General features: G+C 61.0%; 86 protein-coding genes and 1 riboswitch. Of the genes, 54 read left to right on the top strand and 32 right to left on the bottom strand.

Going from position 1 to position 92,848, the window contains the following annotated elements:
* The 4 genes from B9A12_RS12225 to B9A12_RS12210 all read right to left on the bottom strand — a co-directional run.
* A partial coding sequence (locus B9A12_RS12225; protein WP_170920581.1) for a transposase occupies positions 1 to 279 on the bottom strand: 279 nt, incomplete at its 3' end.
* A gap of 128 nt (positions 280 to 407) precedes the next feature.
* Entirely contained in the window at positions 408 to 1,025 is a 618-nt protein-coding gene (locus B9A12_RS12220) for an NADH:ubiquinone reductase (Na(+)-transporting) subunit D (protein WP_084058194.1), read from the bottom strand.
* Positions 1,026 to 1,048: 23 nt separating this feature from the next.
* Positions 1,049 to 1,690, bottom strand: coding sequence for an RnfABCDGE type electron transport complex subunit G (locus tag B9A12_RS12215; protein ID WP_084058193.1), 642 nt, complete (start codon positions 1,688 to 1,690; stop codon positions 1,049 to 1,051).
* On the bottom strand, positions 1,687 to 2,655 hold the full coding sequence (locus B9A12_RS12210) for an RnfABCDGE type electron transport complex subunit D (protein ID WP_212636927.1): 969 nt from the start codon (positions 2,653 to 2,655) through the stop codon (positions 1,687 to 1,689). The genes B9A12_RS12215 and B9A12_RS12210 overlap by 4 nt, the downstream gene beginning before the upstream one ends.
* Positions 2,656 to 2,965: 310 nt before the next feature.
* On the opposite strand from B9A12_RS12210, the gene B9A12_RS12205 reads away from it, so the two are divergent.
* Complete coding sequence (locus B9A12_RS12205; RefSeq protein ID WP_084058191.1) at positions 2,966 to 3,208, top strand: hypothetical protein; 243 nt, start codon at positions 2,966 to 2,968, stop codon at positions 3,206 to 3,208.
* Positions 3,209 to 3,236: 28 nt separating this feature from the next.
* Here the strand turns inward: B9A12_RS12205 and B9A12_RS12200 are convergent, their stop codons facing one another.
* Complete coding sequence (locus B9A12_RS12200; RefSeq protein WP_084058204.1) at positions 3,237 to 3,827, bottom strand: VOC family protein; 591 nt, start codon at positions 3,825 to 3,827, stop codon at positions 3,237 to 3,239.
* A gap of 226 nt (positions 3,828 to 4,053) precedes the next feature.
* Between B9A12_RS12200 and B9A12_RS12195 the strand changes: the two genes are divergently transcribed.
* Positions 4,054 to 5,175 carry a DUF362 domain-containing protein gene (locus tag B9A12_RS12195; RefSeq protein WP_170920579.1) on the top strand — a complete coding sequence of 374 codons (1,122 nt, stop codon included), beginning with the start codon at positions 4,054 to 4,056 and terminating at the stop codon, positions 5,173 to 5,175.
* 177 nt (positions 5,176 to 5,352) lie between these two features.
* Complete coding sequence (locus B9A12_RS12190; RefSeq protein ID WP_084058189.1) at positions 5,353 to 5,829, top strand: FKBP-type peptidyl-prolyl cis-trans isomerase; 477 nt, start codon at positions 5,353 to 5,355, stop codon at positions 5,827 to 5,829.
* 79 nt (positions 5,830 to 5,908) lie between these two features.
* Here the strand turns inward: B9A12_RS12190 and B9A12_RS12185 are convergent, their stop codons facing one another.
* The 3 genes from B9A12_RS12185 to B9A12_RS12175 form a co-directional block, all read right to left on the bottom strand.
* Positions 5,909 to 6,100, bottom strand: a complete 192-nt coding sequence (locus tag B9A12_RS12185) for a hypothetical protein (RefSeq protein WP_084058188.1) — start codon at positions 6,098 to 6,100, stop codon at positions 5,909 to 5,911.
* 510 nt (positions 6,101 to 6,610) lie between these two features.
* Complete coding sequence (locus B9A12_RS12180) at positions 6,611 to 7,606, bottom strand: peptidylprolyl isomerase (protein WP_212636926.1); 996 nt, start codon at positions 7,604 to 7,606, stop codon at positions 6,611 to 6,613.
* Positions 7,607 to 7,690: 84 nt separating this feature from the next.
* The gene (locus tag B9A12_RS12175) at positions 7,691 to 7,888 is read right to left on the bottom strand and encodes a cold-shock protein (RefSeq protein WP_084058184.1); all 198 of its coding nucleotides are present in this window, start codon (positions 7,886 to 7,888) and stop codon (positions 7,691 to 7,693) included.
* Positions 7,889 to 8,289: 401 nt separating this feature from the next.
* Here B9A12_RS12175 and B9A12_RS12170 point away from each other — a divergent pair, with 401 nt between their 5' ends.
* From B9A12_RS12170 to B9A12_RS12140, 7 genes are all read left to right on the top strand, one after another.
* Positions 8,290 to 8,940, top strand: a complete 651-nt coding sequence (locus B9A12_RS12170; RefSeq protein WP_084058182.1) for an HAD family hydrolase — start codon at positions 8,290 to 8,292, stop codon at positions 8,938 to 8,940.
* A gap of 84 nt (positions 8,941 to 9,024) precedes the next feature.
* Positions 9,025 to 9,660: an endonuclease III domain-containing protein gene (locus tag B9A12_RS12165; protein ID WP_084058181.1), complete on the top strand. Its 636-nt coding sequence runs from the start codon at positions 9,025 to 9,027 to the stop codon at positions 9,658 to 9,660.
* On the top strand, positions 9,641 to 10,414 hold the full coding sequence (locus tag B9A12_RS12160; protein WP_084058180.1) for a TatD family hydrolase: 774 nt from the start codon (positions 9,641 to 9,643) through the stop codon (positions 10,412 to 10,414). Before B9A12_RS12165 ends, B9A12_RS12160 begins: the two co-directional genes overlap by 20 nt.
* Entirely contained in the window at positions 10,399 to 11,037 is a 639-nt protein-coding gene (locus B9A12_RS12155) for a 50S ribosomal protein L11 methyltransferase (RefSeq protein ID WP_084058179.1), read from the top strand. Before B9A12_RS12160 ends, B9A12_RS12155 begins: the two co-directional genes overlap by 16 nt.
* Complete coding sequence (locus tag B9A12_RS17640) at positions 11,034 to 12,233, top strand: DNA polymerase IV (protein ID WP_245802438.1); 1,200 nt, start codon at positions 11,034 to 11,036, stop codon at positions 12,231 to 12,233. The genes B9A12_RS12155 and B9A12_RS17640 overlap by 4 nt, the downstream gene beginning before the upstream one ends.
* 2 nt (positions 12,234 to 12,235) lie before the next feature.
* Entirely contained in the window at positions 12,236 to 13,441 is a 1,206-nt protein-coding gene (ilvA, locus tag B9A12_RS12145; protein ID WP_084058176.1) for a threonine ammonia-lyase, read from the top strand.
* Between the two features lie 127 nt (positions 13,442 to 13,568).
* On the top strand, positions 13,569 to 15,869 hold the full coding sequence (locus B9A12_RS12140) for a spermine/spermidine synthase domain-containing protein (protein WP_084058174.1): 2,301 nt from the start codon (positions 13,569 to 13,571) through the stop codon (positions 15,867 to 15,869).
* A gap of 111 nt (positions 15,870 to 15,980) precedes the next feature.
* Here B9A12_RS12140 and amrS read toward each other — a convergent pair whose 3' ends face one another.
* The 3 genes from amrS to B9A12_RS12125 all read right to left on the bottom strand — a co-directional run bounded on the left by amrS (position 15,981) and on the right by B9A12_RS12125 (position 19,483).
* Positions 15,981 to 17,153: an AmmeMemoRadiSam system radical SAM enzyme gene (gene amrS, locus B9A12_RS12135; RefSeq protein WP_084058172.1), complete on the bottom strand. Its 1,173-nt coding sequence runs from the start codon at positions 17,151 to 17,153 to the stop codon at positions 15,981 to 15,983.
* Positions 17,154 to 17,183: 30 nt separating this feature from the next.
* Positions 17,184 to 18,683 (bottom strand): AmmeMemoRadiSam system protein B, encoded by a 1,500-nt coding sequence (gene amrB / locus B9A12_RS12130; protein ID WP_170920578.1) that lies wholly within the window; start codon positions 18,681 to 18,683, stop codon positions 17,184 to 17,186.
* Between the two features lie 176 nt (positions 18,684 to 18,859).
* Positions 18,860 to 19,483, bottom strand: a complete 624-nt coding sequence (locus B9A12_RS12125) for a cytidylate kinase-like family protein (RefSeq protein ID WP_170920577.1) — start codon at positions 19,481 to 19,483, stop codon at positions 18,860 to 18,862.
* 252 nt (positions 19,484 to 19,735) lie between these two features.
* On the opposite strand from B9A12_RS12125, the gene ffh reads away from it, so the two are divergent.
* From ffh to B9A12_RS12060, 13 genes are all read left to right on the top strand, one after another.
* The gene (gene ffh / locus B9A12_RS12120; protein WP_084058169.1) at positions 19,736 to 21,094 is read left to right on the top strand and encodes a signal recognition particle protein; all 1,359 of its coding nucleotides are present in this window, start codon (positions 19,736 to 19,738) and stop codon (positions 21,092 to 21,094) included.
* An 88-nt stretch (positions 21,095 to 21,182) separates the two neighbouring features.
* Positions 21,183 to 21,443 carry a 30S ribosomal protein S16 gene (gene rpsP / locus B9A12_RS12115; protein WP_084058168.1) on the top strand — a complete coding sequence of 87 codons (261 nt, stop codon included), beginning with the start codon at positions 21,183 to 21,185 and terminating at the stop codon, positions 21,441 to 21,443.
* Positions 21,444 to 21,486: 43 nt separating this feature from the next.
* The gene (locus tag B9A12_RS12110; RefSeq protein WP_084058166.1) at positions 21,487 to 21,720 is read left to right on the top strand and encodes a KH domain-containing protein; all 234 of its coding nucleotides are present in this window, start codon (positions 21,487 to 21,489) and stop codon (positions 21,718 to 21,720) included.
* A gap of 28 nt (positions 21,721 to 21,748) precedes the next feature.
* Entirely contained in the window at positions 21,749 to 22,252 is a 504-nt protein-coding gene (gene rimM, locus B9A12_RS12105) for a ribosome maturation factor RimM (protein ID WP_212636925.1), read from the top strand.
* On the top strand, positions 22,242 to 22,976 hold the full coding sequence (gene trmD / locus B9A12_RS12100) for a tRNA (guanosine(37)-N1)-methyltransferase TrmD (protein WP_084058163.1): 735 nt from the start codon (positions 22,242 to 22,244) through the stop codon (positions 22,974 to 22,976). Before rimM ends, trmD begins: the two co-directional genes overlap by 11 nt.
* A gap of 74 nt (positions 22,977 to 23,050) precedes the next feature.
* Positions 23,051 to 23,566, top strand: coding sequence for an RNA methyltransferase (locus tag B9A12_RS12095; protein ID WP_245802437.1), 516 nt, complete (start codon positions 23,051 to 23,053; stop codon positions 23,564 to 23,566).
* A gap of 134 nt (positions 23,567 to 23,700) precedes the next feature.
* Complete coding sequence (rplS, locus tag B9A12_RS12090; protein WP_084058160.1) at positions 23,701 to 24,048, top strand: 50S ribosomal protein L19; 348 nt, start codon at positions 23,701 to 23,703, stop codon at positions 24,046 to 24,048.
* A complete protein-coding gene (locus B9A12_RS12085) occupies positions 24,048 to 24,719 on the top strand; it encodes a ribonuclease HII (RefSeq protein ID WP_084058158.1) in 672 nt (223 codons plus the stop codon). The genes rplS and B9A12_RS12085 overlap by 1 nt, the downstream gene beginning before the upstream one ends.
* A gap of 640 nt (positions 24,720 to 25,359) precedes the next feature.
* On the top strand, positions 25,360 to 25,737 hold the full coding sequence (locus tag B9A12_RS12080; RefSeq protein WP_084058157.1) for a YraN family protein: 378 nt from the start codon (positions 25,360 to 25,362) through the stop codon (positions 25,735 to 25,737).
* A gap of 21 nt (positions 25,738 to 25,758) precedes the next feature.
* Entirely contained in the window at positions 25,759 to 26,658 is a 900-nt protein-coding gene (rsmI, locus tag B9A12_RS12075; protein WP_084058155.1) for a 16S rRNA (cytidine(1402)-2'-O)-methyltransferase, read from the top strand.
* Positions 26,642 to 29,197 carry a DUF3536 domain-containing protein gene (locus B9A12_RS12070; protein WP_084058153.1) on the top strand — a complete coding sequence of 852 codons (2,556 nt, stop codon included), beginning with the start codon at positions 26,642 to 26,644 and terminating at the stop codon, positions 29,195 to 29,197. Before rsmI ends, B9A12_RS12070 begins: the two co-directional genes overlap by 17 nt.
* 306 nt (positions 29,198 to 29,503) lie before the next feature.
* Complete coding sequence (locus B9A12_RS12065) at positions 29,504 to 33,043, top strand: response regulator (RefSeq protein ID WP_084058152.1); 3,540 nt, start codon at positions 29,504 to 29,506, stop codon at positions 33,041 to 33,043.
* A gap of 22 nt (positions 33,044 to 33,065) precedes the next feature.
* Entirely contained in the window at positions 33,066 to 33,983 is a 918-nt protein-coding gene (locus B9A12_RS12060; protein ID WP_084058151.1) for a GGDEF domain-containing response regulator, read from the top strand.
* Positions 33,984 to 34,316: 333 nt separating this feature from the next.
* Here the strand turns inward: B9A12_RS12060 and B9A12_RS12055 are convergent, their stop codons facing one another.
* Both B9A12_RS12055 and B9A12_RS12050 read right to left on the bottom strand, forming a co-directional pair.
* On the bottom strand, positions 34,317 to 34,802 hold the full coding sequence (locus B9A12_RS12055) for a hypothetical protein (protein ID WP_084058150.1): 486 nt from the start codon (positions 34,800 to 34,802) through the stop codon (positions 34,317 to 34,319).
* Between the two features lie 385 nt (positions 34,803 to 35,187).
* Positions 35,188 to 35,961, bottom strand: coding sequence for an RNA methyltransferase (locus tag B9A12_RS12050; RefSeq protein WP_084058149.1), 774 nt, complete (start codon positions 35,959 to 35,961; stop codon positions 35,188 to 35,190).
* Positions 35,962 to 36,254: 293 nt separating this feature from the next.
* Between B9A12_RS12050 and amrB (B9A12_RS12045) the strand changes: the two genes are divergently transcribed.
* From amrB (B9A12_RS12045) to B9A12_RS12035, 3 genes are read left to right on the top strand one after another with little or no spacing between them, the layout of a single operon-like run.
* The gene (gene amrB / locus B9A12_RS12045; protein ID WP_084058202.1) at positions 36,255 to 37,121 is read left to right on the top strand and encodes an AmmeMemoRadiSam system protein B; all 867 of its coding nucleotides are present in this window, start codon (positions 36,255 to 36,257) and stop codon (positions 37,119 to 37,121) included.
* Entirely contained in the window at positions 37,114 to 37,683 is a 570-nt protein-coding gene (gene amrA, locus B9A12_RS12040; RefSeq protein WP_084058148.1) for an AmmeMemoRadiSam system protein A, read from the top strand. The genes amrB (B9A12_RS12045) and amrA overlap by 8 nt, the downstream gene beginning before the upstream one ends.
* Positions 37,684 to 37,720: 37 nt before the next feature.
* A complete protein-coding gene (locus B9A12_RS12035) occupies positions 37,721 to 38,269 on the top strand; it encodes a hypothetical protein (RefSeq protein ID WP_139796614.1) in 549 nt (182 codons plus the stop codon).
* A gap of 98 nt (positions 38,270 to 38,367) precedes the next feature.
* Here B9A12_RS12035 and B9A12_RS12030 read toward each other — a convergent pair whose 3' ends face one another.
* The gene (locus tag B9A12_RS12030; RefSeq protein ID WP_170920576.1) at positions 38,368 to 39,684 is read right to left on the bottom strand and encodes an MFS transporter; all 1,317 of its coding nucleotides are present in this window, start codon (positions 39,682 to 39,684) and stop codon (positions 38,368 to 38,370) included.
* A gap of 10 nt (positions 39,685 to 39,694) precedes the next feature.
* Here B9A12_RS12030 and B9A12_RS12025 point away from each other — a divergent pair, with 10 nt between their 5' ends.
* The gene (locus B9A12_RS12025; protein WP_084058145.1) at positions 39,695 to 40,540 is read left to right on the top strand and encodes a zinc dependent phospholipase C family protein; all 846 of its coding nucleotides are present in this window, start codon (positions 39,695 to 39,697) and stop codon (positions 40,538 to 40,540) included.
* Positions 40,541 to 40,842: 302 nt separating this feature from the next.
* Here the strand turns inward: B9A12_RS12025 and B9A12_RS12020 are convergent, their stop codons facing one another.
* Positions 40,843 to 42,144, bottom strand: coding sequence for a permease (locus B9A12_RS12020; protein WP_084058201.1), 1,302 nt, complete (start codon positions 42,142 to 42,144; stop codon positions 40,843 to 40,845).
* A 422-nt stretch (positions 42,145 to 42,566) separates the two neighbouring features.
* Here B9A12_RS12020 and arsB point away from each other — a divergent pair, with 422 nt between their 5' ends.
* The 11 genes from arsB to B9A12_RS11975 all read left to right on the top strand — a co-directional run bounded on the left by arsB (position 42,567) and on the right by B9A12_RS11975 (position 56,153).
* On the top strand, positions 42,567 to 43,763 hold the full coding sequence (arsB, locus tag B9A12_RS12015) for an ACR3 family arsenite efflux transporter (RefSeq protein ID WP_084058199.1): 1,197 nt from the start codon (positions 42,567 to 42,569) through the stop codon (positions 43,761 to 43,763).
* Between the two features lie 339 nt (positions 43,764 to 44,102).
* Positions 44,103 to 44,612: a rhodanese-like domain-containing protein gene (locus B9A12_RS12010; protein ID WP_170920575.1), complete on the top strand. Its 510-nt coding sequence runs from the start codon at positions 44,103 to 44,105 to the stop codon at positions 44,610 to 44,612.
* An 81-nt stretch (positions 44,613 to 44,693) separates the two neighbouring features.
* Positions 44,694 to 46,226, top strand: coding sequence for a cation diffusion facilitator family transporter (locus B9A12_RS12005; protein ID WP_084058143.1), 1,533 nt, complete (start codon positions 44,694 to 44,696; stop codon positions 46,224 to 46,226).
* Between the two features lie 541 nt (positions 46,227 to 46,767).
* A complete protein-coding gene (locus B9A12_RS12000) occupies positions 46,768 to 47,148 on the top strand; it encodes a thioredoxin family protein (RefSeq protein ID WP_084058142.1) in 381 nt (126 codons plus the stop codon).
* An 18-nt stretch (positions 47,149 to 47,166) separates the two neighbouring features.
* Positions 47,167 to 47,871 carry a cytochrome c biogenesis CcdA family protein gene (locus tag B9A12_RS11995; protein ID WP_084058141.1) on the top strand — a complete coding sequence of 235 codons (705 nt, stop codon included), beginning with the start codon at positions 47,167 to 47,169 and terminating at the stop codon, positions 47,869 to 47,871.
* Between the two features lie 207 nt (positions 47,872 to 48,078).
* Positions 48,079 to 49,425 carry a TolC family protein gene (locus B9A12_RS11990; protein WP_084058140.1) on the top strand — a complete coding sequence of 449 codons (1,347 nt, stop codon included), beginning with the start codon at positions 48,079 to 48,081 and terminating at the stop codon, positions 49,423 to 49,425.
* Positions 49,426 to 49,472: 47 nt separating this feature from the next.
* Positions 49,473 to 50,678 (top strand): efflux RND transporter periplasmic adaptor subunit, encoded by a 1,206-nt coding sequence (locus B9A12_RS11985; protein WP_170920574.1) that lies wholly within the window; start codon positions 49,473 to 49,475, stop codon positions 50,676 to 50,678.
* Positions 50,675 to 53,791 carry an efflux RND transporter permease subunit gene (locus B9A12_RS11980; RefSeq protein ID WP_170920573.1) on the top strand — a complete coding sequence of 1,039 codons (3,117 nt, stop codon included), beginning with the start codon at positions 50,675 to 50,677 and terminating at the stop codon, positions 53,789 to 53,791. The genes B9A12_RS11985 and B9A12_RS11980 overlap by 4 nt, the downstream gene beginning before the upstream one ends.
* Positions 53,792 to 54,081: 290 nt before the next feature.
* Entirely contained in the window at positions 54,082 to 54,231 is a 150-nt protein-coding gene (locus tag B9A12_RS17030) for a hypothetical protein (protein WP_170920572.1), read from the top strand.
* A 78-nt stretch (positions 54,232 to 54,309) separates the two neighbouring features.
* Positions 54,310 to 54,462 carry a hypothetical protein gene (locus B9A12_RS17025; RefSeq protein WP_170920571.1) on the top strand — a complete coding sequence of 51 codons (153 nt, stop codon included), beginning with the start codon at positions 54,310 to 54,312 and terminating at the stop codon, positions 54,460 to 54,462.
* A 422-nt stretch (positions 54,463 to 54,884) separates the two neighbouring features.
* Positions 54,885 to 56,153, top strand: a complete 1,269-nt coding sequence (locus B9A12_RS11975) for a heterodisulfide reductase-related iron-sulfur binding cluster (protein ID WP_139796610.1) — start codon at positions 54,885 to 54,887, stop codon at positions 56,151 to 56,153.
* Between the two features lie 60 nt (positions 56,154 to 56,213).
* On the opposite strand, the gene B9A12_RS11970 is transcribed toward B9A12_RS11975, so the two are convergent.
* From B9A12_RS11970 to B9A12_RS11955, 4 genes are all read right to left on the bottom strand, one after another.
* Complete coding sequence (locus tag B9A12_RS11970) at positions 56,214 to 57,059, bottom strand: hypothetical protein (protein ID WP_084058136.1); 846 nt, start codon at positions 57,057 to 57,059, stop codon at positions 56,214 to 56,216.
* A 259-nt stretch (positions 57,060 to 57,318) separates the two neighbouring features.
* Positions 57,319 to 58,122: a dihydropteroate synthase gene (locus B9A12_RS11965; RefSeq protein ID WP_084058135.1), complete on the bottom strand. Its 804-nt coding sequence runs from the start codon at positions 58,120 to 58,122 to the stop codon at positions 57,319 to 57,321.
* Positions 58,119 to 58,973: an alpha/beta hydrolase gene (locus B9A12_RS11960; protein ID WP_084058134.1), complete on the bottom strand. Its 855-nt coding sequence runs from the start codon at positions 58,971 to 58,973 to the stop codon at positions 58,119 to 58,121. Before B9A12_RS11960 ends, B9A12_RS11965 begins: the two co-directional genes overlap by 4 nt.
* 121 nt (positions 58,974 to 59,094) lie before the next feature.
* Positions 59,095 to 59,598, bottom strand: coding sequence for an SRPBCC family protein (locus tag B9A12_RS11955; protein ID WP_084058133.1), 504 nt, complete (start codon positions 59,596 to 59,598; stop codon positions 59,095 to 59,097).
* Between the two features lie 485 nt (positions 59,599 to 60,083).
* Between B9A12_RS11955 and B9A12_RS11950 the strand changes: the two genes are divergently transcribed.
* Complete coding sequence (locus B9A12_RS11950) at positions 60,084 to 60,518, top strand: acyl-CoA thioesterase (RefSeq protein WP_084058132.1); 435 nt, start codon at positions 60,084 to 60,086, stop codon at positions 60,516 to 60,518.
* 148 nt (positions 60,519 to 60,666) lie between these two features.
* On the opposite strand, the gene B9A12_RS11945 is transcribed toward B9A12_RS11950, so the two are convergent.
* A complete protein-coding gene (locus tag B9A12_RS11945) occupies positions 60,667 to 61,320 on the bottom strand; it encodes a lactate utilization protein (protein ID WP_084058197.1) in 654 nt (217 codons plus the stop codon).
* A gap of 143 nt (positions 61,321 to 61,463) precedes the next feature.
* On the opposite strand from B9A12_RS11945, the gene B9A12_RS11940 reads away from it, so the two are divergent.
* Together B9A12_RS11940 and trxC are read left to right on the top strand one after the other, a co-directional pair.
* A complete protein-coding gene (locus B9A12_RS11940) occupies positions 61,464 to 62,447 on the top strand; it encodes an NAD(P)H-dependent flavin oxidoreductase (protein WP_084058131.1) in 984 nt (327 codons plus the stop codon).
* A 316-nt stretch (positions 62,448 to 62,763) separates the two neighbouring features.
* The gene (gene trxC / locus B9A12_RS11935) at positions 62,764 to 63,201 is read left to right on the top strand and encodes a thioredoxin TrxC (protein WP_084058130.1); all 438 of its coding nucleotides are present in this window, start codon (positions 62,764 to 62,766) and stop codon (positions 63,199 to 63,201) included.
* 160 nt (positions 63,202 to 63,361) lie between these two features.
* Here the strand turns inward: trxC and B9A12_RS11930 are convergent, their stop codons facing one another.
* The 3 genes from B9A12_RS11930 to B9A12_RS11920 form a co-directional block, all read right to left on the bottom strand.
* Positions 63,362 to 64,837, bottom strand: coding sequence for a cation:proton antiporter (locus B9A12_RS11930; RefSeq protein WP_084058129.1), 1,476 nt, complete (start codon positions 64,835 to 64,837; stop codon positions 63,362 to 63,364).
* A 108-nt stretch (positions 64,838 to 64,945) separates the two neighbouring features.
* A riboswitch (Fluoride riboswitch) is annotated at positions 64,946 to 65,014 on the bottom strand.
* Between the two features lie 49 nt (positions 65,015 to 65,063).
* Positions 65,064 to 65,411, bottom strand: a complete 348-nt coding sequence (locus tag B9A12_RS11925; RefSeq protein WP_084058128.1) for a DUF4405 domain-containing protein — start codon at positions 65,409 to 65,411, stop codon at positions 65,064 to 65,066.
* 393 nt (positions 65,412 to 65,804) lie between these two features.
* Complete coding sequence (locus tag B9A12_RS11920) at positions 65,805 to 66,488, bottom strand: metal-dependent hydrolase (protein WP_084058127.1); 684 nt, start codon at positions 66,486 to 66,488, stop codon at positions 65,805 to 65,807.
* Positions 66,489 to 66,776: 288 nt separating this feature from the next.
* On the opposite strand from B9A12_RS11920, the gene B9A12_RS11915 reads away from it, so the two are divergent.
* A complete protein-coding gene (locus tag B9A12_RS11915; protein WP_170920570.1) occupies positions 66,777 to 67,538 on the top strand; it encodes a hypothetical protein in 762 nt (253 codons plus the stop codon).
* Between the two features lie 78 nt (positions 67,539 to 67,616).
* Here B9A12_RS11915 and B9A12_RS11910 read toward each other — a convergent pair whose 3' ends face one another.
* Positions 67,617 to 68,039: a Crp/Fnr family transcriptional regulator gene (locus tag B9A12_RS11910; protein ID WP_084058125.1), complete on the bottom strand. Its 423-nt coding sequence runs from the start codon at positions 68,037 to 68,039 to the stop codon at positions 67,617 to 67,619.
* Between the two features lie 408 nt (positions 68,040 to 68,447).
* Between B9A12_RS11910 and sat the strand changes: the two genes are divergently transcribed.
* Both sat and B9A12_RS11900 read left to right on the top strand, forming a co-directional pair.
* On the top strand, positions 68,448 to 69,707 hold the full coding sequence (gene sat / locus B9A12_RS11905; RefSeq protein ID WP_084058124.1) for a sulfate adenylyltransferase: 1,260 nt from the start codon (positions 68,448 to 68,450) through the stop codon (positions 69,705 to 69,707).
* 13 nt (positions 69,708 to 69,720) lie between these two features.
* Positions 69,721 to 70,020 carry a DUF6955 family protein gene (locus tag B9A12_RS11900; RefSeq protein WP_084058123.1) on the top strand — a complete coding sequence of 100 codons (300 nt, stop codon included), beginning with the start codon at positions 69,721 to 69,723 and terminating at the stop codon, positions 70,018 to 70,020.
* Between the two features lie 337 nt (positions 70,021 to 70,357).
* Here the strand turns inward: B9A12_RS11900 and B9A12_RS11895 are convergent, their stop codons facing one another.
* Positions 70,358 to 70,858: an RrF2 family transcriptional regulator gene (locus tag B9A12_RS11895; RefSeq protein WP_212636924.1), complete on the bottom strand. Its 501-nt coding sequence runs from the start codon at positions 70,856 to 70,858 to the stop codon at positions 70,358 to 70,360.
* Between the two features lie 587 nt (positions 70,859 to 71,445).
* Here B9A12_RS11895 and B9A12_RS11890 point away from each other — a divergent pair.
* Together B9A12_RS11890 and B9A12_RS11885 are read left to right on the top strand one after the other, a co-directional pair.
* A complete protein-coding gene (locus B9A12_RS11890) occupies positions 71,446 to 71,640 on the top strand; it encodes a hypothetical protein (RefSeq protein ID WP_084058122.1) in 195 nt (64 codons plus the stop codon).
* Positions 71,641 to 71,913, top strand: coding sequence for an OsmC family protein (locus tag B9A12_RS11885; protein WP_084058121.1), 273 nt, complete (start codon positions 71,641 to 71,643; stop codon positions 71,911 to 71,913).
* Between the two features lie 162 nt (positions 71,914 to 72,075).
* Here the strand turns inward: B9A12_RS11885 and B9A12_RS11880 are convergent, their stop codons facing one another.
* Together B9A12_RS11880 and B9A12_RS11875 are read right to left on the bottom strand one after the other, a co-directional pair.
* Complete coding sequence (locus B9A12_RS11880) at positions 72,076 to 73,473, bottom strand: sigma-54-dependent transcriptional regulator (protein ID WP_084058120.1); 1,398 nt, start codon at positions 73,471 to 73,473, stop codon at positions 72,076 to 72,078.
* Entirely contained in the window at positions 73,470 to 75,305 is a 1,836-nt protein-coding gene (locus B9A12_RS11875; protein ID WP_084058119.1) for a two-component system sensor histidine kinase NtrB, read from the bottom strand. The genes B9A12_RS11880 and B9A12_RS11875 overlap by 4 nt, the downstream gene beginning before the upstream one ends.
* 357 nt (positions 75,306 to 75,662) lie before the next feature.
* Between B9A12_RS11875 and B9A12_RS11870 the strand changes: the two genes are divergently transcribed.
* From B9A12_RS11870 to B9A12_RS11860, 3 genes are all read left to right on the top strand, one after another.
* Entirely contained in the window at positions 75,663 to 79,142 is a 3,480-nt protein-coding gene (locus B9A12_RS11870) for an HDOD domain-containing protein (protein WP_084058118.1), read from the top strand.
* On the top strand, positions 79,136 to 80,014 hold the full coding sequence (locus B9A12_RS11865) for a DMT family transporter (RefSeq protein WP_084058117.1): 879 nt from the start codon (positions 79,136 to 79,138) through the stop codon (positions 80,012 to 80,014). Before B9A12_RS11870 ends, B9A12_RS11865 begins: the two co-directional genes overlap by 7 nt.
* Positions 80,015 to 80,334: 320 nt before the next feature.
* Positions 80,335 to 81,834 (top strand): hybrid sensor histidine kinase/response regulator, encoded by a 1,500-nt coding sequence (locus B9A12_RS11860; RefSeq protein WP_170920569.1) that lies wholly within the window; start codon positions 80,335 to 80,337, stop codon positions 81,832 to 81,834.
* A 204-nt stretch (positions 81,835 to 82,038) separates the two neighbouring features.
* Here the strand turns inward: B9A12_RS11860 and glpX are convergent, their stop codons facing one another.
* The gene (glpX, locus tag B9A12_RS11855) at positions 82,039 to 83,028 is read right to left on the bottom strand and encodes a class II fructose-bisphosphatase (protein WP_084058115.1); all 990 of its coding nucleotides are present in this window, start codon (positions 83,026 to 83,028) and stop codon (positions 82,039 to 82,041) included.
* Positions 83,029 to 83,428: 400 nt separating this feature from the next.
* Here glpX and B9A12_RS11850 point away from each other — a divergent pair, with 400 nt between their 5' ends.
* Positions 83,429 to 86,350, top strand: a complete 2,922-nt coding sequence (locus tag B9A12_RS11850) for a PEP/pyruvate-binding domain-containing protein (RefSeq protein WP_170920568.1) — start codon at positions 83,429 to 83,431, stop codon at positions 86,348 to 86,350.
* 70 nt (positions 86,351 to 86,420) lie between these two features.
* Here B9A12_RS11850 and B9A12_RS11845 read toward each other — a convergent pair whose 3' ends face one another.
* The 3 genes from B9A12_RS11845 to aroQ all read right to left on the bottom strand — a co-directional run bounded on the left by B9A12_RS11845 (position 86,421) and on the right by aroQ (position 88,525).
* Complete coding sequence (locus B9A12_RS11845) at positions 86,421 to 87,146, bottom strand: 3-oxoacyl-[acyl-carrier-protein] synthase III C-terminal domain-containing protein (RefSeq protein ID WP_084058113.1); 726 nt, start codon at positions 87,144 to 87,146, stop codon at positions 86,421 to 86,423.
* Entirely contained in the window at positions 87,052 to 87,783 is a 732-nt protein-coding gene (locus B9A12_RS11840) for a lysophospholipid acyltransferase family protein (RefSeq protein ID WP_170920567.1), read from the bottom strand. The genes B9A12_RS11845 and B9A12_RS11840 overlap by 95 nt, the downstream gene beginning before the upstream one ends.
* Before the next feature lie 298 nt (positions 87,784 to 88,081).
* The gene (gene aroQ, locus B9A12_RS11835; RefSeq protein ID WP_084058111.1) at positions 88,082 to 88,525 is read right to left on the bottom strand and encodes a type II 3-dehydroquinate dehydratase; all 444 of its coding nucleotides are present in this window, start codon (positions 88,523 to 88,525) and stop codon (positions 88,082 to 88,084) included.
* A 266-nt stretch (positions 88,526 to 88,791) separates the two neighbouring features.
* Here aroQ and B9A12_RS11830 point away from each other — a divergent pair, with 266 nt between their 5' ends.
* The 3 genes from B9A12_RS11830 (at position 88,792) to B9A12_RS11820 (ending at position 91,249) form a co-directional block, all read left to right on the top strand.
* Entirely contained in the window at positions 88,792 to 89,349 is a 558-nt protein-coding gene (locus tag B9A12_RS11830; RefSeq protein ID WP_084058110.1) for a shikimate kinase, read from the top strand.
* A gap of 86 nt (positions 89,350 to 89,435) precedes the next feature.
* Complete coding sequence (locus B9A12_RS11825) at positions 89,436 to 90,752, top strand: HEAT repeat domain-containing protein (RefSeq protein ID WP_084058109.1); 1,317 nt, start codon at positions 89,436 to 89,438, stop codon at positions 90,750 to 90,752.
* A 269-nt stretch (positions 90,753 to 91,021) separates the two neighbouring features.
* Positions 91,022 to 91,249, top strand: coding sequence for a hypothetical protein (locus B9A12_RS11820; RefSeq protein ID WP_084058108.1), 228 nt, complete (start codon positions 91,022 to 91,024; stop codon positions 91,247 to 91,249).
* A 175-nt stretch (positions 91,250 to 91,424) separates the two neighbouring features.
* On the opposite strand, the gene B9A12_RS17020 is transcribed toward B9A12_RS11820, so the two are convergent.
* A complete protein-coding gene (locus tag B9A12_RS17020) occupies positions 91,425 to 91,565 on the bottom strand; it encodes a hypothetical protein (RefSeq protein WP_170920566.1) in 141 nt (46 codons plus the stop codon).
* A 482-nt stretch (positions 91,566 to 92,047) separates the two neighbouring features.
* Here B9A12_RS17020 and B9A12_RS17870 point away from each other — a divergent pair, with 482 nt between their 5' ends.
* Complete coding sequence (locus B9A12_RS17870; RefSeq protein WP_342752491.1) at positions 92,048 to 92,659, top strand: transposase; 612 nt, start codon at positions 92,048 to 92,050, stop codon at positions 92,657 to 92,659.
* Positions 92,660 to 92,848 lie beyond the last annotated feature (189 nt).

The raw sequence follows: 92,848 nt of genomic DNA, 5'->3' as shown, positions 1-92,848 counted from the left end.
ATACATAAAGCCCAGGTCTTCGGTGCACTTCTTTGCAATTTTACGCGAACTGAACACGCCATGGCTGTAAGCATAAATGAGAATCGCAAGCAACCTTTTGGGAGGATAAGCTCTCTGCCCAATAAAGCTGTAGCCCTCTTCCGCACTGGATACGTCGAGTTGTTCCAGGATTTCGTCAAAAACGAAACAGGCGTGATCCTTCGGCAAAAGATCAAATACGGAACTTGGAAACAATTGCCGTTGGCGAAACTGAGTTGGGTCGTATTTGAAACGAGCCATGACAGATTCCCCCATGCGCGCATGCTAGATTAGGTGTATTCTTATCACAACGGCATGGATATGTCAAATGACTATAGACTTTATAGATCACATGCAAATACAGTTGACATGAATTCTCGGACAAGCTCCTAGCGCGAGACCTTTTTTTCTTCGGGTTTTTCAAACTGGTAGGCCACCCAGATAAAGAGACCCAGCATGAAGAAGCCGGCGGGGGCCATGACCATGATGGTCCATGGGACCCACCAAGACGGCATGACGGGATGGCCGAACACGGTGCCGAATCCCAGCAGTTCGCGGAAAAAGGCGATGATGAGAAGTACCAGGGCATAGCCGGTGCCCGATGCGATCCCGTCCAGAAAGGAAGGCCAAACGGGATTGTTTCGGGCATAGCCTTCGCACCGGCCCATGATGATGCAGTTGGTGATGATGAGTCCCACGTAGGGGCCCAGCGCCTCGCTGATCTCCGGCAGGATGGCCTTGAGTACGATGTCCACGATCATCACATAGGAGGCGATGATGAGCACCTGGACCATCATGCGGATGCGAGCCGGGGTGACGCGCCTCAAGGCCGAAACCGTGGCGTTGGACATGGCGGTGACGAAGATGAGGCTCACGCCCATGATGAACGTGTTGGCCATGAGATTGGTGACGGCGAGGGCGGAACAGATCCCCAGGATCTGGCGAAAGACGGGGTTTTCCCCCCAGACGCCCTTTCGGAAGATGCTTTTGGCCGAATCCGCTGCCATGGTGATCGTCCCTTGATTTGTCTCTAAACGTTACCCGTCGGGCGCTGTTGGCGAAGAAGCGGAATGATGCGCTTCAGTTCCTGGTCCAAAAAGGCTTCCAGCCGCCGGCTGGTTTCCGTGGCTCCCGTGATGGCGTCCACCTCATCGGGGCCCGTCGCCGTGCCGGCGGGCTTCAGGTAGAAAAAGCGTCGACCGGGGCTGGGAACGTGCAGTGGCTTGCCTCGAAACTGCTCCCGAAACCAGGCCTCCGTGATGCGCCCTCCCAGCCCCGGCGTTTCGCTATGCCGGTAGAAGGCGATGCCCAGTATCTTTTGTACCTGGGCGTCCACGGCCACCATGCCGTAGATGGGTCCCCAAAAGCCCGGTCCGGAAACGGGAAACGCATAGCCCTCAACGCGGTCCCCTTCCGGAGCAACGGCCACGTACACAGTGCGATCCCCGAAAGGCAGGGAACGGATGCGACGCCGAAAGATAGCCTGCATCTCCTTTTTGCTGATAGCTTCGGGCGGCAGAAGATCCAGCACGGACAGCACGATCCTCTGGAGCGCGATCTCCTGGTTCAATCGAATGCGCTCGCGGCTCACCCAGTTCACCGCCCCCACCACCGAGGTGAAAACGAGGGCCAGCACAAACATGTACAGGACAGAAAAGAGCCGTTCTTTCATGACGTCGTCGCCTGTGCCCGCCTTTTCTCTTGGAACAGCTTGGCCGCCCGATCGAGCAGCGGCACGAACGTGTTCATGAACAGCACGGAAAACATGACGCCTTCCGGAAAGTTGGAGTAGCGGCGCAAGACAATGGTCAAAGATCCGATGGCGGCACCATAGATCCACTGGCCGGGTTTGGTCTTGGGCCCGCTGATGGGTTCCGTGACCACGAAGAAGGCCCCGAACAGCAGCGATCCGGCCAATAGGTAAGTGAGTGGGTCGGGGACGCCTGGAACGCGCACGAGGTAGAGGACGGTGGCCGTGGAGGCGGCGCCCAGAAGGCAGGAGACGGCCAGGCGCCATTGGGCGGCCTTCTTATAGACGATGAAGAGCCCGCCAAGAAGCACAAGCAGGGCGCTCGTTTCTCCCATGGACCCGGAAATGTTACCAAAAAAGAGGGGGGCCAGCGGGATGTCCTGGCCGGCTTGGAGAAGGCGAAGCGGGGTGGCGGAAGTGACCGCATCCACGGGAGGGACCCAGCCCAGCAGCCCTTGGACCGGCGATCCGAAGGGCGGTACCCAGCGAGCGGTGAGGGCGATGGGAAAACTGATGTAGACGAAGCAACGTGCCACCATGGCCGGGTTGTAAACGTTGTAGCCGAATCCGCCAAAGGCCATCTTGCCGAAAACCACACCGAAAACTATGCCCACGGCGACCATCCACAGCGGGACCGTGGGCGGAAGACTCAAAGAGTAGATAAGGCAGGTGACAAAGACCGCGGAGGTCACGGGTTTGCCTTGCCGAAGGGTGAAGGCGGCCTCCGCTGCGGTGCCGGCCACGAGAGCCACCAGGGTGACCAGTAGGGGGCGCCAGCCGAAGAAGAAAACGGCTCCCGCCAGGCAGGGGAGCAATCCCACCACAACCCGCATCATAACCGGTTGCACCAGCAAATACTTTTTGGGTATGAGGCCCGCCTTTGGCATCTTCCTTTCCGCCGATTCGTCCCTTTTCAATACACAGCCGTGTTTGCAAGTGTGCCGTTTACACCCGCATGAGGTCATAGCTAACCGATAAGCACCCTGAGTTCAAGGGGGCCGATGAAGCCACAAGGCGGGCGCGGACCTTTGAAAAGGCCGTGTCCAGAGTTCAACTAAGGTTCAAGGTTTTGAAAAATATGCCGATCCTTTGAATAAAGGATTGCATTTGGATGTTGGGGCCGCTATAAGACCGCAATTTTCCGGGGCGGCCACAGCCGATGGGCCGTTCCCAATCATCCTGTGGAAGGGGATCTTCATGGTCTGCTGTGCTTTCAAACAAACCTGCGACTTCTTTCTCGCCGAATGCCGGGAAGCGTGCCACGGTCGGCTGCGCCAGCGCTACTGCGATGGGGACTATACGGGCTGCGCCCGCTACATCACCGCGCGCAGGGTGGGAAAGGGCTGCGTCCCGGAGGACCTGATGCCTGAAGAGGTGGACCGGCTCCGGGATCTGTTCTCACAGCTCGAGCGGGACAGCGGGTGCTCAGCGGAGGGCTGACGCCGGAGTCCGGGCCAGGGCCCACGGCTCAAGGCTTCCAAATGCTTTCCGGGCTCCGGAGTTTTTCTCCCTCGCCTGGATAGACCCTTCTTTCGTCTTCGTCCAGGGGCGTTGAGGGGCTCGGCCAGGCCCCGCTCACGGGATCGGGACCCTGCAGCGTGACGGCGGACGGATGGGGATCCACCAGCCGAGGGCGCCGGCGCACATCCACATCAGGCCGGGGATGGCTGAACTCAATGGCGATCCTGTTGGGATCGAAGGAATAGAGCGACCAGATGAAGCCGTGGTCGATCACCTCCGATGCCCAAAAACCGGCCGATTCCAATCGTTTTTTCAATTCCCACAAATCATCGCTTCTTTCCACCGCCAGGGAGACATGGTCGAAGGCCACGGGCCCGCGCACCGGTACGCCGTGGTCCTTTTCTTCCACAGGGGCTGCATCAGGCCATTCGAAAAAGGCGATGGTGTCCGTCTCCGAGATGGCAAAGAAGTAATGGCGGTAGCCGGGGCGGCCCATGGCCACAACGAGTCGCATGCCCAGCAAATCCCGCCAGAAGCGAATGGTGGTGTCCATGTCCCGGGTGACCATGGCCAGGTGGTGAATTCCCCCGTAGCGGATGGGCTTCATGGGAGAAAGCTCCTTTTTTTACGGCCGAAATGAGGGGTCCGCGTTGCCTTGGGAGAGATCAAAGGTTCGTTCTACGCGCCCTCCAAGAGGCCGGGGCGGCTTTGGGGGTACCGGCCGTCCCCAACATGGGTGGTGTGCTGTTCAGGCTTGCCTTCTCATGCTACCATGGGTCTCGGCACCTTTCAATGAGCACACCGGGATGTGGGGAGTGGACCACGTGGCGAAAGTCCTTGTCAGAAGGCTGCTCGACTATGATCACGGGCTGGAGGAAGCGGTGCATGCCCTGCTGGAACCTTTACTTCCCGCAGCGGGGCTGCGAAGCGCTCGTGTTCTGGTAAAGCCCAATCTGTTGGCCCCTGCGGGACCCGAGCGGGCCGTGGTGACGCATCCCGCCGTCGTGAGAGCGGTGTGCCAGTGGATTGTGGATGCCTCCGACGGTTCGGCGCACGTCCTGGTGGGAGACAGCCCGGCGGTGTGGCCTTTTCGAACAGTGGTGCGCCGCAGTGGTTTGGAAGACGCCCTGAAAGGCTTGCCCGTTCAGGTGCGCGAATTCAAGGATTCCGTCCAGGTGTCGGCCGAACCTCCCTTCCATTCCCTGGAATTGGCCCGCGAGGCCGTGGAATCGGACGTGGTGGTCAATCTACCCAAATGGAAGACCCACTCACAGATGCTGCTCACCTTAGCCGTGAAAAACCTTTTCGGCTGTGTGGTGGGGGTGCGAAAGCCCCAGTGGCACATGCGTGCGGGCGTGGGTGCCGATTGGTTCGCTCGGCTGCTGGTGGGCATCTGTCGCACCGTGCGTCCCAGTGTTCATCTTCTGGACGGCATCCTGGCCCTGGAAGGGGACGGGCCGGGGCTGGGCGGAACGGCTCGACCTGTTGGCTACCTACTTGCCTCTCCAAGCGCGGACGCGCTGGATTATGTGGTGTGCCGGATGCTGGGGTTGGACGCTACGCAGCTGCCCACCTTGCGGGCGGCACTATCCCTGGGGTTTGAACCCTCCACCGTGCAGGTGGAAGGGAACATGGAAGCGGTCGAAGAATTCCGGCTTCCTCAGACGGGCACGGTCCTTTTTGGTCCACCGAAGTTCCATCACCTGCAGCGGCGCCACCTCTTGCGCCGCCCCGAACCGGAGGCGGCCCGGTGCCAATTGTGCGGCAAGTGCTGGAAGATCTGTCCCGCCGGGGCGATACGTGAATCCCAGCCGGCGCCTGTCTTCGACTACGACCAATGCATTCGTTGTTTCTGCTGTGTGGAGGTGTGCCCCTTCGGGGCCTTGACGCCTCGGGAGCCGCCCTTGGGGAGGCTCCTTTCCCTGCTCACGCGCCGAGCCTGGTAGCCCTTGGCTTGAGCTCGCCCCGGCGTGCCCTTGCCCAGTGCCATGCGGCCACGTGGGCAAAAGCCAAAAGCGCCGATTCGGTTTGAAGAAAGAACGCTCGGGCGCTTGACTTCCCGCCTTCGGGCCACTAGGGTTGCTTCAAAGGTTACCAAGAAACGAAACAGTGAGGAGAAACAAATGAAGAAAGCGGAAAAGGGCGATTTCGTCAAAGTGCACTACACCGGCAAGCTGGACGACGGCCAGGTGTTCGATTCCAGCGAAGGCGGACAGCCGCTGGAATTCCAGCTTGGTTCCGGTCAGGTCATTCCCGGTTTTGAAGACGCCATTACCGGGATGGCCGTGTCCGAAAAGAAGAGCTTTCGCATCCCGGCAGAAGAAGCCTACGGCGAAAGAGATGAGCGGTTGACGCAATCCTTTGCTCGTTCGGAATTGCCGCCCAATTTCGAGCCGCAACTGGGTCAGGTGTTGTCCCTGACGACGCAGGACAACCAGACGGTCTACGCGACGGTTGCGGAAGTGAACGAAGAGTCCATCACGCTGGACTTGAATCACTTTCTGGCCGGCAAGGCCCTGAATTTCGATGTGGAACTGGTGGAGATCAGTGAAAAACCGCCCGAGGGCGGGTGCGGCTGCGACTGTAGCTGCAGTTGCTGACGATATCGCCCGTTACATAAATTCGGCCGGAGCAAGAAGGGCGGGATGGTTGTTCCATCCCGCTTTTTTGTGTCTGGGATCAGCCGGTCCGGTAGGTGGGCTCATCGCCGGCGCGGCCCACCACGAACAGCTGCCCCCCACACTGGGGGCAAAAGAGATTCTGAACGAGCCGTCTTCCGCCCGGGCCCGGCTCGTCGTAGGACAGATCCGTAACCTGGAAATAGGAAGAGATGCCGCATTCCTGGCACATGCATTCCATGGTGTCCGCCATGGCCTCCGCTCACCTCCTTCCACTTGACCTCCATGATGATTCCAAACACGGCCGTGTTGGATCGACGTGTGTTCAGCTCCGCTGTTTATAAGCTGACCCGGACGGCGGCATATGTATCATGGAGTGCCACGGGTGCCAAGGGTGCCTGAAGGAGTGCGAGGGCCGAGATGGGTGCCTGGAGTGACCTGCATCGCGGGGGCGCCGTCCCAAAGGGGCGGCGGTAACGGTCTCGGGGCCGGATCGGAAGGCAACGGTGCATGGAAAAGCAGGTCCCTGTTGTGGGATTGCGGAGGGCTTCTCAGGAGCGCGGTCTGCTTGTCAGGCGGAATGGAGTCTTTTCGGGATGTGTTAAGAGTGGCCGGCGGGGCCGTGCTGCCGACCTGGCGTTTCAGCCGTCGGGGCGGGTTCCGAACCCGCCCCGACAAGGCTCAAAAAAACATCACATGGCACAGTGCAATGGCATCCATCAGAAAGGCCAAAAGGGCCGAGAGGCCATTGTTCGACCGCCTCCTAGAGTTCGTCCACGGGAGTTCGCTCGATCTTGGCCTGGGTCTTGGTCTTGCTGACGAAATCTTCCACCACTTTTTTTACCTTTTCTTTTTTCAGGTGCTCGGCAATGGTCTCTTTGACCTTGGCAAAAGGCACCGTTTCAGCGGGCTTTTTTTCCATGACCTGGATCAGGTGATAACCGAACTGGGTCTCCACCACGTCGCTGGTTTGGCCGGGTTTCAGAGCAAAGGCGGCCTTTTCGAACGGTTTCACCATTTGGCCTCGACCGAAAAAGCCCAGGTCGCCGCCCTTTTCGCGACTGGGACAATCGGACATTTCGGAAGCCACGGTGGCAAAATCGTCTCCCTTCTGCAGCCGTTTCTGTGCCTCGGCAATCTTTTCGCGGGCGGCCTTCTTTTCCGATTCCGGTGCGTCCGGAGCCACGGCGGCGAGAATGTGGCGTGCATGAACCCGTTCCGGCCTTTCGAAAAGTTCGTGGCGCTCCTTGTAGAAGGCCTCCGCTTCCGCATCACTTACGGAGATCCCCTTGCTCAGCTCTTTGTCGATGAACTGTTCGATGGCGCTGTTTTGAGTAAGCTCGCGGCGGAGGATATCCTCCGTCAGGTTCATGGTCTTGAGAGCCTTGGTGTAGGCTTCCTGGGTGTCGAACCGGCCCCTGAGATCCGCAAGGCGATCCTCCACGGCCTTGGAGTCACCTTTGAAGCCTTTGGCCGCTGCCGCCTGGTAGAGGACTTCGCGGTCGATGAGGCCTTCCAGAACGCGCTTTTTCACATCACGCAACTGCACGTCGTTGAGAAGACGGCCCGACTGGACCAGGCTTTGGCGCACGCCGTTCATCTGTCGATCGAAGGCGTCCCGGGATATGGCGGTTCCGTTCACCACCGCCGCCGGACCGGCTTCGGCGGCTGAAACCGCCTGGAGCGGCACCAGAGTGAGTGCGGCCAGCGTAAACACCGCCGTGAAACAACCCATCAAGAACTTGGATCCATGTGTCATCATGCTTCTCCCTGTGTGATCGATGTAAAAAAGCACCCCAGGCCTGGCCTGGAGTGCTTTCACTATTCGTCCGGCGTCTTCAGCCTAGATTCTCTTCACGTTGATGGCCTGGGGGCCCTTGGGAGTTTCCGTGATTTCAAAACTGACGGCCTCGCCGTCGGTCAACGTCCGGAAGCCCTCTCCCTGGATGCCCGTGTAGTGGACGAAAACGTCTCCCTGGCTGTCTGTTTCAATGAAACCATAACCCTTCTTCTCATTGAACCACTTGACTCGGCCTTCCATCTTTCCAAAACTCCTCTCTTCTGTGGTACGCCTCGTCGGGTCTTGCTCGGCGGCAGCCAGGAGATGGTCTTGCCCACTCAAAAGACCGCACTTCCTTGGGCCCCAATAACTGACCTCAACTACACGTACGCAAAAACGTTACAACCTGGGAAAACACATCGTTTCCCATTGACCTCAGCGTCCCTTGTAGCCCAGTCGGAGGCGGGGAGCAAGTGAATAATCGTGCCAAAATCGCTGGGATATAGCGAAAAATATCCATTTTTGTGAGGTGTGCCTATTCTTGTTCCTCCCTGTGGGTTGGTGGTACCATTCCATGGCTGGTCGGGTCCCGCGCAGGGCCCTGGAGCAGCGGCTTGGGGATTAGGGATTGGACGCGGAGATTTTGCTGTTGAGGAGGTGACATGCGTTTTCGGGCGGCGCTTTTGGATCTGGACGGCACGCTTCTGGATACCCTTTCCGACCTGGCGGAAGCCATGAACCGGGTGCTCCGCCGCCACGGTTTTCGCACCCACCCAGTTTCCGATTACAAAGGCTTCGTGGGAGACGGGGTGGAGTGGCTGGTGCGCCGAGCCCTTCCTGATGGGCACCGAATGGAGCAAGACATCCCGCGGTTTGTGGACGCCATGCGCCGCGAATACAAGGCGTTGGACCATGCGCAGACCAGGCCCTACCCGGGGATAGCCCAGCTTCTGGAAGCCCTCACCGAGCGGGGCGTGCGCCTGGCGGTCCTGTCCAACAAGATGGACGACTTTACCAAAGAGATGGTGGCGAGGTTTTTTCCCCATGTCCATTTCGATGCGGTGGTGGGGGCGGCGCCCGGTGCCCCTGTAAAGCCGGATCCCACCGCGGCGCTGGAGATCGCCCGGGAGATAGGAATTGTCCCCGAGGATTGGATGCACCTGGGGGATACGGCCGTGGACATGAAGACCGCCGTTGCTTCCGGAATGTTTGCGGTGGGGGCGCTGTGGGGATTTCGATCGGCTGAGGAGCTGATCCAAGGAGGGGCTCAAGTGCTTGTGCGTTCCCCTGGGGCTCTTCATTCCTTCCTGTGAACCGGTTGTGCGCATCGCGCCCGGAAGGCCTGGTCCGCTGGGCCTTCCTCCGCACGTACCTCAATGCTGGGAGGTTCTGTTGCAATGGAGAACCACGGGAAGGCGGAAAAGATCCTGGAGATTCTGGCCCAGAGCTACGGCACCGAGCCGTGGAACTGGCACACGCGGCGGAACCCCTTTCGGGTGCTCATTGGTACGGTCCTTTCCCACCGCACTCGTGACGAGATGACCGATGCGGCGGCCCAGGCCGTGTTGGCCCGGTATCCGGACGCGGCGAGCCTGGCCGATGCGCCCTTAGCCGATCTGCAGGATCTCGTGCGCACGGTCAACTTTTACAAACGCAAAGCGGCTCGGATCAAGGAGATCGGGCGGATCCTCGTGGAACGGCACGGGGGGCGCGTGCCGGATGCCATGGAGGATCTTCTGGCCCTTCCCGGCGTGGGCCGAAAGACGGCCGCCTGTGTCCTGGTCTACGGCTTTCGAAAGCCGGCTGTTCCGGTGGACACCCACGTACACCGCATCAGCAATCGACTGGGGCTGGTGGAGACGCAACGGCCGGAAGCCACGGAACGGGCTCTCCAGCAAATGCTCCCGGAAAAATGGCTTCTGCTGGTGAACGAGCTGCTGGTCAAGCACGGTCAGACCGTCTGCCGGCCCCGCCATCCGCTCTGCTCCCGGTGTCCCGTGCGGAGGTATTGCCATGGCGCTTCTGGCCATTGACGGACATGTGCATCTGCACGACTTCGATGATCCCGCACCGGTGATCCGCAGGGCTGTGCAAAGCAGCGTGATCCGGATGGTTTCGGTGGGAATGGATCGCGAGTCCAATCGGCGGTCGCTGGAACTGGCCGAGCGGTTCCCGTATAGGGTGCTGCCCGCCGTGGGATACCACCCCTGGAGTATCCGGGCCGAAGAAGTGGAAGCCACCTTGGAGGACATGGCAAAGCAGCTTCCCCGATGCGTGGCCTTGGGAGAGGTGGGCCTGGACTACCGGGTGAAAGTGAAAAAAGAGCTCCAAAAGGAGGTCTTTTCCCGGGCGCTGGAGCTGGCCAGGGAGCAGGACCGGCCGGTGATCGTCCACAGCCGCTTTTCCCATCAACGCTGCCTTTCCATGGTCCTGGAAGAGGGGGTTCGGCGCGCCGTGTTCCATTGGTACAGCGGCCCGGAGGACGTGCTGGATCGCATCCTGGATGCCGGCTACTACGTGTCGGCCACACCGGCCCTGGCCCTGCGCACCAAGCATCGTAGCGCCATGGAGCGCGCTCCCCTGGATCGCATCCTGGTGGAAACGGACGCTCCGGTACGCTACCAGGGCCGAAGGGCGGAACCCGTCCACGTTTGGACGACCCTCAAGGCGCTGGCGGAGATCAAGAACCGTTCGTTGGAAGAGATCACGCGCCGGACCACGGAAAACGCTCTGGCCTTTTTCGGCCTGGGGCCCTTGGAAGAGACTCCGCCATGCGACTGCCCGTGAACGCCCCCCTGCGCATCCATGTGCCTCCGATTTTTCCCTGGGAACGAGGACAGCAACGGCTCGTGATCCGGGCCCAGAAGGGCTTCCATCCGCGACACGGGACGAGCCGGCTTTGCCTGGAACTGCTGGCGCGTCATCGGGTGCTGATTCGCCATAAGTCCTTTCTGGACGTGGGGTGCGGTTCCGGGATCTTGGCCCTGGCGGCCGCCCATCTCGGGGCGGATTGGGTGGTGGGGGTGGACATTTATGAACCGTCGATTCGTGCCGCCGTGCGTAATGCCGGGGAAAACGGCCTGGGCGGGAGGTCTGCCTGGGTGGTGAGGTCTGTGGAGGCGGTGCGCGGCCCATTTGCTGCGGTGGCGGCCAACCTTCCGTGGCCGGTGTGGCTGCGGATCGGCGGGGAAATCATGGGGCGCGTGGCATCCGACGGATTGCTGCTGGTCTCCGGCTTTCAGGACCTTCAACTGGCCCATCTACAGGGCCAGCTCCATGATGCGGGGTTTTTCGTGGTGGACCGGGCTGAAGCGGATGAAAGTTTTTTCGGTGTTCCTCCATCGGGGAGCTTCACCTGGATGGCGCTTGTTGCCTTGCGGCGGAATCTGAGGCGGAGGGGCGAACCATGAACCGGAAGGTCCGCACCATCATGCATCTGGACATGGATGCCTTTTACGCGTCGGTGGAACAGCAAGACTTTCCGGAGCTTCGCGGGCGCCCGGTGGTGGTGGGCGGAGGTAAACGCGGGGTGGTGTCGGCGGCCTCCTACGAGGCGCGTCGCTACGGGATTCATTCGGCCATGCCCATGTTTCAGGCGCTCAAGAAGTGTCCCGATCTGCTGGTGCGACCCGTACGGATGCGCCGCTACCAAGAAGTTTCCCGGATGATTATGGAGCTTCTGCGGACCGTCTCTCCTCTGGTGGAGCCGCTTTCCATCGATGAGGCCTTCGTGGATCTGACGGGAACCGAGGCCCTTCACGGCCCGCCCAGGAAAGCGGCTCAGCGGTTGAAGGAAAAGATCCGCCGCAAGACGGGCCTGACCTGTTCCGTCGGGATAGCACCCAACAAACTGCTGGCCAAGATCGCCTCCGACCAGAACAAGCCGGACGGCTTGACCGTCATCGCTCCGGAACAGGTGGAATCCTTTTTGGCAGACTTTCCGGTGGCAAAAATTCCGGGGATCGGCCCCACGACCGTGGAGAAATTGAAGGCCCTGGGCGTGAGCACATGCGGGCAAGTGTTAGGCTATCCCGTGGACTTCTGGACGGCAAGATTCGGAGATCGTACGGGACGATGGATCCACGAGAGGGCATCGGGTAGGGATCGGGATCCGGTCCAGCCCCATCGGCCCATCAAGTCCATTGGAGCAGAAAACACCTTCGAGGAGGATCTGGACTCGGATGAGAGGCTTTTCAAATGGCTTCTGCTGCAATCGGAGAGGGTGGCCCGGCGGCTGCGTCGCAAGGGGCTTCAGGGGCGCACCGTGACCCTTAAGGTGAAGTACGACGATTTCAAGCAGATCACGCGAAGCCGGACCCTTCCCACGCCCACCGACAGCACGGAAACCCTCTTTCGGGCCGTGGTGGCCCTTTTCCAAAACGTGCCCCGGGGGCGAAAGATTCGGCTGACGGGCGTGAGTGTGAGCCAGCTGAGCCAAGGGAGGGGCCAGCTATGCCTCTTCGAAGACCGCAGGGAGATGCGATCGAAGAGGCTGGACGTGGCCCTGGATACGATCCGGGATCGATTCGGCGCACAGGCCCTGCGTCGAGGTCGACTGTGGGATGTGAAACTTCATCTGGAACAGGACGACGCCAAAGGAGACTGAAAGTGCATGTGAGCGTTTCCCAGATTCAGGATGCCGCCCGCGTTCTCAAAGGGCGGATCATCCGCACCCCGCTGGTCTTTTCGCCCACACTGAGCCGAATGTTCGGAGCGGACATGTATCTCAAGCTGGAAAACCTGCAAAAGACCGGTTCTTTCAAGGTGCGTGGGGCCACCTACAAGATCCTGAAAAACCGCGACCGGCTGGGTCCTCACGGGGTCGTGGCCGCGTCGGCCGGAAACCACGCCCAGGGGGTGGCCCTGGCTGCACGCCAGGCCGGCGTGCCCGCCGTGATCGTCATGCCCGTCTGGGCTTCCATAACCAAGCAGATCGCCACCCGAAACTATGGAGCCGAGGTGATCCTGCATGGAACGAGCCTGGGGGAAAGCCTTGAAAAGGCCATGGCGTTGAGCCGGGAAGGGCGGGCTTTCATTCATCCCTTCGACGATGGGGACATCATGGCGGGACAGGGCACCCTGGGCTTGGAAATCCTGGAGGAGCTGCCGGACCCGGATCTGGTGTTGGTACCCGTGGGGGGCGGCGGACTCATCGGTGGCGTCGCCACGGCGGTGAAGGCCCAACGGCCCCAGACCCAGGTGATAGGGGTGGAGGCGGCGGTGTGTCCATCCGCCAGTGAGGCTCTGAGAACAGGAAAGCTGGTGGCTGTGGGCGGCTCCCAGTCCATCGCCGACGGCATCGCCGTGAAACGGCTGGGGGAACGCACGTTTCAGGTCATCCGGGAGACCGTGGACCGGGTGGCGACCGTGGATGAAGAGCATATCGCCGAAGCCTTGCTCCTTCTACTGGAGCGAAAGAAGGTGCTGGCGGAAGGCGCCGGTGCGGTGCCGCTGGGAGCGCTACTGACCGGGGCGGTGTGTTGCCAAAAGGGCCAAAAGGTGGTCCTGGTGATCAGCGGAGGAAACGTGGACAGTCCCTTGCTGGGGCGGGTGCTCACCAAGGGGCTGCTCAAAAGTGGACGGCTCATGCGGTTCACGGTTCAGGTGGACGACGTGCCCGGCTCGCTGTCGCGTCTCCTGTCGGTGGTGGCGGCCCAGGGAGCCAATGTGCTCCACATCTACCACGATCGCAATGTGCCCGATTTGCCCCTGAACGTGACCCGGGTGGAACTGGAAGTGGAGACGCGCGGCTTCCACCATATGGAAGATCTGGAAAAGGCCCTGAAAGAAGCGGGGTACCAGCTGGTGCCGTGAACCGTCATGCCGTTTTCCCAAAAGGATCCGGCTCTCGCCTTTGCGGAGCCGATGGGGTGTGCAGCTCCGGCACAAACCACCGGTGTGGCGCAAGGCCGGGGGTGTGGCGGAGGATCCGGGAGGCTGAATGGGGGCACTCCATACGGATCAGGGACCCATGAAACGCTACGTCTTGGCCATCACAGCAGCCGGCTGGGCGGGCACGGTCGCCCAGATCCTGGTGCTTCGCGAGAGCTTCGTGCTCTTCCACGGCAACGAACTGACCCTGGGCATGGTGCTGTTCTTCTGGCTTGTGTGGACCGCCGCCGGAAGCGCCTTGGCGGGCCTGTGGCCCCGTCCGGTCCCCCGCCAAGAAAGATGCCGCTTCTCCAAATCCTGGATCCCCGTTTTGCTGTCGTCCTACGCCGTCACGGTGCCTGCGGTGGTGCTTTGGATTCGAGGCGCCCGAGCCCTGCTGGCCATTCCTCGGGGCGATGTGCTGGGCCTGGGCACTACGGTCGTGCTGGCAGGGGCGGTCACCGCGGTGCCATGTCTCCTCTTCGGTCTTCTATTCGGCCTCACCTGGCTGGCGGTTTCCGAGGAGGCACGGCGGGCAGCAAGCGGTCTGTGGATCTATGCCGGCGAAGCGGCGGGTGCGGGAATGGGGGGACTGGTTTTCTATTTTCTGCTGCTTCCGCGGTTCACGGCGCTTAAGGGGGCGATCCTGTGCGGTGGCGGGCCGGCGGCGGCTGCCCTGGGCACGGTGGGGCGGAGGAGCAAGGCGGCCGGTGTGGGGGCGGTTGGAGCGGCGTGGGTGATCTTGGTCCTGGGTTGGGCGGCGGCGCCACGGCTTGAATCCCTGAGTCGAGCGTGGATTTGGGGAGATGGGGTGCTCCTTTCCGTGGACACCCCCTATCACAACATCACCGTGTTGGACGAAGGCGAACAGCAATCGATCATGAGCGACGGCCTGTGGGCCTACAGCGTCCCCGACCCCGAGGGGGCCGAAAGGACCGTCCACTTGACGCTTCTCCAGCATCCTGGTCCCCAAAAGATTCTGGTTCTGGGGGCTTGCGGGCCGGAAGTCTTGCAGGAAGCGCTCCGATATCCTTCCACCCGAAGGATTGACGTGGTGGATCCGGACCCCGTCCTGCTTTCCATGAGCCGCTTGGATCGGGAAGAACCGAGGCTGCACTTTCACTGCGAGGATCTCCGGCGCTACGTGCGCCGTGGGACCTTCTGCTTCGACGCGGTTTTGCTCAACACGGCGGATCCGCTGACCCTGTCCCTGAACCGGTTCAGGACGGTGGAGTTCTACTCAGACATTGCAGGTCTTTTGTGCCCAGGCGGGCTCTTTTCGCTGGAGGTTGCGGGCGGAGAAGAGGTGCTTGGGGAGGCCCAGGCACGGCTGGCCGCCTCCGTTTGGAACACCCTGGGGCGGGTTTTCCCCGATCGGATCCTATATCCGGGGAGCCGCCTGCATGTGGTGGCCGCATCACAGACCGGAGTCCTCTCCTCGGATCCCAACCGGCTCATGAGCCGGGCCGAGCGCTTGGGCCTTTCGCTTCGCTACGTGCGCCGTGATCGTTTGGAAAATCTACTGGATCCCTTGAGGCTGGCCTATTTCGATCAGGTATTGGAAGAGGTCTCGGGGATCCCCAACAGGGACTGGAATCCAGTGGGTTTTCTGGATGCCTTGCGGTGGTGGACGGCGCGCTACGAGGATGCACGCACCCTGGGTTGGCTGGCGCGACTGGGCGATCCCCGGTTTCGAAAGAAGCTGGGGGCCGGGGCGGCGGTGGCGGCACTTTTTCTGCTCGCCCTGGCCGTTGGGGGTCCGCGGCCTTCGGCGACCCAAGGGCTCGCCGCAGCCGTTTTTTCGGTGGGAGCGTCTCTGATGCTGCTCCAGCTCGTCCTCTTTTTTGCCTACCAGATCGTGGAAGGAGCTCTCTACACGGCGATGGCGCTCCTGGTCACGGCCTTCATGGCCGGCCTTTCCATGGGGGCCGTGATCGGGCGGGCCGTGGGCGCTCGGGGGCGCGCTGGGAATGCCCAGCGGATGCTGTGGGCGGTCCAGGCAGTGCTCCTGGCGGTGGCCCTTATCCTGGCCTGGATCTTCGATCAGGGGGCGCGCGCAGCGTCCCTTGCGGCAGATTCGCCCGGACTGGTTCTGTTTGGCTTGATGTCGACCGCCTTGGGTGCGCTGGGTGGTGCCCATTTCGGTCTGTCGTGCCTGGTGTGTGAAACCCGGTTGGGCGGACGGGACCGGGGCCCGCGGCTCTATGCGTGGGATCTGAGTGGGGGCGCTCTTTCGGCCTTTGGGGGCACGCTGATCCTGATTCCCGGCTGGGGACTGGCGGGAGCTTGTCTCTTTTGTGCCGCACTGCTGGCATTGAGCCTTCCTGCTTTGGTGCGTTCCCTGCCTCTCCACCACCAGCCGGGCCCCTGAACCCCCGCCCGTGATCCTCTACATCCCGGATCGGGGAATCCCACATCCCGATGGCTTCATCCGAACCGCTTGCGGAAAGGCCCATGGATGGGCAACACAGCGGACCGATCTTTACCCGCCAGCCGCGTCCCCCGTCTCCTGGGTCCCGGGTCTTTTCCAGATTCCTGGAATGGGTGTTTGGCACTTGGAACAACGACCGTCTCGGAAGTGAACCAGTTGGGTGCGGTAGCCCACGCGGCGGATGACCAGGGTCTGGCACCGCGGGCAATAGGTGCTTTCCGCAGGGTGGCCCGGCACATTGCCGATGTAGGCAAAGTGGAGCCCTTCCCGACGGGCAATGGCGTGGGCGCGTTCCAAAGTGGCCACGGGCGTGGGCGGAAGCCCCTGGAGCTTGTAACGGGGATAAAATCGGGTGAAATGAATGGGAATGTGGGATCCCAGTTCATTGCGAACCCAGCGGCAGAGGTCGACAATGTCGGCTTGGGAGTCGTTCTTTCCGGGAATGATTAGATTCACGATTTCCGTATGAACGCCGGCTTCCTTCAGGTGCTTCAGGGTGTCCAGTACGGGCTCAAGCCACCCCTCGGTCATCTCCCGATAATAGGCGTCCCGAATGCCCTTCAGGTCGATGCAGGCGGCGTCCAGGAAGGGCACCAGGTCTTCCAGAGGCGGCTTTTCCACGAATCCATTGGAGTGCATCACCTTGAGTAGACCCGCCTTCCGGGTGTTCCGGGCGATGTCGATCATGTACTCCATGAAGATGGTGGGCTCCACGTAGGTGGATGCGATGGAGGCACATCCGGTGCGAAGAGCCCACTGAACCACCTGGTCCGGCGTCAGGAGAAAATTTCGGGTCTGTTCCGGCCGCGCCTGGGAAATCTCCCAATTCTGGCAGAACTTGCAATCGAAGTTGCACCCGGCCGTGGCAATGGAAAAGGAGCGGGTGGTGGGGAGAACATGGAAAAAGGGTTTCTTCTCGATGGGATCCACGTGCACGGCGCAGGGGTTGCCATACACCAGGCTGTAGTAGGTGCCGTTTCGGTTTTCACGCACTTCGCAGTAGCCCCGCTCCCCGGGGTCGACCTCACAGTGGCGGGGGCAAAGAAGGCAGCGAATCGCGCCGGAACCAATGGGGGCGAAGTAGGGGGACGGATGGGGCGTGACGGCTCCCTTCTTCAGCCTGAGCGTCGCAGCTTCCGCCGCTCGGGAGGGTCCGGGCGGGCGTGCCAGGGTGCCGGCGCATACGGCGCAGAGGCCTGCTTTGAGAAAAGAGCGTCGGTCCATGACTCGGTTTTCCTTTCGCCCCGCTGACGCTCAGAAGACTTCGGCGGAAAAGATATATATCTCCGTTTCAGGATCCCGCCAGGCGTCCGCAGGAAGTCCCGCCTTTCGACACGTCTGTTCCAGGAAGGTGTCCCGGTCCCACCCGTATTCCGTGGCCACTTGAGGAAGGAGGAGTCCGCTTTTCCAGCCTTTGCGAAGGTAGAGCCCGTGGCGGCCCACTTGGATCTCTTCGGCTCGATGGACGCGGCGAAGAGGCGTGAGGGCGGAGATCTCCACGGTGACCCCAGGCCATTCTTCGCGGGTCAAGGGTGGAAAGCGGGGATCCTGGAAGGCCGCCGCCACGGCCATGCGGGCTACCGTTTGTGCCAGGGGAGAACGGCCCACGATCTGGCCGATACACCCGCGGAGGCGGCCTTGAATCTTGAGGGTGACGAAGGCCCCGCGCTTTCGGCGAAGATTCTCGCTGAGTTGGGCCAGCTCGATCGGCGGCGGGACATTTTCCTGGAGCTTGGCCTCAATGGCTCGGCGCGCAATGGCCTTGAGTTGCTCTTTGTCGGCCGCACTCAAGGGGGGCATCTCGGCGGCGGAGGAGCTTGGATCGGCGGAGGTGGGGCTGGAAGGTGGAGTCCAAAGGGCGGCGGCGAGATAGCCCACCACGCGGCTTCGGTCTCCTGTGGTGTCGGCGGAGGTGGCGTAGTGCAGTATGGAAGCCCTGGCCTTGGGAAACCGGCCGGCATATAGGAGGGCCGTGACGAGAGCCGCTCCCCCGCACGCCTCACAGCGGCTTTGGCTGAGGTCTTCCCAAAGGCCCTGGGAATCCATGTTCCGGACCCGGTCGATCAAGCGCCGGTCCAGGACCCGGGCGTCCGCATCGGAGTGGTAGTGGGAGAGATCGGTGCTGGCGATGACCACGAAGGACCGCTCCTTTCGGATGGAAGCCAGAGCTCGGGCCATTCGTACGCAATCGTCAAAGTCCACCTTCCCCACCAGGACGGGGACCAGTCGAAAGCCCGGGACGACCGTCTGGAGAAAGGGCAGCTGAACCTCGATGGAGTGTTCCACACGGTGCGCCGCTTGGACGCAGCGCAGGTCGGAAAGCCGGTCCTTCAACGCGTCGATCATGGCAAGATCGAGAGGGATCCGCCCCAAGGGGGTTTGGTAGGAACCCCGATCGTAAACGGAGAATCCTTGAAAGGGCACACGATGACTGGGGGCCATGACCACTACAGTCTCCGCGGGATGGGCCTTGAGAAGCTGGTAGGCGTAGGCGGCGGTGGCCCCGCTGTAACGGTATCCGGCGTGGGGCGCGATCAGCGCGCGAAGGGCTGCCTTTTCCGGAAGGCCTTGGGGGGCGGCACTGGAGAGGTAGTGCGCCACAGTGGATTGAAGTGTTGCGGGATCGCCGGGATACCAAGTCCCGGCCAGAATGGGCGGGCGAACCTGATCCGTCGACTCGGCAAAAGAGGCGGCGAGCCCGAAGAAGCTCCAAGCACCCAGAAGGAGGAAAGCAAGAAAAAGCGATCGCTTCATGGCTTCCGAAGACCAGGCGTTGACAGTGCCGACTGAAAGGAACGGGGCGAAAGGGAAGCCCATCCGATTTCGGGTGCGGAAAGACACCCTCCCGCCACCGACTGAGATGAAGAGGGCAAGGCGCCTTTCACCCATTTCCTGTCACGGCGCATCGGTCACTCATTGCTCACGAGGGATCAAGGGCCCTCTTCGACCTTACTCACCCAGGCGGCCACCAAGTCCAGGGCATCTTCCATGGCGATGCGACTCAGGTTCAGCACGGCGTGGTAGAGGTGGGGGTCGTCCCAGGAGCGGTTGAAGTAGTGTTCGATGTAAGCCTCCGATTCCTTTTCTTCACGTTCGATCAGGTCCTTGGCGGCCCGATCGTCCATCTCCATGTTTTCCTTCAGCCAGCGGATTCGGTCTTCCAGATGCTTCACGATTCTAAGATGGATCGCTTGGGGATGGTCCGCCAAAATGCACTGGGCGCCCCAACCCAGGATGATAACGTTGCCTTCTTGCCCCACATTCTGCACGAGCTTCACGGTGACCTCGTGGTAGTTCTTGTCGTCCAGTCGGCCATAGGATCGGTCCACCACCTTTTGTACGGTACTGGCGGTGTATCGGTCGATGAGGCGCAGGAGCCGGGATTCCTTTCCCCGATGAAAGCTTTGAGCTTCACTTTCGGAAATGCGCAACTCCCGGGCTGCATCCGCCACCAACTGCTTGTCCAGGATGGAATAGCCCAAACGATCCGCCAGGCGCCTGGCGAATTCTTCACTTTCCGACGCGTATTCCTTGCTGATGGTGATGACCGCCATGACCGACCTCCTCCTTCCGGTGCGATGGCATGCGCGCATGCCACGGGCCCTGTTGCATCTGTGACCGGGAGTTTCATCGGGGGAAAAGGCATGGGGATGGGCACTGCAAAGATCGTGGAACCGAGAACCGCCGCTGCCGCACCCACAATGCGCGTTTCTTGACAGCTACTTGATAAAACTATAGCATGCCTTGTTGCGCAAAAAAAGCGCCCGGTGCTCGGCGCGCAAGGGAGACGAAACGGACGGGGGATCATGTTCGACAATCTGACCACCAAATTCCAGAAAGTCTTTCGCCACCTGAAGGGCCACGGCAAACTGACGGAAGAAAACATCCAGGAGGCCCTGCGGGAAGTGCGCCTGGCGCTGCTGGAGGCCGATGTCCACTACAAGGTGGCCAAGGATTTTGTAAAGACCATCGCCCAAAGAGCCGTGGGCCAGGAGGTGATGGGAAGCCTCACGCCTGGCCAGCAGGTGATCAAGATCGTCAATGAGGCCCTGACCGACCTGATGGGTGGGACGGCCGTCCCCCTCGATCTCACGGGCCCGCCCCCGCAGGTGATTGTCCTGGTGGGGCTCCAAGGATCCGGCAAGACCACCACCGCCGGCAAACTGGCGTTCCATCTGAGCAAGAACAAACGCCGGCCCTGCCTGGTGCCCGCCGACGTGTACCGGCCCGCCGCCATCGACCAGCTGACCACGCTGGCCGGCCAGCTGAAGATGCCGGTCTATCCATCGTCCTCCGATCAAAAGCCCGAGCACATTGTGCGGGATGCGGTCTCCTTTGCCCGGCAGCATCAGTGCGATACGCTCATTGTGGATACCGCCGGTCGTTTGCACATCGACCAGGAGCTGATGGACGAGCTCAAGCGCATCGAGGCCGTAGTGAAGCCCCAGGAAATGCTGCTGGTGGCCGATGCCATGACGGGTCAGGATGCGGTGAGGGTGGCCTCGTCCTTCCATGAAGCCCTCCACATTACGGGTGTGGTGCTCACCAAGCTGGACGGTGACGCCCGGGGAGGCGCCGCCCTGTCCATCAAGGCGGTGACCGGTTGCCCCATCAAGTTTGTGGGCGTGGGGGAAAAGCTGGACGCCCTGGAGGTCTTTCACCCGGACCGGATGAGTTCGCGCATCCTCGGCATGGGCGATGTGCTGACCATCATCGAAAAGGCGCAGGATGCTTTCGATGAGCGGGAAGCCGAGGAGATGGCGCGCAAGTTCAAAGAGGATAGCTTCACGCTGGAAGATTTCCGGGACCAGTTGCGGCAGGTGAAAAAGCTGGGATCCCTGGAATCGATCCTCAAGATGCTTCCGGGTATGGGCATCATGAAGGAGCTGAAGAAGATGGAGGTGGATGAGAAGGCGCTGGTGCGAACCGAAGCCATCATCAACTCCATGACCAGGCAGGAGCGGCAAAACGCTGGGATCATCAATGCCAGCCGCAAAAGGCGGATCGCCCGGGGAAGCGGCACCACGGTCCAGGAAGTGAACCAGCTCTTGCGCAGCTACAACGATGCCCGCCGGATGATGCGACAGATGATGGGGGGCGGCAAGGCCACCAAGAAGGGCAAGAAAAAGAAGAAAAAACGGGTGAAGGCGTTTTTCCCTTTTTAATTTTGACAGCGTGGTGTATAGGCTGCAAATTTGTTTTGAGGGTGTGTGCAGTCTGGTGTAAAGTCATTGAAGGAGGTAGACGAAGATCATGCCGGTTCGTATTCGTTTGGCACGTCGTGGAAGCAAGAAGCGACCTTTCTACTCCATCGTGGTGGCCCATTCGGAAGCTCCCCGCGACGGTCGGTTCATCGAACGCATTGGAACCTACAATCCCCTGACGGATCCTGCGACGGTCACCTTCAAGGTCGAGCGCCTGAACTATTGGCTCCAACAAGGTGCGCAGCCCACGGAGACCGTTCAGAGCCTGATCCGCAAGCACGCTGACAAGGCCGTTCCCAAGGCGTCCTGACCAGAATCTGGGCGGGCACAGTGCACACAAGGTGGAGGGGAGCATGCTGAAGGAACTCATTGAATACATGGCGCGGGCTTTGGTGGACAAGCCGGAACAGGTGCGGGTTTCGGAAATCGAAGGGGAGCAAACCTCTGTGATTGAGCTGCGGGTGGCCAAAGAGGACCTGGGCAAGGTCATCGGCAAGCAGGGACGTACCGCCCGCGCTATGAGAACGATCCTCAGCGCCGCATCCACCAAGATCAGAAAACGGGCTGTCCTGGAGATCATCGAATAGGACGATGCAGCCATCCAAGTGGGTTCCTGTGGGAAGGATCAGCCGGACTCACGGGACCGACGGTGCCGTTCTCATCGTTGCCTACGGAGAGACGCTCGGAGAACGCCAAGCCGACGAGCGTCTTTTTGTGTGTCTGCCCTCCATGCGGATTCCCAAGGCCTTGACCATCGAGGACATCCGGCCCCATGGGCGCCAGTGGCGCGTGCGATTCCGGGAAGTGGGCCACATGCAGGCCGCCCGGGCCCTGGTGGGACTGGAGGTGGGGGTTCCCGAAGAGGAACTGCCGGAGCTGGAAGAAGGGGAGTACTACCACTACCAGCTGGTGGGCCTAAGGGTGGAGACCGTGTCCGGGCACTTCCTGGGAATCTTGAAGGAGATCCTGGAAAGTCCGGCCCACGACATCTACGTGGTGGAAGACGAGCGGGGAGGCGAGCTGCTGCTTCCGGCCGTGGAGGAGATCGTCCGGGCCGTGAGACCGGAAGAAAACCGAGTGGTGGTGCAGCCCCCGGCGGGTTTGACGGATGATCTTTGACATTTTGACCATTTTCCCCGGAATCTTCGAAAGCCCTTTGCGCGAGAGCATCCTTGGCAAAGCGTGCCAACGTGGCCTGCTCACGGTCCGGGTGCACAATATCCGGGACTATGCCCTGGACAAGCACCAGATGACCGATGACCGGCCGTTCGGCGGCGGGGAGGGCATGGTGATGAAGCCGGAACCCATTGTGGCGGCCCTGGAGGACGTGAAGCCGCTGGGGCCCGACGCCCACGTGGTGCTCCTGTCTCCGCAAGGGCGGTCTTTCAGCCAGGAGATGGCGCGCCGATTCCGAGCCATGGAGCGGCTGGTGCTGGTATGCGGTCGGTATGAGGGGGTGGATCAACGGGTGGCCGAACATTTTGTGGACGAAGAAGTGTCCATCGGGGACTTCATTCTCACCGGTGGGGAATTGGCGGCCCTGGTCATCGTGGATGCGGTGGCACGGCTCCTTCCCGGGGTGTTGGGAAACGAGGCGTCCCCGGAGGCGGAGTCTTTCGCCGAGCCCCTTCTGGAGTACCCGCAGTATACGCGACCTCGCGAATTTCGCGGCCATGCGGTCCCGGAGGTGTTGCTTTCGGGAGATCATGAGCGGATCCGCCGGTGGCGGCGCATGCAGGCCCTGGCTCGAACCCGAGACAGGCGCCCGGATCTTTTCCAACGCCTGGAGCTGAGCGCGGAAGACCGCAGACTCCTGGATGAGTACGATCGCGAGAGACCATGAGCCCCAAAAGGCGTAGCCCCTTGCTCTACTTGGCTTTGATCCATTATCCGGTCCTCAACCGTCGTGGAGAGGAGGTGGCATCAGCTGTCACCAACCTGGATCTGCACGACCTGGCACGCCTGGCCTGCACCTACGATCTGCCCGCCTGTTATGTGGTCACACCGCTCAAGGATCAGCAGGAGTTGGTGAAGCGCCTTACCCACCACTGGTTTCACAATGTGGGCAAGGAGCTGCATCCGGACCGGGAAAAGGCGTTGAGGCGGCTGCGATTGGCGCCATCCGTGGAAGCGGCCTGCGCGGAGATCCGCCAAGAGACCGGGAAAGATCCCATCCTCTGGGCCACATCGGCCAGGCGGCACAGCCGGGTGACGGAACCGGCCCAGGCCCGTGGGATTCTGGAAAAGGAAGAGGTTCCGGGGATGTTGCTGCTGGGAACGGGCTGGGGGCTGGCCCCGTCCGTGTTGGACCTTTGCGCCGGGTTTCTGCCGCCCATAGAAGGCCGCTCTCAATACAATCACCTGTCGGTGCGCAGTGCGGCCTCCATCCTGGTGGATCGTTTTTTTGGGCAAGGGGCGTGCATCCATGGCTGAAAGCGTCATTTCGGGCTTTACGGGAAGGGGGCTTGTGCGGTAAAGAAAGGCGCTCATGCGACCCCAGCACGTTTGTGGAGCGAAGACGACTCCCCGTTTCTTGAGAGACAGGCTTGACATTTTGGAGGATGAAGATGGGCTTCAACGCGATTCAAAACATTGAACGAGACTTCATGCGGGTGGACATTCCCGCCTTTCGCCCTGGAGATACGGTGAAGGTGCATGTGAAGATCCGGGAAGGCGAAAAGGAACGGATCCAGATCTTCGAGGGCGTGGTGATCCGCTGCAACCGCGGAGGGATTGGTGCCACCTTCACGGTTCGCAAGATGTCCTACGGGGTGGGCGTGGAACGGATCTTCCCCTTCCACTCCCCGCAGATCGACCGAGTGGAAGTGGTTCGACGCGGTCGCGTGCGCCGCAGCCGCCTCTACTATCTGCGGGACCGCGTGGGCAAGGCCGCTCGTATCAAGGAGCGCCGTTAGTGCAGCAACGCACATTGTTTGAAGCCCCGCCGAGGGACGGCCTCCATCTGGAGCGCCGAGCCCGCCGGCGGGGCTTTTTTCATGTGGCCGGCGTGGATGAGGTGGGCCGCGGGCCTTTGGCGGGGCCTGTGGTGGCCGCTGCCGTGATCCTTCCGGAAAGGCCGAACCTGCCCGGTGTGACCGATTCCAAGAAGCTGAGCGCCCCACGGCGGCAAGCCCTGGTGGAAAGCATTTATGGTGAGGCGCTGAGCGTTGGGATCGGGCTGGCTGACCCGGAAGAGATCGACCGGATCAATATCCTGCAGGCCTCCTTCCAGGCCATGGTCCGGGCCTTGAGTGCCCTGGATCCCCCGCCCGATTTCGTTCTGGTGGACGGCCCCTACACGCTTCCCCTGAAGATTCCCCACCAAGGCATCCGCCAGGGAGATGCCAAGAGCCTGAGCATCGGGGCCGCCTCCATTGTGGCCAAGGTGTACCGGGACCGCCTCATGGATAAACTGGACGAGCTGTATCCCCAGTACGGGTTCAAAAAACACAAGGGTTATCCCACCCGGGCCCACCGGGAGGCGCTGCGCCGCCATGGGCCAAGCCCGGTGCATCGCCTTTCGTTCAAGGGCGTGCGTGAACATTGCAACGGCTCTGCGTTGTCGCTCGATTCCTCCCCCAAATGAACTTTTGCGAGTCGATTCTTCCAAGACCCGCTGGCCCAGGTTCTGTCACACCTTATCCTCATGGCTTCCGTCATGTGGGGTCGTCCAGCCGCCTGATCGGAACGCGCTTTCTTTGGGTCCTTGGCGGCTTGCTGGGAAAGCGGTTCTGGGCATGCCCAAGCGCCTTTCGCATTGCGCTCCAGGGGTGCCGGAAGACCGGAATGTGAGCTAGATCCTTAAAGCATTGCAAAGTGCCGGTGGTGCGGCTGACCTTGACTGGAAATGGCCTGTGGGTGACCTATTACCGGCGGTTTTTGCGTAAGCAGGATAAAAAAGGCGGTGACGTCAGGACGCCGGCCTCCGAGGGTGACTGAGAACGCCCGGGTTTCTTACATTTTGTGTGGACGGAAGGTTGGGCTAGCGGGTGCGCCCGCACCACCGGTCTGGCCTTTCGGGAGTTGGGGGCGGGTTCCGAACCCGCCCCCAAAAGGGTAAAGCCCATAGTCGTACCGCCTCCGACGCCACGGAACAGGTAGATCAGACCTTGCCTGCTTTGTCCCTTCCACACAAAACAGCCCAAAGCCCTTTCCTGTCTGTGATAGAATTTCATGAGAAGGCTGCGGGCAAGGATGGGAAAGCCCGATACACAAGGCAGGCGGGCATGACACTGGACGAGCGAAGGAAAACGGGACGGGAAGGCGAGGCGGTGGCGGAGGCCTACCTTCGTCGTCAAGGCCTGAAGATCGTGGAAAAGAACGTTCGCTGTGCCCTGGGAGAACTGGATCTGGTGGCCCGGGACGGGGACCGTTATGTCTTTGTGGAGGTTCGGTCCCACAGGAGCCGTCGGTGGGGATCGGCCAAGGAATCGGTCTCCGTGCAAAAGCGCCGAAAGCTCGTTCAGCTGGCTTTCTGGTATCTCAAGTCCAGAAACCTTGGCGCCGTGTCGGCTCGCTTCGATGTGGTGGTCGTGCATTGGAGGCGAGGCCAGGCGGAGGTGTCCTGGATTCCCAACGCCTTCGACGCCGCCGGTGACCCGTGAAACGGAAGGGGGGAGCAGTTCGTGACGCAGGGAAAAGGAACGCTCTATGTGGTGGCCACACCCATCGGCAATCTGGAAGATATCAGTCTTCGGGCCTTGGACGTGCTTCGGCGCGTAGCGGCCATCGCGGCCGAGGACACACGTCATACCCGCAAGCTTCTTTCTCGCCACGAGATCCACACCCCGCTGGAGAGTTGCCACGCGCACAGCTCCCGCCAACGACTGGCGCGACTGGTCCAGCGGCTGGAAGAGGGCGACGATCTGGCCCTGGTGACGGACGCGGGAACGCCGGCGGTGTCCGATCCGGGTGGGGAATTGATTGCCATGGCGCTGGAGCGGGGCCTTCCGGTGGCGGCCGTACCGGGCCCCAGTGCGGCCCTGGCGGCTCTGGTGGTCTCCGGCCTGCCCACCCATCCCTTCGCCTTTTTGGGCTTTGCCCCTCCAAAGGGAGGCCGCAGGAAAAGATTCTTTGAGACCTACGCCCACCTTCCCATGACCCGCATCCTCTACGAAGCACCGGGACGGCTCCTCAGAACGCTTCGGGACATCCTCGACCATTGGGGTGATCGAAGGATCGCGGTGGCCCGCGAACTCACCAAGATCCACGAAGAGGTGTTCCGGGGAACCGTCCGGGAGGCCCTGGACCACTTCGAATGCGGGGTGCGGGGAGAGATCAGCCTGGTGGTGGAAGGGGCTCCAGAGCCCGCTTCGGAACGGGAAGAGGGCGCCTGGCTGGAAGAATTGGAGCAGCTCCTACTGGCGGAGGGGTTCCGTTTGAAGAGCGCCGTGGGGCGGGTATGCGAGCGATACCAGGTGCGCCGAAAAGAGGTGTATCAGGCCGCCCTGCAGATCCTGAAGGCTCACGAAGAGCCAATGGCTGAGACGGAGGAGGGGTCCGAGCACCATGGGAAAGGAAAATGAATCCAGCACCACGCGTTTTGTCTGCCTGCACGGGCATTTCTACCAGCCTCCCAGGGAAAATCCCTGGCTGGAGGCGGTGGGCAGGGAGCCCAGCGCCGAACCGGACCACGACTGGAACCAGCGGATCACCCAGGAATGCTATCGCCCCAACGGGGCCGCCCGCCTGGTGGATGACAAGAACCGCGTTCTTCACATTCGAAACAATTATCAGGACCTGAGTTTCAATTTCGGCCCCACCCTGCTCCAGTGGCTGGCCGCGAATGAGCCCTGGGTGGTGGAAAGACTGGTGGAAGCCGATCGGCGAACCAGGGACCGTTGGGACGGTTCGGGAAACGCCCTGGCTCAGGCCTACAACCATATGATCTTGCCACTGGCCAACCGCCGCGACAAGGAAACCCAGATCCGGTGGGGGATCGAAGACTTCCGCCACCGCTTCGGTCGCCCGCCGGAAGGCATGTGGCTGCCGGAAACGGCGGTGGACGCGGAAAGCCTTGGGATCATGGCCGAAAATGGCGTGAAGTTTACCATCCTGGCTCCCCACCAGGCGGCCCGATGGCGTTTCCTGGATCAAGAAGGCCCGTGGTATGAGGTTTCCGACGGCTCCATCCCCACCGGCCGGGCGTATCGGTATGCCTGTCCCAATGGCAAGGATCTGGCCATCTTCTTTTACGATGGAACGATCGCCCGGGGGATCGCTTTCGAGGGGTTGTTGGAGCACAGTTCCAAGCTGGTGGGGGCCCTTCGGGAGGCCTTTGAAAGAAGCCAGGTGCGCGAAGGGGAACCGTGGTTGGTCCATGCGGCCACGGACGGTGAATCCTACGGACATCACTTCAAATTCGGAGACATGGCGCTGGCGGCGGCCTTCCAGGCGTTGGAGGCGGACAGCGCTATTCAGGTGATCCCCTACGGAGCCTTCCTGAAGCGTTTTCCTGTCCGGGCGGAAGTGGACATCGCCGGGGACAGCGCCTGGAGCTGCGCCCACGGACTGGGCCGCTGGCAGCGGGACTGCGGATGCAGTACGGGGGCGCACCCGGGCTGGAATCAAAAGTGGCGGGGGCCGCTCCGTGAGGCTTTGAATTGGCTGCGCGATGAGATGGCACTTCACTTTGAAAGGAGCCTGGCCCCGCTGGTGTGGGATCCCTGGGCCGCTCGAAACGACTACATCCGCGTTGTCCTGGATCGGGAAGGGGAGGCGCTTTCCTTCATCCGAAGACACCAGAGACGGGACCTGAATGCCGACGAGCGCCGCCTTCTTCTGGAGCTGCTGGAGATGCAGCGAGCGGCCATGTTCATGTTCACCTCCTGCGGCTGGTTTTTCGACGATGTGAGCGGTATTGAGACCCGCATCATCCTGTCCCATGCCTGCCGGGCCCTGGAGCTCATGCGCTGGACGGGTGGGCGGGACCTGGAAGCCGACTTCGTGAGGAGACTGGGAGCGGCCGAGAGCAATCGGGAGGAATACGCAACAGGGGCCCAGGTCTATGAGCGGCTCGTGAAGCCGCAGGCGGTTTCGGCCCGCCAGGTGGCGGCCAGTATCGCCATGGAGGCCATGGCTCTCAAAGAAGACTGCCGTCCTTTCATCCTCAGCTATTCCTACGAGCCCGAACAGCAGCTCAGCGTGTGCGAACTTCCCGTGCCCTGCCAAGCGGGGCTGGGAACCGTAACGGATCGCAGGACCGGACGGCGGGAAAGGGTTCTGTTGGCCTTGATCCATTTCGGCGGGCTTGAGTTTCGTTGCTCCACAGCGGCACTCCGTTCCCCGGGGGATTGGGACCGGCTGCTCAGTGCGTTGAGGCGGGGAGCGGAAGAAGGGACCTCCGGGCTCGTGCGCGCCGTGGATCAGATCTTGGGAGAAGAGAGCCTGTCTTTGACCGATATCCTGGAAGAACCGCGCCTTCGGGTGGCACGGCACTTGGCGCGGGACTCCCTGAGCTTCTACACGCAGTTCCAACGGCGCTACTTCCATGCCAACAAGTCCCTACTATGGTCCCTTCGCCAATGGGGGATCCCGCTGCCTGCGGATGTGCAAGATTCCATTCGGCGTGTACTGGAACAGGAAGCCCTGGAGGTGTTGGAATCCTTTGTCACGGCCGCCCAGGACGACAGCGATGCGGCGCGATCCGGCGATGGGACCTTCCAGTACCGCATGATGGCCGCTCGGTTGCAAACCCTCCGCCGATCCCTTGACGATTGGGGGCTGCGTGGCAAATGGGGCCGGGTTCAGCGGTTCCTGACGCAGGCCATGAGATGGGAAATGGAACGAGCGGCCGGGAGGGAACCCGACCGCCTTGAGCGGGTCTTGCAACTGGCGTCTTTTGCACGGGTTCTGCAACTGGAAGTGAAAGATTGGTGGCTTGTCACCCACTGGCACGCCTTGGCCGCCTCTTCCGTCCTGCCCGGATGGGTTCGCCGACATGACCCGGAGCGAAAGCGGGTTCAAGAGTTGGACCGACTCCTGGCCTGTCGCTTCCTGGACCCTTCCAATCCGTTCGCAGCCGCGGCGGATAGCCATGAAAAGGAAATAGGAAAGTCGTCATGAACCATGGGGTATGCGTGAGCAAGGATAGGCCTTCTCGGATGACATGGTGCTCACCCCGTTCGGCGTCTCTTGGATTTTGAGACCGGCGGGAAGGTTTACACGGATCCCCAATAAATATCCCCTGCTTCTCGTTGTGATACACCCCTAAAAAAACACAGCCCTGCTCGAAAGGGATTTCAAAACAAAGAAGGCCTTAAGGATTCCGATTCTGCGGCCGATAAGATGGAAAGAGATGGACGATCTGCCGACTCCTTCTGAGTCGGGTGAGTCTTCAGACGACGCACATGAACGTTTTGGGGAGATGGGATGAAGAGCCGGCGGCTGGAACAGGTTCTGTGGAAATACGTGGTGCCGAGAGTCTTCGGGGCGGTGGCCATTCTATTGGTGCTGGGATTGTCGGCAGCGGGATACTTCCAATACCGAACGGCCCTCCGCTCCCAGATATTGGCCTCCAGGACCACGGCCCTTGCCCTTGAAAACTACGTACAGCAGGCCCTGGACACTTTGAAGCCGCTGACCCTTTTTGTGGAACCGGATCCCGACAAAATCATCCCCTACATGGAAAAACTCTATTTTTCCATGCCCTACTTCGAGCGCATCGTCTGGTTCGATACCTACGGCAAGCTGGTTTCGGCCGTTCCCGACTCGGACTCCCAGGAAACGTTCGTCGCTCGGGCACAGGAAATGCTCAATAATCCTGTTATGTTGGATCAAGTCTCCAGGCCGTATATTTCCTGGCAAACAGGAAAACTGACGGTCAACGTGGCCCGAGCTCTTTTGTCGGGGGGCTTGCTGGCCGCGGAACTGAACCTTTCCGTCGTCCGGGATCGGGCGGAAACGGTGAAGGCCGCCCAAAGTCCCGGTGCGCTTGTGTTTGTTGCGGATCAATTCGGTACACTGCTGGCGTATCCCGCTGGAGACTCCACCAGGATGCAAAAGGCGGTGGGGAATATGGAGATTCTCCGGCGGGTGCAGAAGGCCGGAGGATCGGTGTCCGGATTCCACTGGATAGACGGCACCTTGTATGTGGCGGCGGCCAATCCCGTGCCCCGAGCGGGGTGGGTGGTGGTCACGGCCACGCCCGTGAAAGAACTGGCGTATTATCTGGCGCTCATCGCCGTCGTCTCCATCGGATGCTTCGGGTTCTTTGTGGCTTTGGCCGTTTTTGACTCCAATAGGCGGCTGCAGCGGGCGGTGATCCAGCCTCTGGGGGGGATTGCGGATACCTTGGGCTACGTGACCGTGGGCCGCTTTGAAGAAATCCCCGAGCATGGCCAGACGGGCATCGAGGAACTGGATGCCGTGGCGGAAGCCATCGGGCGCATGAGCCGTGTCATCGGAAAGCGCAGGACCCAGCTCCAGGCCAAAACGGATGAGCTGGAGCTGCTTCTGGACAACGTGGACGCCCAGGTCTGGTATCTTACCGATCCACGCACCCTGGGAACGGTCAACCGAGCCTTTGCCCGGTTTGTGGGCGCGGAGGTGGACCATATCGCGGGAACCACCCTGGATCGATGGATGAGCTGGGACGGGGCCCAGGAAGCCATCGCCGTCAACGAGCTGGTCTTTTCTGAAGCACGAACAATCCGAACGGAGGAGTGGCATCAGAACGCGGAGGGAGAGGACCGACTCCTGGCGGTCACACGGACCCCCAAGTTGGGCGACGACGGTCAGGTGGAGTGGATCATCTGCACGGCGGTGGACGTGACCGACAGCAAAAGGGTGGAAAGCGATCTGCGAAAGGCCCTGGCCACGGTGGAGGATACCAATGAGCAGCTGGAAGCGGCCATCGCCCACGCCAACCGACTGGCCGTGGAGGCCGAAGTGGCCAACCAGGCCAAAAGCCAATTCCTGGCGAACATGAGCCACGAAATACGCACGCCCATGAACGGTATCATGGGCATGGCCCGCCTGCTCATGGACACGAACCTGTCGTCGGTGCAGCGGGAGTATGTGGAAATCATCCAGAAGAGCAGCGAGGCCTTGCTGGACATCATCAACGACATCCTGGACTTTTCCAAGATTGAGGCCGACCACATCGAGCTGGAATCGGTTCCCTTTGACCTGCGCGACCTGGTGGAGGATGTGATCGAAACGGTGGCCGTGCGCGCCCACGAAAAGGGCCTGGAAATCGGTTGTGTTATTGACCGGCATGTCTGCCTGGAGGTTCAAGGGGATCCGTCCAGGCTCCGGCAGATCATCATGAACCTCGTTGGCAACGCCATCAAATTCACGGAAACAGGTGAAGTGTTTGTGCGAGTGACCCAGGTGGAAGAGTCGCGCGAGGAGGTGAAGGTCCACTTTGCGGTGGAAGATACCGGAATCGGCATCCCCAAAGACCGTCTGGGCCTTATCTTTCAGGCCTTTTCTCAAGCCGATGCCTCGGTGACCCGAAAATATGGCGGCACGGGCCTGGGACTGGCCATCAGCAAGAAACTGGCGGAACGAATGAAGGGACAGATGGGAGTCGATAGCGAGGAAGGCAAGGGCTCCACCTTCTGGTTCACCGCTGTCTTTGAAAAACAGGCCGCATCGGAAAAAGAAGAGCGGATGGTCCAGGCTCCCGTTGACGGAGGCCCCAGAGAAAGGGTCCTGATCGCCGCCAACAACGCCAGCCTGCGTCTTAGCCTCGTGGAAATGCTGCATCGCTTGGGCTTTGTTTGCGATGAGGTGGAAAGCGGCAAAGCCGCGCTGGACAGACTGCGGTCCGTGGGCCACGGGCCGGGCGCGTTCCAGGCGGTTCTCGCCGACCTGCATCTCCAGGATATGGATGGCGAAACCCTTGCCCGGATCGTCCGATCCGAACCCCTGTGCGCCTCCACCCGTGTTTTGTTGCTCGTGCCCGCCCTTTCCCAGGTCCAGGCGGATCGCCTGGTAAAGGAAGGGACGGTTGACGGGGTCCTGCGAAAGCCCGTTCGCTATGTGAGATTGGAGGCCGCCTTGCGGGGTGGGCCGGAGACCGGAAGCAGTGATCAACCGCACGGGGAAGGGGTCTCTGTCAAGTCGGAACAAGGCGCGCAGTGGAAACGCAGGTTCAGAATCCTTCTGGCCGAAGACAACCCGATCAACCAGAAGGTGGCTGTGGGGTCCTTGCGGAAACTGGGCTATGAAGCGGAGGTTGTCAACAACGGCCGGGAAGCCATCGATCGTCTGGAACGTGAAGAGTTCGATCTGCTCCTTGTGGACGTTCAAATGCCGGAGATGGACGGGTTTGAGACAACCCGGATCATCCGTGATGAGTCCTCCAAGGTGTTGAATCACCGGATACCCATCATCGCCATGACGGCCCATGCCGAGGCGGGCGACCGGGAGAGGTGCCTGGAAGCGGGTATGGACGACTATGTTGCCAAACCCATTCGCCTGGAAGAACTGCAGGCGGCCATTGCGCGACAGGCGGAAAAGGCCAGATCTGCGCCCCGGATCGAGACCTGCGCGAAGGATCCGAGCCCGGCGTCGGTTCCCAAATCACCCGGCAGCGTCGGGGAAAAGCGGGATGTCTTGGATTGGGATGAATTGGTGGATCGGCTGGCAGGTGATATGGAATTGGCTTGGGAGATCCTAGAGGACTTTGTGGAAGAACTCCCCCAAAGGCTGCAAGAAATGCGAGAAGGGCTTCAGTCCGGTGACATGGAGAACGTCAAACGATCCGCCCACACTTTGAAGGGGTCCGCCGCCAACGTTTCCGCCAAGGGCCTCAGTCACTGCGCCCTGCAGGTGGAACATGCGGCCGCGGAGGGCGACCCCGAACGGGTGGAGGCGGGACTGGAAGAAGTTCGAAGAGAAGCGGAACGCTTGGAACGGTATGTGACAGACACCGGGACGGAAACGGAGGCATCCAGTTTCTAGGAACCGTACACAGAGGCAAGGCATGAAAATTTTGCTGGCAGACGATGACGCCACCACACGGAAGATGTTGGGGGCCATGCTGAGCCGTTGGGGCTATGCGACCATGACGGCAGCGTCCGGTGATGAGGCATGGGCGATCCTGAATTCGGAGAACGCTCCGCGGCTGGCCGTGTTGGACTGGGTCATGCCGGGTATGGACGGGGTGGAGATTTGTCGCCGGGTCCGCTCGGAGCTGTCCAGCAGCGACCGATACCTGTACCTCATCCTGCTCACCGCCAAGACCTCCAGGGAGGAGATCATTTCCGGGTTGGAGGCCGGTGCCGACGACTACATGGTCAAGCCGTTTGACCCCAGCGAACTCCAGGTGCGCGTCGGCATCGGCAAACGGATCATCCAGTTGCACCAAGAACTGGTGGAGGCCAAAGAGGCGCTCCATTTCCAGGCGACACGGGATCCCTTAACGAGGGTCTACAACCGGGGAGCCACCATGGAGCGGTTGCACGAGGAACTGGATCGCAGTGCGCGGGAAGGCCAGTCCATGGGCCTGATCATGATCGATATCGACCATTTCAAAAAGATCAACGATACCCATGGGCACTTGGCCGGTGACGTGGTCCTACGAAGAACCGCGGAGATCATGACCTCCGTGGTGCGATCCTACGATGTGGTGGGTCGGTTCGGGGGCGAAGAGTTCCTGGTCCTTCTGCCAAAGGTGGATGAAGAGATCCTTTCCCGAATTGCCGAAAGGATCCGTGCGGCGGTGGCCGCTGAGACCATCCGCGCCGAAGGCGCCGAAATCCACGTGACCTTGAGCGCCGGCACCGTGGTGGGCCGGAAAGGTTTGGGCGTGGATCAACTCATCCAGGCGGCCGATGAAGCGCTCTATGAAGCCAAAAGAAGCGGTCGCAACCGCGTGTGCGCAGCCACACTCGCTGCTTGAAGAAGGGACCCTCGCCAAGGTGGCTTTCGTTCCCGAACATGTGCGTGCGCCCAAAGCACCCTCTGGGCCGATGGCTGGAAAGGATTTTGGAGTAGCGGCACATCGGCCGTGACCGACGCCTTGGAAGGCTGTCTCAGAACGAAGAGGTGGGTTCCCTCGCGTGCCGACCGGCGGTGGGGGCTGCCTGGCAGCCACATGCTGCCGGCCTGTCCTGTAAGCCGTCGGGGCGGGTTCCGAACCCGCCCCGACTCAAAAAGAACCAAAGAGAACAGTGGAATTTCAACCAGTTAGAAATCCACCAAAAGGCTGAAAGGCCGTTGCCGGACGGGTTCCTCAGTGGGCTCCCGCCACGGCCTCCATCCAGCGAGCCATGGCTTTTGCACGGACCTGGTAGTCTCCAACGCCCAGTAAGACGGCCCCTTCCACATTGGGCAGCACCGTTTTATAGGCGTCGGCCAACGCCTTTTCCTGGGGGGCAACGGCGGCCAGTCCCTCCATGGCGGCGGTTTCCACAATGGGCCGCAGCTCGGCCAGGGCGGCCTCCACACTGTCATAGGGCTTTCCCACCAACTCCTGGGCGGCCGGAGCGGAGACGGGAATGAGCTCGTAGCCTTCCACGGAGGAACCGATGAACCCCCAGAGTCGTCCCTTGCAAAGGCTCAATCCCTCGTGTTCCGAGCGAAAATAGTACTTTGCGGGTGTGGAAAAAAGGACTAGAGCTCCCAGAACCAGAAGGACGAGCAGAGCGATGGAGCCTTTCTTGAGAAGTCCGCGGTTGATACCCGATACGACCACCTGATCACCCATTGCGCCTTGCATGATGAACCTCCGTGTGCCGTGGGGAGAAGGAAAGAAAGGTTTCACAAACACTCAGAATCTAGTCAAGCCGCGAAGGCAAGTCAAATAGATTTGCGGAACGGCAGCCCTTGCCTGCTTCCAAGATTGGGCGGGCTGTGCCGAAGATGGTTCCGCCTGCCGTGAGGTCGATGCCCCCCGCGCGGTGCCCGTTTGTGGGGGTTCAGGAGCTTGTGCGGACAGAAGGCCGGGGCCGGCAGCCGGGCCCGTTGTGCCGGCCTGGCCTTTCGGCAGTAGGGGCGGGGTCCGAACCCGCCCCTACAAGGCTTAAAAGAGGCACAGGGGACGGTGGAATTGCAACCGGTTGGAAATCCACCCAAAGGCTAAACGGCCATGGTGGGACAGCCTCCTAAGGGCTCTTTGACCCGGAGCCCCGGGATTGGGCATGGGCGTCGTGGCGGCCGCAATACCAGTCGATTTGGCGGCAGATACCCCGAATGATCTTGACTTCCCGGGCTTGGAGCCCGATCCTGCTGAAAAAGCGCCGGAGACTTTGCATCCAGTAGTCCGGGTTTTCCGGGTTCACAAAGTGGATCTTGGTGAGGGTTTCCTTCAGGTGATCGTACATGGCCTCCAGTTCGTAGCTGGAGGCCAACTTGGGCGTGAATCTTTCTGGCATGGTGGCCCCGGCCCGAAAGATTTCGTAGACCATCACCATGACGGCTTGTGCCAGATTGAGGGAGCTGAAGGCATCGCAGGTGGGAATGGAAACCAGGCAGTGGCAGTATTTCAGCTCGCGATTGGCAAGACCTCGGTTTTCGGGGCCGAAAAGAAGGGCTACCTGGTTGTTGTGGCTGAGATCCACCACTTGTTCGGCTACCTGCCGCGGATCCATCACCGTGCGGCGATGGGATCCTGTTCGGGCCGTGGTGCCGATGATATACTGGAAGGGTGCTAGCGCGTCGCGAAGATCGTCATGGACTTCCATCTGGGCGACCACGTCTTCAGCGGCGTGCGTGGCCATCTTGAGGATCCGGGTCAGATCGCAGTCCAGGGGATCCACCACCACCAGACGGTGGATGCCCATGTTCTTGGCGGCACGAGCGGCTGCTCCGATATTTTCCGGAAAATGGGGTCGATGCAAAACAACGGCGATGTTCTCCAGTTGAGCGCGATTTTCCACAACAGAATTGCTCCTTCGCGGGCACCCTCCGGGAACGGGTGGAAGGATGGCTCAGCCAGTTCCTGCCGGGGAGCCGCCAAGCACCACCTGCTCGGAAGAGTGGGAGGGGATGCGAGAGATCCCAAACTGTTGAGACGGACGGCAGGGATGGCCGAGGCCGTCTGCATGTTGGCCCACAAGCGCCCGGGTAGTGTTTTCGGTCGTCAAACTTTCCTTCTTGCGTCCGGGGGGCCATTATAAAGCCGCGCGGGAAGGATGCAAGAAAGAGAGGATCCAGGTTCGAGGGGGTGGCCATGGCAGCCGAAAAGATCCGAGAATCGGTGATCGCAGGGACATGGTATCCGGGCAATCCGGAACGGTTGACCCGGGAGATACGCGGCTATCTGAGCCGGGCTCGGGTGCCGAACCTCAAGGGACGTTTGGTGGGACTCATCGCTCCGCACGCGGGATACATGTATTCGGGGCCCGTGGCGGCCCATGCCTATAAGCTTTTGGAAGACAGGCCCTTTTCCAGGGTGGTGGTTGTGGCGCCCAGTCACCGGGCCTATTTTCACGGAGCCAGCATCTACCATCTGGGGGGGTACCGGACCCCGCTGGGAGTGGTGCCGCTGGACCGGGACGTGGTGGACGGGCTTTTGGAAAGGAAGGATCTTTTCAGTTATGTGCCCCAGGCGCACGCCCAGGAACACTCCCTGGAGATCCAGCTGCCCTTCCTGCAGGTGGTCCTGAAAGATTTTCGCCTCACGCCCATCCTGTTGGGCGATGTGAGTTCTTCGGACTGCCGGGCCATGGCAGAGGCCTTGGCCCAAGTCATCGGCGATCGGGAGGTGCTGCTGGTGGCCAGTACCGATCTTTCCCACTACTACAGCTACGACGAGGCAAAACGCCTGGACGGCCGAGTGTTGGAACTGGTGGAGCGCTTCCAACCCGATGCGCTCCATGCGGCCCTTCAGCGGCGGGAATGCGAGGCGTGCGGCGCCGGCCCCATGGTATCGGTCCTCTATGCGGCCCGGGCCCTGGGGGCCACTGCGGCCCGGGTCCTGCACTATGCCAACTCGGGAGATGTGACCGGCGATACGCGTGGCGTGGTGGGCTACATGGCCGCTGCGCTTTTTGAGGATCAGGCCGAGGGGTCGCACAGGGAGGAACGCCATGGTTGAAAAGAGGGTGCGCGCCGGCCTGGATCTGGGACTTTCGGAATCCGAAAGGGAGGAACTGAAAAGGATCGCGCTCCAGGCCCTTCGCCACAAGCTCCTGGGGGAGGAGTCGCCCCGTCTTCGGTTGGACTCCCATCGGCTTCAGGAAAAACGTGGTGCCTTTGTCAGCCTGCACAAGAAAGGAATGCTTCGGGGGTGCATCGGATATGTGGAAGGGCGCCGGCCGCTGTGGGAGACGGTCCGGGAGGCGGCCGTGCAAGCGGCCCTTTCGGATCCGCGCTTTCCTCCGCTTCGGGCGGAGGAGCTGCCCGAAGTGGACCTGGAGATTTCCGCGCTCACGCCCCTGGAGCGCATGACGGATCCCATGGACTTTGAGGTCGGTCGCCATGGGCTCGTGGTGCGCAAGGGGTTTATGAGCGGGTTGCTGTTGCCGCAGGTGGCGGTGGAACACGGCTGGGACAAGGAACAATTCCTTTCGTGGACCTGTAAAAAGGCGGGACTGTCAGAAGATGCCTGGCGGCGGAGCGGGACGGAGATTTACCGTTTTTCGGCTGACGTCTTCTGACCCGCGCGAAGAGCGCATGCGGGAAGGGAAGGGGATCGTGGCACAGATCATTGCCCTGGACGAAGGACGCAAGAAGGTTTTGGCGCGGCGTGCTTTTAGACTTTGGGAAAGGCGCTTTGGGGGCGTCTTTGACGAAAGGACGGCCATCCGGGACCTGCCGGACCCCGTTCTCGCCGCCCTGGTTGAGACCGGAGAGGCCTCCCACGTGGCGATCCAGTCGGTGGTTCTCGCCGTGGTGACGGGCCAGGAAAAGCCGAACATGGATGCACTGGCCCCGAACGAAAAGATCGGCGTGATCGATCGCGCCTTGTTTCTGCTGGACAGAATCCGCTTCGAGTGCATGCGGCGCCTGGGATGGGTGGAAGAGGATGCGAGTGGGACGATCCCCATCCTGGAGCTCATCGAGCACTTCGATGAGCGATTCGCTCATCAGCAGAACCAGACTCCTGCACTTGCCGACCGACACCCGCGCTACCCGGAGTTCCAGAAAACATTTGAGGCGGATCGATCCTCCTTTGTACGACGGCTCATCCCGGAAGCCATCGAAGCCTTTCGGGCCCGGGTGGAACGCGGACGGTTCTTCTGACGGGCTTTTAACCCAATGGCCCCTATGCGCAAAAGCCGGGGACTCTCCCTTTGTTCGGCAGGCGGTATGCCGCCGAGCATCATCCATTGCATCCCGGATCAGGAGCTGAGGACAGAGTGTTCTTCCTGGGAGGGAACGCGCCACAGGAGCCCGAAGCCCATCAGGAAGAAGAAGAGAACGCTGAGGATGGCCCAGCGAGGGCGCCCCGTGATGTCATGGACGAGACCGAAGAAAAAGGGGCCCAGAAGCGCCGAGAATTTGCCGCCTACGGTGAAGAATCCGAAAAACTGCGCGCTTCGTCCCTGCGGGATGAGGCGGCTGAACAGGGAGCGGCTGAGGGCCTGGCTTCCGCCCAGAATAAATCCCACCCATGCGGCAAGGACTTGGAACTGGAAAGCGCTTTGGACCCGGTAGGCGGCCATCACAATGCCGCACCACAGGCCGATGGAGGCGAGAAGAATCCGTTTGGTGCCCCATTGTTCGGCCAGCCGACTGAGCAGAACCGCGCCGGGGAAGGCCACCGCCTGGGTGATGAGGAAGGCGAGGGCGATGTCGGTCGTTTCCAACTGAAGAGCCGTGGCTCCGTACATGGAGGCCATGGCGATGACGGTTTGAATGCCGTTGTTGAAAAAGAAATAGGCGCAGACCATGAGGAGGGCACCGGGAAACGAGGTGATTTCCCGGTAAACGGCCAAGGAAGCCTTGGAGAACGGATGGGAGGACGGCGCGGTCTTTGGGGCCTGTCCGCGGCGTCCTGGGGGGAGCCAGAAAAGACAAGGAAGCGAAAAGACCGCCCACCAGATGCCCACCGAAAGGAAAAAGGTGCGGATCAAGGCGGGTGCATTTTCAAACCCCAAGAAGGACCGGTGGGCCAGGGCCCAAAGATGCAAAGCCAGAAGGAGACCTCCGCCCACGTATCCATAGGCGTAACCCAGCCCGGACAACCAATCCCGGGCCGCCGGAAGGGCGATGTGGGGCAGATAGGCATTGTAGAACACCTCGGAAGTGCTGAAGGCGATGTAAGCCAAGGCAAAGGTGGCCAGGGTCTGGAAGACGTCCCCCGGCCCGCAAGCCCACAGAGACGCGGTGCTCAAGGCACCGGCCGAGGCGCACAGAAGAAGAAAGCTCTTGCGCGCGGCCTTCTCATCGGCAAGTCTTCCCACCAAAGGGGCAGGGACGATCACCGCCAGGACGGACGCAGAGACGGTATAGGCCCACAAAGAAGAAGCTTCCGTGTGCCAAGCCAAGCCGAAGATCGGTAAGGTCACGCCCTGGGGGGGAACAACGACCCGGGCGAAGTAGATGGGAAGAAAGACGGCCAAGACGCTGGTGGCGAAGGCGGAATTGGCCCAGTCGTAGAGACACCAGGCCAGTTGGGCCCGGTCTTTTGGAAAGAGCCGACGTACGGGAGACAAACACACCTCCATGCCCAAAGAACGCTTTCACATGCTGCTGGCTCGGGAAGCCGCCGGGCTGTTGAACGCCGGTCAAGACGCCAGGTATTTCCCACTGGACAGGGTGTCCTTCTTGCTAGGTGCCGTCATGCCGGACACCCTCTTCTATGACATACCCCGGTTCACTCTGTCACGCGTGGGAAGACGCCTTCACCGTTATCAGGGGGAGGCGGGGGCGCAGGTCTGTCGAAATCTCCTGCGGCAGAGCCAGGCGAAAGGGGATCGCTCCTATGCCTCCTGGCTGATGGGATTCATGAGCCATCTGTTGGCGGACGCCTACTGGCACGGGCTGGTGGCCTACTACAGCGAACCCCCTTTCGGACCGTGCCGCTACTACCGGCTGAAACCCAAGTCCTGCCACCTGTGGCTGGAAGGGCAGCTGGAAGCCCAGTGGATCCCCCTGGTGGGTCCGGAAGATGGGTTCTGCCGGCTGCTGGATGGAGTGCGCCACGGCCTGTGGCGGACCCATCCGGCGCCGCGTTATTTTCGACGCTTGCTCCAGGTGGCGCTGCCACGCCACGTGCCCGCCGAACGGGGCGTGCGGCGCTGTCTCTACTGGCAGGCCACCTTGCTTCGGTTTTTTTCCGATTCCAGGACGGACCGCCTGCACGAGGTGCTGCTTTCCAGTCGGTGGGGGCGGTACCTGGGATCGTTGGTGGTGCCTCGGGAAGCGTGCCTGGCGGAGCTCATGGCGAGGGTGCCGCCGCGGCCCGCTCCCAACGGTCTGCCCCCCTTCGATGGCCGTCTGCTGGCCCGATCGGTTGCCGAACTGGCCCATGCGTTCGCCCACGTGGTGCGGGAGATTGCGCCCGCCTGAAAGCCGGCTCCAGGGTGGGGTTCCTGGCGCTCACCTTGAAAGAATTCTCTGCAGCGACGGACCCCACAGAATCGTTCTCAGAGGCTGCGAGGCGCGTGTTGTGCTATTCCAGGGGTTGGGGTCCCGTTGATCTGGGGCGTCACGAACGATGCGCCGCTTCCTGTGTCGCCACAGATCTTGACCATGGCCGCTGATGGGCCACCAGCCGAAGACAGTTCCCCCAAAACGCCAAGGTGAGGAGCCGGATTGGCTCCCCACACATGGGCGTTCCTTGAGCTTGGCGGTGTTTCCTGGGTTATTGCCTAGAAATACGCACCAAAGATCAGGCCGGCGATGGTGGACATGACCACCACGAGGCAGACGAAAACGAACGTTTTCTTGGTTCCCATGACGCTGCGGATCACGAGCATATTGGGCAGACTCAGGGCCGGACCGGCCAGGAGCAAGGCCAGAGCCGGGCCTTTGCCCATGCCCGCTCCGATGAGCCCCTGCAGGATGGGAACCTCGGTGAGTGTGGCGAAGTACATGAAGGCCCCCACCACGGCGGCAAAAAGGTTGGCTCCCAGGGAATTGCCGCCCACCAGTCCGCTCACCCAACGCGACGGGATGATCCCTTCGGCCCCGCCGGGTCGCCCCAAAAGAAGGCCGGCAGCCAGCACCCCCGCGAAGAGCAGCGGTGTGATCTGCTTGGTGAAATCCCACGTGGAAAGGAACCAGTCTTCCGTCTCTCCCCGGGTGGTGGTGATGCAGATCACCAAGGCGATGATGCCGGCGGAAAAGGCGATGAGCGGTTCATGGGGAAACGTGTAGGCGAGAGCGATGACCACTGCGGCCGAAAGGGCGATCTTGTAGGCCTTCACACGGAACCACAAGACCAGGAGCACGCCCAAGAGCAGGGCAAAGGCGCCCGCAAGGTACCATTTGATGGCGTAGATGGCGTTCCAGAGGCCCACCGGAGATGTGGACTTTCCCCATGTGGCGAAGATGAGAAGCCCCACCATGGAGGCAAAGTACACCACGTTCTGCCACAGGGGGCGCTCCACCTCCGGCGCGGGCATGTGAAGCGCCGCGGCCGCCTTGGCCTCTTCCTCTTCCCGGAAAAAGAAGTGCATGGCCAGCCCGATGATGATGCTGAAGGCGATGGCCCCCACCGCGCGGGCGATCCCCAAGGGCAGTCCCAGGATGCGGGCGGTGAGCACGATGGCCAGGATGTTGATGGCCGGCCCCGAATAAAGAAAGGCGATGGCCGGGCCCAGGCCCGCTCCGCGCTTCCAGATCCCGGCAAAGAGAGGCAGCACCGTGCAGGAACAGACCGCCAGGATGCTGCCGGAGACCGAAGCCACGCCGTAGGCCAAAACCTTCTTGGCCCCCGCTCCCAGATACTTCATCACCGCCGCCTGGGAAACGAAACAGGCAATGGCACCCGCAATGAAAAAGGCGGGCACCAGGCACAACAGCACGTGCTCCTGAGCGTACCACTTGGCGAGAGCCAGCGATTCCAGAACGGCGACTCGGAAGCGCTCACTTTCTATGGGAAGATAGAAAAGGACCAAAAAGGTTCCCACGATGAGGCTGAGAGGCTTCCAGATGTCGCGCCACTCGATTTTGCTTTTTTCCTGTTCCTCCATGGAGGCCTCCTCAATAGAAAAATCCATGCGACTTGTTTCCGCTCGAGCCATGACCGTGTCCTCCTTGTTGGGTGCTTTGGCCCGCTGTTGGGGCCGGCCGATTGTGGTTGTCTTACATATTCCACTATGGCAATATAGTGGCGCCCTGTCAAGATGGTTTATCGAAAAATCGGTCGGCCAACCGAAAATGTGCAGTGCGCCCCCATGTCTTGACAGGTGAAGGGGGTGCGCCATATAGAAGGCAGACGATATACAACTGATTTAGTGACGGCAAGAACATGCAACGTCTCATTTCAAGCCAGGCTTTGGGGGCCCGATGGGTCGGCATGGGCATCTGGCAGGTATGAAAAAGCAGGAATAGGGTTCCGGCAATCCAGCGAATGCCCAAGGAGGAAAAGATGGCATCGGAAGCGGCAGGAAAGAAGAAGGGAGGCCGCGGACTGACGGTTTTCGAGCGCTACCTTTCGCTCTGGGTGATTCTCTGCATTGCGGCGGGCATCCTGCTGGGGCGGGTGGCCCCGGAGGTTGCCCGCACCTTGGACGGCATGGCCATCTATGTGGGCGAGGCGCCGGTGGTGTCCATCCCCATTGCGGTCTGTCTCTTTTTCATGATGTATCCCATCATGGTGAAGATCGACTTCGGTGAAGTGGTGAAGGCGGGAAAGAGCGGCAAGCCGGTGGCCCTCACTCTTTTTGCCAACTGGGCGATCAAGCCGTTCACCATGTACGGCATCTCGTTGTTCTTCCTGGGCTATGCGCTCAAAGGGCTCATCGGTCCTGAAGCCGTGGATTACGTGAAGATGCCCCTGGGGCTCAATCTGCCGGTGGGAGCCACCCACGGTGTGGGCACCGTGGTGATGCACGAAGGCATGAAGATGCTTCAAGTGCCCTTGTGGCGGAGCTATCTGGCGGGCTGCATCCTGTTGGGGATCGCTCCGTGCACGGCCATGGTCCTGGTCTGGGGCTATCTGGCCCGGGGAAACGACGGACTCACCCTGGTGATGGTGGCCATCAACAGCCTGACCATGCTCCTTCTCTATGGTCCGCTGGGGGGCTTCCTTCTGGGCGTGGGGCGGCTTCCCGTGCCCTGGCAGGCCTTGGTGTTGTCCATCGGGGTCTACGTGGCCCTGCCCTTGGCCGCGGGCTATCTTTCCAGGAAGCTGATCATCCAGGCCAAAGGTGAGGCGTGGTTTGAGGAGAAATTCCTCCATGTGCTCACGCCCATCACCATCATCGCTTTGCTGGTGACCCTGGTGCTTCTCTTTTCCTTCAAGGGCGACGTGATCGTGGCCAATCCGCTCACCATCCTGTGGATCGCCATCCCTCTATTCATCCAGACCAATCTCATCTTCTGGGTGACCTACGGGCTTGCACGGCTGCTCAAACTCAAATATGAAGATGCGGCCCCTTCGGCCATGATCGGCGCGTCCAACCACTTCGAGGTGGCCATCGCCACGGCGACTCTTCTTTTCGGCCTCTCGTCGGGAGCGGCTTTGGCCACGGTGGTGGGGGTGCTCATCGAGGTGCCGGTGATGCTCATGCTGGTCAAGATTTGCCTGAAGACCACCCATTGGTTCCCAGGGAAAGAAGCCTGACGGGGCCTGGAATCGGGTGGGCGGCAGGGCCGACGACGCATCGCGGCGTCACGGGCGGCCGCTGGACCGGCTAGCTTGTTCGAGAGCGGCCAGGTGGCTCCCATCTTGCGCGGACGAAAGGTTGGGGTTACTGGGCGGGTAGGTGCTGGCGGCCTGGCTTCGGAGCAGATAGGGGCGGGTTTCGAACCCGCCCTGCGAGGCTGTCTCAGAACTCCCATGGCGCCACCCACAGGGTACGGTGGAACTTCAAGTGGTGGGAATTCAATAAAAAGGCCGGAAAGCCATGGTCTTGGTAGCCGAGGGCCTCCGGCGGGAGACCCGCAAACCAAAGGATGCACCTTGAAGCCTTCTAAAATAGACATGCAAGAACGCCTGACTCAAGGATTCCTGCAGACCCTGGCACTGGTGGTGGCGGCGGTGACCTTGGCGGCGACGGTCAATTGGCGGAGGCCCCATCCGCTTCCATGGGTGGGAGATTGGAAGGCGAGCGGGGGCGTGGAAGCCGAGAAGGGTGCTCTTTCGGTTGTTTCACTGGAGGAAGCCCGGGCGGCCTTTTTCTCGGGTGAGGCGCTTTTTGTGGATGCGCGCGATCCGGAAACGTACCGCGAAGGACACATCCTGGGCGCGGTCAATTTGCCGTGGATGATGTTCGATGAGGCGGCGCCGAGGGTCCTTTCCAACGTGGCAAAGGAACAGCTCATCATCACATACTGTGATGGGGAAGGCTGCGGTCTCAGCCGGGAAGTGGCCGTGGCTCTCGCGGCCATGGGCTACCAAAACGTGCGCGTTCTGGTAAATGGCTGGACGGTCTGGATCGAGGCGGGGCTCCCGACGGGCGCTGACGATTGAACGCGCGAGGGCCGCGGCCGTCCCAGGCGCGGTGTCGAGAGACGCCGGGGTTGGCCGTTGCCATAGAAAAGAAGAGGGGTCATGGCGCAGGCGGTGCAAACGATGCATGAACCGGAACCGTTGAAGATGACGAAGGCCGCGGACCCAGGTGACGGTCACGAGGGATGCGGCCACGACCACGGCCACTTGGGCCACCACCATCCGCCGGTGGATGCCGCCTCGGGACGGCGCCTTCTGGGCGTCATGCTCCTGAACCTGGCCATTCCTACGGCCCAGGTGGCCGGCGGGATTCTGGCCAACAGCGTGGCCCTCCTTTCCGACGCCACCCACAATTTCAGTGACTTTGCCGCACTAGTGGTCGCCTATGCGGCTTTCGTGATCGCGCAAAGGGGTGCCACGGTCCGCCACACGTTCGGGTTTCGGCGGGCGGAGGTTCTGGCGGCGCTCGTGAATGTGGGGCTCCTGCTGGGTGCGTCGGGCTACATCGCGTGGGAAGCGCTCCACCGTCTCCGGCATCCGGAACCCGTCTCCGGTCTGTGGGTGATCGCCCTGGCGGGGGTGGGGGTGGTGGGAAACGGCTTTTCCGCCTGGTTGCTTCATAAGGACGCGTCCCACAGCCTCAATGTGCGGGGCGCCTTTGTCCACATGCTCGGCGACTTCCTCACCTCGGTGGCCGTGCTCGTCAACGGGGCGGTCCTGACGATCAAGCCGTGGAACTGGTTGGATCCTGCCCTGTCCCTTTTGATCGTCCTTTTCATCCTGAAAAACTGCTGGGACATCTTGCGGGAAGCGGTGGGGGTGCTGATGAACGCGGCACCCCATGGGCTGGACATCGCGCAGGTCAAGGAGGATATTGAACGGATTCCCGGTGTTGTGAACGCCCACTATCTGCATGCGTGGAGTGTGGGCGGTTCGAGTGTTGCCTTCTCCTGCCACTTGGTGGTGGAGGATCAGCCGCTCAGTGGGGCGGAGGTCATCAAGCGCACGGTCCGGGAAAGACTCCATGATCGTTACGGGATCGATCACCCGGTGGTGGAGCTGGAAACGAGCCCGTGCGGGCATGGGTCGCTGCTGTGCGAACTGTCGTGTAACGGTGATGACCAGGTGGGAGGGGCTGGGAGCCGGGCGGTGAAACCCCATGACGGTGGAACCGAAACCGGAGGCTGGACGCTGGGCCGGGGCCTCCACATGGCGGGAAGGGTTTTTCTCGGACTCGTTTTTCTCTACGCCTCCTACGACAAGATCCTTCATCCATGGGACTTTGCCCAGGTGGTCTTCCAATACCAAATCCTGCCGGAATGGGCCGTCAACGCTGTGGCCCTGGTCCTTCCCTGGATGGAGGCCATGGTGGGCGTGTGTCTCGTGACGGGCGTTTGGGCTATCGGGGCCCTGCTGGCAGCGGACGGGCTTCTCACGGTCTTCCTGGCTGCCGTCGTTTTCAATTGGGCCCGTGGATTGGACATCGACTGCGGGTGTTTTTCCACCTCCGGCCATGGATCCGGAGGTCTTTCCTCCATGGCCTGGACCGCGCTGCGAGACGCCGTACTGCTGGCGGCGGCCGTGGCGACGACACGCTATCATTTTCGACGCGTGTCCCGTAAAGGGCGGCCTTGAACCGGCCTGCCGCGCCCCTGCTCGGAATCCCATGCCGGGGATCGATCTTCATCACAAAAGCCTTTCATGGGCCTGGGAGCTAGTCTGACAATGGCCTCTTGGCCTTTCTGACAAATGCAGGGCAACTGTGCTTTGTGATGTTTCTTGAGCTTTGTAGGGGCGGGTTCTGAACCCGGCCCTACGACGGCCTGGCCAGGTCGAACGCAGGAGCCCACAGGGAGTAATCTGGGCGTTCTCGGACAGGCTCCGAGGTGAAAACCAACCAAAGCTGGCTGCTGCCAGGGGAGCACAGACCTCCCTTCATCTTCCCCCTTTGAGCCTTATTTTCCATAGGCGCCTTAAGCCCCCGGGGGGAAGTGGGTGACAACGAAGGAAGCCGTTATGATCCCAGGTGGATGGCGGGAGTGGGCTGGCAAGAAACTCCATTCCCATCCCTTGCGTCCCCCGGCATGGCAAGGCACGGAAGATGTTGACACGTTGCCAAGGAATCGCTATATGGGAATACAGTACTTATGTGGGGCTTGCGCGCAGGAGGCGAAAGATGAAACAGGCGTGGAAGTGGGGGCTGGTGATCCTTTGGTTCGCCGTTGCGCTGGTGGGATCGGCTGCGGCCGAAGGCGGACTGCCCGCCCAGGTGCCGGTGCCCGGGATGGTCACCTTGGTGGATCTGGGTGCGCACAAATGTATTCCTTGCAAGATGATGGCCCCCATCCTGGACGAACTGAAAACGGAATACGAAGGACGGGCGGCGGTCCTTTTCATCGATGTGTGGGAAAACCGGGAGGCGGCCGCCCGGTTCGGGATTCGAGCCATCCCCACCCAGATCTTTTACGACAAGGAAGGCCGTGAGGTCTTTCGTCACGTGGGGTTTCTTGATAAGAAGAGCATTGTACACGTATTGCGCAAACTGGGTGTGCATTGAGGCGGAGGTGCCGGCGCCATGGATACATTCTTTCTGGCCGTCAACCAGTGGATGAACGCCCAGGGGGCTTTGGCTTTCCTGGGCTGTTTTCTGTGGGGCATGGTTGCGGTGGCCCTGAGTCCTTGTCACATGGCGTCCATCCCTTTGGTGGTGAGCTATGTGGCCGGCCAAAAGCGGCTCCTCCAGCCGCGCGAAGCGGCTCGGTATGCGGTGGTCTTCACGGTGGGGCTTTTTATCACCATCGCCGCCATCGGGGCCGTGTGCGCCATGCTGGGCCGGATGTTGGGGGACGTGGGTCCCTACTGGACGATTCTGGTGGGCTTGGTTTTGCTCTGGGTGGCCTGCGACATGATGGGTGTTCCGGGCTGCCGGTTGCCGGGATCCCGGTTGGGCAGGCTACGGCTTCGAGGTATGTGGGGGGCTCTGGTCCTGGGGTTGTCCTACGGGGTGCTGTCGGGTTCCTGCACGTTTGGCTTCATCGCTCCCATCCTGGCGGTCATCACCATCCAGAAGAAGGTTCTGACGGGTTTGGGCTACATCCTCTTTTTCGGGCTGGGCCATTGTCTTCCCATCGCGGTGGCTGGAAGCTTTACCGCTTTCATCCGAAAGGTGATGGCAAACGGGGCGTTTCAGCAAGGAAGCGAATGGCTTCGCCGGGCGGCCGGTGGTGCCATCGCCGTGCTGGGGGTCTATTTCATGGTTCGTCCGTTTCTTTCCAGCTAGGGGGCCAGGGATCGGACCGGTCGGATCTTTCCTGCCTGCGATGGGCTTTGGGACGGCAAGGAAGAAGCGCCCACTGGTTGTCCTAAGGGAAGTGAAGACGTTTGGAAGTTGGGTGGAGGGACGGCTCGACGGGTCGCCCCCAATTGCAACAGCCCGCCCTATCGTTTTGTGGGGCGGTCCAGCCAAGGAGGCAATCGGAAGGTGCGAATGTTGGGAGTTTTCACCTTGTGTCTGACGGTTTTCATGGGCTTTGCCTGTCCGGGATACGCCCAGTCCACGGCTTGGGATTTGTCGGAATGCGTGGCCCAGGCCCTTGCTCACAATCCACAGATCCAGGACCGGAAACTGGGCATTGGAGCCGCCGACCAAGAGATCGTGAAGCGGCGGGCCGCCTTCTTCCCGGAGCTGGATCTGACATCGTCTTACAGTCGTTACGGAGAGCCGCAGCGGGTGGTCCCGGTCCATGCCAACAATGAACCGGGCATTTTTGACCGAGACGTGTGGGATACGGCGGTGATGGGTCGCCTTTCGCTTTTCGAAGGCGGGAGGCGGTGGGCGCAGGTGCGCATCGCGAAATTGGCCAAGCAGGAGGCGGTGTCGCGCTTTGACGCCACCCGCCAAGACGTGGCCTTGAACGTGGCATCTGTCTATTACAAGATCCTTCAGCTGGACCGCGTGCTGGAAGCCACCTGGGGATCGCGCCGGGCCTTGGCGGCCCAGGAGGAACTGGTGCAGAACCAGCTGGAAGTGGGCCGAGTGGCGCCGGTCGACCACATGAAGATCCAGGTGCGGCTGGCCAGCTTGGACCAGAGAATCTCCGCACTGAAAGCGGACCGTGGGGTCCTGCGGGTCTTTCTCGGGCGCTTGATGGGCCTGGATCTGGACAACCGCCCTGCTTTTGACATCGCCGGGGTCCTGACGACCCCGGTTTTGCACATTCCTCCCGTCAAAACGGGGGTGACCAGGGCCATGCGCCTGCGTCCCGAACACAAAGCGGCCGAGCTGGCTCTGAAACAGGCGCGTCAGGAGATTCGAGCAGCTCTGGCCGACGTCTTTCCAAGCATCCAGGCCTTCGGCCGATACGGGCTTCGAAACGGCCTGCCTTACGAGCAGGATGACCCTTCGGGTGCCATCGATCATGAAGACACCTGGGCGGCAGGGATCCAGGCCACGTTGCCGCTCTTTCGCGGTGGTGCCGTGCGGGCGTCCATTCGCCAGGCCCGTCTTCGGGAACGACAGGCGCGGGAGCGCCTTCGGGGCGTGGAACTGCAGATCCGTGAAGAGGTGGAACGCGCTCATGCACGCCTGACCGACAGCGCCGAGCGCCTCCAGGTCACCCGCTCCAGCGTGGACGTTGCCCAGGAGACGCTTCGCATCGAGCAGGACAAGTACCGGGCTGGGAAAAACACGATAAACGACGTCTTGGACGCCCAGGCGGCGCTGCTCCAAGCCCAGGTGGAATACAGCCAGGCGCAGGTGGACGCCCAACTGGCTCTTCTGCAATGGCGCAAGGCCGTGGGAGAGGATCTGACAGATCTTGCCCGGGGCAAATGAGTTCAGCGTCTCGATCCCCAAGACCCGTACCAAAGCGAGGAATGAAAATGGGAACCAAAAGGCTGGCCAAACGCATACTCCTTCTCGGGATCCTTTTTCTTGTGATCGTCGGCCTGGCTCTGGGGGTCAAGAAGGCCCGCCAACGCCTGGCGTCCGCACCCCGGTGGAAACCGCGACCTGTACCCGTTCAGGTGGACAAGGTCTCAACGGAAACCTTGCGGGACACACTGAGATATCTTGGGTACTTGGAAGCGGCGGCAACGGCAAGCGTGGCGCCCCGGATAACGGCCGTTGTGGTGAACGTCCATGTGGATGAAGGGGATACGGTCCAGGCGGGAGACCTTCTGGTGGAACTGGACGACCGGGACATCCAGGCGGAAGTGCGGGCCTTGAGCGCCCGGGTGGAAGCCCTGAAAGCCAAGCTGACGGCGCTGGAGGCATCCATTGCGGCGGCCCGTCGGAACGTGAGCTATCTGCGCACCGAATTCCAACGGGATCAAAAGCTCTATGAAAAGAAAGGAATCAGCGCGTCGGCCCTGGACGCTTCCAGAAATCGGCTGGACACGGCGGTGGGCCGACTCGATTCCCTGGTGGCGGAGCTGAGCAGTGTGCGCCGGGAGATGGAAGGGGCGAAAGCCCAACGCCAAGAAGCGTCCACGCGGCTTTCCTATGCCCGCATCGTGGCGCCCATCTCCGGTGTGGTGACGGAGCGTATCGTGGATCCGGGCGATCTGGCCAAACCCGGCCAGGCGCTTTTGGAACTCATGGATTGCTCGTCCGCCAAGATCGTCTTCGAGGCGGTCCAGGAGGATCTGGGGTTCCTACAACCGGGAAAGAAGGTTCTGGTCCGGTGGCCGGAGGGAATGCCCCACTTCGGCGAGCAGGCCGTGATCAGTCGGGTTTTTCCGGCGTTGCAGGGGGCCAAGTCGGTGCGGGTGGAAGCCGATATCCCGTGGGACTGCTCGGAACCGGTCCGGCCCGGATCCTATCTTCCCCTGGATGTGGTGGTGCGGGAAGGAACCGGCATGGTGGTGGCGCGGCGCGCGGTGGTGGAAACGGACGGAACCTCCTTTGTCTTTGCGGTTCGATCCGGGCGATTGGAGAAGGTGCCTGTGCGTGTGATTTTCATGACGGAAAATCGCGCCCTGGTGGAAGGCAAACTCCGGGAAGGCGAGCAGGTGGCCGTGGGTGAATACCTGCAATGGATTCGCCTGCACGAAGGGATGCCGGTGGTGCAGGAGGTGCGCTCATGAGTCCTCACGGTTGGTCGTTACGAAACCCGTGGGCTGTCCTGGTGGGGGCGCTTCTCGTTGCCGTGGTGGGGCTTCGAGCCTTCTTCACCATGCCCACCGAATACTTTCCCGACACCAACCCTCCCCAGGCGGCGATCATCATTGTGGAGCCGGGTGCCGCCGCGGTGGACGTGAGCCGGCGCATCACGGAAGTGGTGGAAAAGGAATTGGCCAGCATCCCGGGGCTCACCAAGCTGTCGTCCGCGTCGCGCGATGAGGTGGCCTCCATCAACGCCCAGTTCAACTATGGAAAACCGGTGGGTCAGGTGGTGGTGGACATCCAAAACGCTCTGAGCCGGGTGCGGGCGCAGCTTCCTTCCGATATCCTGGAGCCGCGCATTTATCCCGTAACGGATGCCACCCGACCGGTGCTCACCCTGTCGCTTCGTCCCAAGGCGGGTTCATCGTTGGATCTCGCCCACATCCGGCTCCTGGCCGACAACGACATCAAGGACTTTCTGCTGAATCTGCCGGGCGTGGCGGACGTGGACACCTTCGGCGGTCATCGGATGCAGGTGAACCTGTGGCTCGATCGGGATCGGCTGGAGGCATACGGGCTGACGCCGCAAGACGTGATGCGGGCCGTGCAGGTGCAAAACATCACCACGCCGGCGGGGCTCATGGAAAACGAAGACGGCGAAGCGCTGGTCAAGACCATCGGGGAGTTCCGGGATCTTCGAGATATCCGCGATTGTGTGATCCGGCGCAAGGCCGGAGCGGACGTGCGGGTTCAGGACGTGGCCCGGGTGGAACTGGGCATCGAGGATCTGCGCAGTCTCTATCATGGCAACGGCGAGCCCGCCGTGGCCATCAACGTGCTGAGAGCGGACGGCGGCAACGTCATGTCCGTCATCCGGACGGTCAAGGGGGCCCTGTCCCGAATGGAGAAACGCTGGCCGGACATCCACTTTGAGATCACCAACGACCAGCAGCCCCTCATCGACCGCAATACCCAGGGCATGCGGGCTTCGCTCTATGCGTCCATCGCCCTCACCGTCGTCATCATCTTCCTGTTCCTGGCGGATATTCGCTCGTCCACCATCGCGCTGGTGAGCATTCCCCTGTCGTTCATGTTTGCCGTGGCCGTGTTGGGACTCACGGGCCATACCCTCAACATCGTGACCCTTTCGGGGCTGATCATCGCCACGGGGATGGTGGTGGATGCCACGGTCGTGGTGGTGGAAAACATCCACCGGCATCAAAAGACCTGCCCCGGAGACGCCCGCCAATGCGTGGAAGGGGCCGTGGGAGAGATCCTGCTGTCCATCAGCGCCGGGATGCTCACCACGGTGGTGATGTTGGTCCCCATCATGTTTTCCGGTGGATACGTGCAACAGGTGCTTCGCCGTTTCACGTTGACGCTGGCCTACGCCTTGGTGGGATCGCTGCTCGTGGCCGTTTTCGTGGTGCCGCCGCTGGCCCTCAAGCTCATCCGAGGAGGCGACGCGGCGAAACGACGGCGGAATGTTTTGGAACGCCTGGTGCTTCCCTTCGGCAAAGGGGTGGACGCCCTGGCGAACTTCTACGTGCGCGTGCTGCGCGCAGCGCTCCATCGGCGGTGGCTGGCCATGCTGTTGGCCCTTGGATGCTTCGTGCTCACCATGAAAATCGTGCCGCCGATCATCGGCCGCGAACTCATGCCTCCCATGGATACGGGCATCATGAACATTCGCTTCGAACTGCCGCCGTCCGCATCCGTGGCGCACGTGGAAAAAACGCTCACGGAAGTGGAAAAGATCATCCGTCAAGAACCCAGTGTGCGGATGATCTCGTCCACCGTGGGCTCCGAGCCGGGTGAGATCTCCTTCGGCGCAGGCGGCCAGACGGCTCAAACGGCTTTTCTCATTGTGACGCTCACCACGCGGGATCAGCGTGATCGCACCATCTGGGAGATTGAGGATGAATGGCGCGAAAAGATTTCCGCTCTTGGCGGAATCCGGTCCCTGCAGGTTTACGAATACGGAGCGACGCCCATGGCCACGTCCCGGGCGCCCATTGACCTGGTGGTCATGGGCGGCCACCGGCCCGAAGATCTGAGCGCCGCCGCCGCCCGGATCCAGCAAAGTCTGGAGGGCCTGCCGGGGTTGGTGGACGTGGTGCCCGGCTGGTGGCTGGACAAGGAAGAGGTGCACGTGCGTGTGGATCCCAGAACGGCGCGTCTTTACGGCGTCACCCCGGCGGATGTGGCTTCGATACTGCGCGTGGCGGTGGGGGGCGTTCCCGCCTCCGGGCTTCGCCTGAAAGGTTTTCTGGACGTTCCCATCAGGGTCGCCTATGAGGATGCGTGGGTGAGATCGCCCGAGCGCCTGGCGCAAATCCCCATCCCCACGCCCAAGGGGTCCGTGCCGCTGCGCACTCTGGCGGCCATCGAGCCGAGCACCACGCAGACGGTCATTACGCGCGAGGACCTGGAGAACACCATCGACATCACCGCGTACAATCGCACGCGACGGATCAGCCAGGTCTTGGGCGATATCGGTGCCCGATTGAAGAAGGTGTCACTTCCCGGTTCCCTGCACATCAAGGTCAGTGGAACGGCGGCGGACATGCACGAGAGTATGCAGCGGGTCATGAAGGCGGTGTTGCTGGGGCTGGTGCTTCTCGTCGTTTTGCTGGTGGGAACCTTCCGATCCTTCAGCCTGCCGCTTCCGATCCTGGTGGCCATTCCTCTGGCCATCATCGGGTCCATGTGGGGGCTGCTTCTTCTGGGAAAGCCCATGTGCATGCCCGCCATGATGGGCATTTTGCTCCTGGCCGGCGTGGTGATCAACAACTCTATCTTTCTCATCGACTTCATTCGGCAGGCCTTGGATCAAGGCATGGATCGGGATCAGGCTTTGGAGCAGGCCGTCAGGCTTCGGCTGCGGCCAGTGCTCATGACCACCATCTCCACCTTCGTGGGCATGCTGCCCATGATCTTGGAAACGGCGGTGGGCCTGGAGCGTATGTCGCCTCTGGCCACGGCGGCGGGCTTCGGCCTTCTGGTGGGGACCGTCATGACCCTGGTGATCACGCCCGTGACCTACACACTGCTGGACGACCTGGGAAGGCTCGTGGCACGGCTGTGGCGCTAAGAGGCTGTCTGACAATGGTGTCTCGCCCTTTTGTGGCTTTCAGATCAGTTGAAATTCCACCGGCCCCGTGGTGCTTTTTGAACTCTCAGACAGCCTTGTAGGGGCTTCCGAACCCGTCCCTACTGCTTAAAGGCCAGACAGACAGCATGGACCCGCCTGGCCGTCCCCAAAACTTCCGTGCCGCCAAGAAGTGAGCAGCCTGGGTGTTCTCGGGTAAACTCCCGAGTCCCTATGGGGGCGGGTGTCATGGGCGGGTTAAAAACGGCTGAGATGGGACAGGAGGTGATGCCATGCGGCTCAAACCCATCGTGCTGACCCTGAGCCCCCAGGAGGCGCAGGAAGTGGTGCGCATCGACATGGACGCCGATTCCCGGGGGGCTCTGGACTTTGTTCGCCACGTGCTGGCCAAACGGGTCAAGGAGGCCCTCCAGACCCATTGAGTGCCCGTCTTCGAGGCCGGGTACGGCCCCGCACAAAAAGACCGATTCAGCTCCCGATAAATCCGACGAGGTGTCTTTATGCCCGTTTTGAACGTGACCCAAGAAGAATACATGGCCATGAAGGCGGTGGTGTTGGACGGCGATAAGGACGAGGCCCTGCGGCTCATCAAGGCCTTTCTCAAGCGCCTGGAGGCCGACGAAAGAAAGGCCTTGAAGTCCCATCTGGACTGATCTGACTCCGGAAGAGGTGATGCGGAGTCCTGTCCTGCCCGAGATTTGATCACTACCGCGGCGCTATCCTCCGGCTGCCCGGTCACGAGCCCTCACGCAACGCACGGACGCTTCCCGGCCGGCACCGTCTCGATCCGTGTTACATGTCGTCACCGAAAAGACCGAGACCGCCTCTTGACGACGGGCCGAGGAAAGGCGGCCTCACGTCTCTATCAGCGTCCGTCACGGGCCGGCGGGAGGTTGGGGTGCGTTGGTTTGTGGCTCAGAAAGGGCCTGGGTGGAGGACGCTGGATTTGGGTGATAGGAAAGGGTACCCCCGATCGGGGTAGCGGACGGGGGGGGGATGTTCGGCAGCACCCGCGCTGGGCGGAGCGTTTTTTCTTTTCCACCGTGAAAGGACAAAGTGACCGGAGTTGCGACCCGTGAAAGATGGAAGACCGGAAGAGTACATGCGGCGGATGGTTGCAGGGTGCACGGACTGCGACATCTGCCGCTACCTCATGGATGAGTGCTGTCTTCTTTTTCCTAGGATCTTCGAGCTCTACGACCGGGAACTCGCTGGTGGTCCGCCGGCGGAAGACGAAGAGCTTCTGGATCTCATGGATCTGTGCACGCTGTGCGGACTGTGCCCTTGTCCCGACGTTCGGGCGAACCTGCTTCGGGCCAAGTCGGAACGTGTGCGCCGCCGCGGCTTGAGTCCCGCCGCCCGGCTTTTGTCGGATCTTCAAAGCGTGGGAGGGCTTCCGGCCTTCCTTCGTCGAACGGCATCTTTCGTACTCAAGCGGCGTGCTGGTTCGCGAGGCGCCGCGCGACTTTTGGGGCTTCAGCCGGATCGCCGACTGCCTCCTCCAGCAGAGGAGGATTTCTTCACTTGGGCTCGAAGGCGCGGTCTGTGCGAAGAACGGCCGGCGGAGCGAAAAGTTGCCTATTTTGTGGGATGCACCGCGGCCTATCTTTTTCCGGAAGTGGCCCGGGCGGCTGTGTCCGTGCTGGAAAGGTGCGGTGTGAGCGTCCTTGTGCCCGATCAGCAGTGTTGCGGCATGCCCTCGGCCGTGGAGGGAGACGAAAGGCGGATGGTGGAACGCGTGCGGGCCAACCTGGAGACCCTCCTGGCACTGAGCGACGCGGGCTATGATCTGGTCTGTTCCTGTCCCACCTGCGGATATTTCATGCGCGTGATCCTGAAAGAAAATGTCCGTGTGGGCCAGGGGCCCAGTTGGCTGGCCGACGACTTCTTTGTGTCCCTGGACCCGCACCGCCGCATACAACTGGCCCACCGGATCCATGATCTGGGTGAGTATGTGAGGAAGCTGGGGCTCCCAGTGGAGCGGGGCCTTCCGGACCGGGGCCCTTCCGGGCGCTGGGTCTATTTCGAACCCTGTCATCAGCGCGAACAGGAAAACGGAGGCAGCTACCCGGATCTCTTGTGGCGCATCCCGGGCTTTCAGGTGGAGCCCGTGGGAAGTTCCACGGATTGCTGCGGGATGGGCGGATCCCTGGGCTACAAGAAGGAATTTCACGCAATGTCACTGGAGCTGGGCCGGCGGCTCTTCGAAAAGATCCGGTCCGCCGATCCCGACGGCATCATCACCGACTGCCTCAGCTGCCGTCTGCAGTTTCGCCACAACCTTTCCTATCCCGTGTTGCACCCGCTGGAGATCCTGGCCGGGATCGCGGGCCGTAAGAACTGATTTGGGGAACAGCCCCGTCGGCGAAGGTCCCTTTGGAAGGTTCCTGGCCCTTTGGAATGGTCAGTTGCCCGGTGGATTGGTGAGGGTTTCGAGCGCATCGTGCATGGCATCCTGCGAGCTGTAGGTGGTGCACTGGTGAAGGACGATGGAGTTGTTGGCCAAGTCGGGATCTCCATAGCCTCCGAGAGGGACCACGGACACCGCGATCCCCGCAGATTTTTTGGCCACGATCGGCGTGTTGGATACTTCCACGGTGCCCATGGACTCCGGCTTGAAATCTTTTGTGAACCGTCGCGCATGCCCACTGTGGGCGTCATAGTATGCGACCCGGATTCGAAATTCCGGAACGAGTCGCAAGAGCTGTGGGCCGGCCGCCCCAACGGTCGCAATGATCTTGTGCATGTAAAAGGCATCGGCGTTGTGAGGGGTGCCGCCGGGTGGGACGCAGCTGTCGGAATAGACGCGGATCAGTTTGAGGTCAATGCGCTTGACTCGTCGGGCCTTCATCTTGGGCGGCGCGGCGACTTTGGCCGAAGGGTTGATTTGCATGAGGGTAAAGGGCGTTTCACTTCTGTCCCAACTGATACCATCTTCGGTCATGATCAAAATCTTGTAGTCACTTCCGATGGAAGCGGTCCCTCCGGAATGGGACCCTACCGTCCAGCGGAAGCTGGTTTGGGATGGCGGAACATTGCGAGCTATAAACCCAAGGAAAATGCCATTTCTTCTGAGTTCGATCTTCAAAGGCTTGGAGCAGTCGTTGGTCCATGTGATGTGGTAGACGCTGCCGGGAACCAACCTCTCGCCTCCGTTGGGTGCGGTGAGGGTGAGGCAGCCCGCATGGGCCGTGAGCCCGGGGATGAGCACGGCGGCGAGGCAAAGCAAGAGAACCCATTTCTTTCGCATGGTCCATTCCTCCTGTCTTTTTTCACCCGATGCGGATCCAACGGATTCCTCTCCCTTTCAAAGAGGATCGGTGACGGCGCCATGGGAGTCTAGAGTTCCGCCATCGAACCTGCCGTCTCGAAAAAGCGCGATTTTCCCATCTCCTCCTGCGACTTTTCCACAGCATGCAACATTGGGCCCCGATCGGTTTCCTTTGCGTTGTCTGGTTTCCATTTCCAGGGCCGAGGCACGTCCTGTCCATTTTCCGGACACCCCAAGCCTATCCGTCGGCGGCCAGGACCTGGTCCACAGCCGGGGAAGGACCGGCCAGTGTCTCCAGGAACTTCCAGGATCGGACCAGGCGGGTATTGAGGACATCGGCCAGGACCGCGTGGAGGCCCACCTGGGCCAGGGCGCCCAGGAGAGCGCAGTCGAGCTCCGGCCCGAGGGATCGGCGCAGGCCGCTGCGCAGGTTGGAAAGCCCCACCAGGGTCCCGGCCGGTCGTCCCAGTAAATCGCCCTGGGAGAGAAGGCGCACCGTCTCGATGGTATGGGCGATGCGAGCCGGGGCATCGGCCCAGCTCATGTTGGGCAGCAGCGGATCGAAGAGCAGGCGCTGGTGGGAAACTCCGGCGGCCAGGGCCCGTGCGTGGAGCTCCGCCGCCAGGGCCGCCTTTTCTTCCACCGACGGAGGGCTGAAGGACCGATCATCCAGCAAGAGCACCACCAGGGGTGTTTCATATTCCACCGCCAGCGGAAGGATCTCCTCCAATCTTCGGGGTTCCAGGGTGAGACCATTGAGAATGGGAGTCTTTCTGCAGGCCTGCAGGCCTTTGCGAAGAAGGCGCGGGTGGGGGCTGTCCAGGATGAGCGGCAGGGAGACGGTCTCCTGGACCGTCTCCACCAGGAAGGTCATGCGGTCTTCCCGGCTCCGGGGAAGATATCCCGGGTTGATATCGATCCATTGAGCGCCCGCATCCAGCAGGCGGCGGGCTCGGTGCCGAATGGGTCCTGGATCCAGCCCTTCCAAGGCGGCGGCCACGTCCGGGTTGAGCGGGTGAAGGTTGTCGGCGGCGAAAATCATGGCGAAATCCTCGAATCGGGTTGGCGCGCGATGTCGTTGGGGTTGCCCCTGCCTTGGGTTACGAATTCTTCCAGGATACGAAAGAAGGGTTCCCATCGGGGAGGGCAGTCGTTGTGATCACAGTCGTAGGTGATGAGCCGGGCGTTCGTGGCGGTTCGGGCCAGCTCCTCGCCGTGTTGATAGGGAATCACCGTGTCATGCTTACCGTGAACAACCAGCACAGGACGGGGGTATCGGCGAACCACGTCCAGATTGTCGAAGGGATCTCGGATGAGAAACGCCGGAGCCAGGTAGCGGCGGGCGAAGGGGCGAAGGCTGGTGAAGGTGGACATGAGGATGAGACCGGCGGAAGGCCTTGCGGCGGCCAGGGCGCAGACCGCGCCGCCTCCGATGGACCGGCCCCAGAAGAATATCCTGCTGGAGTCCACGTCCGGACGGACCACGGCCATGTCGTAGGCGGCGACAAAGGCTTCCGTGATGTTCTTTTGGGTCGGCTTGCCGCTGGAGCGGCCGTAGCCGGGATATTCCACCAGGAGAACGCCCAGACCCCGATCCGCCAAGGGCTCCAGAACCGACGGCCAGATGTCGATGACCTCACCGTTTCCATGGGCGAAGACGAGGAGAGGGCTCCTTCCATCGGGGCCGGGACGGCGGGACGGCAAAAACCACGTTTCCACGCGCCCGAAAGACGTCCGGACCCAGTGCCTTTCCAGGTGGGCCGGCTGGTGCAAGTCGGGGGGAGTGCCCACAAACAGGGTGGGAAAGATGAGCGCACGCTGAAAGACGAAAAGGAAAAAGAGGTAGAGAAGGTACCCACTCGCCAAAAAGAAGAGCAGCTTGGTCCAGGTCACGGCGTGTCTCCTGCCGAAGAGGGTTTGAGATGAAGGGGGTGCCGGTCCGTCATCCGTGGTGCGCAGAGCCTGCGCTGTGATCCGGGGCCGGTGATGGTCGGCACGGCGGTCCTGATGCTTTTCATGCGCCGCCGTGGCCGCCCGGGGCGGAAACCCCGTCAGATGGCGGTCCGACTTCCGGTATCAACCCAACCAGAGCGCGCGCCCGATACCAAAAGATCCATTGAATGAGACGGTGGATGGCCGGAGCGCCCATTTCGCCCAGCGGGTAAAGGGGAAGGGCGTAGCGGACCCGGTCGGTCATGAGGGTCCCCTGGGGCCGCGGTTCGAATGTATGGGTGTGCACCCACAGCCGATAGGGGCCGCGGATCTGCTCATCCACGAAGCACCGTGGGGGTGCCCACTTCCGGATGCGGGTCTTCCAGCGAAAGGGTACGCCGAAAAGCCGGAGCTTGTAGTCGATGAGCGTTCCTTCCGCCATGGCGATGGGAAGCTCCGTGAGGATTCGAAACGAAAGCTCGGGCGGGGTGATACGCTCCAGATTGGCCGCATCGGCGAAGAAGGGAAAGACGTGGGCCGGGCTTGCTGGAAGCAGGATGCGGGTCTCAAAGTGGTGAATGCGCATGGATCCCTTTCTTCGCAATGGAGATGGTGTGGAGGGGGTCTTCGTGGTGCGTGTTGCAGACCTCAAGGCGCCTGCACCCATGGCTCCTGAGCCTTAAGGGGTTTCCTCCGTGGCTTTCCCAGTCCTTCTATGAGCCTGCTCCAAAATGGCCTCTCGCCCTTTTGTGGCTTTCCGGCCAGTTGAAATTTCACCGGCCCCGTGGTGTTTTGGAATTCTCGGAGCGCGCCTTGATAGGGGCGGGTTCGGAAACCGCCCCTACAGCTGAAACGCCAGGCCGGAAGCACGGCTCCGGCTGGTAGCCCCAAGCTTTGGTCCGTACAACAAGGGGAGCAACCTGGGAGCTTTCGGACAGGCTCCAAGGGGCCCAGCCCAAGAAGGAGCGGCTGGGCTTTCCACTCCTTGTGGTCCGCCATGAAATGTGCTCTCATGGCCCCGATGTGAACTGAGAAAAGACGGGTCCCAGCCGATTCGGGGAGGAAAAGACGATGCGCGAACTGCTTGAAGGTTTTCCCGTGGTGATCGAGCTTCCGGTGGTGTGGGGAGAGATGGACGCCTTCCAGCATGTGAACAATGTGGTCTATTTTCGCTACTTCGAAACAGCACGGATCGCCTATTTCCTGGAAATGAACTACATGAAAATCATGGAAGAGACGGGGATCGGTCCGATCCTTGCCGCCACTCAGTGCCGCTACCGCTTTCCGCTCACATATCCGGACACCATCTCCGTGGGAGCCCGCGTGCCGGCGTTGCAGGAGGACCGGTTCACCATGGAGTATCGCATCGTGAGTCATCGTCACAAGCGCATCGCCGCGGAAGGAGATGCCCTGGTGGTCTCCTACGACTACCGGAAAAACGCCAAGACCGCCCTTCCGGAAAGGGTTCGCCACCACATTCTGCGGGTGGAGGGGAGGGAGCGATGACTCGGCTCCCAGCAGGCTGGCCCACACTGGTCTTTCGACCCTTGTGCGGCTTTCCAACGGACTGCCCTTCCAGCGGGCCCCGTGCCCAGAACGGCCACATGGTAGGAGTGCGTTTTCATGGTTTGCGCTCCTTGCCTTCGCCTTGGGGCTAGAGTCCCAGGTCTTCGTTGATGAGCACCACGTGGATGCGGCCCTCGGGAAAGGACTTTTCCGTGATGGTCCAGTGATTGCAAATGCGTTCCGGACTGGAACACTCCTGGCAAACCCCCGTATGGTAGCAGGGGGTTTTCTTGTCCAGGCGCATGGCGTTTGCGGGAGCCGCATAGGCCTTGATACGGTGCATGGCCGCTTTCAGATCCGGGACCACCTTGTTGCGTCCCACCAGCACGATCACATGGCGCGGCCCGAAGGTGAGAGCCGCCACGCGGTTGCCGTACATATCCAAGTTCACCAACTGGCCCGCTTCGGTGACGGCGTTGGTGCCGGTGAAAAAGAGATCCACAAGCAGGGAGCGTCGGCGCCGTTCCAGCATGTCCTGAAAGCTCAAGCCCTTTTCATAGGTGTCCAAAACGGCCAGGTCGTTGCGGTCCTTGAGGGCGTCATAGAGCCCCGATGCCACAAAGGTCATGGATCCCCCCCACGAAATGGATTCTGGGTCTAGAGTGGGAAGAATCTCCTGGAGAACCCTTTCCTTGGCGTCCGCACGGTTTTGTGCACATGTTACGGCGAAGTTGTTCTTTTCCAGTGCCTCTTGAACCCGCTTCAATTTGAGATCCCAAAAGTGTTCCACGGGGTGGTCCATGTTGCCCTCCTGATTCTCGAACAGACTTGATCCCAGGAAGCCCCTCTGCGAAAAGAAAAAAGCGATCTTGTCCACTTTTAGCAAATGGAGGGCCGTTGTGAAAGGCCCGTCTCCAGTGGAACCCGTAAGGAAGGGAGAGGCACATGGTGCGGACGCGATTGACGCGGTTGCTGGGCATTCGCCACCCGATCATCCAGGGCGGCATGCAATGGGTATCCCGAGCGGAGCTGGTGGCCGCGGTGAGTAACGCCGGGGCACTGGGGATCCTCACAGCCCTTACCCACGCCAGTCCGGAAGGTCTGGTGCGGGAAATCCAAAAGACGAGGGAGCTCACGGACCAGCCGTTCGGAGTCAACATCACCATCCTGCCGACCCTCCAACCCGTCCCCTACGAAGAGTACGTGCAAGCCACCATCGAAGCGGGCGTGAAGATCGTGGAGACGGCGGGACGGAACCCGGAACCCTTTCTGCCCGCTCTCAAGCAGGCCGGCGTACGGGTGATCCACAAGTGCACTTCCGTTCGCCACGCTGTGAAGGCCGAAAGGATCGGTTGCGATGTGGTGAGCATCGACGGTTTTGAATGCGCGGGGCATCCGGGCGAAGACGATGTGCCGGGACTCGTCCTCATCCCCCGGACGGACGACAGTGTCACGATTCCCATCGTGGCCTCCGGGGGCTTCGCCGACGGCCGGGGCCTGGCCGCCGCGCTGGCCCTGGGAGCGGACGGAATCAACATGGGTACGCGGTTTCTGGCGACCCGTGAGGCCCCCATCCATGAACGGATCAAGAAAATCCTGGTGGAAGCCGACGAACGACAGACCACGTTGATTCTTCGAAGTCTGAAAAATACTGCGCGGGTTTTTCGAAACCGGGTGGCGGAAGAGGTGCTGAAACTGGAGGAGCAGGGCGCCGGGATCCAAGACATCGGGCCGCTGGTGTCCGGAAAGCGCGGCGAGCGGGTCTGGTCGCAAGGCGACCCCGAAGCCGGGATCTGGGCCGCGGGCCTGGTGGTGGGGCTCATTGCCGATGTGCCCACCGTGGCCGAACTGGTGGAACGCATCGTGAGGGACGCGGAGTCGATCATCGGGGAAAAGCTTCCCGGCTTGCTTTCCATTGCGGATCGCTGATGCCAAAGTGGGGGATCCGCCCCTTGCCGTCCGTTGCAAGGACCGGCGTGCGGATTCCCTGGCTGCAGGGGAAGGTGGAGGAAAGCATGCCACCCGAAGGAGAAAACACGCGCGGCGACCCGAGCGTGGCCAGGAACCCCGGCGCTGGCCATGGCGAACCAATCCCTTGTCATGGGAAGGCGGGGTCGATTCAAACCGGCCTTCCCGTCATGGCTCAAAGCCTGGCGGTGGTAGGGGTTGCACGGACTTTGGGATGTGCTTATCAAAGCGCCGAAAGTACCCACGGCACCCAAAAACGCCTGCGAGAGGTGGTTTCATGCAAGAGTTCATCCATGTGGTTTGTCCCCGCTGCAGCTCCATCAACCGGGTGGACGCACTGCGCCTGCTCAAGCAACCCGTCTGCGGCCGGTGCTCTTCCCAGCTCCTTCCCGGAAAGCCCCTGGAAGTGGACCGGGATCAGTTTGAAAAGCACGTGATGCGTACCGATCTTCCCGTGGTGGTGGACTTCTGGGCGCCTTGGTGTGGGCCGTGCCGCATGATGGCTCCCGCCTTCCAAGAGGCCGCCCGGAGGCTGAAGGCCTCTGCGCGTTTCCTGAAGGTCAACACGGAAAAGGAACAGGGCCTTGCCGCCCGCCATGGGATACGAAGCATCCCCACCGTAGTGGTCTTCAAAAACGGGCGTGAAAGGGGGAGGCGCTCAGGGGCCATGGACGCGGGGGCGCTGGTGCGGTGGGTGGGGGAGTTTGTGGAATGATGCCTTTGCACCGCCGGCGAGCCGTCTGGACCCTCTCCATCATGTGACCTCAATGGGAAGTTTTTACCAGATCGCCCCTAACCGGTGCTTCCATGGGAAAAGTACGCCGATCCCATGGAAGCGGGCGCACGCAATGAGCTGAGAAGAAGGGCTTGGCCTGTTACCAGTCGTAGAGGACCTCCCAGTGTTCGTGAAAGGACGGGTCCAGCTGGCTGTAGCGGTACGTCATGGTCTTTCCCGTGCCGGGGCCGTCCGCGCTTTCTTCCTTCCAATAGCGAATAAGGATGGCGGGGATACTGCCACTGGGAGCCGATGAGACACCGGGGGCCGGGATCCACGTTTCCCGCTCTTCAATGATCTTCCACACGGTGCCGTAGCGCTTGCTGCGGACCCGTTCGCCCACCCTCGGAAGCTGAAGCTTTTCCCTCAGGGATTTGAAGGTGTAGGGAGACTTTTCTCCGTGATCCAGGATCCGTTCGCCCATGATCATGATGCCGATGGCGCCCAGGGGAGCCGTGAGAAGAATGGAGAGCACCGCCACGGCCAGGATCACTTCCCCGGAGGCCACACCAGCCGCCAACGGCACGGCCCCGATGGCCGCCTGCACGGTGGCCTTGGGGATGTAAGCCACCACGCAGAAGAGCTTCTCCTTCCAATTATAGGGGGTTCCAAGGAGCGATACCCACGTGCCCACGCTGCGAAAGAGGAGCCCCACGGCGATGACGGCCGTCCCCGCCAGGCCCGCCTTCCAGGCCACGTGGATGTTCACCTGGGCACCCACCAGCACAAAAAGCAGGAGCTCGGCAAAGACCCAAAGCTTCTTCAATTTCTGGGAGATGAGATGGGCGATGGGTTCGGCCTTTTCCAAGATGATGAAGCCGATGGTCATGACCCCCAGAAGACTGGCGATGGGAACCCAATGCTCCACGGCGCCTTCGAGCCACGTGAGGAAGATGGAAACGCCCAAAACCACCAGGGTTCGCTTGGGTGGCCGCCAGTCGTAGAGGGTAAAAAGCTTGTAGAGCAAATAGCCGGAAACGGCGCCCACCAAAATGCCGAGGGTGATGGAGATGGGAATCCCGGCCAGCTTGGCCCACACGTTCACATGACCGCCCCCGTACATGCCGAGAAAGATGGAAAAGAGGACGATCACGAAGACATCGTCCACGGAAGACGCTCCCAGGATGAGCGTGGGGATGCCTTTTTTGGCGCCCCGGCCCCGGTCCATGAAATCGATCATGAGCGGGACCACCACGGCGGGGGAAACGGCGCCCAGGATGCTTCCCAGGATGGCCGCTTCCAGTGTGGAGATCCCCAGCCACTTGGGGGCGACCCACGTGACGCCCACGATTTCGAAGATTGCCGGGACGGCGCTCATGGTCAGAGCGGCGCGGCCCACCCGGTTGAGGGTGTCGCGATGGAGTTCAAAGCCTGCTCGCAACAGGATCACGATGAGAGCGATCTTTCGAAAGTCGGCGGATACCTGCATCATTTCCGGGCGCATGAGACCCAGAACGTACGGGCCCATGACAATGCCCACCAGGAGCATGCCCACCAGGCCGGGTAATTTCATCTTTCGAAAGAGATAATCCGCCAACAAGCCCAGAACCACGATGAGAGCCAAGCTGACTGCCATGGTCGATCCTCCGAACGGATGGGTCGTTCAAAAATTGTCCGCCTTGCCACACTTGCGGGCAACGGGCCCCCGGAAAAGAGCGTTCTGCAAAAAAAAAACTTCTACCCCGCAGGGGTAGAAGTCATCAACCTGCACGTTGGGCAGGTGGTTCAGGCAGACTTCTTTGCCTTTCCCAATTTCAGGCACAGCGATGATACACAAAGAAACGCATGTGTCAAGCAAACGCTCAAAAGCGGCTCACCAGATAGCCCAGGAAAAGCACCACCACCCAAGAGCCGGCAAGAGCCCAAAGGCCCTTTTGCCAATGGTTGCCCAGGTAGCGTTTGCTGGATTGGACCACCCACTTCCAGTTGAGAACCAGGTGGATGACCGCCAGGCAGATGAAGAAGATGGCCACCGTGCCATGGAAATCCGCCCAGTCGTGGCGCGTCAGCCCCAAGAAAGTGGGCGGTGCGCCTCCCAAGCGGCCTCCGTGGGGGATGGCGAACTTGAGCAAAAATCCCAGCACGGCCAGGGTGGAAAAGGCCACGAAAAGCAAGGTGTTCGTAAGATAAAGCCAACGGTTCTTGTCCATGAGAACCTCCTTTGTGGGTAGGGCCTTGAGGGATGGTGTGCCATCGAAACAGCCATCCGGCGCCGATCCCTTGTGGGTCCAGTTCCCTGTCCCACGCCACCGAAATGGGAAGAGGGCAATATGCGGGCCACGAGGGCGCGGTGGGCCCCAACCGGCACCTGCGCCCGGTCCAGGCCCGCAAGGGCCGGGTACCTGGATCAAAAGTACCCGGAAGGCGCCGGCCCCGGATCGTTTTTACCCAGGAAGGCCCTTATTGAATGGTTTTCGGGCTCTAGGGAGGAGCCGTGAGGCTGAACCCTGGCCCGGGCGATCCGCTCTTTCATAGTCGATGGCCGCTCGAGCGGGTGAGGGCCTTCGGTGATCGGGGCGGTTTTCGAACCGCCCCGATGGGGGCTACAGTTCCAGGCTATCGCCGGGTTTCAGGATCACCACCTGGGCGGAGGTCTCCTTTTCCACGCGGTCTTTCCAGGCGTGGGGATCCTGCTGGATGATGTCGAAGGTGTCGTAGTGGATGGGAAGCACCTTCGCGGGCTCCAGGAGCTTCACGGCGCGCAGGGCGTCGTCCGGGCCCATGGTGAAGTTGTCTCCGATGGGAAGCACGGCCAAGTCGATTCCCTCTTCCCCGATGAGCTTCATGTCGTAGAAGAGCCCCGTATCGCACGCATGGTAGATCTTCTTGCCGTCCACTGTGAAAAGGAAGCCGCAGGGATTGCCGCCGTAGGAGCCGTCGGGAAGGCCGGAACCGTGATGGGCGATGGTGAGCTTCACGCGCCCCCAGGGGTGATTGGAGCCACCGCCGATGTGGTGGGGGTGAAGCTTTTTCAGACCCTGGGCCGCCAGCCAATTGTGAATCTCGAAGTTGGAGATGACCGTGGCTCCGGTACGCTTGGCGATGGCCACGGTATCACCCAGATGGTCGCCGTGGCCGTGGGAGACGAAGATGTAGTCCGCCGGCACCTGGTCGGCGGAGACGGCGGCCAAGGGATTTCCCGTGAGGAACGGATCCACCAGCAGGTGGGTGCCGTTCACATCCATGTGCAGGCAGGCGTGACTGTACCACGTAACGCGAACACTCATGGCATCCTCCTTAATGTCTACAAGCTGGTTGCGATTGAAGCTTTCTCGTCAAAAGACCGATCTTGTGGGTGGGTAGAGGCCCCTTGCCTTCCGCTAACGATTGACACAAAGAAGAGTGGTTGACAAGATGCGTGGCCAAACCAAACGGATCCGGGAGGAATGAACGCACCCATGGGAAAAAGTCCTCGGCGTGTAGCGAGTTGGGTTGCCCTGGCGTTTATGGGGCTCTTCAGCGTGGCCAACGGGTTCCTGATGGGAAGAGGCCTGTGCCGGTCGGCAGGCTGTCAAGTGATACAAAAGCCGGTGCTGTGGTGGCTGGGCGCCTTCTATGCCGCTGTACTGGCGGCGAGCGCACTCAAAAGGCCTCGTTTCCTTCCCTTGCTCCTGATGGCCGGGCTGTTGGTGGAAGCGGGCCTGCTGCTCACCCAGGTGGTGCTGGGGATCTACTGTGCCGCGTGCCTCACCTACGGGGCAGCCCTGGTGTTCTACGCCTTCGTGACCCCCTTCGCCGGCCGCCGTTACCGGCTGGTTTTCGGCGCCCTCATGGGGGGCACGGGCGTGGTGGCGGTCGTCCTCTCTTTGCTCCTCCTTTCCGCCTGCGCCTGCCCCGATTCCACGTTCTTCCAGGTGGATCCGCAAAGCCATGGGATCAGTCTGGTCTTCGAGCCGGCCTGTTCCCACTGCCACAGCCTGCTGGAGCTGCTGCGCCAGATGGACTCCCAAAGGCGCGTGAGGCTTTGCCCGGAAGCCTGGAGCCTCCATTCCATCTGGAAGCTGGTTCAGGAACACTGCACCACCTGTTACGGATGGCGGGATCGCATCCGGTGCCTCATGGGAACGGCAGCCTTGGTTCGCGCCAACAACCGGTTCTGCATGGAAAGAGGCTACCGGCAGGTGCCGCTCCTGGTGGTGGACGGTCGGTTCATTTCGGGTGAAGCCGTGAAAACCGAGCTATTCAGCGCCCTCCAGGTCCCGGCCGCGGATCCTTTCGACGGTTCCTGGACCCTTCCCGACTCCGCGGGGGCCTGCACCATCAATAGGTGCGATTGAATGGGCCCTTGCCAGGATCGGGTCCGAAAGCAAGCAAACCCCTCTCGCCTGGCCCCTCGGGGCCTCTTTCCAATCGTCCTATTTGCCGAACCGCTCATAGCTGGCCTTGAGCCGGGATGCGATGATGCGGGCCAGGCGGCGCAGTACCAGAAGGCCGTCGGCGGTGTGCTCTTCAAAAAGGCCCAGCAGCTTTCCCCCGTCCAGACGGTAGAGGCTGCTGTCCATGGTGAGTTCGGCCGTGGCGGTGTAAAGGCGGGGTTCTACCAGAGACGACCAGCCGAAGACGCCGCCCGGTTCGTCGATGGGAAAGGTGATAGGGGATGTCCCGCCGGTGGTGAGAGCCACCTGACCGTCCTTAAGAATGTAAAGATTTTCCGCTGAATCTCCCGCGCGAAAGAGGACCGTGCCTTCAGGCAGGCTGTCTTCCTCGGCGATGTGCTCGATCGCTTCCAGTACCTCTGAGCTCAGGCCCTCGAAAATCTCAACCCTGTGCAGAAACATGCGGCGCCTCCTTGGTTGTGGGCAGGACAAGGGGGTGGTTGGTGGCCCCACGGCCGGCAGGGGCTTCCCGCCGGTCTTGGAATACTTTTTTTTTTACCTTCCTTTCGCAAAAGATTCCAGTCTGATGAAGAGGGCGCGTTGACCTTTTGAGAAATCGGGAACTATGATGACAGTAGCATCGGCCACGCGTGGTTGATGAACTTCCGATGAACACATGCCGAACCTTGTTCTCCTCTTGCTGGATCCAGACGCTCTTCGAACCCCCTGCGTGGCTTCGATCAAATCGCCACACTCAAGTGTGCCGCTGGCGCACGGGAGGGGAGGTGAGACCACCTTGCACGCCTTCAAGATATCTCGGTACCCGGCAAAGGGCCCATTGGTGAAAACCCGAAAGGGAAAGGAGACGGCATGGCTGAGATCGGCCACGGAGGCAAGGAGATTCGAGAAAGGATTCTCGCTCCGGAGGAGGCGGCCGCCAAGGTGCGCGGGCTGCCCCGGATACCGGTTCGGAGCCAGATTGCCAACGAGATCATCGATATAGCCTATGGATGGTTCTGCCCCTTGGAAGGCTTCATGGGCCAAGAGGATGTGGAGGCGGTCTGTTCCAGGATGCGTTTGAAGGACGGAACCGTGTGGAGCATCCCCATCCTGTTCGACCTGTCCCAGGAGGAAGTGGCTGAGCACGGCATCAAGGTCGGCGACTCCCTGTGCCTGACCTATCATGACCAGCCCATGGCCATCTTGGAAGTGGAAGAGATCTTCACCTACGACAAGGGGGCCATGTGCCAGGCGATCTACGGCACAACGGAAGAAAAACACCCCGGCTGCGCACGCACCTACGGATACAAGGATGTCTTTTTGGCAGGACCGGTGACCTTGGTGAACCGCCCGGTGATCAACCCGCCCTTCGAACCCTACTTCATTCCGCCCCTGGAGATGCGCAAGCGCTTTCGGGAAAAGGGCTGGCAGCGAATCGTGGCGCACCAGACCCGCAATGTTCCCCACACCGGGCACGAGTGGCTCATGAAGGGGGCCTGGCTCCAAACCTACGCGGAGCTTCCCATCGAAAAGCCCTTGGTGGGCGTTCTGGTAAACGCCATCATCGGCGAAAAACGAAAGGGGGACTACATCGATGAGGCGATCATCCTCACCCAGGACGAACTGAAAAAGGCCGGCTATTTTGGAGACCACAACCACATGACTTCCCTGACCTTCTGGGACATGCGCTATGCAGGCCCCAAAGAGGCCGTCTTCCACGCCATCCTGCGCACCAACCTGGGCCTCACCCACCATATGTTCGGCAGGGACCACGCCGGCGTGGGCACCTATTACGGTCCCTACGACGCGCATCGGCTCTTAGCCACGGTTCAAGATGAGCTGTCCATTACCCCCGTCTACTCCATGAACTGGCTCTACTGTCCCCACTGCGGCGAGATCACCAGCGAAGGTCTTTGTAACCATCGGGATGAATGGCAAAAGTTCAGCGGAACCGTCATTCGAAGCATCGTTCAGGACGGTGTGAAGCCGCCGCGGCTCATCTTTCGCCCGGAAGTCTTCGAGCTGGTCTTGGAGTGCGCGGAAAAATACGGCTTCGGCTCGCCCTTCGTCACCGATGAGTATCTGGCCAAGCGAACGCCTGTCTTTACCATTCCGCCGCTGCAGGCATGAAAGGAGGTGCGTGATGACGGAAGAAAGGTACCCCATCAACATCTGGGTCAATGAGGAGCGATACGAAAAGTTGAAGGCGGCGGGACTGGCGGATCTGTGTGAAGAGATGCTCGCCGGCATGAAGGTCATCCGCGTCTATGCCGACGAGGCGCAGAAAAACGAGATTCTGCGACGGTTTCCCACGGCCAAGTTCGATTCGGCCACCACCAAGAGCATCGAACTTCTGCCCCGGGAGGTGAAGGATCGCATCTTCCACAAGGTGGTGGAAAAAAAGAGTGTGGAAATCCTCGGGGAGTTTCTGGAAGAAGATTAGGAAGCGATTCGAGCGCCGCGAGGCCCTGCAAAGGAGAAGAGACCCGCGGTGCTCCCTGTCGCCGCCGGGCGGAGGGCTTCAACCGAGCCGGACGAGGCTTGTTGAACCCGTCTCGTTGATCGGGTCAAGGATTGGACCGCCACGCGGGATTCCTTCCCGCAGCTCGGAAGGGCTTCGCTCCGAGCCATCCCAAAGGGCTCGGTCCTGCGGGAAAGGGCGGGCTTTCGCCGAGCCCAAAGACACACTCTGTCGGTCACAGACGGTCCACCTGGGGGAGGTGAAGCGTTCGTTTGCCAAAAACCCTCGGGGCGTCCGGATCGGTAGGTCCGACGGGGGTTCAGCAAACGGAGCCGCATTTTGTGGCGGACCGGGGTAGAAGTGGGCTCGCTTCCCGACCGATGGGAGCCTCTCTTCTTTCCTCAGCCAGCTCGTCTTCCATCTGCAGCAGATCCTGGAAAGTGTAGTCTTCCAGTGTCCCCAAAGCAGCCTCGGAAGCTTTTTTCCAGACCTTTCGGGTCACGCAGGATGGACTGCGGTAGCAGGACTCGGGATTGCGTACGCATTCGGTGAGCCAAAGATCCCCTTCGAACAGGGAAACGATTTGAGCCACCGTGATCTCATGCGGCGCCACCTTGAGCAAGTGCCCACCGCGGGACCCACGAATGCTTTCGACGAGGCCTGCGCGTTTGAGGGGAATCACGATCTGCTCCAGGTACTTGAGGGATACCTGCTGTCTGGCGGCTATGTCGGAAAGCTGGATCGGGCCTTCCCCATAATGACGGGCCAGGTCCAAGACAAGTCGGGTGCCGTAGCGGCTCTTCGTCGATAGCTTCACCATAGACCATCCTTTCTCCTGCGCTGCCGCCTTCAACCGCTGCTTCCACATCCACGAGAACAAGGCGCCCGGCACGGCGCCCACGGGAGATCGTCTCAAAAGGTTTTTTCGGCCTTTTTTCGAATTAACTAAAATTCCGCGGTGCCGTGTGGCTCTTTTTGAGCTTTGTGGGGGCGGGTTTAGGATCCGCCCCTGCGGCAGTCTGGCCAGACCGAGCGCACGGGCCTGTCTGCCGGCCCCACCTTTCCGTCCGCACAACATGTGAGCAGTCTGTGCGTTTTCGAACGGCCCCCGAGGCATTTAGTGCTTTGAATAACGCATACTGTAGCAGTTTTTGTCAAGAGACCCCCTCCAGCGGCAGGGCGCAAAACATGGCCCGGCCCCGCGTCTTTCCCACGTTTTCCCCGAAAACAGTGCCAGGGTGGTGCAAGAAGATCCATGCGGATCCCTCTTAAAATATCTACCCCTGGATGCTCACGGCTTCAACCAACCGCAGAGGCCTTTCCGGTCGGTTGGTGCCGTGTTAAGGTGGACAATCGGCTGTGAGCGGATGGACGATAGATGGGTCTTAACTGGAAAGGAGCAGGAAAATGGGCGACGTGGTGCATCAATCGCGCATCATGATCACCCGGCAGCGGGGTCCTACCCGGAAGGCCATGATCGAGGGATTCGATCAGCCTGTCTTTTACGGTGTGCATGGAGGCATCAAGAAATTTTACCGGGTCGACCCGGATGAGGAACATGCGGCCACGCTGGATCACATCGTCGGGGCGGTGGGCGGCTGAATGATGGGTACATTGGCGGTGGAACTGGCCAAAAGAGGGATTCAAAGCCACGAGGACGTGTACCGGGCCGAGGTTGCCGGAGATATTGAAAATGTGGACGGCGTGCTCAAGATCACGCGCCTGAAAGTGGACTACCATCTGATGGTCAACCCGGGAAAAGAAGACGCGGCCAAAGAGGCCATGAAGGAATACCTGATCCACTGCCCTTCGGCTCAAACCGTCATGGGCTGTATCGAGATTCAAGACGAGCTCCACCTGACGACAAAAGATTGAGAAAACGACTTTGGCTTTGGGCGCAGGCCCCGGGGTCTCGGAGCGAGGCCCCGGGGCACGCCTTTTACGGCCTGGTCTCTTTGGCCCGCCTGTCCCGTTTTGCACATGCACGGACAGGCCGGGCTGGAGAGCACGCAAAGGGGCTTTTACGCTCCTTTCGTGTCAGTTCTCAGCGGATTCTTCTTCCGCATACTTTTTGAGTTTCAGTTTGAGGGTGCGGCGGGTGATGCCGAGCCTCCTCGCCGCTTCGCTCTTGTTTCCCCCGGTTTCTTCCAAGACCCGAAGAATCATGCGTTTTTCCATCTGAGCCAAGGTGAGGGAGCTGTCCATATCCGGGGAGGCGGACGCAGCTGCGACCGGTTCCGTGAGGTCCCTGGAAAGCTTTTGCAAATGCAAGGGAAGCTCCCTTTCGGTGACGTATTCGCCGCGCATCAAGATCACGGCGCGTTCCAGCACGTTTTCCAACTCCCGGACGTTTCCCGGCCAGTCGTAGCGCATGAAGATGTCCATCACTTGGGGAGTGAGGCCTTTGACGCGCCGGTTGTTCTTTTGCCCGTAAAGGGACAGGAAGTGCTGGCACAGGAGCGGAATGTCGTCGCGGCGATCCCGAAGAGGAGGGACCTCCAGAGCCACCACATTGAGCCGGTAGTAGAGATCTTCGCGGAACGTTCCCTCCCGGACCATGTGAGCCAGATCCCGGTTGGTGGCGGCCACCACGCGCACGTCCACGTTGTGGGTCTGGTCGCTTCCCACGCGCTGAATCACGCCGTCCTGGAGCACCCCAAGGAGCTTGGCCTGCATGAAGATGGACAGTTCGCCCACCTCATCGAGAAAGAGGGTGCCGCCTTGTGCCTGGGCGAACCGGCCGCGTCGGGACCTGTCGGCGCCGGTGAAGGCGCCTTTTTCGTGGCCGAACAACTCCGATTCCAGGAGATTTTCGGGGATGGCGGCACAGTTGACTTCCACCAGAGGCCCGTCCTTTCGGGGGCTGTTGGCGTGGATGGCGCGAGCCACCAGGCCTTTGCCCGTGCCGCTCTCGCCTGTGATCAACACGGTGGCTTCACTGGGAGCCACCAGGGCGAGCATTTCCACGAGCGAGGTCATGGCCTGGCTCTTTCCCACAATGGCGGGAAGCTGCAACCGGCTCAGTTGCTCTTTCAGCTCCTGGTTCTCCGTGCGAAGACGGGTGTGATCCAGCGCTCGGTCCATGGCCAGGCGCAGGGCGTCAAAGTCGATGGGCTTGGTCAGGTAATCATAGGCTCCCGCCTTGAGTGCCTCCACGGCGGACGGGACGGACGAGTAGGCGGTCAACATGATGATGGGGACCGCCGGGTTGTATCGGCGGATGCGCCGTGTGGCTTCGATGCCGTCCATTTCCGGCATGCGGACGTCCATGAGAACCAGGTCCAGCGGCCCTTCCCGGATGATTTGAACGGCGCGGTGTCCATCCCCGGCTTCCTTCACCCCAAAGCCCCAGTCCTTCAGGAGGGTGGAGAGCATGAGGCGGTGCGCGTCGTCGTCGTCCACGATGAGAATTTGCGGTGGGCGGGGTAGGCTCACGGTGTCTCTCCTGTGCGTCGGTGCGTCTTATGCTCCAAACCGGCAACCGATCTTATGGCCGATTCGTTGGCCGGCTCAAGGGAATCGGCTGAGTCGGTGGGTCGCAGGGGCAGGCGAAGGACGAACCGGGTGCCGGATCCCGGTTCACTGTGCACGGTCACCTCCCCCTGATGGGCCTCCACCACCCGGTGGACGATGGCCAATCCCAGCCCCACGCCTCGGGGCTTGGTGGTGAAGTAGGGGTCGAAGATGCGCCCCAATACATCCTTTGGGATGCCCGGGCCCGTATCCTGGATGGAGACCACCGCCGACTCCCCCTCACGGCAGACAGAAATCCTGAGGGTGCCTCCGCCTTCCATGGCCTGGATGGCGTTGAGGTAGAGGTTGAGCAACACTTGGGCCAGGCGGTCGCCGTCCGCCTCCATTTCCAGATCCGGGGGATCGATGTGGATCTGGATGGAGACTCCCGCGTCTTCGGCGTCCTTTTCCACCAGCCGGACGGTGTGTTCCAGCAGTTGGCCCACGGAGGTCCGCTTCCATTGTAAATCGGGCGGCCGGGCGAATTCCAGCAGCTCGGTGACCACGCGATTGAGCCGATCCACCTCGTGTTGAAACGCCGTAGATATCTTTTGGGCAGATGGATCTCCGGCCGCCTTTCCCGCCAGGATGGTGGCAAAGCCCTTGATGGAGCTCAATGGATTTCGGATCTCGTGCGCCACGCCGGCGGCCAGGCGGCCCAGGGACGCCAGGTGTTCGCTGCGGTGCAGCTTCTTTTCCAGCCTGCGGAGGCGGGTGGTGTCCGAAAGAAGCAGCAGATAAAGGGCCGGGGAGGTCCCGGCTCTGTCCAGGGGCGACACACTGGCGAACACGTAGCGCTCCGGGGAATCCCGGTCTCCAAGGCGCAATTCCTCTTCCATGTGGACCTTGTCCCGGAGCGCGCTGGTGACCAGAGGACCCAGGTCGGGTGCGTCTTTCAGGGAACCGGAGAGTCGTTCTTGTCCCAGGAGTTGGCGGGCGGAGTCGTTGATCCGCTGGGCCGTGCCGTCTTGATCCAGGACCACCAGGCCCACCGGCATGCGGCTGAGGATAGTTTCCGTGAGGATTTCCATGTCCTTGAGGGACCGGCGCGCCAGGCGGTAGTGGTGGGCCCAAAAGAGGGAGACCAGGCCGGCGGCCCCGACGATGAAGAGCACGGCCAAGATGAGAGCATTCTGGCGCAGATCCTGACGAAGGGCACTCTGATACGGCCCGGCGTCCAAGCCCACCACCACCCAGGCGTCCCGATCCGTGCCCAAGCCGGATCGGCCTAAACCGACCGGCCCCCGCCTCCCTTGAGTCTCTGGGATGGGGGTGGCGCAGCCGTCCATGGGACAAGGCTCCCTGCCGGGGCGGGTCCACGGTGCATAGGGTCGAGCGTAGACGAAGACGTGGGCCCCGTCCAGGCGAACAAGACGCGTCACTTCCGTTGCACCGGATGCCGCGGGGACCGGGAGATCCGGAAGGTTCAGCTCGGGCCCGGCGGAGGCCTTCACCGCCCCCGATGGCGTCTGCAGGCGGAGGAAAAAGACGTGCGGCTGTTGGACCATCTGTTCCATGAGGACCTGCAACTGGCCTCGGCCCCAGCGCATATGGCCCATCATGCCCGTTCTCGTTCCCGCTTCCAGGGAACGCACCAGGATCCGCGCCTGGGACAAGAGGGTCTGCTCCATGAAGGCCCGCTCCCGCTGGATGTTTTTGAAGGCCACCACCAGGAGAATGGCCGCCAGCAGGACGGACGAGCCCACAATGAGACTCGGAGAAAGCCAGGCCTGGAACCTGCTGGTGGGTGTCATGACGTGCGCCTCCCTGTGAAAATGGATTCCTTCTGTTGGGGCAATTTACATGCCGATCCAGAGCCATGGGGCATCTTACCATGCCGTCCGGCCCTGAAAAGCGGGAAGGGGTGCAGACCTCACCGCCCGGGTGGGTTCTTAGAACCCAGGAAGCGTATCACTTTTTAGTTAAGAAAAGGGCCCAAACGGCCGAAAAAGGAGATGAGAAGGATCCTGCAAGAGGAGTCTTTCCGGGACCAACAAATAAGTTGTTGAATTTGGTAGGGCATTCGTCTTAAGGAAGAGGCAAGGACACGTTATCGTTCGTGGTCCCTTGGGGACCCCTGAAGGACTCACACCACAAGGATAGCCTTTGCCATGGAAAGAGAACCCGGTTCGAAGGGAAACGGCGAAAGGATGCGCGCGGACGACTTCAAGCAGGTGATGCGGACGTTGGAAACCCTGCCCTCCATACCGGCCGTGGCAAGCAACATTCTCAATGCCCTCACCCGGTCCCGACCGGATATGGGACGGGTGATCGCCCTTTTGGAAAGCGACCAGGCGCTGGCCATGAAGGTGCTTCGGATCGTGAACAGCAGCTTCTATGGACTGCGTCGCAAGGTGGCCGACATCAAACGGGCCGTGACCATGTTGGGCGTGGAGCAGCTCAAATGCGCGCTTTTGAGCGTGACCGTCTCCGAATCCCTCATCAAGGAACTTCGCCGTCGGGCCCGCAAAGACCAGCAACGGCTCTGGGAACATTCCCTGGCGTGCGCCGTCTGCTGCGAAATCTTGGCCGAAAAGGCCGGATTGGAACGGGTGAGCGAGGCGTTCGTGGTGGGACTGCTCCATGATGTGGGCAAACTGGTCCTGATGGAATGGGATGCCGGCCGATATGAGCAGGTGGAAGGGCTGAGCCAAGAGCGGAATGTGGCTCCCGTACGCTTGGAGCCCCAGGAGCTGGGCGTGGATCATGCCACGGCGGGCAAATGGCTGGCGGAAAAGTGGGAGCTGCCCGATATCCTGCTCTACCCCATTTGGTGGCACCATCACAGTGCCGACGTGGTGCGCCTGATGGATGTTTCCGACCCCGCCGTTCCCTCCCTCAGTCTCTTGGTGAACCTGGCCGACCATCTGGCCCATGACCTCATGGCCGATGGAACCTGTCTGGAGCAGATGGGCCCGCCCGATCCCGATCTTCTGAAGGACCTGGGCCTGGACAGCGGAGACTACGAAGGGGCCAAAGCGGAGGTGGGCAAGCGCTACGCGGCCCGGACCAGCCTGCTCGATCTCCAACAGGACGAGCTTTCCTTTTATTTCAGTGCCCTTCAGCGAGCGAACCAGCATCTGGCCAACATGGCGTCCACCCATCTGGCAAGTCCCACTCCCAGCCATGCTGAAAGGGAAAAGGAAGCCCTGGAAGAACTGCGCCTGTCCTTGGAGGACCAAGGCGACGTGGGATCGGTACTGATGGAGTCGGCCCGCCGGCTTCCACAGGTGTTGATATCACCCCAGGGGCTCTTGCTGGTCATGCGCCAGGAAAGTAGGGAGTTGCAAGGGGTGTGGTGGAACGATCAAGGCGCCCAGGAACTTTTCACCTTGAGTGCCGACAATGGGGAAAGCAAGCACTGGGTGAGACAACTCCCTGAAGGGCTGCGCCGTCTGCTGGCCTCGTTTTCCAGGCGATATTCCTTCGGGGTCAACGGCGCATCGCTGGACCGCCTCATCCAGTTTCACAATCCTTACGTGGCGGTTCCCATCCTGGTGGACGGGGTGGTGGCCGGTGAAGTGGTGGTCTTGGAAGAGGCGTTGCTCCACGACAACCCGGAACCTGCCCGTGAACTGCAAGTCTATAAACGGCTGGGCACCCTGCTGGCCTCGGCGGTGAGCCGGGCGCGATTGGCGGAGCATGCCCGGGAGACGGAGGATCGGCTGACGCGCGCCCTCGCTGAGGCGGGCTGGGCCATGCAGAATCTGCGAGTCGCCCGGAAAAGGTACCAGGACGAGAAGGACCGACTGGCGACCACGCTGGAAAGCATCGGCGATGCGGTCATTGCCACCGATCGGGCGGGCAAGATCACCCTTTTCAATCAGGCGGCGGTCCGACTGACGGGTTGGGAGGAAAAGGAGGCCCTGGGTGGAGACTTTGGCGCCCACGTGCGGCTCTTTTTGACGCAGGCCCAAGAGCCGGTGGAGGATCCCTTGGAGCAGGTCATGACCACAGGGCGCCCCTGGGAGATCTCCGATGGGCTGGAGCTAAGAACGCGGGAGGGGACAAGAAAACCCGTGGGGGTGGTCGGATCACCCATCCGTGGCCAGGACGGCCAGATCAAAGGGGCGATCTTCGCCGTCCGGGACCTGACCTACCAGAAGAAGATGGAAGCAGAGGTCATGCGAGCCAGGAAGCTGGACTCGGTGCGCATCCTGGCTGGCGGCATCGCCCATGATTTCAACAACATCATGATGGGCATCCTGGGTAACTTGAATCTGGCCAAGATGCTCGTTGGCCAGCCGGAGAAGGTGGAGCACCGGATCAGCGAGGCGGAAAAGGCCGTGCACCGCGCCAAGGATCTCACGGAACAGCTCTTGGCCGTCGCCAAAGGCGGGCGGCTGGACAAGAGAACCGCGTCCATGGCGGAGATCATCAAGGAAAGCGGAGATTTCGTTCTGTCCGGGTCCAAGGTGAGACTGGATCTGGAGATCGCCGAGGATCTCTGGCCCGTGGATGTGGACGTGGGCCAGATGAACCAGGTCTTGAGCAATCTGTTGCTCAACGCCCGCCAGGCCATGCCCGGCGGCGGCACCGTGCGGGTCGAGGCGCGCAACGTGGTGGTCGGTTCCGAGGACCAGGTGGCGGTGCCGGAAGGCCGCTACGTGCTCATCCGGGTGCAGGACCAAGGTGTGGGGATCAAGGCCGAATATCTGGATCGCATCTTCGATCCCTATTTCACCACCAAAGATCGCGGCACGGAAAAAGGAACGGGCCTGGGCCTGGCCATGGTCTATTCCATCATGCGTCGTCACGGCGGCCACGTCACCGTGGAATCGGAAGAGGGAAAAGGAACGGTCTTCGACTTGTATCTGCCGGCGAGCCACAAGCGCCTCTCTCAGGTCCGGGAAAGTCAAAGGCCTCTCCAGAAGGGAAAGGGACGTATCCTGGTAATGGACGACGACGAGTCGGTTCTTCAGATCGTCCAGGAAATGCTCCACCACCTGGGCTATGAGCCGAGCATGGCTCGGGACGGGGCGGAAGCGGTCCAACTGTACCAAGAGGCCTTGCAAGAGGGTCGGGCCTTTCGCGCCGTGATCCTGGATCTGACGGTGCGCGGCGGTCAGGGGGCCAAGGAAACACTGGAACAAATCCGCGCCATCGATCCACAGGTGCGGGCCATCGTCTCCAGCGGATACGTGCAAAACAACATCATGGACCGATATGCGGATTTCGGTTTTCTCGGTGTGGTCCCCAAACCCTACACCTTGACCAAGCTTGGAGAGACGTTGCAGCGGGTCTTGGAGGTGGGGGAAAGGCGTTGGTCGGAGCGAACGGCGACAAGGCTTACGGCGACCGTGGAGGCCGGTGACCGCCGCATTCAAGGAAAGACCAAAAATCTCAGCATGGCCGGAGTGCTCGTGCAGGTTCGCGAACCCCTGGAACCGGAACAGCCGGTGCGTGTGACCCTTCAAGGAGCTGAAGACCGGTCCGTTTCCATCAATGGGCGGGTGGTCTGGGCCCGCATCTCCGAGGGCAACGGGGACGGTCCGTCCCACCTGGTGGGGGTTCGATTCGATGGGGACGGCTCGGAAGCGGAAGAGGGTCTGAAGGCTCTCCTGGAAGAACGGTCCGAACGCGCATGCTGATTTACGCCAAACTCGCCCTCACGGCTCTCTTTTGGGGCGGAACCTTCGTGGCCGGACGCCTGGCCGCCCAGGAGGTGCCCCCCTTCACCGCGGCGTTCCTGCGCTTCGTCTGCGCCACCCTTTTTCTTACTCTCTTTCTGAAGCGTTCGGCGGGCCGCCTGCCGCGACCTGCTACCGGCGACTGGCCCGTGCTGGCGCTCCTGGGCTTTTCCGGGGTTTTTGCCTACAACGCCTTTTTCTTTTCGGGACTGAAATGGGTACCTGCAGGCCGCGCCTCCCTCATCATCGCCTGCAATCCGGCCATGATCGCGCTCTTTTCCGCCCTCCTGCTCAAGGAAAGGCTCGGGGCTTTCCGGCTCTTGGGCGTTGCCATCTCGGTGCTCGGGGCATTCGTCATCATCAGTCGGGGTGATTGGAAAGCGCTCGCTCAAGGAGGCGTGAGCAGGGGAGACCTGCTCATCTTTGGATGCGTGGCCAGTTGGGTGACCTATTCCATCGCCGGCAAGCGAGCCATGGCCCGACTGGATCCCCTGTGTGCCGTCACCTATTCGTGTCTTTTGGGTACTCTTTTTCTGAGCATCCCCGCCCACCTTGAAAACGTCTGGAAGGATCTTTCCAACTATTCGTGGGGGGCCTGGGCCTGTCTCTTTTACCTGGGCTTTTTCGGCACCGCGCTGGGGTTTCAGTGGTACTATGAGGGAATACGAGCCCTCGGCCCGTCACGTGCCGGGGTGTTCATCAATCTGGTGCCCGTGAGTGCCGTGAGCCTTTCTTTCATCTTCTTGCACGAGACACTTTCGCCCTCATTACTTGCCGGAGCGATCCTGGTTCTCACCGGAGTCTACCTGACCAACCGGCGCCAATCGCCCTAGAAACTTGCCCAAGACTTCCCAGGCTCCTCCCGTCTGGTGCGGACGGATGGTTGGGACTGCCAGGCGTCTCCGTGGTGCCGGCCTGGTGTTTCAGCCTCGTAGGGGGTCCCAACCCGCCCCGACAAGGTTCCAAAAGACCCACAGGGCACAGTGGAATGGCAACCCGTTAGAAATCTCCCGAAAAGCCTGAAAGGCCATTGTGGGACAGGCTCCCAGGCCCAGTTTTTCTTACAAGCGGCGGGCAAAAATCGCTTCGGCCTCTTTTCTTTTGGTGTTCAATGCGACAAAAAAAGAAAAGATGCCAAGAAGGGAGGCCAACGGTGTCGAAAACGCTGCCATCTCGAGCCCCAAAAGTCCTGGTAGTGGACGACGATCCCTTTGTGCTGGATCTATTTCGTGAGATCTTGGTGTCCGAGGGCATGGAGCCGCTGACAGCCGAGACTCCCCGCGAGGCGGTGGAGTTATCCGTTCGGGAGGACTTTCTGCTGGCTTTTGTGGATATCGGACTGCCGGAGATGAGCGGGCTGGAGCTGGCCCAGGTCCTCAAGGAGCATGAACCCCGCCGGGACGTGGTGATCATGACCGGATACGGCACGGTGGAAAACGCCGTACAAGCCATCAAGGTGGGCGTGGCGGATTTCATCCGCAAGCCGTTCAGCCTGGAAGACGTGCTCATCTGCATCAATCGACACCAGGAAAGGCGGGCGTTTCGCGAGCGGATCCGCCGGGCGGAGCAGCGCTACTACGATCTGGTTCAAAACATTCCGCTGATGATCTTCACGCTCAGAAAGGACTTGGGCCTCGACTTCGTCAACGAGGCCTGCAGAACCATGCTGGGCTACGCCCCCAAAGAAGTCTGCGGACGCCCGGGATGGTTTCTGGAAAGGATCCACGAAGACGATCGGGAGCGACTGAATGCCCACTTCCAGCTCGGCTTCGCCGGCCAGCCGGCCGCGGCCTTCGTGGAATCCCGCCTCATCCACCGAGAGGGACACCTGATCCATTGCCTGATCAAATCTTTTCCTTCTTCATGGCATCCCGGCCCGCGCCAAGGCGTGCCGCACCTGGAAGGCATTGCGGTGGACATCACGGATCGTGTGCTTTTGGAAAAGGCCTTGGTCCAAAAGGAAAAGTTGAAGACCCTGGGGGCCGTGGCCGCCGAAGTCGCCCACGAAATCCGCAATCCCCTGGTGGCCTTGGGAGGTTTTGCACGCCGGCTGAGAAAAAACCACCCCGATTCCGAAGAGGCCCGAATCATTTTGGACGAATGCCGCCGTCTGGAAAAGATCCTGGACCGGGTGCGCAATTACCTATCTCCGGTGGAAGTCTCCCTGGGGGAACACAGCCTGGAGGAGATTCTGAACCGCTGCAAGGAATTGCTGTCGTTGGAGTTCGAACGCAGAGGGATGTGCTGCACCTTGATCGTGGAGCCCAACCTTCCGCGACTCTGCGTGGATCCGGACCTGCTCATGCAGGTCTTCATCAACCTGGTTCGAAACGCACTCCAGGCCATGAACAAGGGCGACGAGCTTCAGGTCAAGGCCTATGAGAGCGATCAACACCTGCTGGTTCGCTTCCGCAATCCTTGCAAATACGCCCTTCCCGACGATCAGGACGCTCTCTTTCTCCCCTTCGACGAAGGGGGCCGGAGTATCGGGCTGCCGTTGTGCTACCGGCTGATCCGCACCATGGGGGGGCTGCTGAGCTTCGAGCGGGAAGATCGCCACGTGGCGTTTACCATCTCCTTGCCCAAGGCCCGCGCAGAAAATGGGGAGGGGGGTGAGGATGCTGTGACGACCTACGCCCCACCTCCTCGCTGATGGCTGAAGCGGTCTCGAGGCCGTGCCGTACCAAGGAAGGAAACGGATCTCGTGCAACGACTTGATCTGCAAAGACCAAGGTTCGGATGCCCGGTTTCCCTCCTTTCAAGGAAGCCATGGTGGCCATGATACAACATTCAACCGCATTGGCAATGGCACGGCGCTACCAAAGCCGGGGATGATGATTTCGCTTTCCGCATTTTTTCAGTCGTAGTCGATGGCGCTGATCTGCATGAGGCGATCGAAGGAATGGTGTGCTTCGACCTTTCGAACGGTCCCCGTCTTTCCGCGCATGACCAGCGAATGGGTGACGGCTCCGGTGCCCGTGAAGTGAACGCCCGCCAGGAAGTCGCCGCCGCTGATCCCGGTGGCCACAAAGAAGACATCATCGCCGGCCACCAGGTCGTCCACTGTGAGCACGCGCCGTAGATCGTAGCCTGCGGCCCGAAGCGCGTTGCGTTCATCAGAGGACTGGGGGTCCAGCCGTCCCAGCATTTCTCCCCCCACCACCTTGATGGCCGCCGCGGCCAGCACTCCCTCGGGCGTGCCACCGGTTCCCATCATGACATCCACACTGGTGTCGGGCAGCACGGCCATGAGGGCTCCGGCCACGTCGCCGTCGGTGTGCAGCTGGATTCGGGCTCCGACTTCGCGGATTTCTCGGATGAGCCCTTGATGGCGGGGCTTGTCCAGGACGAAAACCACCAGGTCATCCACGTCCTTACCCAGAGCGCGGGCGATCTTTTCCAGGTTGTCGCCGGTGGGGGCGTCCAGGTCCACGGCGTTTGTGGCCTCTTTGGAAACCGCCAATTTTTTCATGTAAAAGGCCGGTCCGGGGTTGTACATGGCGCCTCGGGGCGCCATGGCCACCACGGAGATGGCGTTGGGTCTTCCGTAGGCCAGCAGCCGCGTGCCTTCCACTGGATCCACTGCCACATCCATGCTGGGCCCCCGGCCTGTGCCGATGACCTCTCCATTGTAGAGCATGGGGGCCTTGTCCTTTTCCCCTTCTCCAATCACCACAACACCGTCGATGTCCACGGTGGTAAAGCTCAGGCGCATGGCATCCACGGCGGCCTTGTCTCCCGCATTGCGGTCGCCGCGGCCGAGCCACCGGGCCGAGGCCAGCGCAGCGGCCTCGGTGACCCGCACCAAATCGAGCCCCAGGTTCCTGTCGGGTGCCTGCGAATGCATCATGTTCCTCCCTCAGTATGAAAAGCAGGTGGCGTTCGCCATGAACAGCATGAATCCATTGGTCGGGCCGAATATGAGCAAGAAACGCCCGCCACAGAGAAAACGGTCTGTGCATCCTGTGACGATCTCGCCCAAAAGGTATCATGTAGCATTCCCACGGCCGAGAGGCAACCGCCGGGGAGCCCCTGGGAAAACAGCCGGTTTGGCTCTTTCGTGGCGGCTTCAGCTGCCAACCGAAGCTTGGCTTTGGGCATCGGCCGAAGATCCAATGGGTTTGGAAGGGGCTCGGAAAGGGGTTATGCTCAAACGATCACGGGAAAAGGTCCCGGGAGTCGAAGACCAAAGAATGGCCGAGGGGTCTCGCGCAAAGCCCGGCCAAGGGATGGTTTGGGAGACGGCAATGTCCCAGAAGCTTTTGACCGTGGCCTTCGAAAAGGCCGACCCGGCCCAGGTGGACAAACTGGGGGCAAAGGGGGCCAAGCTGGTGGAAGACTTCCAGAACCTGCGCTCCGATTTTCCCGGTAAGCACCATCTCATATCCGTTCCGGACGGCTTCCTGCTCACCACCGACGCCTGGAGGCTTTATAGACAAAACGGAGATCGCCTTCCGCAGGATCTATGGGCGCAAGTCACCATGGAGCTTTCGGAACTGGAAGGGCGCGTGGGTCGCCGGTTTGGGGATGTGAGCGGGTCCATGCCGCTGATCGTGGCGGTCCGTGGCGGCGCTCCCGTCTCCCTTCCGGGAGCCATCAGCACCATCCTGAACGTGGGCCTCAATGACGAAACCATCACGTCTTTGGTGGAGGCCGGGGAAGACGAGGCCTTTCTGCTCAGCACCTACCTGGAAGCGATCCGCATGTACGGGGAAGTGGTCTTGAATATTCCCTATGCCCATTTCTTTCAGATCCTCCAACGTTTCCACGTGGGAGACGAAGGCTCCGTTCCCGCCCATGAGCTGTTGGCACTGATCGATGCCTACAAGAAAGTGCTTCTTCAGGTGGAGCATCCCCGACGTGGTACCGGCTACGAATCGGATCCCATGCGACAGCTTCGTCTTGCCATCGAGAGCGTTTTCGATTCTTGGATGGGCGAGACCGCCGTGGAAGCCCGTGTCAGCCGCCAGCCCAAGGTTTCCGACCACATGGGAACCGCCGTCATTGTGCAAGCCATGGTCTTTGGCAACCGGGATTCCAAGAACTGCCTGGGCGGCGTGCTCTTTACCCGGAACCCGCGCACGGGATCCCCTCATCCCGTGATCGAATGGGCTCCCAAGGTGCAATGCGACAAGATCGTCTCGGGCAAGCTCCGAAAGCAGCTTTTGCGCTCCAGCGACCTTCAGCAGCGATTTCCCGATATCTACGATCTGCTGCTCACGGTGCGCGACCGGTTTGAGACGCGCGCCAAGCGACCCTTGGACATCGAATTTACCGTGGAGGCTCGAAAGCTCTATGTCCTGCAGCGGCGTCCGTTGCGCATGACCTTCGCCGCCACGGCCCGGGCCATGTGGGACCTGGTGGACGAGGGCAAGACCAACATTCAGCTGGCTTCGCTCATCATCAACAATGCCCTGGAGCAGCCGGAAAAGGCACTGAAAGAGGGATTCACGGACTACCAGGTGCTGGCCGCGGGCGAGCCCATCACCGACACGGCCGATTGGGGACGCCTGGTGTTTGGAACGGAGGAGGCGCTGGAGTGGGCGCGCCGGGGAGAGCCGGTGATCATGTTGCGCAAGCGCCCCTACGGTGAGACGGATCTGGCGGTCAATCATCCCAATGTGCGAGGTATCATCCGCTGCGACGGGAACGTGACGGGCCACGAGGCCGTCTCAGCCGTCGCCTATAGCAAGCCCTACCTCATCAATGTGGTGGATGTGGAGGGCCGGCCCCTGGTGTTCATCGACGAAGATCAAATCCAGCTGAACCCCGAATGCTCCCTGGCGCCGTACATGGGGCGGCGGGTCTTCGTGGACGGAGATCGTGGGATTGTGGGGATCAGCGAGGCGGAGGATTTCCTGGAGGATCGCAAGGCGCGCAAAAAACTCTACGTGGATTGGGAATATCTCAGGGACCAGTTCCAACGGGCGGGCTATGGCGAATTGGACTATGAGACGCTTTTGGATATCCACTATCAGATGGAACTGGAGCTGGCCCACTACCAGCGGCTGGAGTCGCGGCTGAAGGCGGGGGACAAAAGCGTATCAGAAAAGGAACTGATGCACGCCTTCGGCACCTATCTGCTGTACATCCCCGAAAGGGATCGGGCGAGGACCCTGGCGCTGAAGGATGTGGCGCTGGATGAGTTCGATCTGGGACCTCCCCTGGTCTACCACGGGTCCCAACTGGGGCGGGAAGTGCTCAAGATCCTTCGGGCCCTCATGCTGTGCACCACCTGGCGCACCCACTGGATTCACGAAATCATGGTGGAGAAGGCGCGGGAGCGGGGTGAGAGTGAGAACGATGTGATCCGCGATATCTTTATCAAGAACCGAACCATGAGCGTGCTCAAAGACTTCGAGGCCGAAGGTTTCCATTTGATGCGCGTTCCGCACTACTACTATCTCATCTTTGCCAGCAATTTCGAATACGATCAGGATCTGGACAGGATCGAAATCGGTCCGGGTTTCCTCCAGTACTCGGAAAAGGAGGTCCTGGCCCGAAACTTTCTCAGCTACCTGGAGCAGGTGAATCTCCGGGTGCGGGACCGAGTCCGCATCGTCCAGGGTGAACCTCCACTGGGCCGCGGGCATGCGCGGATCGTGAGCATCGGTTTGGCCATTCCGGAAGAGGAATTTCAATTGGTGTGCCGGTATCTGCGCACCTTTCTGGATCAGAGCAAACATGGATGTCCTCTGAACCTTCAAAGTGCGATCCCGGAAGGGGACTTTGTGGACCTCTACCACCTGGATCCCGCCTTCGCGCCCTTTCCGGAGATGCGCATCATGAAGGTTGCAAGGGGCCAAGAGGGCGATCCTGCGGACCGTTCGGAAAAGTATGTGATCGCCTTGGGACGGTGTTCCTACGGGGAATTCGATGGGGTGGTCTACGGCCGGGACGACTACGAAGCGCTCATGGACCGGGTCAAGGACTTGGAAGCCTTTGCGGTGTCCCGGGGCCTGGACGGGGCGCTGCGGCCCTGGCAGTTCGAAGTGGATCCCTACCGGCGTCATTCGGTCATCGCCGCCGTGGGAGTCCAGGTGGACGGAGCGCGGCTGGCGGAGCTTCTCTCGTGTCTCAAAGACTACCTGGGCCTGGGCGCGGGGAGCGGGCCGGCCTCGGATAGCTGTCCGCCCCCCTGGGCACCTGCCCGAAAAGACAGGAGATGAACGCATTGGGGCCGGATCCCCGCAACGGGAAAGGGAATGGAAAACACCCTGAGGGGCCAGCCTTTCCGGTTCACCACCTGAGCAGGGCGGTGCCCCACGTGAAGCCCGATCCGAAGGCGCAGATCAGCAGCAAATCCCCCTTTTCCAGAAGCCCCTGGCGGTAGGTCTCATCCAGGAGCAGCGGAATGCTGGCGGCCGTGGTATTGCCGTGGCGCTGCATGTTTTGGAGGGACTTTTCCGCCGCAAATCCATATTTCTGTGCCACCAATTGGTTGATGCGCATGTTCGCCTGGTGAGGAATCACGTATTTAATGTCCTCCGGATGGAGGCTGTTGGCCTCCAGTGTGTGAACGATGGACCGGTACAGGTGGGTCACGGCGTGCTTGAAGACCGTCTTCCCGTCCATTTGCGGCCAGATGGCCCGGGTGGTCACGGTGTTCGGGGTGATATACGGCTTTTGGGAGATGTCCCAGATATCCAAGTGGAGCGCCTTGGTAAAGCGACCGTCGGCGTGGAGCTCGGTATAGAGCACACCGCGGTCGGGTTCCTCACTTGCCGAAAGGGCCACGGTTCCGGCCCCGTCGGCGAAAAGAACCGCCACGTCACGACCGGCGTCGGAAAAATCCAGGGCGCTGGAATGCACTTCGGCGCCGACCACCAGGATGCGCTGGTAGAATCCGGCTCGGAATGCATCTCCTTTCTTATTTCTTGTCCATGGGTCGGGGCTGAACCTGCCAAGCCGCCTGTATGGCGTGGGAGCAGACGGGCACACCGCCGGCCCGCCGGGCGGCAACATCCGCCTGTTCCGCCAGGGAGTTCAGGGTGTCCTCCAGTTGAATCCGGTAGAGTTCCAAGGACTCGTGGGAGGCGGAGCGCGGAACGTAAAGGGGCTCTCCAAAGGCCATGACGACTTTGGAAAAGGGACGGGCGATGATGGTTCGGTCCCAGCTGGAAAGACGCCAGCATGGGTGTGCGGCCATGGCTACTGGAAACAGGGGCCGTTGCGTGGCGCGGGCCAGCCAGACGATGCCCGGTTGGGCCACCCGTGCCGGCCCCTTGGACCCATCGGCAATGAGACCGGCATGGTGTCCTCGCCGGGCCAGCCGAAGCATGGCTCGAAGGGCTTGGGAACCTCCACGGTGACTGGATCCCCGTACGGTTCGGTATCCCAGGCGGTGAACGATCCGAGACGCCCACTCGCCGTCTTGGGAGCGGCTGACCATGAGCACCCCGTCCAAACGGCGGAAAAAGTGAACCACAGCGGGAAACATGGCATGCCATGTGGTGAAAAGACAGGAATGGGGCCCGGCCAGGGCCTGGTGGAGATGTTCCAGCCCAAGGGCTGAAAAAGAACACGAACCGTGGAGGAGTTGCAACAACCCCGCTGCCAAAGGTGCTGCCGGCTGCATCCAAGGACGATCGGGACTAAACATGCGTTTCATCGTGGGTCGTGTCTTTCCGAAGTTTCTGCCGTGACCGCATTCTCCTACCGGATCTGCCTAAGGCGGTCAAGCCTGACCCGGCCGCTCTTCGGGGAGGCTTTTACGTTCAAGCCTGCAACGCCGCAAGGGTACCACCTGGGTTGACGGTTCCTCTCCGATGCCAAAGTCGCTCCGGTGACACGGCGGGAAGTGGGGTGTCACAAGCGGGCTGTGGGGTGTGTCGACGGCAATCGCCCAAGGCCATCGAAAGCGCCCAGTGGGCTTATCACACAGGGCGGCGGGCGGAGATTCAACGGGCGTTCAGGCATTCCAGCGCGGCGCGGAGTCCAAGCAGGTAACTGACCACGCCGAACCCTGAGATCTGTCCTGTCACCACGGGGGCCAGCACCGACGTGTGCCGGAAGGGTTCCCGAGACTGGATGTGGGACATGTGCACTTCGATGACGGGGATCTGCAAAATCTCCAGCGCATCCCGAATGGCATAGTTGTAGTGGGTCCAGGCACCGGCGTTGATGATCACGGCGTCTGTACCGTCGTCGTGGGCGCGATGGATGCGTTCGACCATTTCCCCTTCGTGATTGGTCTGAACGCATTCCACGTGCACACCCAGTTCCTGGGCCAGTGCAGCGATGCGTTCATTGATGGCCTCCAAGGTCATGGTGCCGTACTGGGATCTGTCTCTCTTTCCGAACATGTTCAGGTTGATCCCATGCAGTACAAGAATCCTTTTCATCCTGTCGTCCTCCCAGGAAAGCAGTTGGTGGTCTTTGACCCATGCAGGAAGCGGTCACGGGCCGGAAAGCGGGCGGCCCGTGGGCCCATCCGCGCCAAAGTTCCAAGGCTCATCTTGCCCCCGAAAGGATTTCCTTTTAACCTGCATCCTTTCAAAGGACCAAGCCTTTATGAGCAATGGATCGCCGGCTGCCTCAGACGTGCGGGTTGGGTGCTCGTCACCCATGAGGCGTTGCGGTCCGCGGATTTTGTGTTTCGGAGGCTTTCGTGTTGGAAGGAAGTGCAATCCAAAGAATCGCTCTCATCGGATACCGCGTCACAGGCAAAAGCACCGTGGGGCCGCTGGTGGCTCGCCGCCTGGGCTGGCGCTTCGTGGACATGGACCAGGTGCTGATGGAGCGCTTCGGTGACTCCATCTCGGGATATGTGGCCCTCCATGGCTGGGAGGCGTTTCGAGACGCGGAATCGGATCTCTTGCGGGAACTGAGCGAGAGCGCCCATTTGGTGGTGGCCACGGGCGGCGGAGTGGTGGAAAGGGAAACCAACTGCAGGGTCCTTTCCGCCTCCTGGCTCGTAGTCTGGCTCGATTGCCAACTGTCCGTGATCCTGAACCGCCTGCGCCTGGATTCCAAGACCGCCGCTCAGCGCCCGTCCCTCAGCGGACTGGATGTGGTGGAAGAAACCGCCCGCATCCTGGAACGGCGGCGCCCTTTGTACCGCCACACGGCCCACCTCACACTGGACAGCTCCCGGTTCGAGCCCGAACACATGGCGGAAGCCATTGTGGCCCGCCTGCGCAACCCTTCGGGGCCAGTGGACTTTTGACACCATGGTTCAAAGGTGGTAGAGATCCGATGCTTTGAGATAGGATTCCTAGGCAACTATTGCCAGCGACAGAGAAAGGACGTCACATGACCGGTTCGCAGACCTCCCCCGGCTCTTCGGTGAGCACCAACCCGTGGCAACCCGTTTACGATATCATGCAGGGCGTGAGCCGCGAGGCGGTTCTTTCCCGCTATGGCCTTCGCGATCAGGATCTGGACAAGCTCATTGAAGACTACAAATCATCGCGGCGCCAGATGGCCCTGGCCGACCATCTGATTGTGAAACGCGTGGGAAGAAACGAGCCGTGTCCGTGTGGGTCCGGAAAGAAGTATAAGAAGTGCTGTCTTCCCCACCATGAAGAGGCTCGAAAAGCTCTGCCCAAGGACGAACTCCAGCAGATGGAAGAACGGGCCAAGCGCCGGGAGAAACTCCAAAAGGACGTGGAAAAGGGATTCAGTCTCCTTCTGGAAGGAGCCCATGAAAAGGCCCGGCGCCATGCGGAACGCCTGCTGGAAGCTTACCCTGAAGACGATCGCCTCCACGACATCGTGGTCACCGCATGCCTGACCGCCGGAGACTACGACGCGGCCTTTTACCGGGCGCGCACCCGGTGGCAGGTGGCCGTGGAGGAAAAGGACTTCTTCCAGGAAAACGGCTATCACAAACGCGAAGGATTGGAACGCAAGGAGCTTGTCCACTTCTATTCCCCGGCCACCTGGCTCGAGAAGTTCTGGATCGCTCAACGCGCCAGGAGCTACGAAAAGGAATTCCCTCGAACAGGCGACGGCGACCTGGCCCGCTTGGCCTCCAAACTCACGATGGCCAACGACGTGAAGCGTTTTCCCCAACGGGATGCGGAAGGGCTGGAGGTCCGACGCCGGGCGATGGAACTCCAGTTGAGGCAAATCCGGGAGGCCGGGCCCGCCATGATCCCCTACCTGCTGCCCCACTGCTACACGTTCTCGTGGGCAAGTCTTTTTGTGCCGGATCTCCTGGCCTCCTACGACCATGAAGCGGTGCCGCGCCTGCTGGCTGAACTGTCCATGTTTCGCTTTCCCTACTTTGCCCAGATGTGTCTCAAGCACCTGGAAGCCATGGGCGAAAGGGCCGTTTCGGTGATTGCGCAAGTCCTTTCGGAAAACGCCGCCTTCGATGAACTGAAGGTGGGGTTGATCATGGTTCTGGGGGCCGTGGAGACGAAGGAGAGCTTCGATCTGCTGACCCGTCTCACCGAACATGAAAGCCCCTATGTGGTGAATTGGGCCGCCCAGGCCCTGGGACGCCATAAGAACCCGGAGGCGCTGCCCTATTTGGAAAAGGCCAAGGAACGGTTGGGAGCCTTGAGCAAGATCGAAGGGGCGATCAAAGACATTCTCTCACAAAAGCAAGGGGCTGAGGGCTAGGACCCTGTGCGACAATGGCCTTTCAGCCTTTTGGCGGATTTCTAACTTGTTGAAATGCCACCGGTCCCGTGGTGTTTTTTGAATTCTCAGAAAGCCTTGTGGCGGCGGAACCAGAACCCGCCCCTGCTGCTCAAGCGCCAGGGCGGCGGCACGGGCCCGCCTGGTAGGCTCCACCTTCCGTCCACACAAGAAGTGAGGAACCTGGGCGTTTTCGAACACGCTCCCAGCCGGAAGCGCGGAACGCCCCATACCCAGCGGAGGTTTGGATCATGGCGGGCGTCATTGTATTTCGTCCCTATCCCTTGAAGCCAGGCCAGAAGATCTCCATTGAGGGGGGGCCTCGAAACGGGGACTGGCAGGTGGTGGAGGTTTCGGAACGCAAGGTGCGGCTGCGGTGTCCCGTGACCCACAAAGAGGTGGAATGGGACCGGTTCTGTTATCTTGTGGAAGAATCGGAGGATCGGACCTGGCCCATGGATCATTCCGAAAGCGAATGAGGGCGCATGGGGCCACGTGGGCAACCGGGAGGGGATGAGCGCCACCTGTCTGCGTGGGTGGATGCGTCTTGGCCGATGTGTGCTGCGTTCCGATGCCCTCCCCCAAGTTTGTCACTGTTTTGCGTAACGTTTTGTTCTTCTTAGAATGTGGTTTTTCATTCTTCACTGCAAATTCTCAAGCGATGCTCAGGACCCTTTTCAAGGGGCTGCGGGGAAGTCCGAGGGCATTGTAAATTTCCACGTGGATCGGCTCCGGATCAGAAGTATTTCGGATGTGGATCCTTTGTCCCTTGTCGTTGATCTTGGTGGTGGTCACCCGTGTAGAGCCCCTGAATGGATGGATGCCTCCCTTGTTTTTGGATCGTAGCCTACGTGTGTCCACGTATATTGGAAGGGCAACCCAGCAGCAACTACTCAACCGGCCGGGTGCGGCTGGTGAAGCCGGAGGTGGCGCCATGAAACACCAACCTGGTAGGCTGGGATCCTGCGGCTCGCCGCGGAAGGTATTGCCGAGCCGGAGCTCGGCGTTCCCAGTGATGTCGAGCCCTGGTTCGCCGCCCCCTGGGAACACCGGGCTGGGAGCACCGGGCTCCAGCCCGGTAAAGACATCCTGGTAGTCTGGGACCTCCAAGTCGCGGCCCAAAAGATGGTGCCGAGCCATAGCTGGGGTCTCCCAGGCGCTCTCATCAACCGGAGCATAAACCGTGAAACAGCAACCTGGGAACACCGGGCTCCAGCCCGGTAAAGAGAATCACGCTTACAAAGGCTGGTACAGCCGGGGTTGTCTGCTTCATTGGGATGCGCCGGCCTTGCTCCAATCCATCACCTTTCGCCTGGCCGATTCATTGCCACAGGAGAGATTGCGGCAGTTGGGCCAAGAACTGGCAACCAAGGGCGAAAACGAGCGAGAGAAGTGGAGGCGTCAGCGAATCGAAGCCTGGCTGGATGCTGGCCTGGTGCGTGATGCCCAACCAGGTGCATGTGCTGATCGAACAGCAGGCTCCCTTGTCCAAGATTGTGCAGTCGTGGAAATCCTACACCGGCCGGTGGGCGCCGGCCCATGCCGCCGAGCTGGGGATCAGCGTGCCTGGCAAGCGTTTTTGGATGCGAGACTATTGGGATCGATACATTCGCGATCAGCACCATCTGAATGCGGTGATCGCCTACATACACAACAACCCCGGGAAGGCAGGGTTGTTGTCAATTGTCGCCCGTAAAGGGGCCACCGTCTTTCCGTTCACCTTTGAATTCGGTGCAACAGTTCCCGGATATCCACGGTCGTTTTCCTCCGCTTGCGCGTGGCTGCTCCTCTCACGTTTAGGCGAGAGGAAACCATGCGCTATTCGGAGGAACCGCACTGGCACTAACCCAAGTTTGTCACTTGTTTGCGTAAGTTGTTGTTATTCTTAGAATGTGGTTTTTCATTCTTCACTACAAATTTTCAATCAATGCTCAGGACCCTTTTCAAGGGGCTCCGGGGAAGTCCGAGGGCATTGTAAATTTGCACATGGATCGGCTCCGGCTCAGAAGTATTTCGGATGTGGATCATTTGTCCCTCGTCGTTGACCATGGTGGTGGTCACCCGCACCTGTCCACTCA

Origin of the sequence: Desulfacinum hydrothermale DSM 13146 (assembly GCF_900176285.1) — a bacterium.
Lineage (GTDB): Bacteria > Desulfobacterota > Syntrophobacteria > Syntrophobacterales > DSM-9756 > Desulfacinum > Desulfacinum hydrothermale.
Note: the sequence above shows the minus strand (reverse complement) of the source record. Positions and strands in the feature narration are given on the sequence as shown.

Excerpts from the sequence above, each read along its gene's own strand:
- B9A12_RS17025 (WP_170920571.1), top strand. The coding sequence starts at position 54,310 with ATGCCCGTTTTGAACGTGACCCAAGAAGAATACATGGCCATGAAGGCG.
- amrB (WP_084058202.1), top strand. The coding sequence starts at position 36,255 with ATGGCAGCCGAAAAGATCCGAGAATCGGTGATCGCAGGGACATGGTAT.
- B9A12_RS12215 (WP_084058193.1), bottom strand. The coding sequence starts at position 1,690 with ATGAAAGAACGGCTCTTTTCTGTCCTGTACATGTTTGTGCTGGCCCTC.
- arsB (WP_084058199.1), top strand. The coding sequence starts at position 42,567 with ATGGCATCGGAAGCGGCAGGAAAGAAGAAGGGAGGCCGCGGACTGACG.
- B9A12_RS12170 (WP_084058182.1), top strand. The coding sequence starts at position 8,290 with ATGCGTTTTCGGGCGGCGCTTTTGGATCTGGACGGCACGCTTCTGGAT.
- sat (WP_084058124.1), top strand. The coding sequence starts at position 68,448 with ATGGCTGAGATCGGCCACGGAGGCAAGGAGATTCGAGAAAGGATTCTC.
- B9A12_RS17640 (WP_245802438.1), top strand. The coding sequence starts at position 11,034 with ATGAACCGGAAGGTCCGCACCATCATGCATCTGGACATGGATGCCTTT.
- B9A12_RS12180 (WP_212636926.1), bottom strand. The coding sequence starts at position 7,606 with ATGACACATGGATCCAAGTTCTTGATGGGTTGTTTCACGGCGGTGTTT.
- B9A12_RS11945 (WP_084058197.1), bottom strand. The coding sequence starts at position 61,320 with ATGGACCACCCCGTGGAACACTTTTGGGATCTCAAATTGAAGCGGGTT.
- B9A12_RS12185 (WP_084058188.1), bottom strand. The coding sequence starts at position 6,100 with ATGGCGGACACCATGGAATGCATGTGCCAGGAATGCGGCATCTCTTCC.
- ffh (WP_084058169.1), top strand. The coding sequence starts at position 19,736 with ATGTTCGACAATCTGACCACCAAATTCCAGAAAGTCTTTCGCCACCTG.
- B9A12_RS11985 (WP_170920574.1), top strand. The coding sequence starts at position 49,473 with ATGGGAACCAAAAGGCTGGCCAAACGCATACTCCTTCTCGGGATCCTT.
- B9A12_RS12210 (WP_212636927.1), bottom strand. The coding sequence starts at position 2,655 with ATGCCAAAGGCGGGCCTCATACCCAAAAAGTATTTGCTGGTGCAACCG.
- glpX (WP_084058115.1), bottom strand. The coding sequence starts at position 83,028 with ATGCATTCGCAGGCACCCGACAGGAACCTGGGGCTCGATTTGGTGCGG.
- B9A12_RS11865 (WP_084058117.1), top strand. The coding sequence starts at position 79,136 with ATGCTGATTTACGCCAAACTCGCCCTCACGGCTCTCTTTTGGGGCGGA.
- B9A12_RS11870 (WP_084058118.1), top strand. The coding sequence starts at position 75,663 with ATGGAAAGAGAACCCGGTTCGAAGGGAAACGGCGAAAGGATGCGCGCG.
- B9A12_RS12190 (WP_084058189.1), top strand. The coding sequence starts at position 5,353 with ATGAAGAAAGCGGAAAAGGGCGATTTCGTCAAAGTGCACTACACCGGC.
- B9A12_RS11925 (WP_084058128.1), bottom strand. The coding sequence starts at position 65,411 with ATGGACAAGAACCGTTGGCTTTATCTTACGAACACCTTGCTTTTCGTG.
- B9A12_RS12165 (WP_084058181.1), top strand. The coding sequence starts at position 9,025 with ATGGAGAACCACGGGAAGGCGGAAAAGATCCTGGAGATTCTGGCCCAG.
- B9A12_RS11955 (WP_084058133.1), bottom strand. The coding sequence starts at position 59,598 with ATGCGCATTCACCACTTTGAGACCCGCATCCTGCTTCCAGCAAGCCCG.
- trmD (WP_084058163.1), top strand. The coding sequence starts at position 22,242 with ATGATCTTTGACATTTTGACCATTTTCCCCGGAATCTTCGAAAGCCCT.
- B9A12_RS12070 (WP_084058153.1), top strand. The coding sequence starts at position 26,642 with ATGGGAAAGGAAAATGAATCCAGCACCACGCGTTTTGTCTGCCTGCAC.
- B9A12_RS12220 (WP_084058194.1), bottom strand. The coding sequence starts at position 1,025 with ATGGCAGCGGATTCGGCCAAAAGCATCTTCCGAAAGGGCGTCTGGGGG.
- B9A12_RS12005 (WP_084058143.1), top strand. The coding sequence starts at position 44,694 with ATGGCGCAGGCGGTGCAAACGATGCATGAACCGGAACCGTTGAAGATG.
- B9A12_RS11940 (WP_084058131.1), top strand. The coding sequence starts at position 61,464 with ATGGTGCGGACGCGATTGACGCGGTTGCTGGGCATTCGCCACCCGATC.
- B9A12_RS11875 (WP_084058119.1), bottom strand. The coding sequence starts at position 75,305 with ATGACACCCACCAGCAGGTTCCAGGCCTGGCTTTCTCCGAGTCTCATT.
- B9A12_RS12060 (WP_084058151.1), top strand. The coding sequence starts at position 33,066 with ATGAAAATTTTGCTGGCAGACGATGACGCCACCACACGGAAGATGTTG.
- B9A12_RS11990 (WP_084058140.1), top strand. The coding sequence starts at position 48,079 with ATGTTGGGAGTTTTCACCTTGTGTCTGACGGTTTTCATGGGCTTTGCC.
- amrA (WP_084058148.1), top strand. The coding sequence starts at position 37,114 with ATGGTTGAAAAGAGGGTGCGCGCCGGCCTGGATCTGGGACTTTCGGAA.
- B9A12_RS12155 (WP_084058179.1), top strand. The coding sequence starts at position 10,399 with ATGCGACTGCCCGTGAACGCCCCCCTGCGCATCCATGTGCCTCCGATT.
- B9A12_RS11965 (WP_084058135.1), bottom strand. The coding sequence starts at position 58,122 with ATGATTTTCGCCGCCGACAACCTTCACCCGCTCAACCCGGACGTGGCC.
- B9A12_RS11840 (WP_170920567.1), bottom strand. The coding sequence starts at position 87,783 with ATGTTTAGTCCCGATCGTCCTTGGATGCAGCCGGCAGCACCTTTGGCA.
- B9A12_RS11825 (WP_084058109.1), top strand. The coding sequence starts at position 89,436 with ATGACCGGTTCGCAGACCTCCCCCGGCTCTTCGGTGAGCACCAACCCG.
- amrS (WP_084058172.1), bottom strand. The coding sequence starts at position 17,153 with ATGGACCGACGCTCTTTTCTCAAAGCAGGCCTCTGCGCCGTATGCGCC.
- B9A12_RS12080 (WP_084058157.1), top strand. The coding sequence starts at position 25,360 with ATGACACTGGACGAGCGAAGGAAAACGGGACGGGAAGGCGAGGCGGTG.
- trxC (WP_084058130.1), top strand. The coding sequence starts at position 62,764 with ATGCAAGAGTTCATCCATGTGGTTTGTCCCCGCTGCAGCTCCATCAAC.
- B9A12_RS11900 (WP_084058123.1), top strand. The coding sequence starts at position 69,721 with ATGACGGAAGAAAGGTACCCCATCAACATCTGGGTCAATGAGGAGCGA.
- B9A12_RS12025 (WP_084058145.1), top strand. The coding sequence starts at position 39,695 with ATGCCCAAAGAACGCTTTCACATGCTGCTGGCTCGGGAAGCCGCCGGG.
- B9A12_RS11885 (WP_084058121.1), top strand. The coding sequence starts at position 71,641 with ATGATGGGTACATTGGCGGTGGAACTGGCCAAAAGAGGGATTCAAAGC.
- B9A12_RS12065 (WP_084058152.1), top strand. The coding sequence starts at position 29,504 with ATGAAGAGCCGGCGGCTGGAACAGGTTCTGTGGAAATACGTGGTGCCG.
- B9A12_RS12175 (WP_084058184.1), bottom strand. The coding sequence starts at position 7,888 with ATGGAAGGCCGAGTCAAGTGGTTCAATGAGAAGAAGGGTTATGGTTTC.
- B9A12_RS11895 (WP_212636924.1), bottom strand. The coding sequence starts at position 70,858 with ATGGTGAAGCTATCGACGAAGAGCCGCTACGGCACCCGACTTGTCTTG.
- B9A12_RS12140 (WP_084058174.1), top strand. The coding sequence starts at position 13,569 with ATGGGGGCACTCCATACGGATCAGGGACCCATGAAACGCTACGTCTTG.
- rplS (WP_084058160.1), top strand. The coding sequence starts at position 23,701 with ATGGGCTTCAACGCGATTCAAAACATTGAACGAGACTTCATGCGGGTG.
- B9A12_RS11980 (WP_170920573.1), top strand. The coding sequence starts at position 50,675 with ATGAGTCCTCACGGTTGGTCGTTACGAAACCCGTGGGCTGTCCTGGTG.
- B9A12_RS12000 (WP_084058142.1), top strand. The coding sequence starts at position 46,768 with ATGAAACAGGCGTGGAAGTGGGGGCTGGTGATCCTTTGGTTCGCCGTT.
- B9A12_RS11950 (WP_084058132.1), top strand. The coding sequence starts at position 60,084 with ATGCGCGAACTGCTTGAAGGTTTTCCCGTGGTGATCGAGCTTCCGGTG.
- rpsP (WP_084058168.1), top strand. The coding sequence starts at position 21,183 with ATGCCGGTTCGTATTCGTTTGGCACGTCGTGGAAGCAAGAAGCGACCT.
- B9A12_RS12110 (WP_084058166.1), top strand. The coding sequence starts at position 21,487 with ATGCTGAAGGAACTCATTGAATACATGGCGCGGGCTTTGGTGGACAAG.
- B9A12_RS11920 (WP_084058127.1), bottom strand. The coding sequence starts at position 66,488 with ATGAGTGTTCGCGTTACGTGGTACAGTCACGCCTGCCTGCACATGGAT.
- B9A12_RS12125 (WP_170920577.1), bottom strand. The coding sequence starts at position 19,483 with ATGGCGGTCATCACCATCAGCAAGGAATACGCGTCGGAAAGTGAAGAA.
- B9A12_RS11850 (WP_170920568.1), top strand. The coding sequence starts at position 83,429 with ATGTCCCAGAAGCTTTTGACCGTGGCCTTCGAAAAGGCCGACCCGGCC.
- B9A12_RS11910 (WP_084058125.1), bottom strand. The coding sequence starts at position 68,039 with ATGTTTCTGCACAGGGTTGAGATTTTCGAGGGCCTGAGCTCAGAGGTA.
- B9A12_RS12055 (WP_084058150.1), bottom strand. The coding sequence starts at position 34,802 with ATGCAAGGCGCAATGGGTGATCAGGTGGTCGTATCGGGTATCAACCGC.
- B9A12_RS11995 (WP_084058141.1), top strand. The coding sequence starts at position 47,167 with ATGGATACATTCTTTCTGGCCGTCAACCAGTGGATGAACGCCCAGGGG.
- B9A12_RS12160 (WP_084058180.1), top strand. The coding sequence starts at position 9,641 with ATGGCGCTTCTGGCCATTGACGGACATGTGCATCTGCACGACTTCGAT.
- B9A12_RS11930 (WP_084058129.1), bottom strand. The coding sequence starts at position 64,837 with ATGGCAGTCAGCTTGGCTCTCATCGTGGTTCTGGGCTTGTTGGCGGAT.
- aroQ (WP_084058111.1), bottom strand. The coding sequence starts at position 88,525 with ATGAAAAGGATTCTTGTACTGCATGGGATCAACCTGAACATGTTCGGA.
- B9A12_RS11820 (WP_084058108.1), top strand. The coding sequence starts at position 91,022 with ATGGCGGGCGTCATTGTATTTCGTCCCTATCCCTTGAAGCCAGGCCAG.
- B9A12_RS17870 (WP_342752491.1), top strand. The coding sequence starts at position 92,048 with ATGCGCCGGCCTTGCTCCAATCCATCACCTTTCGCCTGGCCGATTCAT.
- B9A12_RS11890 (WP_084058122.1), top strand. The coding sequence starts at position 71,446 with ATGGGCGACGTGGTGCATCAATCGCGCATCATGATCACCCGGCAGCGG.
- B9A12_RS17030 (WP_170920572.1), top strand. The coding sequence starts at position 54,082 with ATGCGGCTCAAACCCATCGTGCTGACCCTGAGCCCCCAGGAGGCGCAG.
- amrB (WP_170920578.1), bottom strand. The coding sequence starts at position 18,683 with ATGAAGCGATCGCTTTTTCTTGCTTTCCTCCTTCTGGGTGCTTGGAGC.
- B9A12_RS11845 (WP_084058113.1), bottom strand. The coding sequence starts at position 87,146 with ATGTTGCCGCCCGGCGGGCCGGCGGTGTGCCCGTCTGCTCCCACGCCA.
- B9A12_RS12205 (WP_084058191.1), top strand. The coding sequence starts at position 2,966 with ATGGTCTGCTGTGCTTTCAAACAAACCTGCGACTTCTTTCTCGCCGAA.
- B9A12_RS11970 (WP_084058136.1), bottom strand. The coding sequence starts at position 57,059 with ATGCGAAAGAAATGGGTTCTCTTGCTTTGCCTCGCCGCCGTGCTCATC.